Source organism: Candidatus Poribacteria bacterium (genome assembly GCA_026706025.1).
Taxonomy (GTDB): domain Bacteria; phylum Poribacteria; class WGA-4E; order WGA-4E; family WGA-3G; genus WGA-3G.
On sequence record JAPOZO010000059.1, the window covers coordinates 57,672 to 155,270 of the forward strand.

The following is a 97,599-nucleotide window of genomic DNA, read 5'->3' on the forward strand; positions in this document are numbered from 1 at the left end:
AGATAAAACCCAAGTTGTTGTGCTCCTTCTGTGTCTAATATTCTTCACTCTCTCCATCTCACCATTGCTTCTTGCGCAAGATGAAGTGAACGATGCAAAAATCATTGAACGCTATAAACTGATGCTAAGCCGTAAGCCGAAAGAGGGAAGCACGTTTGATCGGCTCTACCAGTTTTATCTCGAAGGTAGCAGTTTAGACGCGATGGTTGCCGATTATCAGGCAGAAGTGCAAGCAAAACCGGATGATCCGAACCCGCAACTGATCTTGGGACACATCTATAAACGTCTTGGGAAAGACGCTGAGGCTGTCAAAGCATATCAACGCGCCGTTGAACTCGCACCGAACAATTACTACCCACACTTTGCGCTCGGACAGGCGTATGCCATACTGATTCAACATGAAAACGCGATTGAAGCATTGAACCAAGCGGCAAAAATCGCTGAGGAGACGCAAGCCGCCACCCCCGAAGACCTTACTGCGATCTACAAAGCACTCGGCAGAGCATACTTCCGTCGAGACCGTGTTGACGCAGCAATTTTGGCATGGACGAAGATTGCTGAACTCGACCCAGAGAATATCTTTACACGGATTGAACTCGCCGACTTACTCCGAGAGCAAGAACTCTACGAACAGGCAATCGCACAACACGAGGCAATCATTCAGTTTAAAGCCGATAATCCGTATCGTGTGTGCCTGAGTCGGCGCGAAATTGGCAATATCCATGAGGCAAAAGGCGACTACAAGACTGCCATCCAGAGTTACGATTCAGCATTGGCGTTGACAGCACCGGGGAACTGGCTCCGTAAAGACCTCCAACACCGCATCATCGGGATTTATGCTGCAGACGGGAATTGGGAAGGCTTAATTGAATACTACGAAAAGAAGCTTGAAGCAACCCCGAACGAACCAGAGATTCTCGGCTTGCTCGCTGCGGCGTATATTGAGAATCAGCAGCCCGAAGAAGGCCTCGCAACATATCAAAAGGCGGTGGAACTTGCCCCAACCGATGCGAATCTACGCTTGAACCTCATCGCAGCATTTCGGAATGCCGAAAGATTTGAAGACGCTGCGGCAGCCTACGAATCCTTGAGCGAACAGGATCCTGACGATTTCGGGATTTACCGCGAACTCGGTGAATTGTACCTGCATTTAGAGGACGAAGACAAAGCGCGGGTAACATATCAACGGATGATTGACCGTGACCCAGAAAATGCGGGGACACATCTCATCCTCGCCGAAATCTACGCCAGTAACGAATGGATGGAGGATGCCGCTGGAGCCTATCAAAAAGCGATTGTGCTTGCGCCGAGTAACCTCGACTATATTGAGTATTTCGGCGAATTCTACTTCCGACAAGGCAATCGTGAGAAGGCAATTGAGACCTGGAACATAATGGTCGCTGCCGACAAAGAAGTCGCTGAGAATTACGAGCGGTTGGCGAAACTGCTTGATACAAAGAACTACCGTACCGAAGCGATCGCTGCAAGTCGGAAGGCTGTTGAATTGATGCCCGATGTCTATCGTTATCGTGAAGCACTGGCGAAGCTGCTCATGAAAAACGAGGATTACGACGCAGCACTCACCGAATACACGGAAGCCGCAAAACTCGCCCCCAACGCATTTTTCGCTGAGGAGATGGATAACCAGCGGATCGAACTCTACCGACGACAGGGTACCCTCGTCGAGAAGATTGAAACGGTGGAAACAGAACTTGAAACGCCGGGACTTTCCGATGCCGATATTTTTGCGAAGCAGAAACGGCTTGCCAAGATGTATCTCAAGTTGGGTAACATTACTTACGCGCTCGAAGTCCTTTTGAAGGCAAAAGCACATCAACCCGACGATATAATTGTGAACCGGTGGCTCGCGGAGGTTTACACCAAACAGAATCGGCGAGATGATGCCAATGCTGTCTACAAACACCTCATCACAATTGATAGCGCGAATACACGAGAGTATTATACAAATATCGCGCGGGCGCATCTGAACGTCATGGATTTCGATGCAGCAACAGAAGCATCAAAGCAGGTCATCGCGCACAGTCCACGGAATCCCGAAGGGCATCAGATGCTTGCAGAGATTGCGAAACAGTCTGGCAACTACGACAGTGCTATAGATAGCCTCAAACAAGCACTTCGTCTGCGTCCGGAAGCGATTGATATTCGTTCGGAATTGGCAGCGACCTACAAACTTTCAGGGAAACCCCGGCAGGCACTCGCGCAGTATTGGCGATGCTGGGAGTTGAGCGATACGGTTAACGACAAACTCGCTTTCGTGAAACCGCTTTCCGAAGCGTATTATGACTTAGGACGGCGCGGCGAGTTTGAGGAAAAACTGAAGCAGCTGTCGAAATCCAATACATCCAGTGTCGGACCTGTTATCGCGCTTGCTGAACTCTATCGGATGGAGGGCGACCTACCGAGTGCGCGTTTCCAACTGGCGCGGGCATTAGACAGAGAACGCGAGAACCCTGACCTCTTGGCACAACTCGTTAACATTAGTGTTGATCTCGGCGATAACCAAGACGCGCTGACCTATCAACAACGCCTCGTCAAAGTTCAACCCGATCCGAGCCATCAGCGACGGCTCGGTGAGCTACTGTTTGATGCTGGACGCGAACAGGAGGCGATACAAGCGTGGACGAAACTGCTACACGCGAAGAACCAGACGCTTGAGGCTGAGATCAAACTTGCGGTACTTCTGATTCGGCATGGACTGCCTGACGAGGCACTTTTTGTGCTTGAACGCGCAGGAGAAAAGATCACAGGTACAGATGCCCATACCGCGCTCTACCAACTCGGCGTGGTGTTGGTGAGTATGAACGAATTCAATCGCGCTCGTACATACTTCCAGCGAATTTTGGATATGCCGAAACCGCCTAAAAATGCCACACAGCGTGCAAAGACAGCCACAACTTACACAACATCAGGTCCCCCCGGAATGGACACAGACAAATTCCGGCTCGCTCGGAATCTGCTTTACCGGGTTCAGGACCAATTGTTTAGAGGAAGAAGCGGACAAGCGTGGCGACCCAGCAATTTTGAGGAGACACAAGCCGGTGCACTCATCCACTTGGTGACAATTGTTCAACAACAAGGGAAACTTAACGATCTTATTCAACAACTCGAATCAGAGGCGACTGCAAACCCGAAAGACATCCAAACGCTTGAAACGTTGGCACAACTTTATATTCTGACCAATGACACCGAGAAAACGACTGAAATCACAGAACGATTGATTGCTGCGTCGCCAGATGATTTGACGTATCAAGCCATAAGATTGAATGATGTCATTCAAGGCGATTCAGACGCGGAGACTGTGGAAAAGCATCTCAACGCTATCACGGGATTACCCTCTGAAGCGCGACTCTGGTACACTGCCCAATATGTCAGTCAACTCTATCATGAGGACAAAAAGGCAGATGCGGCGCAGCTGCTCAATGCGCTTGAAAATACAAAAGTAACGGACCTCAACGCAAGTTCCATGTTAGTGAACGCGCTACTTCTGATGGACCGGACAGACGCTGCGGAGCGTATCATCGCTAACGTCCCGATCCCACCGCAACAACAACAGTGGCGGCATAGACAGCTCTATACCAACGTGATAGACACTTACATCCATAAGGAACAGATTGATAAAGCAGTTGCGCTGTTCTGGAGTTACTGTGAACGTACGAAACCACAAACGACGAACACCCGACGTGTCGCCAAACTCACAACTTCTTCGTCATACTACGGCGGTTACGCGCCGATTCAGTCAAACTATCCTGCACCGACAACGTACTATGATCAAGGTAGATTGGACTATCTTCAACATTTTTACGGAGGATTGTGGAGCAGGGATTTACAGGAGGCGTTGTACACCAAATTGCGTGCCGAGTTAGATGTTGGAGAAGGTATAAACCGCATCTATCCGGGTTTAGCACTAAGTTATTGCCACTGGTGGGACGGGCAGCGCGACAAAGCACAGGAAATTCTATCGACCTTGCAAAAGGAATTTCCGAACGACCTGACCCTCAAACTCAACACAATTTTTGCCTCTATCCAGACGGGACAACATGCTGAAGCACTCGAATTGCTTGAGGAACTTGCAGGCACTGACCCAAGAAACCGTCGCCAGTATTACAACCTCACGCTTCAACTTGCGCTGCATACAGGCAACACTGTCGTCGTACGGGAATTGATAGCAAAACTTCTGAATTCGCCGAGTAGTGCCCGAGAACTCTATGAATTTTCGCGAAAACTGCAAGATGCCGGTCTTACACAACACGCCACTGCCGTCGTGAACAAGGCGATGAACTTGGCAATAGGGATGCGGGACCCGAACTTCCTGATGCGATTAAGTGAACACCTTGAGGATCTCGGGCGGGGACAGGATGCTGCCCAACTTGCAGAACGTGCGCTGCGGTTCGCGAACCAACGCGATCGCTATGGGTCCACTTTAAGCAGATGGAATTTTCAGCAGGCAACACATTTGGTGAGCCATTCAAAAGCCGTTCGAGCGCGTGAACCGCAATTAGTTGAAGCCACCGAAAAGAACCCCAATTCACTCCAGGCACACCTCAAATTAGCTGCCTTTTATGAAAGCACCAATCAGATAGAGAAAGCATCGGCAGCATTTGAGGCAGCACTCAGCCTACGCCCTAAAGACAGCACAACCCGGCAACGATACGCCAGCATGTTGCAGCGAAGTGGAAAGGTAAAAGATGCTGTAACCCAATACATGATCCTCCTCAAGGATAATCCAAACGTTCCCGGCTACCGAGCCTGGGATGTTGTCAGAACCTTCGTTCAGGCAGACAGAGTTGACGATCTCGTTTCGCTCGCGAAAGGGATGATTACACCATCTATTGGAAGGAACTTCGGTAACGAATTCGCCAGATATGCCGCGCGAGAATGTACGAACAACAACCCCCAAGCTGCTGCCGAAATCTATGAAAAACTCATCGAGGCATTCCCGAACCGGACCTACAACCATCGTTACTTGGCATCCGCTTACGCTGCTGCCGGTGACCGAGAGAAAGCGATTCAGTTTTTGCGTAAACAACTGAAGACTGAGGACACGGCATCGCAAGTTCAGACGATATTGCAATTGGCAGAATTCTACAAGACATCCGGTGGGTTAGAAGGTTTCATTAAGGCATATGAAACAAAACTCACTGAAAAACCGGATGATTCCGTGCTACTCTATCTTGTCGCTTCCATGCAAATTATGGCGAATGACCTTGAAACGGCAGACACACTTGTGTCCGAACTGTTTGACGATTCTGATAGCATTAATATAGAATATCTCAACAATTTAGCGGATGCATACCGGCGCGCGGGGGACTCTGAACGCGAACTGCACCTGCTGGAATCCACGGTCAATAAACTTGATCCACACACGTGGCGGTTTCCTGACACGTGCCAGAAACTCGGCTTAGCCTATTCGCAGAAAGGCGAGAAAGAGAAGGCGCGAGACGCATTCCGTAAGATGGGGACTCTCCGCATGCTGCAACGTGGATACGACATCTGGGAAAAAGAGGGTGTCGCAAACATATATATGCAACACGAGATGTGGGACGATGCTGAAGGGATCTATACCGAAATCGTCAATGACCTTTCTGTGCAATCCTATGATCGTGATCAGGCACAACGGCAGTTGATGATGATTAAACAGCGGCGCGGCGATTTTTCAAACGCTACCCAATTCACCGAAAAAACGCAAGAAATGAACATCGGAACACAGCGAGCACTGGCGAAAGCGTCCATGGAACAGGGTGAAACCAAGCAGGCGATAGAGATTTACGAACAGGTCGTAAAAATGATGCCTGAGGACCTGGAATCACGTGCGGAACTGGCTACCCTCTACTCACGTCGTAACCAACACGATACGGCGACCGATATATGGAATACACTGCTTGAAACTGATCCGGGGAATACAAAATATCAGGACGGGTCCGTCAGGGCTTACCAAGTTTCCGGCGACATCGGCAAAGCCTTTGAACTCGCGCAGGGATATATCAATACTGCTCCGGAAAGTGGTGTCCATTACGTGCGTCTCGCAAAACTTCACGCTGCCGAAGAACAGGTTGAAGATGCAATCACGGCTTATGAAAAAGCGATTGAATTCGCCCCCGGGAATGCACAGGCTTACCACGACTTAGCAAGGCTTCATCTCCAGATAGACGATACAGATGCCGCCGAAAAAGCGTTTAAGAAAGCCATTCAATACACCGGACAAGACTGGAAGCGGCAGGATATTGAACGGGAACTCATAAATCTCTACTACCGTGAGGGTAAATTGGAAGAGATGATAGGGCAGGCAGAAACTGATGGCACCCTTACATTTCAGATGCAAAAGGAACGGGCGTTACGGTATCGGAATGCCGGTGATCTCGAAAAATCGGTGAGTGCGTACAAAAAAGCGATTGACATGACCTCCGATAGTTATGATCGGCGTAGGATCAACGAAGATTTACTTGAGATATACGTTAAACTCGGAAAGACTGACTTAACAGTGGAAACCTATGAAACATTAGCGATTTCCGACTCACGCGACAGAGCACGCGACAGGTTGATTTCTACCTTCAAAAGTGAGGGAAAACTTGAACAGTTGAAAACGCTTTTTGAAAACAGACGGGAAAAGAGCGACAATAATCCTGCTGTCCTTGAATTACTCGCTCAGATTTATCGAGATGCCAATGACCATGAAAAGGCAGCAGAAACTTATCTTGCACTCAGCGAGGTGCAACCCAGTAACGTCCGGAGTTTTTACTACGCTGCTGCGGCACTGAACAACAACGGACAACCCGAATTGGCAAAAGAGATGCTGTTGCAAGGTGAAGCCGCACTCTCAACGAGCAACGAAAAAAGTAGTATGTACTTTCTTAGGACACTCGGCGATATCTGTTATGAGGGTAAAATGTACGAAGCGGCGATAAAACTCGCCGATGCCGCAATCGTTGAAAGTGCAAGATACCGGTTTTACGGTGGCTCGCCACTGGAACCTATGTACGAACTCAAAGGCAAAAGCCACTTACGTGCCAAACGTTACGAAGCAGCCTTCAACGCATATCGACAAAAGGCAGCCGTCGCCAGATATGACCGGTACCGTGAAGAAGCGGAAGCATCCATGCGGCGTGCAGCGCAACAAGGCAATCTTTATGAGAAATGGATTCCGGAACAGTTGAAGCAGGTTACTGAGAACCCTGATGACCTTGATGCCCGGTTCACGCTTGCGCAAAGTTACGAATCCAGTAACATGATTAAGGAAGCGATTGTCCAATACCAGAAGATTAGCGAGCTTCAACCTGATAGTTGGCAGTGGCACAAGAAACTTGGCGATCTCTATGATAAACAATCTCAACAACACCGTGAGACGGGAGAAGTAATCAAAGGCACTGCACTGCTTCTTGACGGCAATTCAAGCTTCGTGGAAATTGGTGGCACCGACATTTTGAACAACATCACGCAACAAGCGACAATCTCCGTCTGGATGAAACCGACCGATTTTCCGAACAGATACGCGCCGATTATTTTCAAAGGCGATGAACGCACATCGAACTTCAGCCATCGAAGTTATATCCTCTACCTTCGGGAAAATGGTAAGATCCAAATCGCCTCATCACCCAATGGTCGAGGACAAAGATCCTTCTATACCACATCTGACACCATTCAACTCAACAGATGGTATCATATCGCGGGTGTCATTGATGCCAAAAGAGATGTCATGCGGTTGTTCATTAACGGCGTTGAAGTTGGAACAACCGACTACAAAGGTCAAGACAGTATTTATCAAAGCCAGAAACCCCTCCGAATTGGTTGGACCCACGAAGAAGAACGACCGACGCAATCCCCCTTTGTCGGGTTTATTGATGAGGTGCGTATCTGGAACGTTGCTCGGACAGGCACCGAGATTCGTTCCGATATGAATAGCCAGTTGACAGGCGATGAACCCAGCTTAGTCGCTTACTGGAAATTTGATAAAGCAACGGATGGAATTATTCCCGACGCGTCGCATAACAAAAACAAGGGTAGACTTATGGGAAATGCAAAACTGGAGTCCTATACCCGTCCTATTTTCGAGAGTTTTAACCCTGAGCAATTGGCAGAAGCCACGGCGGCGTATGAAAAAGCGATTCAGTTTGATCCGAATTCTTACGAATTGTATCGTCTGGTGGCACAAATCTATAAGAATGGTGAACATCCATTAGATGCTGAGAAGGTATATCGTCGCGCGTTGGATGCGTCCCTTACGCAAAGCGAATACGATACTGCGGTTAAAGCGATTTTGAACCTCTACAACGACGAAAAACAGGAAGATAAACATATCGCCCTCCTTGAGGAATTGACCCCGAAAATGCCGAACAGCACTGCTTTACACGAACTGTTAGGCGATGCGTACAAAAAAGCAGGAGACACGGAAAAAGCGAAAATCGCCTATAACCGTTGGATCAAACTCCGGCAGCGAGAGATAAATCGGGAACAACGTTACTGGTACTACAGCGATTTTGCTGAGAAACTGCTCAACAAAGGCCTCTACCCGGAAACAGCGTTGAAGTTCGCGAAACGTGCTGCACAACGCTCAACAGGTTCAAGTTACATCTTGACTTTAGGACATGCATACCTCGCCAACGAACAGTATAACGAGGCATTGGAAGAGTTTATACTTGGTCTAAATACACGAACAACTGGAAGTGCGCATCGCGATGTCTTCTCGCGGATTGCCGAAACTGGGAAAAAAATGAAAAATCAGGCACGTTACCTCGAAATGTTGAATAAACTGGTAGACGCTATGTCGCACAATCTGAGTGCCCATCTACACCTCAGTCTCGTGCTGGCTGAATTTCATCGTGAGAATGACATGCCTGAGAAGGCAAAAGCGTACATTCAAGGCACCGGTTTCATCACTGAGGACGCATGGTGGACACTCGGTCCATTTGACAATACCGCTGGTATCGGTTACAACACTGCTTATATCCCAGAAGACGTGACGCGGATTGACACAACCACTATATACAACGGCATAAATGGACAGGTCCGTTGGCAAAAAAATGCCGATAAGACATTGGAGGGCTATATCGGCCTTGGAAAGGATGTTGATTGGCGTGTCGCTTATGCGTTTGCAACCATTATCTCGCCCGATGAACGGAAAGTCCAACTCCGATTCGATAGCGATGACCAGGGGAAAATTTGGTTAAACGGTGAAGAGGTGTTCGCACACACAAGAACCTCTCTGGCGGAAATTGACCGAGACATTATCCCTGTGACGCTCAAGCCCGGTGAAAACAGCATCCTCGTCAAAGTGTGTGAGGAAGAACTACATTGGGGATTCTATCTGCGGATCACCGATACTGATGGAAAACCGTTTGACGATCTGAAAATTATAGACATAGCAAAATAATGCACCTTTTTTCATCTTAAAGTGCGTCACTATAAATAAGACCATAAACATTTTAGTCTTATCGGAGATATCATCTACCAGAGCCATTCAGTTTTAAGAAATTATAGAGTTTCTCGTACTTTTTTCAGGATCCGGTGCGGTTCCAAACCGCACCATAGGTGTCAATTTAGCGGCTTTATAGTAAAATCGGAAAATGTGTTTACACTTCGCATCTTCGTAGGGCTGGGTTACCCAGCCCCTACGAGTTACCGTGTGTGCAAATAATTATGGGATTTACTATAATGGCATTTTGTCGAGTGTAGATATAAACATACCGCCCTTACAGGGCTAAGGTCCTTACTTGATACCGCTGCTATAAACATATCGTCCTTACAGGACTGAAGAGGTTTTTGAAGTTATCAAGGTTTCCGCGTAGAATCCGGTTCGGTTGCAAACCAAACCTACCGGACCTGGGGGTCGCGACGATTATTTTTTCTAAAATTGACACTTATGGTGCGGTTCCAAACCGCACCTACCGGGCCTGGAGGGTCTAAAATTAAACGAAAAAACCGAAAACTGAATGGTTCTGTATCATCTACAAGAATGTCTTGACATTCAGCAAAGCCTTTGTTATAATTGACAGCAAACACTTCGTAACTATTCCAACAGCAACTCGGGTACCTTCACATAAGGAGCAAATCCTATGCAAGAAAAATTGATCCTCGAAAAGATCCAGCGCGTCCGCCAGCGACTGAACATCCAACGGTACTTCCAGACATTAGCGACCTTCCTCTTCTACGGGTTTTTGGTGTGTGTCCCGTTCGTCATCGCCGACAGCGTCACATCCTTTAATATCCCACCACTGGTTTTTCTCTGGGTGGCACTCGGTATCGCTGTGGTTGCCTTAGCCTTTCGTTTCCTGCGTCCTGTGAGTCTTCAAGAGGCAGCGCGAGCCATTGACACAGATGCGTCCCTTAAGGACCGCGTTATAAGCGGCTTAGAACAGATTCAACACCGAACCGACGAAACCTTAACGGCACTCCAACTTCAGGATACGACCAACAGACTGCAAGCAGTGCCGGTAAATCAAGTTGCGCGCTATACGCTGCCGCGCGAGACCAAATTTATTGCACTCGTCGCCATATTTCTTGTCGGTTTTTCGTTCGTCGAGTTTTTCGCACCACCCGCGACTTCAACGGAAATCGACTTCTCACCGCAGATCGCAGCGGAGGCTGACACGCTCCTGAAAGAGATTGAACAGGCAAAAAAGGAAGCCGAACAAAGCGAAGATGAGGAACTTGCAGAGCTCTTGAAAGAGATTGAGAAAAGAGCACTTGAACTGAAGAAACCACAGATTGCCCCCAAGGAAGCACTCGCCCGAATGACAGAGTTAAGCGCACTGTTGAAGACGAAAGTTAACCCGCTCAAGATGGCGCAACAGGAATCACTGATGAGTGGATTAGGGCAACAGTTCATCGGCAACCCATACTTGGGTGAATTCGGACAGCAGCTGAAACGCGGTGATTATCAACAGGCAGCAGCAAAGCTTGACCAAGTAACAAAAAAGCTACCGGAATTCGAGAAGGAGAAACGCCAAAATATTTCCGATGAGTTGAAACGCGGTGGCAAGAGTCTACAAGGCACCGATCTCGACGGCCTCGGAACAGAGTTATCCGGCGCAGGGGAAGGCTTAGCCAACGACGATGTTGAAGGCGCGCAAACACGGCTCCGCGCATCAAGCAAAAAGATGCGGAACCTTGCACTGCTCAAGAAACGCAATCTACAATTGGCAAAATTGCTCTCGGAATGCGAAGCGTGCAAGGCGGGCATTGCTGGTGTGTGCCAAAGTAACAAAACAGGATTGACCTACGCCCTCAGCCAGAATCCGAGTAAAGGTATAGGAAAAGCGACTTCTGCGGGGCAACTCGGTCAACTTACATCGCTTGATTCTACGCTTAACCTTGAACAGATCACGGGTGTTCAGGGAGAAGGCAGCTCCACCGTTCAGACCTCTAAGACATCCGCGGAAGGACAGCAGTCCGCAGTCAGTTACAAAGATGCGTACACGAAATATCAGAAACTTTCCGAGGATGCTCTCACTGAAGAGCAGATCCCTTTGGGGTATAAGTTTTACGTGAAACGCTACTTCGAGTCGATCAAGCCGAGTGATGAGTAGTTTTTAGTCGTCAGTTGTCAGTTCGGTTTTTCTACGAAAAACCTTTCAGTGGTCAGTAGTTTTCAGTTATCAGAGCAATTTTTTCTAATGAAGATTAAGAATTTAATCGGGTAATTTTCAGTTTTCTTGTCGGACCCGGTGCGGTTGGAATGCAGATCGCATTTGGGTGAGTATACCGCAAAACCGCACCTATCGGGCCTGGCGTAAATTACCCAATTTATTTGTTAAACCTCATACGAAGAAATCTGTCAGTCGTGAGTTAAGAGCCGATTTGTAGCAGTTATCAGAAAAGCGGCTGCTACAAGAAGGTAAATGACAACCGATAACCGATAACTGATAACTATTCCCTCTGACAACCGATAACCGATAACTGATAACTACACCATAGGAGCAATATGTCTGAACACGCTGAACAAAAATACGAAGAATTTCGCGAGACCTTCCTAAAAATACAACAAGAAGTATCCAAACAAATCGTCGGGCAAAAAGAGATTATCGAAGGGGTTCTGATATGTCTCATGACGGGCGGACATGCGCTGTTAGAAGGTGTCCCCGGTTTAGGGAAAACCCTGCTCATTCGGACGTTGCATGAGGTATTAGATCTCAAGTTTGCCCGAATTCAGTTCACACCAGACTTGATGCCAGCAGACATCATCGGCACTACAGTTGTTGCTGAGGATGAAGACGGGCGGAAGTTCTTTGAATTTCAACAAGGTCCCGTATTTGCCAACCTTATTCTCGCCGACGAAATCAACCGTGCGACCCCCAAGACCCAGTCAGCTTTATTAGAAGCGATGCAGGAAAAATCCGTGACTGTTGCCGGACAGCAGCGGGAACTCAAATTGCCTTTCTTTGTAATGGCGACGCAAAACCCGTTGGAGATGGAAGGCACCTATCCGCTTCCCGAAGCACAACTCGATCGCTTCTTTTTTAAACTCAAGGTTGAATACCCAAGTCTTGACGAACTCGACCTTGTTATGGAACGCACCACGAGACGCGAAATGCCGTCCGTGGATAAAGTCTGTGATGGCGAGCAGATTAATGCATTGGAACAGATCGTCCGTGATATCCTCATCGCTGAAGACGTACGTAGGTACGCTTTGCGAATTGTGCTCGGTACACACCCCGAAACAGAAGACGCGCCGGAATTGACGAAGAAATATGTTCGCTACGGTTCGAGTCCGCGTGGTGCGCAAGCGTTAATTCTTGGCGGAAAAGTTCGGGCAATTCTTGATGGTAGATACAATGTCGCCCGTGAGGATATTCAAGCCATCGCCCTACCGAGTCTGCGGCATCGTCTCATCCTTAGCTTTGAAGGCGAGGCAGAAGGGATTGATCCAGACGACATCATCCGACATCTGCTGGAAGAAATTTAATATCTGGAATATCAGTTTCCAGTTTCCAGTTAAGAGGGAAACGTTCCTTTAGAGGCTTTCCTTCTGGTGACGGGTTACTGGTAACTTCTTTACTTCTTCGCGAAAACCCAATAGTTAAAAAAGATGAACGATACACAGTCTGCCTTTGACAGCGAATTCCTGAAAAAACTTGAATATCTTTATATTGTCTCGAAAAAGATTTTTGCCGGACGCATCAAGGCGGAGCGTCGCAGTACACGCCGCGGTGTGAGTGTCGAATTCGCCGACTACCGTAACTATACCGCAGGTGACGATTTCCGCTACATCGACTGGAACGCTTTCGCACGCTTGGATGAACTCCTGCTAAAACTCTACGAAGAACGGGAAGACCTGCACATCTACTTCCTCGTCGATGCCAGTCAGTCCATGACCTACGGCGAGCTGCCGAAACTGATTTATGCGAAACGAGTCGCCGCTGCGCTCGCCTATATCGGCTTATCCAACCTTGACCGGATTAGTATTACGACCTTCAACAACACAGGCGCGAATCGGCTCCCAACAGAGCGTGGCAAAGGTAAAATTTTTACCGTCCTCGACTTTCTTGATCAGATTAACGGTAGTGGCGAAACAGATTTAGAGAGCGCATTCCACAACTTTGTCCACACAACCAAACGTCGCGGTCTCGTCGTGCTAATTTCGGATCTCTTTGATCCGAGTGGGTTTACCAACGGACTGAATGTGTTGAAATTTCAGAAGCATGAACTTTTCGTGATCCATATCATCGATCAGAAAGAAGTCGCTCCTGATCTACTTGGTGATTACCATCTTGTGGATGTTGAAACAAATCAGCTGCGTCAAGTCACGATCAACGAAAATCATCTCAAGCGGTATCAGGCACTGTTCCAAAAATATTGTGATGACATGGATTTATACTGCACGCAACGCGAAATCAGCCTTGTACGGACGACGACAGAATCCCCTTTCGAGGAACTTATTTTACGCATTTTCAGGATGGGTGGTTTTGTTTCTTAATAGTTATCAGTTTTCAGTACGATTTTTTCTGCGAAAAAATCTTTCGGTTGTCAGTCGTCAGGGCGGTTTTCTACGAAAACCTTTCAGTGGTCAGAAAGAGGAAACCTTAGAATTACCCAAAACCTCTTGTAACTCTCACTGCGAGGCAAACTGATAACTGATAACCGACAACTATTAAACTATGAATTTCTTGTCTCCCACCTCACTATTCCTATTTGGATTGGCACTCCCGATTGTCGCGCTGTATATCCTTAGGCTGCGTCGGCGCCGCGAACCGGTCTCTACACTGATGTTCTGGGAGGAACTTTTTAAAGAACGGCAGACGACCTCTCTGTTCCAGAGACTGAAGCACCTCCTATCACTCCTGTTGCAACTTCTATTTTTGATGCTCTTAGTGTTTTCAATTGCGCGTCCGCAATTCGCTTTCATAACAAAATCTGCTCGGCAACTGGTTTTGATTATTGACCAGTCGGCGAGTATGAATGCTATTGAAGAAGACACTGACGGGCGCACGCGGTTAGAGGTTGCTAAAGAACGTGCCCTGCGAAGCGCAGATGGTCTCCGTTTCATGGACGAAATGACGGTAATCAGTTCCCATACCCAACCTGTAATTCATATTCCGTTTACGAATCACCAGAAATCGCTACGAGAAGCGATTAATGCGATCCAACCGACTGACATCAGCACGAACCTTGAGCCTGCTTATGATTTAGCGTACGCCATTGCCGAAACCAAACCTAACCCTGAAATTGTTATCTTCAGCGATTTCCAGTCGATTTCAGAAGGGCTACTCGCTAAACTTAAAAGCAAAACGGAACAGGTGGGAGACACCGAAGAACCGGATCCAGAAATCAAACGCCACTTGATACAGATAGGAAAAGCAAAGAACAACGTTGGTATTACGCAGTTCCGAGTCCGCAAGAGTCTTGTTAACGCCTTCGATTACCAAACACTGCTGCGTGTCGTCAACGCCTCAGAAGAAGAGAAAAGATTCAACGTTGAACTCTATTTCAACGAGAATCTTTTTGATGTCCGCCCTTACACCCTTGCGCCCGGCGAAAGCAAATCCGAGATTTTCAGTAACTTTGCGTTTGAAGGTGGCAAACTCAAAGCGGTCCTTGATATCCAAGACCCACTGATCTCAGACAACATTGCTTACGCCACGCTTCCGAAACGCGATCTTATCCCTGTCTTGCTTGTGACAGCAGAAAACCCGTTTCTCCAAAAAGCACTCGCCGTTGATGAACAGATACAACTCACCATCCTCACACCGACGGAATATGAAGCTGACGTACTCCCTAACGGTGCTAATTCGCAAGCGACAAAAGCGTATCAAGTCGTTATCTTTGATCGTTACAGCCCTCCTTCCCTCGGTGATGGGAATTACATGTTTATTTACCCACCTGCTGTTGACGGATCAGAAACCGCTACCTCCGAACTGAAATGGCATATCGGTGCAGCGTTGGAAACACCAATTATTACGGATTGGGAGCGGACGCACCCTATTCTGCAGCACGTTCATCTGGAGAATGTCCAAATCGGTACAGCGTATCAGGTCACGCCACCGTCCACAGCCCAGGTACTTGCGCGTTCATTTGAATCCCCAGTCTTGTTCATTGACGTTAAGCCGAACCGAAAAGTTGTCTTCGCTGCTATCAATATCTTGGAATCCGATCTGCCGTTACGCATTGCATTTCCGGTAATTATAGCGAATACCATCCAGTGGTTCCAACAACGTTCTGAAATTCTGGAATACCATCTCCATACGGGAGAAGTCCTCAAACAGCAGATTGAATCGATAGACGCAATTTCGCAACCGGAATTAAAGACAGAAACTGATTCACCCGAAAGCACCTCAAAAGTTGTAAAAATCACGGGACCTGAGGACAAAACGTGGGAACTTCCTGTTGAAGGGGACGCGCTGCTTTTTGAGCAGACACTGCGTGCCGGTTTCTACGAACTGAAGATCTCAGAAGCAGCGGATTCTACATCAGCAGAAGAACAGCCGCCACCGGAGGTATCCGATGCTACAAAAGATAATAGCGGAACGATATGGGCAGTTAACCTCGCCGATGCAGCAGAATCGCACATCGGTGCCGACCCGGCAGTTGAAGACCTGACCGAGGCATCAGTGGCACAGAGCGGTGCCGCACTCTTACGCTACCCACCATGGGTTTACTTGGTATTCCTTGCCGTTGGATTGAGTGTTGTTGAATGGTTCTTATATCAACGCAGGCGAATTGATTAAAATAATCTAAATTGCTAACTAACGTGAGTTCGACTTAACAGCGCAGATGATTTTCAAGGTCCATGCAGAAACCTGAAATCACCGAAAGAGACGTAGAATTCGACACACTCTCACACCTGCAGCGTTTGGAATGTTGGGTTTCGCTATATTTCTTCTTGATGAAAGTAGCATCGCAAATCAACAGGCTCCGGACAAATCAGAAATCTTGGTGCTTTACCGCGCTACCCAACCTACGGAAGTTCAAAAATAGTGAGGAGAGACATAGCCATGAACAGCAAGAACCTAAAAGTGATAGCTGCCGTAATCCTCTCCTGTTTGATAATGATCGTTATCGTTATCTCTACACCCAAACCCGAACCTCGCCGCTCCAAAAGGCGGCTTCCCTCCAAGAAAGTAGACCCGAAATATCTTAGGTTAGCAAATCAAGCACTCGCAAAAGCCAATAAGGCAAACGAGGCAATGCTTCAAAAGTTGGGTCAACTCGCCAACGGAGAAAAAGCAGATTTCAACCCATTGACTGCAACAAACATAGCAGCGATTGACGCGCTTGCTGAAGCAGACAAGTCGATAAAACTGTGTAACGAAGAACTTCAAGACCTCAATAAAGAAGAAGTATCTCCTACAATCCTGATCCAAGCAAACATGAAACTGATTGCATCTCTCAACGCAATAAGTGAAATAGTGAAAGCACTCAATACAGAGGTTCAACACCTGGAAAAAGAAAATACCCAACCTTTACCACCAGCTATTGAAAAAATTGTTGATGCTTCCAGAAAGTTAATCAATGCCACCGAAAAAGGAACAAAGGCTCTTGATGAGACAATCAGCGCATACCGCGAGTACCACCAACTCGATCAATTGTAGATTGATAACAATTTTACAATAACTGCAACAATCTTAGTAGATAAAAAGCACATGCTCAATCCAAATGAGGCAACTCAACTATACGACAGCAATACTTCCACACTTCAACCAATGCGGTTCAGCGAGCTTCTGGATACAACCTTCAGTCTCTATCGGAAATATTTTTTACTGTTTTTAAGAATAATTGCTCTCCATTTCTTTGGCAAGTTGGTGACGTATTCGTTAGAAGGATTCCTCTCTAATATCCCTCTAAAAAGCGTGATTGCAAGTCTTGTGAGTGAGCCCTTTGCGATTGTAAGCATGGGTGGGATAATCATCGCGAGTGCGATAACCTATTTAGGCAGGCACATTACAAGCCGCGATGCATTACGATATACACTACAAAGATTTTTCCCAATGTTCGGGGGGTATCTTTTATGGCTATTGTTCTTCATAATTCCATTCATCAGTATCTCTCGTGTAGGAGGAGAAATATCTTCAGTATCATTATGGGCAATGCTACTCACTTGCATACCGCTCCCGACCTACTTTTTGGTTCGTTGGTTATTTGTTGTCGAAGCAGTTTTGCTTGAAAAATTACCCATAGGAGCCTCGCTAAAACGGAGCAGTGAACTGGTTCGCGGTATGTGGTGGCGAGTTTGTAGCATATCCATTTCATTTTTTATACTTAGTGGTGCTATTAGTATTATATTTAAGGTTTCAGTTGTATGTATCCTCGTTCTAACAAATATAGCAGGTGAAACAGGCTTCATAGATATCATCCGATGGGCGATAATGGAGAGTACGATTGACAGCAGCAATTTACCCTTTTACGCGATTATGACGTGTACCGACTTAGTTGTTGATACACTTACCTTTCCAATTTGGATCATTGGTAACACTCTCTTATACTTCGATCTATGGATACGAAAAGACCAATCTGATATTGAGATACAAATCAACGACAATAGATTAACTGAAGTAGAAACAGATGCTAAATCCAACTGATACCACACAAGCCAACAACAGTAATACATCCACACTCCGACCATTGGGGATTGGTGAAATTCTTGATATAACGTTTAGTCTGTATCGGAAGCATTTTCGGCTGTTTTTAGGGATCGCCGCCCTTCATTTTTCTGGAAACTTAGTGGTATATTTATTAGGGCGTTTTCTTCCAAACTTCCCTCTAAAAAACTGGGTAACAGACCTCGTTGACATGCCTTTTGGTCTGATAAGCATGGGTGGGATAATTGTTGCGACGGCTACAATCTATTTAGGCAAGCATATCAGGAGCCGAGATGCATTGCAGCAAGCCGGACATCGGTTCTGGCAGATGTTAGCGTCTCACCTTCCATGGAGTTTAGTCTTTGTGATACCTCGCACTGTTGTCATATTTCCTTTAGTTTATTATGCGCTTTATACGGAAATTATTGAATCAATATCGGTTGTGTTCGTTTTCGCTCGGTTAACGTCTGTGCCTTTTTCAATCGATCTCCCCATGAATTGGGAGGTCATCACTTATGGTTTAATATCTTTGGTGACGAGAAGTGGACAGAGGTGGATCATCTTCATTCCTGCAGTGCTTGCCCCTTTCGCACTTTACTTTGCCGTGCGTTGGATGTTCGCCAGTGCTGTAGTTCTTCTTGAAAAACCTCTCATCCGACGCGCTTTTGAAAGGAGCAGTGAACTCACTCGTGGTAGATGGTGGCACGTCGGAGGTATGTTAGTCTCTTTCGCTGTGTTAAGTTTCGCGATTCAGCGGATCGTCGTGGGTATGATTGGCTTCATTTTTATGTTAACAAAAGCAATGGGTGAAACAACGTCCATGGACATCCTCAAATGGATGATAATGTACGGCACTGATAGTAGTAACCCTCTCTTTTACGTGATTATGTGGTGGATCAACCTAATCGTTGGCACTCTCATTTTTCCAATTTGGATCATCGGCATTACGCTTCTATACTTTGACCTGCGGATACGAAAAGAGGGATTTGATATTGAAATGCAGGTGAACAACCCCGATGCTATGTCCATCTAAGCACAATAGCAAACCCATGTAAACGATTGACATACAGAAACGTGCTGTGATACTATAGTCGAAACAATAGACAAAGCCTACAACACTACCGAGATAAAATTATGGAAATTACACGACCTGTTTTACTTCTACTTCTACTTTTGCTACCGTTGCTTTATTACGGTTTCCGTCGCAGTCTGGTAGACCTGTCAAAAACGCAGCGCGTGATTAGCCTAATTACTCGCATTATCATTGTCCTACTGCTAATTCTGAGTGTGGCAGATGTCCAGTACCTGAAAACTGATGACAAATTAGCGGTTATGTTTCTCGCAGACATTTCAGATAGTATCTCAGACGATGGATTGACGAAAACGACGGATTATCTCAACGAGGCACTGAAATTACAAGGCGGGAATCAACAAGCCGGTCTTATCGCATTTACGGACACAACCGAAATAATTCAAGCGTTATCGAAAAGTGAAAATGTACCTGATGCCGAATTGGAACTCGCCGAAATCAAGAAAACATGGCTGGATGCCGATGAGGCGGCAGGTGACACGACGAACATCGCGCAAGCGATTGAGACGGCCTGGGGATTTTTTCCAGCAAATGCGAACAAACGGATTGTTCTCATCACAGATGGGGTCGAAACACAAGGTGAAGCGATTCACACGGCACTTCGCGGAAGGGATTTTGGGATACAAATTGATACGGTGCCAATATATCCGAGCGATGAACCGGAAGTTATGCTTCAGCAGCTTGATATGCCAGCACAAGTCAAGCAAGGTGCTCCGTTCAATGTGGAAGTGCTTATCCACAGCAACCATGAAGACGTAGCAGAGATCCGTCTCTTCAAGAACAAATTCGAGGTAGCGAAACAGGAAGCACGGCTTGAAGAAGGCGAAAACCGAGTGATATTTACTGAAACTGCTATGGAGAGTGGAACGCTCACCTACGATGCGATCTGCCGTACAACGAAAGATACACGCTACGATAACAACCGTGCACTCGGTATCGTCTCTGTTACCGGCAAACCGAAAGTTCTCCTGATTGATGAAAACGAGTCGCATGCGCGCTATCTGACGAGAGTCCTCGAAGATGCTAAGATCCGCGTAGATGTCCGCAACGGATTGGGTGTCCCAAATGAACTCGCCGACTTACAAAATTATGAGCTCATTATTTTCAGTGACGTTCCCGCGAACCGTCTTACCGAAAAACAGATGGATCTCATCCGTACTTATGTCCAAGACCTTGGTGGTGGCTTCATGATGCTGGGTGGTGAAAATAGTTTTGGACTCGGTGGCTACTACAAAACGCCAATCGAAGCGATTTTGCCTGTCCGTACCGACACAGAAAAGAAAAAGGAGACCCCTTCTCTGGCAATCGTCCTCGTTATAGACAAATCGGGAAGTATGGGCGGCATCAAGATTGAATTGGCGAAAGAGGCGGCGCGCGCATCGGTAGAACTCCTCGGACAGCGCGATAAAATCGGGGTCATCGCATTTGATGGGTCCCCGTTCTGGATTGCGGAGATGCACGATGCTTCAGATAAGCAGTATCTCTCAGACCAGATCGGCTCAATCGTCGCTGGTGGTGGCACGAACCTTTATCCTGCGCTCGAACAGGCGTACTTTGCCCTAACAGAAACGACCGCTAAACTCAAGCATGTTATCATTCTCAGTGATGGACACTCTACGCCGGGGGACTGGTACGGCATCGCGAATTCGATGCACAGTGAGAATATCACAATCTCAACAGTTGGTATCGGCAGCGGTGCTGATATGAACATGCTTGGTAATCTCGCGAATTGGGGCGGCGGTCGTGAATACTTCACACAAGACCCGTATAACGTCCCTCAGATCTTCGCGAAAGAGACCGTCACTGCATCTAAATCCGCAATCATTGATGAACCTTTTATACCGCAACAGATCAAGCCGACCCAAGTCTTGAGCGGCATTGATTTGGAACTCGCGCCGTTCCTACTTGGTTACGTTGCTACGCAGCCGCGACCTACCGCCGAAACCTTCCTCGTCTCAGACCGAGGTGATCCGCTGCTCGCGAGTTGGCAATATGGGTTAGGGAAATCTGTCGCTTTCACCTCCGATGCCAAAGCACGCTGGGCTGCGGATTGGCTGGAGTGGCCGGGTTACGGCAAGTTCTGGACCCAACTTGTGCGCGATACAATGCGGAAAACAACGCTCAGCAATTTCCAAGCAAAAATCACCAAAGAGAAAGGAACTGCACACCTTGCTATTGATGCACTTGGGGAAACCGGGGAATTCCTGAACGAATTGGAGAGTGACATCTCTCTCATCGGACCCAACCTCAAAAAGCAGCAACTCGCTGTTACACAGAGCGCGCCGGGACATTATGAACTCGATTTCCCGACAAAAGATGTGGGACCTTATTTCGTTAACATCATGCAAAAACAGGTCGGTGAAATCGTTAACACCCAAGTAACCGGCACGGTCGTTTCCTATCCCGAAGAATACGTTGTTCACAACGCCGATGAATCACTGTTGCGCCAACTCTCGACAACATCTGGCGGGAAATTCAACGCCTCCGTAGAGGACGTATTTCGAGCACCTGAAAATCCTGTTATGCTTCGGATTCATCTCTGGAGACCGTTTCTCATCGCAGCACTCTGTCTTTTACTTATAGATATTGCGTTGCGGCGCATTGATCTCATACGTCCCCGAAATTGAGGTTAAACTAAACTATAGTAAGGTTCAGAATTAGAGTAGAATTAAGAGGACACTCTCAAATAATTCCTAATGCTCTCAGGGTCCTTGAGAGTGCCACAAACTAAAAGTTTGTGCTACAGTGGGCATTGCTTAGACAGCAAATAGGATACACAATGGGATTTCAATTTCAAGATTCAATGGTAAACGAGTATCTCTCACAGGGTTATCTGATTTTCAGCGGGATTGTTCCACCCTCGCTGCTCACCGATTTGCGTCGTGAGGCAGAGAAGGCACGCGATCTTGCACATAAACTCAACGGACCGCAGACGCAACGCATCCAACCACTATCCAATTACGGCGATGAATTAGACCTAAAGCCTTTTTACGACTATACAGAACTATCGGAACTCCGCGATGCCATCGAAAAATTGCTCGGTCCTGACTATACGCACGGACATGTTGACATCATGGGACTCCTTGTTGAACCGCTTGAGCATCCATGGCATATCGGTTGGCACCGAGACGGTGTTGTTGAAGTCCCACCCGAAGCCCGCGATGAGACTGTTAATGCCAAGTTAGCGGAAGTCTGGTACGACCTGCGGCACTTCAATCAGGTCAACTGTGCGATTTACGCGGATTCTTGTACATGGTTCGTCCCCGGTAGTCATCTACGCCAGTGGGATATGCCCGGTGAAGAACAATCTACAGGCGATCCGAGTCTACGGAAACCTGCTGAAGGGCAGTCTAATGCTGAAGCTGAGCGATACTGCTTAGAACATTGTAGGCAGTTCCCCGGAGCAGTACAGGTGCATCTCGGACCGGGAGATTTCATGGTTTATCGGAATCTCGCATGGCACACCGGAAACTATATCACCTACCAACCGCGCGCAACCATCCACGATGTCGTCCGGTATGAAGGCGGGAAAGACTGGACTGACTGGCAACAGACAAAGTTGGATGCCGTTAAACGGATGAAGGAAAAACATCCGCAAGCATAGCATTTAATTGTGTATGATCTGCTATTCATCTGAAACCGCTGGTGTCTGAAGTCCACCTAAAGCCACGATCTAATATTTTCTGAATTTAATTCCACAACATGGATTGAATCTTCTCAGAATATATGGGCTACAGGAGGATTAATAATATGAGCACAAAACAGACACACACAAATGAAATTCTAAAACACCCGTTCCCACAACAGCGTCCGGACGTGAAGATTGTCGAAAGCGAGGATCGTATCACCGAAGTTGACTGTCCGGAGCTGCAATGGTGGTTCGCCGTTCCAGAGATGGATGAACCACACTTTCGAGTTGAGTACGATGCGAATACGCTGGAACTCGATGCAATCGTAGAGATCACGCCGACTGCACCGGCGACAATTCGAGGTATTGATTGTGTAGGACTTCAAATTAGGGAATGGTTAGCACCGAGGGACTGGCCCGACGTAAATCCCCCGGTTATGATGTACGCAACACTTGACGATACCTATAGTAGATGGATTTCGGTCGTTAATATAGTAGACGGGAAACAAGCATCCTACACAGTCGGTGATGAAGGGTTTGAAGATGCTTGGGGAGGTCCCTTAAAACGACGGATTGTAGACGATGGTCGGTATGAACTTCAAGCTGATGGCTCGTACAGAATCACCGACGGTCAAGGTTTCGGTGCTGGTACATACAACGTAACAATCGGCGAAAACACTTTTCACTGTCTTCGTATTTTAGACGTTGACATTTCCGAGCCTCACGGTGGTGAACTTGCTGAGATATACCTCGAAAGCGGTGGACGCACAGTTTTCTTTCGACGCTATGACGGTCGCTACTTGCGAGGCCACGATTTAGTGGCTAAATATCCGAACAATCGCCGCATTGTTATCAACGATATCGTCTATGTCCACAGCGACTGTAGCGGATGGGCACATGATCAATTAACATCTGTTTCCTTACCTCCAACCTCTTAACCACGGGAGAATGCAAATGAACGATAGCGTTGCCCCATTTGAAATGCCTATCTGGGATCCGTGTCCATTTTGCGAGTTGGCTGCTGGACGGATTGAAAACAGACATATCATCAATGCAACTGAAAAGACGCTTACGATTGTCAACCCTCGGCAATTTGAAATCGGGCAATTGCTTATTATTCCGCGCCGACACGCGCCAACGATATTGGACCTGACGGATGATGAGGCAGCTGAAATTATGGACAAACTCCGAACTGCTGCCGAGGCTTTAACAGAAACATTCAATCCAGATGGTCTTACTGTCTATCAGAATAACGGTGTAACAAGTTTGCAAGAAGTGCCACACTTTCATATTCACGTTGTGCCGCGCCGGCAATCCAGTAATTGGGGAACGGGACCGCCACACATTGAGGCACTTCAACCCAAATACCCAGAGATGAAGCAGCAGGTAACCGTTTCTTGGGAGCGGGCGATAGAAATCGCGGAGATTGTGAAGCCGAACTTTAAAGGGTAGTATTTTGTCGCGTCAAGATTGAAGGGAATAAAGGTCGCGAGCACAGCTCGCTCCTACAAGATGATAAACGAACCACACGGAAGCCTGTTCCTGTGGATAAAACACTGAGTTGTTATAACCGATCCACTGTGTATGCCTCTAACAACGCTTCGTCCACATCTACGCCAAAACCCGGGGCATCGTTGAAAGTGAAAAACCCATCGCGAGGTTCAGGTCGTAAACGGCGATAGAGTTCGTTTTCAATGCCGTCGCGGGAGGGACCAAAGGTCTCTGCCATACATGGCATCGGCAGACACGCTGTGAGATGTAAACCCCACGGCGTGCCAGCCTGATGGAGCCATGTTGGGATATTGAGTTCAGCGGCTTCACGTGCAATTCGTAGGCATTCTGTAAAACCGCCCGCCCAACTAATGTCGGGTTGGATCATATCTGCCGCCTTCCAACGTAACAATTCACGAAATCCGTACCGCGTGAATTCATGTTCACCGGAGACAATCCATGTCGGTTGGACATCTCGGACGAGTTGTGCCATGCCTGCATAATCGTCAAGCGGGATAGGTTCCTCAATCCATTTGAGATTCACATCAGCAGCTGCCTCGGCGAAACGGCGTGTGTAGTCCACATCCCAACGGAGATAGATGTCTGCCATCAGTTCCACTTCTGGTCCGATGGCATCGCGTGCGGCGTGTATCATCTCAACGTTTTCTGCGAATCCATCTTCACCTTCGGCAAGGCCGTTACGGAGTGGTAGTTTGCAGGCGGCGAATCCGTTCTCTGCGTAATAACCGACATCAGCACCCGTGGCATAGGCAGGAATTTTAAGGCACGGTGTCTCTGTAATGAGGCTATAGACAGGCGCGTCTACAATCTTCCCACACAGGTCAACGAGTGCGAGTTCTACGCCGCTCAACGCATAAATGACCAAGCCGCGCCGCCCATAAATTGAGGTGATATGATACAGATGTTCCCATATCTCCTCAACATCAAGCGGATCGCGTCCGATGACGAAGTGCTGAAGGTGTTTTTCAATAACCAGCGCACCAGCAAGCCCACCACCACCGAGCCCGTATCCTTTTAAGCCCTTATCAGTCGTTATTTCTACGATTAATGCGCCTGCTTGCGTTGCGAAGGGACCGCGCCAGTCAACGTGCGCCGTCTGGGTAGCAGGTTTCTGCCACTGTCCTTTAGCGAACCCTAAACCGGGCATTGCGCGAGGGTTCAGATTGACGTGCCACGTCCGAATTCCAGTAACAGTATGTTGGTTTTTTGCACGTTCTTTCCATGTAGTCGTGAGCTTGTTTTCATTGGTGTGCATAATATAACTCCTTCAAATATCCCATAGTTTAGGAATAGGAGATTGAAAAATCAGAGCCTTGATTATCATAGATAAGAATATCTCCTTTTCAAAATGCCTTTGCAACAATTACTAAATCTTGAATGTTAACAACACCATCACCATTCAGATCGGGTTGCGCTTTGCCAAACGCGTTTGCAACAATCACAAGGTCCTGAATATTGATAACACCATCGTCGTTCACGTCCACATCAGACCGGAAGTCCGTAAGATTCAAAGCAGACAGTGGACTGAAATCGGTTGCCAGATTGTTCTCAATCCACAACTCCGCCAAATTTGTAAGCCCCGCAATTGGACTCAAGTCTTTAATGCTGTTATCTGAAAGATTTAAATGTCGGAGTTTTTTCAGTCCTGCAAGAGGACTAATGTCGTCAATGGTGTTAACTGCAAGACCCAATCGTTGGAGTTCCTTCAATCCTGCTAACGGACTTATATCCGAAATACCGTTATTTTCAAGGGAGAGTCCCTCTAAGTTGATAAGCCCTGATAGTGGACTTATATCCAAATTTGTAACCGGGGACATTCCTGCTACTTCACGATGCGAGATATGTAATTGGGTGAGATGTGTTAAGTTCGCGATCGGACGGAGGTCTGTGACACGATTTCTACCCCCAAGGTTTAGATCTTTTAGAGACAGCGCAAATTCCAACCCCGTTATATCAACAATGCCTCTGTGATTTGCTTTCAGAGAAGGCAGTTGTAGCATCTTCTCTTTCGTCAAGGGGGCTGATGCGGGTAGCCCGAGTGCCTCAAGTGTCTCCCGAACGACTGCCTGCAACGCGGCATCCGGCATCCATTCTGATAAGTCCTCTACCGCAAGTTCTAACGCTAACACCTTGACGGTGCCATCGGTAATGGTGTCGGGTTCCTGTTTCAGATACATCTCGCCATCTAAATCGGGGACAATGTGTGTTGTGCTTGTGATACCACTTTCAACACCGGTGACTTGTCCGGGGAGTTGGATCTTTTGTGGCTGTCCACTACGGTTATAGACCGCCCAACCGTTGGTGAACTCTCGGATAAAGAGTCCTTCACAGCCGTCACAGCGTTGTCCCTTCTCCCCAATAGGTTTGCCGAGATCGGCATTCCAGAAATCATGCCAGATGTGTGTTCTGTTAAGATAGTCCCCCATTTTTTGTGGAACTCTAAATACACAATAACCATCAGAGTGTGTGAGAGACATTGTTGTAAACATACGCATCCAACGTTTATTTTCGGTGCTATTGATAGGTTGGGCTACGCCATAAGGCATCAACACATTGATTCTCGGCTCACGTAAATGTTTCTCGTGCCAAGACAGAGTATCTTCGATCTCAATGATACGCTCGTATGTGTAACCATCTGGAAGATCCTTTAACATTTCCATTAAACTGCCGTTAACCAGCTCTGCAAATTGGGGGAATTCTCCTAAGTTCGCATTGACGAGTATAAGGAAGTCCTCACGGACGCGCTCCCGTATACCTTTTAAGATTGTTATATATGCTTCAACAACGACTTCACCGTCAATACCAAAGTATTTATCGTAGACACTCCGATGATAACGTATAAACGCATCGAAAAGGGCACCATTAAAAAGCCCACACTCCGCAACACCGACAACACGTTCTATGACGAGTTGTTGAACTTCTGGATTTAGGATGTCAATCGTGTATTCCCCCCAAGGCGCACCTATATTTTTTATCACTTGTCCATCTGCATCTCTCAGCCAAACATCTGAATCTGGTGGGAAATTATCCAAGTCCCCGTAAACAGTGATCTCTATTGTAGGGATGAATAGCATATTCGGATTCCGATCGATGTATTTTTGGTATTCGTCCATTACGGACTCAGGCTGTCCAACAAGTCGTGTTGCTAAACCCTCGGTAGGTTCTGTCGGTGTCAACTGCCAACCCAAACCCAAAAGAAGTGCGTAAATATACGCATCGTGTTTCGTTGCGACATCATAGTAGACATCGGGATCGGCCCACCGAGTCAACCATTTTGATGTATCTGTCTTGTGGACAAGACTCCATGCTGGTAATGCTATTGACGGGAAGGTTCTATTCTCAATGCGTTCCGCAACAAGGGGCGGAAGCGGGTCAATCTCGCAGATGCCACCGTTATCGAAGTCTGTAAGATTCTTTAGTCCTAAAAGCGGTGTGAAATCTCTCGTCGGGTTATGGAGCATCTTTAATACCCGAAGATTTACAAGTCCCGCAAGTGGAGACACATCTGAAACTTTACAATAAGCGATATCTAATACCTCTAAAGTCGTGAGATTGGAAAGGGGTCTTAAATCGCTGAGCGGATTATTTACCAAACTCAAATCTCTGAGGTTTATCAGCGTGGCTAATGGCGATAAATCTGAGATCTGGTTGTCACCTAAAGCCAGCTCTACAAGGTCTATTAGTTCGGAGAGTGGTGATAAATCTGAGATTTGGTTGCCACCTAAATCCAACCCGACAAGGTCTGTCAGTTCGGAGAGTGGCGATAAATCTGAGATTTGGTTGCTCCATAAAGTTAAATACCTAAGGCCTGTTAGTGTGGAGAGTAGGGGTAAATCTGAATCTGATATGTTGGTCGCACCTAACCCCAAGTGTGTCAGGTTCATTAGACTTTGAAGTGGACTGATGTCCTTTACTGGATTATCGCCTAACTCGAGCTCCGTCAGGTTTACCGCAAATTGTAACCCTTGGATATTCACAATGCCTTTTTTCCACGCATCCAATCTTGTGAGTTGTTTAATATTATCTTTGGTCAAGGGCACTGTAATAGACAAGCCAAGTTCCGCTCGGACTACGGCACGCAATGCGCTGTGCATTACTAATATCGGAAGTTTCTCAAGCCCCGCAAGCGGGGACACATCTGAAATTTTACCATAATAGATATCTAACACTTCTAAATTCGTGAGATTGGAAAGTGGACCTAAATCGCTGAGCGGGTTATTTATCAAGTTCATATCCCTCAGAGATATCAGACCGGCTAATGGTGATAAATCTGAGATTTGATTGTACTGTAAATCCACTTTTGTAAGGGATGTTAATTCAGAAAGTGGCGATAAATCTGAGATATGGTTGTCCCCTAAATCCAAGTCTATAAGGGCTGTCAGAGGTGCTAATGGCGATAAATCTGACAGATCAGTAGAACCCAGACCCAGGTACGTTAGGTTCATCAGACCCTGAAGTGGACTGATGTCCTTTACGGAGTTACCGGCTAAATCGAGTGCCGTCAGGTTTACCGCAGACTCTAAGCCTTGGATATTTGTAATGCCTTTGTCTATTGCACGCAATCTCGTTAATTGTAGCATTTTTTCTTTTGTCAAAGGTTCGTCTGCGGGTAACTCTAAAGCTTTGCGGACGGCTTGCCGCAAATTCGGATCCGGCACCCATTCCTCGGCATCTTCTGCATAGACAGGAGTATTATAGACAAGCATGCCCATAGTAGATATGAAGAGCAGCTGAAACCATAACGATTTACGATGTATTTTTCTTATTGTCATAGACTAATCTCCTTACTCAAAAGCATTTGCAACGACGACCAAATCAAGGATATTGACGACACCATCGCCATTGAGATCGGGTGCCTCCTTCCCCAACGCATTGGCGACAAGCACTAAGTCGAGGATATTTAGATTGTGTCCTATAGCCCGTAAACTCTTACTGTGAGGTAAGTTTGCGGTATAAACATGCTGTGAATAGTAAACCATGCGTTATTACCACTCTTAATTGAAGATGGTTCATAAATCACTGCATTTACAATGGTCCCAATCAATGCCTCAGATAAACATACCGCCCTTACAGGGCTGAAGATTACGAGGACACGCGTTTCTATAAACATACCGTCCCTACGGGACTAAAGAGGATACATCATTGAATCGTTTTCTTTGCTTTGCACGTTCTGTTAGATTGCGTTGACGGTTCTAACAAGCCAACAGTTTACGACACGAAAACCTCGCGAATAATGAACCACCCTCTCTTAATTAACATGGGTTCGATAGGCGATTAAATTTAGACTATCGTCTCACAATTTATTAAAGACACAATTTGAAAGTAGAAAACGTGCATAATGTCAAAAAAAAAATGAAAAATATGAGTTTTAACGTGAAGGAATGAGTAGAATCCGGTTCGGTTAGGAAACCGAACCTACCGGACCTGGGGATCAATGCTATTATTTTTTTTAAATTGACACCTATGGTGCAGTTTGAGGCTATCCATGTTTCACGATGGTAGTGCAAAATAACCGATGCCTGTAAACAGCCCGACGATCATCCATAGTGCTACCATCACATATTCACCGAAAATCAAGCCGAAGGCGATCGGTCGAATCTTCCGATATGTCGATGCACCGCCAAATTTTAGTGCCATGTATTTAATGAACCACCCAATCAGAATAGACGACCAGAGGTGGAATGGCGGATACGTCGCACCGAGAAGATAACCGATCGGATGCAAGGACCACCAGACAAAGTTCTGTCGCATCCAGAGCATAAAGCCAGTAAATCCGGCACCAGCGATCATACTGTAGACCTCGTCCCACTTCGTCTCAATAGGAAATTGGATGAGACTGTTCATCCGTTGAAAATAGTTACGTGGTGCGACGACGAAGGACCAACTCTGTAAAAATAGCGCGCCCTTGCCGTAAATCAGCGTCAATGAGGCATAAACGGAAATAAGAATTGCGACAACAATTGCGATGCCCAAAATCGGTACAACGCGTCGGCGTGCGAGTTTCACCTCATCCGCTGCTTTGAAACTGTGCAGGAAGTTCGGCATCATAAACTCACCCCAATCGCGCAGGAAGGTGCGTTGGAAACTCAGGATTGCGAGGCTCTTATGCCCTAATGCGTTGGAACCCAAAGTAATATCAATATATTCTGAGGGGAAAAAAGGAGCCTGGACCAGTAACAACCCGCCGTTAACGACCATCCAAGAGAGGACAATAGAGGTGATAAAGATAGAGAGCAACGTCACGACCGCAACCCATGTCGTTATGCCCGCCACAGCTAAAAATATCACTAAGGTGACGAACCCGAAAAGAAAGCCGAGCAGTGCGATACGATACGAAACAGGTTCGTTGGAGTCGTCTATCGGTTGCCGCGCCACAGTAGCGGAGGTCGTCCTTGCATGCCCGAGACCGAAGGTTTTCCTAAAGATTGTTGCAATATGTTCACGCCCTATCCAGAAAACAGCGGGAACAAAGACGAGATACCCACCCATCACTTGACGGCTACAGCTAATCCAGGGACCGATGTTCAGTCCCATCGCATTCATGATGATATATTGGAGTTTGAAAAAGAGGTAGAAGAACCAGAGACTGAATGAGACCTCAAGCGTCAGTAAAGAGGCGATCCCGATAACAGAAAAATAGATGACGAACCGCATCGCGGGCCACCATCCGAGTGTATGCCACGGTTTTTCGGTAAAGACGGTGTAGATATTATAAATCAGTGGAATTTCTGGCACCTTTGGGAAATGTGCGTGCAATCCGTTGATCAGGTGCAACACCACAGGCAATGCCATCCCTGCCCAAAGGAGTCTGCTTTTGAAAAAGGTGTTGAGAAGCGTACCGCGTGCCGGTTCCGCAGCGAGTTGTATCGGAATCTGAATTAGCGGAAACGAAAACCGTTCACGTTCTACCCACTGCTTTCGTAGGATTGCCGAGAGGCAGAGCGTTGTGAAATAGAAGACGAGGACGAAAAGCCCCCAGATGAGCAACGGCTTGAGCCAGATCATCCACGGGACACTTTCACCCGGAGAAATACCTTCATAAAAGTCCGTCACAGCCCGCGTATCCGTAACAACAAGCCACTCAGGGATATGTGGGTGTAGCGTTTCCGACCAATCGTTTTCCGTCGTTGCGAAGTATCGCACTGCCACAAGGGACGGCAGCAGAAATTGCAGCAACCCCATTGACGGAATGCCTACTGCCACGATCAACATCATCCAAATAACAGTCAATTCCGGTGCGGAGAAGGCAAAACGCCCGCGCCGCATGAACTTTCGCAACGGCAGATTGACAAGAAACACCAGAATGAGAAGTCCGAAGATTGAACCGACTGGGAGATGATTGCCTGCAATTTTGGTGTTTTGTAGGAAATAGTTGTTGTAGGGTGTGATTGCACACAATGCACCTACTAAGAGTAACCCTACAAGAATAGCAGACAATCGAATTTTTAACGATTGGGTTTTCGCTCCGATTTTTCCGTTGTCAAAATCGGGTTTCTGAAGCGTATTTAGGGACATTTTTATCAGTTATCAGTTTCAGTTGTCAGTTGTCGGTTAAGAGGAGTGTCGTTTAAGAAAACCCTCTTGTTACTGATAACTGAAAACTATCCTGATGATTGTTAAGTCCAAATCTCGTTCTTAAAGCGCTATCAGCCTTCTTCTCTCACTGAAGGATGATAGAGACAAGTTTCTGCATCAACGACACGACCGTCAGGTAATGTATACTGATTCGGTGTGCCTCTGCTCCAAGGTTCCTTGAAATCTCTGCTTCGCGTCCTATCAGACACCTTCTGCTCGGCAACAGATTCCCATGAAAATCCTCCCATGAGTTGTTCATGCAAGGATGCCTCTAACTCCCTATATGCCGCTTGTCCTGTGAGGTTTTCAAATTCATCTGGGTCTGTCTCCAAATCGAAGAGAATGGATTCATCTTCAGGGAAGGCGACATACTTATAGCGAGGGGTTCGGAGCATACGCATCGGTCCCGTGGTCTGGTTTGCCCAGTATTCGGTGATAGCAGTGTCGCGCCAACTGTCAGTGTCACCGGACATAAGATTCGTTAGGTCATCGCCATCCAAACCTTTAGGAATAGGAATGCCTGCTCTCGCACATAATGTTGGGAAGAGATCGTTTAGCTCGACAGGAGCTGTTACACGTGCGCCGTGTGATTGCTGCAGCTGCCTGTCCGATATGATTAGCGGGACTCGCGCCGCGGCTTCGTAGTAACTGGATTTCCACCACTGCCCGTGTTCGCCTGCCATCTCGCCGTGGTCTGTGGTATAGACGATGATGGTATTATCTAAAAATCCGTCACGTTCCAGAAGTGTGAGCAGATCTCCGACAGTCTCATCCAAGAATTCACAACAGGCGTAATAAGCGGCTCGTGCTTTTCGGGCTTCTTCGGGTGGAATCTCCTCCGTATTGAAATTATCTCTCAAGCCCTTCGCGAAGGGATGTGTCTGCTCCAAGTGTCCTTCGGGAACGTTGGGCATGTCCACATTATCGGGCCAATATTTATCAAGAAGTCGTTTAGGTGCCGTGAGAGGGAAATGTGGACGGCTGTAACTTGCGAGCAGGAACCATGGTTGTTCTGATGGTTGGGACCTTAAGTATTCAAGTGTCTCTTCGTTAATAACTCGCTCTTGCAGAAGACTGGTCGGGATTTCTGTGACACCTGCGAGTCGCGTTCGTTGTCGTATGCGAGATGGCGGATCCAGTGGATCTGTTTGGTGTCCGGCATATCCGCGCAGGTCGCCGTAGGGACGGGACTGGAAGCCGTTATTCTGCTCTTTACCACCGAAGTGCATCTTCCCGACAAGCGCGGTTGCGTAGCCGTGCTGTGCGAAATGTGCGGGCATTGTGAGATGTTCTGGGAACAAGATGGATCCGTTATCCCATGCTGAGCATCGATGTGCGTATTGTCCAGTTAGCATACACATCCGGGAGGGCGTGCAGAGCGGGACTTGGCAGTACGCGCCCTCAAAATAGGTGCCAGACGCTGCGAGTCGGTCAAGATTTGGTGTCTGTACAATGGAATTACCTTCACACCCAATAGCGTGCGGACTGTGTTCATCACTCATCAAAAATAGAATATTCGGTTTTTGAGCCATTAATTAAAAGTCTCCTTTAATTTTTTTTAGGACAAGGGCCTCCTCCAACCTGCCTTTAGAACATCTTTAGGCGCGGGGTACGGCAGACGATCTTAAGTCTGTTTTATTGGAATTCATAGAATCTGCTTTTTCTTATCGGGAATACGGTAATAAGGATATGCCACTATCTCTCACCGGAACATTCTTAAACTCAATTTAGTTTACCCGATTCATTGAGAATATGCAAGCAGAATCTTGGAGAAATACAGAACCGTTCAGCTTTAAGAAATTATAGAGTTTCTCGTCCTTCTTTTAGGATCCGGTGGGGTTGCAAACCGCACCATAGGGTCAATTGAGCGATTTTTCACGACTTTTTAGAATAGTTATTATAAACATGCCGCCCTTACAGGGCTTAGGAGACAGAGCAGACGCATTTCTATAAACATACCGTCCCTACGGGACTGAAGAAGTTTTTGAAATCTTCAAGGTTTTCGCGTAGTATCCGGTTCGGTTAGGAAACCGAACCTACCGGGCCTGGGTCCGAGACGGTTATTTTTTCTAAAATTGACACCTATGGTGGGGTTGCAAACCGCACCATAGGTGTCAATTGAGTCCCGTAGGTTGGGTTGAACGGCGTTAAGAAAGCAGATATTGGTATGCCACAATACCGTCAAATCCAACTTATTGTCATATACACCCAAAAACGTAGTGAAACCCAACTTGAGCCTTCAGGTGCCCGAAAACTGCAAAGGCGTTGGGTTTCTCTCGGTTTTCTGCTTGGCGTGCCATCTCTGGTGCCGGTTGCGTCTTGTATTAGTTTCAGCGTTTTGGAGGTATCCGTTCAACCTAAGGGAAATCCGCAGAAATACGCAGCAATACGCAGAAACACCCAAGCAATACGCAGAAATACCCAGGCAAAAACACCCCAAGCAAAAACACCTACAGGACTTATCAATGTGGCGGTTTTGCTTTGCGTTTTGCGACCCCGATAGCCAGTGCCGGTAATACAGCCTCAGAAATATCAAGGGAATAATCAAAAATTGTCCATCCCGACGCGCCTAAGTTGCGCGAAAGGTAGATCTGTTCAACAACCGCATCTGGTGTCAGTAGCGAATTAGAAGCAGTCGCGCCGATACCCGGATAGATGGCAACATCTTTAGGCATAAGAGCGAGTTGATTGGTTAACAACTCCGTGAAATAGCTTGTGTCTTCTGTATAATTCATCGGACACACAAAATCAACATAACCAGATTTCGCCCATGCGATCCAATCCTGTCCGATAGAAGTGACACATCCGGGATACCAGCCAAAGACGGCAGCAGAAATTTTGACTTCAGGGTCAACTTCGCGCGCGCGTTTGTGGAGCAGACGTACTAAGCGTGTGATCTGTTGTACACGCCACTCGGTATACTTTTCGCTATGTGTACCCGTTTTTGGCAAGACTGCGGCGGGCCATTTATCAATCTGCAGCCGCGTTGCCAGCACGAATCTCTCGCGGCAGCCCTGACAGTAGCAGGCATGGCTTCCCGGATAACGGATATAATCGAGATGGATGCCGTCTACATCGTAATTTGTCACGATTTCAAGGATGCTATCCAATTCCAGAAGCACATTTTTTGGATGTGAGGGGCAGAGCCAATTGAGGGGTTGCCCCGTTGCGGAGACTTGGGTCCGTCCTGCTTTCCGTATTTTTTCGACGAATTCTTTCGGCGCGCCTTCCAAATTCCACGTGATTTTCCACACATGAACTTCTAAGCCGTGCTTGTGTGCGGCTTCAACGCACTGCGCAATCTGATCGCCGTATTGCGTATAAGTTTTGCTCTGTGGCAAGATTTTACTCGGATAATGTGCGACCCCTGCCCACGCCATGTTTGGCAGAATTATGTTAACCCCTGCAGACGCTAATTCCTTGGCAGACCGTTCCCAATCTCCGGGATAGGCACCAAGTCCAGAGTGATTCCATACGGCGCGCCCTTCAGTTTCAACACTGATGTGCGATAGGAAATAGGCTTTTGAGAATTCTGCGCGACTCGCGCGAGCGATCGTTATTGCTGTATTGTAAACCCCGGTATCATACGCAGTGCGCGCCCGATTCATCAAATCTGTTCCAGCTGCCAATGCTTGATTCGCTTCGGGGATATTGCTCTGCTGAACAAATTGCTTTAGTGCAGCGAAATCTTTGGTGTGTCCAATAGTCGTCATCGCCGCTATAACTTGTTCAGCAATCGTACGCCGAAATTCTGGAACGAGATGTCCTAAGAGCGCAGCGAGCATCTGCATCTTGCGCGGGATATCGTCTGGAAGGAAAATATGACTGAAGAAGATCCCTGCCTTCCCTACAGATAGCGCCGGTAAATCAGTAGACTCACCTTTGGCATTGTGCCAGTACCCGATAATTTTCGTATCGGGTGTTGTCGGTTCTGCCACTGTAATGTTCCAAGATGCTTGCCTGATAGATGCTGGCATATCAGGTATATCAGGAGCGTTCAGCTGAATTGAAGCAAAATGCCCAGGTGCCTCTTGCCGTAGCCAATTTGTTTGACGCAAACCGAGGAGCGGTGCCACTGCATCGGGTAAAGTATAGGTTACAAACAGTTTACCACCACTTGCTACAAAACCTTTTAATAAGTTCGCAGTTTGCGCTGTGATCACAGGGTTCAGTGGAAGAACAATCAATCGCCGGGATTTGAGTTGTGCTTCAGAGAGCGCTGCCTCTTCAAGCGTGGCAGCGGTTAATCCGATGCCGTTGAGCAGCCGGTTGAATCTTTTAGCGACAGAACGAGCATATTGAACATCACCTGCTGATACCTGCGGCGTGGCTTTCGGTAAGACAATTGCAATCTCTGCTCGCTGCGCTGCAGCGAGGTTGAACCCACCGACACACCAGAGTAACAGGCACACCAGAATAACTATTGGGGTTGCATAGGGTAGACGCTGATTTGCAAGTCGAAGAAAAAACATCATCTATTTCCTTACAATCCTTTTAGCGGAAAATTTTGGGACTTGAGTTTTAACAAAAGGTGTTTCACCAGTCTTCCCTAAAAATTTATCGACACCTTGTGCAATAGCGGTGGCGATTTTATGCTGATATGCCGACGTTGTGAGTTTCCGTCCTTCCACTGGGTTCGACACAAATCCGGTTTCAATGAGAATAGCAGGCACCTTTGTTCCTATTAAGACGACAAAGCGAGCATGTTTGACACCACGGTCAACCGCGCCTGTGTTCTGGACCAATGCATCCTGTACATGCCTTGCCAAGCGTTTGCTATCCTCACTTTTGCTTTCTCGTATCAATCCCACCAACAATGTTTCCAATTCTTGGATACTGTAGCCGGAGTTTATATTTTCTCGTGCTGCGATTTTTTCTGAGGCTTTGTCCGTACTGGTTACATCCAGATAGTAGGTTTCGATGCCGTTGGCTCTCGAACTTTCAGCTGCATTGGCATGGATACTGAGAAAAAGATCTGCTTTACGTTGCGTCGCGAATTCGGTACGTTTTTTGAGTGGAATAAGATGATCGGTCTCGCGTGTCATTAGCACGGTATAGCCTTTTGCTGTTAAAACCTCGCGGAGTTTGTGTGAGATACTGAGAACAATACCTTTCTCTTGAAGATTACTACTTCCGAGGCCTCCTGGATCTTTCCCACCGTGTCCGGGGTCGATAACAATCGTTTTCGCGGTCAATCCAAATTCACGCGTTAATGATTTTGGGACTAAAGGTTCAGGATCCGTAACCGGTGCTGCGGATTTCGGCTGCTTTGCTTGCTGTGGTTCAGGCCGCGGTTGTGGTTGTATTTGAATATTTTCTTTAGCGGGTGGGCGAACCGATTTTGGTTGTGTCTTGAGTACTTGTAGTTCTTTAGCGGCAACATCGCCAATTTTCTGGTTTGTTGAAGAATCAACAAGACTTTTATAGGACGTTTCAGCGCGTGTGGGATACCCTTGCCTTGCATACGCCCGTGCCAATTCCAACTTGGCAGGCTCGGACACTTGGGAATCCGCATAACGGTTCTCCACAAGTTGGTATTGCATGATAGCCTGAGAATCGTCGTTGATATAATCGTAGCAACGTCCTAACCAATAGTGAGCCAGTGGTCTGTATTTCGAGTTAGGATAGGTGTGAATCAGCTTTCGGAGTGCTTTAATCGCCTGCTGCGGTGCTTCGGTGCCCCCAACCTTGATGCTCCACATCCAACTTGAGGCGATTGCGTATTGTGCATCATCTGCTGACGGTCCCTGGACATCTGCATCAATAACCTTTTGGAACTCTGAAACAAGAGCACGCCACTCCGCAGCGGTGGCAGGCGTTGTACCGGTTGTATACGCATGATGGCGCAGTGAAGCCTCTTCATATAACAAAGCCTGTTTATACCCTGACATGCTCATACATCCAGACAATATTGCCAGAAAGAGTCCGAGCAGACAGAAACAACACATTTTCATAATTTTTCTCCTCTTACACAATGTTTGTTTTCCGATTTCTTCTGTATGCCATAAAATAAAACGAAATATCTACATTTTTCGTTACCAAATTATGCTATCTGGGTAGCACCTATTTGTGGGTTATAGCAGCCCAGTTATCAACTGTTGGAGATAAAGTTCTCCAGAATCGCATTGTGCTGATTTGGGAGACCAACACCAGCAAGGCGGAATGTGTATAGAAAGTGGTGTAAAATATCTCCTTGAACCCCAGCGGAGTGACCTCGGTGGAAGCAGGAGGATAAAAAATAAACCTCTTTATACACCTATTGAAGAAATCCGTAGAAATACGCGGAAACACCCAAGCAAAACACCTATCAAAGACACCTATCAATCCGCAGAAATACCCAAGCAAAACACCTATGGGAGACTTCAATTTTTATTTTCTAACTCACGTAATTTTTATTAAATTTATTTGATTTTTCCCTAAAAATACCATATAATCTAAATTAGATATAATCTTTATAATTTAATTATTAAAATAGTAATAAAAATTGACTAATTATAACCTAAGTTGCTGGGTTGTCCGTCTATCGGATAGCCTTTGTTTCCAAATAAGGAGAACAACGTATGAAAACAACACTATGTTTTATACTGACACTATTCACTTTTACAATGCTTGTATTTGTGCCAAACAGTTTCGCACAAGACGCGGTACCAGAGTATGCCGTGCGAGTGATATACTTTCTACCGAACGACCGTCAACCGAAGCCTGACATAGACAAAATGCTGGATACAGAGATAAAAGAGGCGCAGCGATTTTTCGCAGACCAGTTGGAAGTCCACGGGTTCGACAGAAAAACATTTAGAATTGAAACCGATGATGCCGGAAATGCTATTGTTCATCATGTTAACGGACAGCACGACGATGCATATTACCAGAATCCTTCCGTTGGTGGATCCCATAGTGCCGCTAACGAAATTGCAGAACAGTTTGATATGTCAAAAAATATCTATTATATCGCCTTGGATAGCAGTAGTATTTTCCTTGATGGCAGAGAGATAACGGGTTGGGCATACGGAAATAGCGTGAGTGGCGTAGCATTTGTTACAGCCTTTGAGAAAGTTCCCACTATTCATGAACTTGGACATGCTTTTGGATTGACACATGATTACCGTTCTAACTTTAAGGCAAAAAGAGCTTATACTTCAGACTTTCATGGGATTATGACAACCACTTTCTGTGCGGCAGAATGGTTATATACACACCGATATTTCAACTCAAATCCAGGAGAAAGTAATAATAACACGGATATTCAATTTCACCCTCCCGAACTTATTGAACCACCGACTAAAATACGTCTCCGATTTACATTAACTGACCCTGATGGACTTCACCAAGTGCAGTTGTTGCATCCACAAAGGTTTTTACCAGGAGAGTATAATCATTTGGCAGGAATAAACGAGGCAACTTTAGCTGCTTGCCAGAAGTTAAGCGGTAAACGAGCCACCGTCGAATTTGTAACGCATGATTTGGTAGGGCATAATGATACAACTAATGAAATAGCCATTGCTAATAAAATATTTCTGAAAATTATAGATGTTTCTGGAAACACTACACAGCGTCTGTTTGACATTGATATTACGCCTCTTATGCCTTTACATGAAGTTGTTTCAATACCAGATCCGAATTTAGCATCAGTAATCCGGGAAAAACTCGGTTTGGCATCCGGGGATTCCATAACGAATCTGAATATTTTTCGGCTATCTAAACTTGTAGCCGTCGGTCGTCAGATAACAAACCTTACAGGGCTTGAACACGCAATCTACCTGCGTGAATTAAATTTGTTAGGTAATCAAATCGAGGACGTAACCCCTCTCTCACAGTTGACATATTTGACAACATTACATATTGGGGGTAATAAAATTCAAGACATCACGCCTCTCGAAACTTTAAAGTCCTTGAGCAATTTAAGTTTAGCGGATAATCCTATCAGCAACCTCACAGTTCTTTCTGCATTTAAAAACTTAGAAGTTTTAGGCATTGGGAATAATCCTATCAGCGATATCAGTCCAGTTTGGGAGTTGACACAACTGAGATATTTATCACTCAGATTTTTAAAGATTCGTGACCTTTCTCCGCTCACAAACTTTACAAACTTAACAGAATTACAGGTTGATTCTGCTGAAATCAGCGACATCACACCCCTTTCAGGATTGGCGAATTTAAGAAGCTTATATCTTAGGAACAATCAAATCAGCGATGTCAGTCCGCTGTCTGAACTTGTCAATCTCAGAGAATTATACCTTGAAGGAAACCCGATTAAAGATAGAAAACCGCTTCTTGAACTCCTACAAAAGACTCCAGATGTTAAAATACATCTCAAGTGGGGTGGTAAACCGTTGCCTGTCACTTTATCCCACTTCCGCGCAGAACACACCAATACGGGTGTTGTGCTCAAATGGGTAACAGAATCGGAGGTGGATAATGCTGGGTTTTATATTTATCGCAGTGAAACAAGGGACGGAGCATTCAAGGTTGTCAACCCGACGATGATACAAGGTGCAGGCACAATCAGCGAACGTAACACCTACACCTGGAGAGATACCACCGCTAAACCGAATGTCGTTTACTACTATCAGATAGAGGACATTTCGCATGCAGGCGTTCGCAAGCAGTTAGCTACTGTTCGCATGAGAGGGTTGGTGTCTGCGAGTGGTAAACTGACTACAAAATGGGCCGATTTGAAAATACAGGAGGAATGAAGAACAGATATAGGGTTCACCTCTCAGAGCCATTCAGTTTTCGGTTTTTCAGGCATTTTCGCGGAGGGATCGCGAGCACAGCTTGCTCCTACCGGGAGAGGTGTCCGAAAAAATCGGAGTTATGTGACAATTGAATGGCTCTGTTCATCTCTGTTTCTCTGTTGACCCGCATTACAATCTATGCTACACTGACATTTCACAACTGATTCTGAATATAATGGAAGGAACCGATGGAACTGACTCCGCAAGAAATCCAACTGTTTCGTCACAACGGCTTCATCAAATTTCCGACCCAACTCTCTACCGATCACGTAGCGGCATTAAAAACGGCGGCGTTGAAGGACATAGCGGAAGGCGTAGAACCTGTTGCACGTCAAGATGACAGAATTATCCGAATCTCTGCAATTTGGGAGCGCGGCGGTATCTTCCGAGAGACGATCACCTGTGATGAAATTCTCAATCCACTGGAATCGCTATTGGGTTCGGATATAGAATTCGTGCTAAATCGCCACAATCATGTCTATCTCCGAGATGCGGGTTCAAGTCATTCGCTCGCCTTACATCGCGATGTCCGTCATTGGTCCCGGACAATCGCGACTGTCTTGGTCTATTTGGAAGACACAAATTTGGAAAATGGTTGTACACGGGTTGTGCCTGGATCACACCACTTACCCGCTTTCGCTAATCTCGAAGATGAAGCCCTACAGGAGATCGCTGCGGGTCAGGCGATTCCGTTACCGATGCCAGCAGGTGGTTTGCTTGCCATTGATAGCATGATAATCCACTCGGCAGGCATCAATCAGACGGATGGGACGCGGATGAGCATGACGCTCGGCTACCACAGCGCAGATGAACTCACGTTGGAAGACAATCCCAAGAGAGTGCTCGTCCGCGGCACGCGACCTTATCGCGGTAACGACAAACCACGGGAGTATTAGTATCCGGGCAAAATTTGTTCTGCTATTGGAATCAACTTGCAAGCAATACCTGAAAACCATTTTGGTAAGGGTTGCTTTTTATTATTTTTCGGAAAAATCAATTTTTTCTTGACAAACATTAGACGATGTGGTATACTTAATAACGTCCTTGAGATGAGATGTTATCAAAATCTCATTTTGGGCGGGTAGCTCAGGTGGCTAGAGCGACAGCCTTACAAGCTGTAGGTCACAGGTTCAAGTCCTGTCCCGCCTACTTGTTAGGTGATCTTTATGGGCTCGTGGCGCAGTTGGTTTAGCGCGCCTGCCTGTCACGCAGGAGGTCGCGGGTTCAAGTCCCGTCGGGCCCGTTTTTACTATACCGAATTAGCCACAGATTGTGTCCCACAATACTGTGGTTTTTTCGTTACTGGACAACCTACCAGAGTATTAATTCTCAGTATGCTATCTGTACCAACGCGCCCAGCATGGAGGTATGAAGATGCAAACTGAAAAACAATCAGACGCGACCGCGCTTGCTAAATATCACTCAAAAAATGGAGGAACAGCACTCTCGTGATTGACCTTAAATTTATTCGAGAAAATACCGAAGAGGTCCGCCAGATGTTAGCGGATCGCCATACTGAAGCTGACCTGGATCAGTTGGTAGCATTGGATACACGCTGGCGTGAGAATTTGACGCATACCCAATCCCTCAAGGCGCACCAAAACCAAGTCTCGCAACAGATCGCTGAACGCAAAAAGGCAAAACTGGATGCGACAGAGACTATCGCGGAGATGCGGACACTCTCGCAAAAGATAAAAGAACTCACTGCCGAAAACAACGATTCAAAAGCCGAGATAGACGCTATTCTGCTGACAATTCCAAATATGCCAGAGGCAAGTACACCGGTCGGCACCTCTGAAGACGATAACATCGAGATTAAGACGTGGGGCGAATTGCCGAGTTTCGATTTTGAGCTGAAACCGCACTGGGAAATCGCTGAACAGTTGGATATTGTCGATTTTCAACGCGGTGCTAAGGTCGCGGGTAGCAACTTTGTGCTGTTCAAAGGCTTAGGGGCGCGGTTGGAACGTGCGCTGATTCAGTTTATGCTTGATTTGCATACGACGCAACACGGCTACACCGAAGTCTCACCTCCATTTCTCGCTAACCGCCCTACGATGACAGGGACAGGACAACTCCCTAAATTTGAGGCAGATATGTATCGATGCGATAGGGATGAAGAGAATCCCGACAGCGATTTGTTCCTCATTCCAACGGCCGAAGTTCCTGTGACGAATCTTTTTGCGGGTGAGATACTCTCCAGTGATGATCTGCCTATCTACTATACTGCCTATACACCGTGTTTCCGACGTGAAGCGGGTGCTTATGGTAAGGACACACGCGGCTTACAACGTATCCATCAATTTGACAAAGTAGAGATGGTGAAGTTTACGACCCCCGAAACCTCTTATGCGGAACATGAATCACTCTTAGCGAATGCTGAGAGCGTTTTGCAGGCACTTGGATTGCCGTATCGCGTCGTGCAACATTGCACAGTGGAACTCGGCTTCGCTGCAGCAAAGTGTTACGATATTGAGGTGTGGGCACCTGCGCGACAACGGTTTTTAGAGGTCTCTTCCTGCAGCAACTTCGAGGCGTTCCAAGCACGTCGTGCGAATATCCGCTATCGTCCGGAAGCCGGTGCGAAACCGGAGTTCATTCATACGCTCAATGCCTCCGGCACAGCATTGCCGCGTGTTGTCATCGCGCTCCTTGAGACGTATCAGAACTCGGATGGCACAGTTCGCGTGCCTGCGGTGCTACAACCGTATATGGGAGGTCTGACGCAAATTGGATAATAATCAAGCATTCAAATCATGGAACTCAATTACTATCCAGAAACAGACTCACTGTATATCATTTTGTCCGAGCAGCCCAGTGTAGAGAGTCAAGAAATATCAGAAGGTATTCTCCTTGACTATGATGCCGAGGGTAGGCTTGTTGGGATTGACATTGATAATGCCAGCTATAAAGTTGAAATGGAGGAATTGATTCTCAGTCAGATCCCTGCCAAGGTTGAAATGGCGAGTGCATAGGGATATTTAATTTTCTTTAAGATTCCATGCGCGGTCGAAGCACTTTTAACTCTTTGAGAAGTACATCTCTTTTCTCTATGTCGTTCTGATTGAGTTGTTCAACGTCTTCAGCGTTTGTTTTGACCGTAAAGCCGGCATCCTTAATCATCTCCATTGTCCGCGATGCTGTCGAACCTTCCGCATTTAGGTAGCCATCAATAAACATTGAATTTGCTGGGTAGAGTGCCATTACCTCCATACTTCGTAGGTGGTGTTCTCTACCTGCAGCGACCCTTATTTCTGCGCGTGGATTCAAGAATCGGTACAGACACAATACTCGGAGACAATAATCCGGGGTTAAAGTAGTAGGCACACTCCGTTGTGCCGTAACGGATTCCGACAACTGCGTGCCGGATATCGGCAGGAAAAAGTTAACCGGCAGTGAAGCAACCTCAAACTGACGGAGTGCCTTGGCGACCTTAATCAAATCGTCCGTTCCCTCACCCATCCCAACGATTACACCTGAACAACAGGCAAGTCCAGCCGTTTGTGCGGCTTGTAGTGTCTCCATCCGATCCTGATAAGTGTGCGTACTACAGATATTCGGATAGTGGGTTTCGGAAGTATTCAGATTATGGTTCAACCTATCCAATCCTGCTGTTTTCAGGATATGCGCGGATTCCACGTCAATCAGTCCAGCAGAGAGACACACCTCAATCGGATAGCGTGCCTTTACAGCCTGGATGAGTTCTGCGAGGTGTGATACGCGTTTTGGCGAGGGTCCGCGTCCACTCATTACAATGCAATAACGATACGCGCCAGATTCATAAGCGCGTTTGGCTTCTTCCAGAATCTCGGCATCGGGTTTTAAGGGGTAAGTCTCGATATCTGTCGTTGCAGAATTCGCCTGTGCGCAATAACCACAATCCTCTGGACAGTAACCGTTTTGTGCATTGTTGAGAATATGGAGTTGCACCTCGTTCCGAAAATAGGTTTTGCGAACTTGATATGCAGCATCCAATAGCGGGAGCAATTCTGTTTCCGGTGCTGTTAGAAGTTTCTCACAAGTAGCATCGGAAAGTAATTCGCCACTGAGGCTGGTGGTTGTTAATTCGTTATAAAATGTTGTTTCCATACTTTTAATGATTAAGTTTCTGCTCCGATTTTTCCGTATTTTTAACGATTGGGTTTCTGCTCCGATTTTTCCGTATTTTTAATGATTGAGTTTCTGCTCCGATTTTTCCGTTGTCAAAATCGGGTTTCCGATCAATTTCAACTGAATCTTAATGAAACTGATATTTAACCAAGAACTGTCCTTTTATAGTAAAATTTAAAAATAAATGGACACTTTAAGAAGATAACCCCCCTAGAAGAAACACCCCAGCAAAAACACCCCTCTTATCAGGGGGGAATAAGACCGGAATCGCTTCGATTTGATGTGTTTCATTAATTATGGGCTTTACTATAACATTTTACACCGGACTAAAAAATGTTCCATGCAACATCAGCTGCATTAAAGACAGGTCCTTCGGTGCAAACACGTTGGTATTCTATAGTATCAGCGTCTATACGGACGGGACAGACACAACCGAGACATACACCCATTGCGCACCCCATCCGATTTTCCATGGCGATTTGCGTTGGGACTTCAAAATCAGCAGCTACCTTTGCGACAGCAGAAAGCATCCCGTGTGGGCCGCACGCATAAACCGTTGGACATTGCCAAGCGGTATTCTCAAGCATATCCGCGAGGATGTCAGTGATATATCCGTGATGCCCGATACTTCCATCGTCTGTAGCTATATGTACTTCAATATCGATTGCTTCTAAATCCTTCACACTTAAAAGCCGAGCATGACGCTGAGCACCGACCAAGCCAAGTGTCTGTATACCATTTTTACGCAGTGCCACAGCCAGCAACATGAGTGAAGCAATACCAGCACCCCCACCAACAAGAATTGCGGGTTCGGGTTTTGTGGTAAAATCAAATGTATTGCCGAGTGGTCCCAGCACCTGTAGCGGTTCACCTGCCAACATCTCCGACAATCGCTGTGTTCCGTCACCGATAATCTGATAGAGCATCGTTATCTCGTGCCCCTCTACCGTATAGATTGTGAAAGGACGGCGGAGCAGCATACCGGTATCCTGTGAAATCATGACGTGGATGAACTGCCCGGGACGTGCGTGTTGAGCGATTTCGGGGCATTCACAACGCAACAAATAATGTGCTTCCGCTACCGCCTCGTTTGAGAGGACAGTGGTGTGGATGTCAAACCTGTTGATAAATCCTTTATTTGGCATAGTCGCTACATCAGGTATCGTATATTTTCATAGCCCTGTTCGTGTTTTGCCTTATCGTTAACTAATTTGACCAAAGTATCAAATCCATAAAGCGTTTTGATGCGATGCGTAAGTCGGGCACGATCGCGGCGGAGGTCGCCAGACTGCCAGTACACTGACAAACGAGGATCGTATTTTGTTGGTGTTTCTGGTCCCAATTCATCTGCTACATTTGGCAATGTTCGCCATAACCGTATGTGTTGGTGATGTGCTGTCAAACCCATAATAGCCAATTCCTCGTAGCCACATTGCGCCAACTCAGAGAGTGCCGCGGCGTGATTGATGACATGCCAGAGCCCACCGTATCCCTGTCTGCGCTCCGAAGCATACTGAATCAATGTGTCTATCACGGTTGTCGCCATCGTCTGTAAATCGGTATAAGGCGGGCAGGTATCCTCTTCAGGTAACGCAACGTTGCGTCCATCAACACGCCCTCTCTCCTTTCCGTAATAGGCGACACCGGGCGTTACGCCGTTGAAACCTGCAATCAGTTTTCGGATGCCATCCGTAATAGCAGGCGTGGCAAACTCCGGATAATGCTTAAGTGCCCGAATAGCGATTGCAGCGAAAATGACATTGTGCCCGGATTGCCGAGTCTGATCAATATTGCGTGCCAGAGCGTCAGCAATTCCGTCAATCAGGTTTTCTTGAGGCGGTTGCTTTGGAAACGATTCAAACATCTCAGCCACTGAAACAGCTGCGTTTCTTTTTGGGCTGAAAGTCGACTGACCATGGATAATACGGTCCAACTCCGCCTCAATTCCGCTGCAAACATATTCATCAAGGTTTGGCTGGTTTTCTGCGATGAAAAATCCAGCAACAACTCCAGCACCAAGGTGTCCTGACATAGGATTGACTAAGTGGGCTCGAGCCATTGCGTAAAGCCCTTTAGCAAGGTAATCAAAATCAACCACGATTAGAGCCCTCAACCTCTTGATACATCATGTTTGGTTCTTCTTGGACAACTTGGTTAATTGTATCACAAAGCACTGAGGAGCGCAACGCTATTTTCATTGAAACAGCGTTATTCAGTTCTCCCAGAGCCTTAATTTTCCGCCCGAGGTCTTTTTACTAATCGCAATGAAACGACACTTTGCAGCGTCAATTGTCTATAATCACTAAACGAACTATGTTTTCCCTATCTTTTTAAGAATAGAGGTATCTATAAGAGTTGGAACAATATTCTATTTTCGTAATCTCACGCCAAACGATTTTGGCAGCGAAGAATTTGTTTGCAATTTTTGGGAATTATGCTATGATTATGCCCCAAGGAGAACAATAAACAGTGAAAAACATATTGAAGTTCAATAGTGATCGGCGTTTTAAAATCGTGCAATTCACCGATATTCACTGGCAGAACGGTGAATCTGCTGATCGGCAATCAGCCGCACTGATGACACAAATCGCAGCAGCAGAATCCCCGGATTTAATTGTGTTGACAGGTGATATTTTGTCTGGCGGTGGATGCGACGATGCCGCTGATTCTCTCCGAGAGGTTGTTAAAATCGTAGAGGGATGCGGAATTCCGTGGGCGGCGGTATTCGGCAATCATGATGACGAAGGCAGTGCAGATCGTCACGAGTTGATGGCAGTTATGCAAGATAGCAAACTGTCCCTCTCGGAACCAGGTCCCGAAGAGATACCTGGGGTCGGAAATTACGCGCTACCCATCCAAAATTCTGAAGAGAACGCATCTGCTGCAGTGCTTTATTTTATCGATTCCGGTAGTTACGCGCCAACAGATATTGGTGGTTATGATTGGATTAGACGGGAACAAATTGTATGGTATCTGCAAGAATCCGCAAAGTTCACTGCTGAATCGGGACAACCCCTTCCTGCGCTTGCCTTTTTCCACATCCCAATTCCGGAATATGACGAGGTGTGGGATTTTCATACCTGCTACGGTGTGAAATATGAGAATGTTTGCGCGCCTCAGGTTAACACCGGTTTTTTTGCTGCGATGCATGAGGCTGGCGATGTTATGGGTACTTTTGTTGGGCACGAACATATCAACGATTTTTGGGGCGATCTACACGGGATTCGTCTCTGCTATGGTCGTGCGACTGGCTATAATACCTACGGCAGAGAAGGGTTTCCGCGCGGTGCCCGTGTCATTGAGTTAGAGGAAGGCACTCGGCAATTTGAGACGTGGCTCCATCTTGACGACAGCACCACAATCCATTCGCAACCCGAGCATACACCGCTCCAACGAACTTTTACTGAGGATTAAGAGATTATCTCGCAACTAATAATCAGATTTAACAAATTCAGGATTTATTTTACAGGAGGGAATTGTGAGAGCAAATTCTCAAATCTCCGTTCGACACGAAGGAAAAATCGCTATATTTGACATCACGGGGTACCTTACCGATGCCTCTGAAGCTATCTTGAGTGACGCTTACGCTGACGTGGATGTTCAAGCCGCTGAAAAAGTTTTACTTAATTTTGAACGACGCAGTTTTATTACAAGCAGTGGATTCGGTGAGATTATTAGATTACTCTGGAAGATGCGGGAGAAGGGACAAGTTCTACGCGTTGCACACCCATCTACGCAAGTCCGGAATATCTTCAATACCATCGGACTGACACAAAGTATAGGTGTCTTTGAATCCGAAGAAGAGGCACTCGAAGACTTCTAATTCGTTTCCGCGTTGCTCGGGGCTTGGTTCATGGAAAAAGGGTATACATATTCATATTTAATATTACCCCGAGCAAACTCCAAAGACTCCCAGCGAGGAACTGGCCGAACACGAAACCCAAGAAAAGTGGTAACGCCCGACGATAGGCTCGAACCCCACCCCCAGCGAAAAGTAGCTGTTTGAAGAGCCACCCCAGAAAGATTGAGAACCACATCCAACCGATAGCCCAACCGTTCCCGACAGCATAACCGACAGGATAAAACGGCCACCATAAAAACTGACGTTTTAGAAACGTCAGTACACCGGTGAACAGAAAACCGAAGGCTATATGTTGCATAGCCGGTAGATTCGGTGCCCGTGGTGCTATAATCCAACTTTGCAAGCGGTTAAATTCACCAACACCCCATCGGGCAAACCGGTATTCATAATAGAGTGCCACATGCCCGACAATCGAAACGATTGTTCCCACGATTGATGCCACAATCAATGCCACAACCAATCGGTTTTCGTGTAAGCGGAACTGTCTACCGATTTTAAATGCCTCTAACTGATGTGGCATCGGGTGGCATCGGTATCCATACGCGAGCCACGACAATAGCGTTGTGTTGGTTAGGTTTTGCGCACCTAACGGGCGACTCCCTCCGAATAATAACATAATCCTGTCGGGGTGCATATTGTGTAATTCATGTGTTGGGGGGCCGAGTTCGGCTCGCATACGTGTCATCCCGATGCATAACACCAAATAGATCCCGAAATAGCCGAGCGCGACCCACGGCGAAAGCCCGGCGAAATACCAGAATATTAATACGAATACCATACCGATTATCAACCCGAAAACCGCGAGCCGGTATAAACCATCTTTCGACCTAAAGGAGAATACACCGGTAAGTATCTCCCAAACTTGTCGCCGACTTGTAACGAGTGCGAGTGCTCCAATTCCGAGCCATGCACCGCCGCGTTGTTCCGTCTGTAAACCGATGGCGGTTGTCCATCCCGTTGCACTGAAAAAGACGCGCTGCGCGCCCCAAAACAGATAGAAGAACCACAAGGACAACGACAAGTCCAACGGCATGAGGTACCCAAACCCTATTGCAAAGGGATAGACATAGATCGGCAAACGTCCTATTGCGTTCCACGGTCGATCAGCAAAATAGAGTTGGTACTTGATTTTAAGCGAAGGTATCACCGGAAAAAGATAATTCAATCCTGCCAAAATCTCTAACCCAAATGCGATACCGAAACCGAGCCAAATGAGTTTATTCCGAAAGAGCGCGGATGTGTTACCGAGCAGCTCAACAGGCAACGTCGTTAAGGGGTAGCTCAATTTCTCATGGTCAATCCACTGTTTCCGGATAATAATGTTGACGCAAAGCATCATAAACAGGAGCACGATTACCAACCCGCTCCAGGCCAAGATGGGCCACAGCCACGCTTCCATGTATTGTTCCTGCCAAAATGTGTCATCGCCTTCAAAGTAGCCTTGTAAAATACCGCGGTCAGTGATCGTTAGCCATGTCGGCATGAATCGGAAAAAGAGGTCTGCCCACTCATTTTCGGGTGTTGCGAACCATCCGGCATTGGCGATCATCGGTACTAACTGCCGAACGATGTCGTGTCCTGCAAGTGCAGTCGCCACGGATACCATTATGTATGTCAGCGCGAGTTCCCGCGATGTTGGGGCAAAACCTTTGAATACCTTTTTGAGAAGCGGGGTAACAAGAGCAAGGAAAAAGAACGTGAAAAGGACAGTCGGGAAAATTGAAAAATCGGTGAGCTCCCACACGACACGATTTTCTGCGGAGATAATCCAATAACAGGTGAGAACAATAAGTATTGAACCGAAGACGAGCGTCCCGAAAAGAAAACGGAGTGCTGAGGGCTTCTGGTCGCTCTCAGTAGTACTTTGTGCTTTGTGCTGCATAGTTATAGTATACCATATCGGTTCGTACTAAGGCAACGATATGTACCTGCTTGCGGTGTGCAGCTTCAAGATTGCCAACGCCACCGCTTTGTGGTATAATAAAGAACACTTTAACTGCACAGCCAAGGAAAAGTTATGCGATCCCGCGCCCTGAAAAACAGTAATCCGCTTCTTAATATGAATAAAATACTTGTCATTCGCGTTGACGGCATCGGCGATTTGCTGAACTCAACACCGGCGATTGCATTGTTACGGGAGAATTATCCATCCGCAGAAATAACAGTATTGGCGCGTCCGCTTAATGCCCCCGTGTTAATCGGTAACGCAGATGTAGATCGGATTTTAATCTTTGATCGAGATGGCAAGCACCGCGGGCTCCGAGCGCGACTCCAATTCTATCGTGAATTGCGCCGTGAACGGTTTCAACTCGCTGTCGCCATGCAAACCGCGATGTGGACGCACCTTGTGGCTTTTCTCTCAGGTGCGACTTACCGCTTAGGACGTTATCAGAAACGTTTCAGATCTACCCTCACCCACGCGTGGCGCGGTAAATACCGAAAAGGGGAAACCCACGAAGTTGACAGGAACTTGGAACTCGTCCGACTCATCTGTGAAGGCGCAGGCAAACGGAAACTCATCTTCCGGTTATCGCCTGATGAAACTGCTGCCGCTGAGGCGCGACTGACATCGTTGGGTATCGGTACGGCGGCATTTCTCATCGGTATCCATCCAGGGGGCAGCTCATTTGATAAACGCTGGCCTGAAAAGCGGTACGCCGAACTCGCTGATAGATTATCTCAACAGTACAACGCTACGATACTTCTTTTACGCGGTCCTGAAGAAGCGGAATTGGTGAAGAACATTCAAGCGGCGATGCAATCCGATTCGATAACCTACGCGCCGGAGACGATTCGCGACCTGGGTGCGATGCTATCCTGTTGCGATTTAGTCGTCTGTAATGACTCTGGTCCGATGCACCTCGCTGCGGCATTGGACATGCCGATGGTCGCTATCTTTGGTCCTACAGACCACGTGGCGTGGCATCCACTGAGCGAGAACGCCTCTATCGTGCGACGGGATATGCCATGCTGGCCCTGTAGTGCGCATAAATGTAAAATCGGATGGGAATGCACGAAAAAACTTCCTGTTGCACCCGTTTGGGAAGCAACAACGGAGAAAGTAAAATGAAAATTGTTGTCGCCTGCTGGGGATCAACCGGAGATGTCTATCCTGTTTTGGCACTATCGGAGCGTCTGCTTGAACGCGGACATCAAGTGCGTGTCTGTTCACCCGCACTCTATAGGGATAAGATTCTTGAGGTCGGCGCGGAATTCTACGAGATAGGCGTTTTTTTTGATTTGGCGGAGTTTCACACGGCGATGGATGCTATTATCCCGAAACGCGACCCGACCGCGCTGCTACGGGTCATCGTGGAAGAGGCGATTGTGCGTCACGGTGCCCAATGGTATCAGGACTGCTTGACTGCGATGAAAGGATCAGATTTGGTAATTTGCCATTCCGTGGATATTCCTGCACAAGAGGCTGCGATCCGTAACGGGATCCCGTGGGTGACTGTGACATATTGCCCTGCCATCATAAAATGCCTCGATTTCGCGCCCTATCCGTTTCCGAATTGGGGACGTGTCTTCAACGCAATCTTCTGGAGAATCGCCGAGATGCGTCTTGGACCAAATATAGATGTTCTTTTTAATCAATTTATCGTCTCTATTGGTGGGGTGCCACGGGAGTCTGTGACGTTAGAGGGTATGTACTCGCCGCATCTGAACCTCATTGCTGCCTCTCCAGCACTCTCTACACCGGCTGATTTCCTATCGAACCACAAAATCACAGGTGTCTGGCACCTCGCGTCACCTGCTTACGATCCACCATCTGAACTTGTCGATTTCTTGGAGGCGGGCCCCCCGCCGGTTATCATCACGTTTGGATCTATGGGAGGTTCCAATGGACGTGAAACGACCAAAATTCTAATAGAAGCCGTTAGGAAAGTGAAACAACGTGCGATTATCCAAGCGGGTTGGGGACAACTCGGCACGCCGGAGACGTTATCGGACATCTACTGCGCTGAATATGTTCCGCACCAGTGGCTGTTCCGACAAGGGAGCTGCGTCGTGCATCACGGTGGTGCGGGGACGACTGCCTCGGCATGTCGTGCGAAGATCCCTTCTGTCGTTGTCGCGCACAGTGCGGATCAACCGTATTGGGGAAAACGGCTATCGGACTTAGGCGTTGCGCCACGACACCTGCATCGTCGAAACCTGACACCTGAACGCTTAGCGAAACGGATTCGGCAAGTTTTGGAGACACCAGAAATGACGGCGCGGGCACAGGTTTTAGGAGAACAGATGGAAACAGAAGATGGTTTGACTGCAGCCGTTGAAATGGTTGAATCTTTTGAATAGTTTTCAGTTATCAGTCGTCAGTTTTCAGTTAAGAGGGCTGCTAAGGGACTGTCACAAGATGTTAACTGAAAACTGACAACTACTTGAAAAAATGAAAAAAATCCTTGTTTTTAGTTTCAGTTTCATTGGCGATGCTGTGCTATCCACTGCTGTTATCCACCCCCTACGTAAACACTTCCCAGATGCCCATATTACCTTCCTCGTCGGACCGCGTGCGTTTGATATCCTCGCTACCGAACCGAACATTGATACGACCCTTGTTTATGATAATCGAGGTGAACACGCCGGTTGGCCAGGACGGCTGCGTGTGATAAAAACCTTACGACATGAAAAATTTGATCTCGTTGTGAATCTACGGGATAGCCTCACGGCGCGGTGCATTGGGGCGGAACATTGGGGAATGGTTCGCGGGGAGAGCAATCGTCATGCCGTTACCCGCTATCTGGAGGTGCTTCAGCGGCACGGCGTTGACCCAACGGGTGCCTACCCATGTTTAGAGTTAACTGAAGCGGAAAACACCGAGGCGCACCGTTTTCTTGCCGATACAGGCATTACCTCGGAAGGGTTGTTAATCGGCATTCATCCGGGTGGGAATTGGGTATATAAGTTATGGGATGTGGAGAAATACGCCTTGGTCGCGAATGCCCTGTGTAAAGAACAGAATGCAGCGATCTTATTGTTCGCTGGTCCGAACGAACGAGCACTCCAAGTCCAAGTATCAGAAATGATGGATATTCCGCCAATTCTTGTTCAAACGGAAAATCTACGGCATCTCGCGGCGTTAATCTCTGCGTGCGATGTCTATATTGGGAATGACACGGGACCGATGCATATTGCGTCAGCAGTGGATACGCCAGTTGTTGCGCTTTTCGGTTCAACGAACCACATTCGGAGCGGTCCCTATGGTGATAAACACACGATTGTGCAGAGTGGGATAGATTTGGGGTGTAATCCGTGTCATCCGGGTCGGCATCCGGGGGGATGCGGTGCTGGCAGTTGTGAAGTGATTGCGGGGATTACAGTGGAACAGGTATTGGCAGCTGTGAAGCGTTATACTTCTTCAATCTCAATTTTAGACTCAAGAAAATTCGCTTCTAATTTCTCCTAATCACACTTTGAAATTTTACTATTGATTTCTGTTTCACTAGAGCATGACAACAGATAAAAATAAATGTGATTAAGAACTAAAAGTGCCTGTAATGCTTTTTCCGCTGTATAATCCTTTCCGTATCGCTTGAGAATTCCAAATCCTAGTATGCTAGAGACAGATTTAGTAGTAGTGAACCCAAGAAGGTCTCCCCAAAATCTTTGACGACTTGTTTGTCAATTCGTTGAAAATGCGAACAGCACTTTTCATTCGTTGCTGTCTATACTTTTTGTTCTCCAATAGATTGTAATTAACAATAATGGATAAACAAGGAGTGAGAAGAAATATATGTTTTCCAATTGATAGATTCCAATCCCCAGCGTGCCTGTAAAACCGATAAAGAAAATAGTCGGTACAAACATTTCAACAACAGATAGTTCTCAATAAGTTTTACGCTCTTTGCCTTTACCTAGAAACTCCCATTCATGTTTGAAAAATGGGTACGCGAGTTTTTCTTCTAATTTCTCCAATGCCTTAAATTTTCGAGAATTCAATTGTCGGTAGGAACGGATAACAACACACCATGCTGCTGCCAAAGATATACCCAATAACCCAAAACCTACTGTGAGCCAACTGAGCGGAACTCCATTTTTACGCTGTAAGAGTGCAGAAAAAATCACGGCTAATCCAGACAAAACTAGCATATAGAAACGATTTGTTGTGGTTCGTCGATTGCTGACGCTGTCGGCGAGTTGCACATGGAGTTTATAGATTTCTATTAATTCTTGCTGGTTATCCACTTCTTTTTCTTGTTCGGTCATGTTTACACTACTTCTCGAATAGCTGAAACAATTCTTTCTGGATTCCAATCAACAATCCGGTCAGCACCTTGCTTAACTATTGCCAGATCACTGTTGTTTTTCGATGATTCAATAGCGATAACCGGTTTTGGAATACGGAACTCGTTTTTAGCAATACGGATTTCTTGGTTTATCCATTTGCTGTCTGTTGCCTCGATTCCCATCAAAATTAGAACAACACTACTGCGCGCTATTTGCGTTTTGATGGCATTATAGAGGTTTTCATCTGTTCCGTCGCTATCTAACGGGTCATCTTTTGGCACAGAGTAGTCGCGATAGGAAAAATCTCTTTTTGAATTTAGTAAGTGAATCAATTTATTATACATATCACTATCAGCCCAAGAATGACTAATAAAAAGATTATAGGTCCTCATCTAGTATATCTCCGATTGAAACTTTAGTGTTATGCGCCTAATTTATCTTAAGTTATTATACCATATTAAATTAAAAGTACCAAGCCAATTTTCTCAAAATCGAGAATAGATATAGAAATTTATGCTCACATCTATGCTGATTAGGCAGGTTACACACTCCTCGTCATCCTTAAAAGCAGAATTTGCTATCTAACATCCAAGACCTACTATACGAGGTTTATCTGCTTGATGGAGAATTCCAATTGTGTTGCAACATTAAAGATAATGTAGAGGAAATAGTCTCCTTTAAGTTATCTGGTCTGAACCATGCATTAGCGGTAAGAATGATAAGAGTACTGCCCACTCAGTCTTTAACTTCAATATATCAAACTTTACCGTTCGGCGTTTTAATCTGCTTGAAAATCTGCCACACAACTTCAATTAAACCCTTAAACCAGTTTGGACCATAGATATCCTTCAACGATGTCCTATAGATTATGTTGGATGTCATGATTTTCGCCATTGCAATCGTAAACTGTTTAGCACAACGGACACACTGCTAAATGCCATTGCGAATGCTGCGAGCATGGGGTGGAGTTCCCGAAACATCGTTGGCACGAAAGATAACGGATAAAGTGCACCTGCTGCGATGGGAATTAAGAGGACATTGTAGAAGAACGCCCAGAATAGGTTCTGTTTAATTGTGCGCATCGTTGAGCGGCTGAGTCGAATCGCATCGGGAAGTCCACGCAAATCGCTGTGCATGAGTGTCACGTGTGCTGTTTCTCTGGCGATATCGGTGCCTGTGCCAAGTGAAATACCAATGTCGGCTTGTGCCAATGCGGGTGTATCGTTAATACCGTCGCCGACCATTGCGACGAGTCCACCATTTTCTGTCTGTAACTTTTTAACGGCTGCTGCTTTATCTTCGGGTTTGAGTTCTGCCATGACATCGCTAATCCGTGAAGCCTTGGCGATCGCATCCGCCGTAACGCGGTTATCGCCTGTCATCATTGTTACCGTACATCCAAGTTCGTAGAGTTCCGCGACTGCGGCTTGCGCTTCCGGTTTTAAAGTGTCCGCGACTGCCAGAAGTCCGGCAACATGTCCATCAACGGCGACCCATAGGACAGTTTTTGCCTCGGTCTGTAGCCGCTCTGCTTCTGCTTCAAATATCTTCGTCGGGATACCGTGCTGTTGCATTAAGGATAAATTGCCTATAACGACACTATTGTCACCGACCTGTGCGGTGATACCGTGTCCAGTGATGGCTTTAAACTGGCTCGGTGTCGCGATGTTGAGTCCACGTTCCTGAGCGGCTTGAACAACCGCTTTTCCGATAGGATGTTCACTGCCACGCTCCGCGGCAGCAGAGAGTTGTAGGAGTTCCGATTCATCTTTATCCGTGAGGATATCGGTAAGTGTAAGTTTCCCTTCTGTCAAGGTGCCTGTTTTATCGAGGACAATTGTAGTTAAGTTTCCTGCGCGTTCAAGTGCTTCACCGTTTCGGAAGAGGATACCGCGCTGCGCACCGATACCGGTACCCATCATAACGGCTGTCGGGGTAGCAAGTCCTAATGCACACGGGCAGGCTGTGACGAGGATGGCAACGAGGCGGAGCATCGCCGGTGTGAACCCTGCTCCAAGGAGGAACCACCACGCGAGAAACGTCACAACGGCAATCGCGGCGACGATAGGCACGAACACATTTGTGACTGCGTCGGCGACGCGTTGGATAGGGGGTTTGCTCTGTTGCGTCGTGTACACCAATTGGACAAGACGTGAAAGTGCCGTTTCGGTACCGACGTGTGTGGCTTTGATCGTGAGCATCCCGCTCTGGTTCATCGTTGCAGCGGTCACAGGGTCGCCTGGTCCCTTATCTACAGGTAGGCTTTCTCCGGTGAAAACGCTTTCATCGATGGCACTTTCACCGCTGCGTACCACGCCATCCACAGGGATACTTTCGCCGGGACGTACAACGAGGACATCTCCTACGCCGACCTGTTCAATCGGGATGTTTTGTTCTTCACCGTCTTTTAAGCGACACGCCGTTTTCGGGGCGAGTTGCGGGAGTTTTTTCAGGGCAGCGTTTATCTTACCTTTGGCACGTGCTTCAAGCAGTTTTCCTAACTTAATTAACGTAACGATAACTGCGGCTGTCTCAAAATAGACGTGTGCGCCGAAGCGTTCTCCCGCGCCCGTGGTTAGTGCAATCGTTACGACGAGGCTATAGAGAAACGCGACGGATGAACCCATAGCAACGAGGACATCCATATTGGCGGATCGGTTGCGTAGTGCCTTAAAACCGCCGATGTAATAGTCCCACGCAACATAACCCTGCACTGGTAACGCTAAACCGAACATGAGATAGTTAACCCAGTGTGCAGATGCCCACGCACCTAACAGGTTCATATCTCTGCCCATGCTAATGAGGAAAAGTGGTAACGTGCAGATTACCCCGACAGTAAATTGCAGCTTCTGCCGTCGGAATTCTTCAGCGCGAGCCTCTTCTTCTTTGTTTTCATCAACAACATCAAAACCGAGGTCTCGGATCTTATTGACGATGGCTTCCTCGCTGAGCGTAGATGTATCAAAGGTAACCGCGGCATATTCGGTAGCGAGACTGACTTCTACAACAAGAACACCATCCATCTTTTTTAGGTTTTGTGTGATGATGCTTGTACAACTTTCGCAGTTCATGCCGGTGATGGGGAGGTTAATTTGGTGTTCCATTTTTTTTCATTAACGCTGGGCACCGCTCCGCTACGTTTCGCGATGGTTTTCGTTAATTCTAACCGCCTTTGGAACTTATAGTAAAACCTAAAAATATTAGGGTGCTTCTTGGCACAACGGGCAATGAATTGCCCTACTACGAACGAGTATTTGTTAAAGGATAGGGGCCCACATAATTCTAAGTTTTACTATAAAAATTTTTATTTTTCAATATTTTAGCATATCGCAGGCAGCAAACGCAACCTCCAGACCTGATAGACGGGTGTAAATATTTTGTCAATTGCCATCGTCACAGACTAACAGTCTATGCTACAACGGATTCCTGCCACAGGCTAACAGCCTATGGTACAGGACCGCACTTTTATCCTAAGTGGACCGGTAGACCTGTTTCAAGGGATTCGTTGGCGGCGATGGATAAAATAGCGGTTTTCGCGGCATCGGCATAGGGGGATCGGATTGCGCTGCCATCTCCTATACGAACAGCCTCAATAAAGGTGCTATCCATATCAATTGTGCAATTGTTCTGCGGGTTCCACGTGGTTTTCTCATCGGCGGTAGAGAGTACAAGCGCACGACGGAGATGATATTCAAGGGAACCGTCCTCACAGAAAATGTCTAATCCAGAACGACTCATCCCATTCGTTGTAAAGCAGGCGGAGAACATGATACCAAAAACACCGCTCTCAAATTGCAAAGAGACAGCAGACGCTTCTTCAATATCGTAATCGGTATCAGGAATCAGATCATAGCGTGCGACGGCATAGACAGTTTTGACTTCGCCGAAGAGGTATCTCGCCATATCAAATTCGTGTGTCGTCTGTTCCATGAGCTGCCCACCGGATTTTGCCTTCTCTCGCCACCAACCACCGGGCATGCCGCCCATCCAGTAGCCCATGAAGAATCCGACGCGTCGGGAAGCGAGGAGTTCCTGCGCTTTGTCGATAATATCAAGATAACGTTCCTGATACCCTGTAGCAGTGATGATGCCTTTCTCTTCTATCACAGCTGCGATCTCCATTGCATCGTTTGTATCCATGTGTACAGGTTTTTCGACAAACATCGCCAGTCCAGCGTCAATAACAGCCCGTTCAGGTGCCCCGTGTGCGAAAGGTGGAATAGAGATATAGACGGCATCCAATTCTTCGCGTGCGAGCATCTCGTTATAGTCTGCGTATGCTTTACCACCGTACTGCGTGACAGCCTGTTCCGCTTTTTCAACAACAATATCACAGAAGGCGACGAATTGTGAGCCGCCGATCTCGGTTAATTCACGGAGGTGGCGGTTCATGTTACCACCTGTGCCGATAAAGCCTAATCTAACATCTGACATTTTTTTAACTATGGCCCTTGTTCGTTTCTCTCCGTTGTCGAGAAACGGGTAGTTGATTAATTTTTCGGAATTACCAATTGTAATAATTAAACCTCATAAAGTGATTAAAAAACGGAATTCTGTGCTGGCGTGAGCATGAGCGATGGCAGAATACCGATAAGTAAAACACCAACCACAGCGAGGATTAACCCGATCACTAAAGTTGAGGCATAAGGACTGAACTCCAACTCCTCCTCTGGTTCACGCATATACATCGTTACAACGACACGCAGGTAATAGAACGCTGATATTGCGGTGTTGATAGCACCGATAATAACGAGCCAGATATGGCCTGCGCCAACTGCGGCCTTGAAGATATAGAATTTTCCGAAAAACCCTGCAGTCGGTGGAAAACCGGCGAGCGACAAAAGCATTATCATCATAAACATAGCGAGTAACGGCTTTCGGGTTCCAAGCCCTGCGTAATCAGAAATCATGAGGCTCTCGCCATCTTCTGTTTTTGCCAAGATAACCGCGCCGAACGCGCCGATGTTCATTACACAATAAATCAGAAGGTAGAACATCGCGCTCGAAATGCCGTCGTTATTTGCAGCGGCTAAGCCTATCAGGACGTACCCGGCGTGTGCGATACTCGAATACGCCAGCATCCGTTTGATATTTGTTTGCGCGATGGCGATGACATTCCCGACCGTCATTGTCAACATCGCTAATAGGATGAGAACACCGCTCCATTCAACCTGCAAGTTAGGTAACGCTTCCATGAAGATTCTGAGGAACGCTGCAAAGCCAGCCGCTTTTGGTCCTGCGGAGATAAAGGCTGCAATCGTTGTAGGTGCACCTTCATAAACATCTGGTGCCCATTGGTGGAACGGAACAATAGCGACTTTAAATCCGAACCCAACGACAAGGAGAAACATCCCTGCTAACAGTAGTGGCGATTTGTTTTCTGCGGTAATCGCTTCAGCAATTGCGGGTATACTTGTCGTTCCGGCGCCACCGTAAATTAGCGCGATTCCATAGAGGAAGAACGCACTCGCGAACGCGCCAAGCAACAGGTATTTCATCCCCGCTTCGCTTGAAGCAGGACTCTCTCGGAAATAACCCGCCAACACATATAACGATAACGACATCAGCTCCAAGCCGAGGAAAACGATAATCAACTCATTACCTGCGGCCATCAACATCATGCCGAGCGTTGCCAGCAGGATAAGCAGATAGTAAGGTCCCTGCTTCCTGTCGCCTCTATCCAAATAACTCATCGAGATCAATACAACCAAAATTGTTGAAACGAGGAAGATAATGTTGAAGAACAGGGAGAAACTATCCACCTTGAACATTTCGTTGAACTGGATGCCCACCGTACCTGCCTGATGCATCTGGATGGAGACCCATAGGGCAATCCCAGCACCAACGATCGTCATCCAACCGAGGACCGTTTTGGAAATAGCATCAAAAAGGTCAAAGACGAGGACAATGATCAAAGTTAAGGCGATAACCAGTTCCGGCATTAGTAATTGCCAGTTAATCTCTATTGGCATTTTTTAATTTCCTTTTTTTATAGTTTTCAGTTTTCAGTCGTCAGTTGTCGGTTAAGAGGTTGTCTGTAACAATCCACCGTTTGCTGTAATATTCCAAGCGTAGGTAAATTGTTACAAAATGGGCTCTTCACTGAAAACTGATAACCGATAACTGATAACCATTACAGGAACACAAGTGTTACAACCACAAAGAGCGGGAATAAGATTGCTACTGACCAGAGCATATACCCGAAGAAGCTTGGCATGCGGATACCGCTTTGTTCGGCGATGGCTTTCACCATGAAGTTCGGTGCGTTGCCGATATAGGTATTGGCCCCCATAAAAACTGCTCCGACGGAAATAGCCACCAACAATCTGACAAACTCTTGATGCGACTGATTCGCTAATTGATCATATGGCATAGACAAAATTTCCGGCACGATGGCTTCAGTGAGATGCAATTTTCCAAGTGCGGTATTGAAGAATGTCAAATATGTTGGTGCGTTGTCCAAAAAACTCGACAAGACCCCGGTAATCCAGAAATAGTGGTAGGGTTGTTGCATAGCCCCAATTAAGCCTGCAAGGGCACCTTCCTCTCCTGCCTTTAGGATTGCCAATGCTGGAATGATTGTCATAAAAATTCCGGCGAAAACTTTTGCGACTTCTTCAATCGGCTCCCATGAAAATTCGTTGGATTGACGTAATTCGCCGCTGAAGGGTGTATATTTAAGTGACAGTAGCCCCATAACAACAATCAATGCTTCACGCGCGATATTTTGCCAATACACATGAACGCCAAGGATGTTGACTTCTCCCCACTTGAAAGTCCCGCTCATAAGAACGGCAGCGATGATACCGAACAGGAAGACGAGGTTGAAAAGGCCCTCTACGCGAACAGGTTCGTTGGTTCCATCGTCTGGTACCACGCCTCCTTCCCGTTTAAACATCAACGTATCAAATATAAAGAACAGAATAAGCAAAACCACGCTTATAAGTAACATGTGCGGAAATAATGCTGTAGTTGTCCAGAAGAACGGTACGCCGCGGAGGAACCCGAGGAATAGCGGCGGGTCTCCTATTGGCGTTAAAGAACCACCGATGTTACTTACGAGAAAGATGAAAAAGACAATTAGATGAACCTTATTCTTTCGATATGCATTTGCTCGGATTAAAGGACGGATTAGGAGCATTGATGCGCCCGTAGTCCCGACCCATGATGCGATCACTGTGCCAATTAACAGTAAGAATGTATTGAGTATGGGTGTGCCACGCAACGTGCCACGTACGAGGATCCCACCTGCGACTGTAAACAATCCCCACAAAAGCAGGATGAACGGGATATAGTCTAACAGATAGATGTGCAGGATGTCGTAAAAAGCCGCGCCTCGGAAAGCAATGAGATATGGGATAGCGAAGGCTGATGCCCATACCAAAGACATTTTCCCCCCGTGGTGGACGAGAAAGTGCGAATCAAACACAAGAGGGAAGATCGCAATGGATAGCAAAATACCAACGAAAGGAATAATACTCCAGATAGGTAATTTCGCGCCATCTACGCCATGCCCGTGATGTGCGCCTTCGTCGCCGTGTGCGTCATCTGCCCCGAAGGCCTCCATTGAAACCGAAAGGGCAAGCCCAATAATTACACAAATAATCAGACAAGATACCAATTTGAACTTCACTTACTTCGTCTCTGCCTCCTTTTGACGCTTTTCATGCTGTGTGTGCTGCGTTCCCTGTAGTGCGAGTTTCGGATCTCGCGGTCTCTGTTTTTCCAATTGTCCCATAGCAGGTTCCGTAGTCTGCACTTTCGTCACAACAATCCCTACAGATTTTTCCATTTTACTCAGGAAAGGCTTCGGGTAAACACCAATCCAGACGATGAACAGCAGAATCGGAAGCATTACGACGATTTCACGAGCGTTCAAGTCCGGTAGGTTTTCATTTGTTTTATCGAGTGTTCCAAACATCACCCGCTGGAACATCCAGAGCATATACACGGCAGCGAGGATCACACCTGCGGTAGCGAAAACGACGTGTACTTTAGAGAAAGCCCCCTCAACAAAACTGCCGAGCAGTATCATATATTCACCGACGAATCCGTTTAAACCCGGTAATCCAATCGATGACAAGGTTACAATCATAAAAATTACGGCGAAGATCGGCATCCGCTTTGATAAGCCGCCGAAATCAACAATCATTCTGCTATGCCGTCGCTCATAAATCATGCCGACTAAAAGGAATAAAGCGCCTGTACTTAAGCCGTGATTAATCATTTGCAACATGCTTCCCTGAAGCCCCGCGGCACTTTGTGAAAAGAGCCCTAACACGACAAAACCGAGGTGACTGACACTGGAGTATGCGACCAGTTTTTTGAGATCCGGCTGTACCATTGCCACCAATGCGCCATAGATGATACCGATGACAGCAAGTGTAACGATCAAGGGTGTAAACTTTTCTGCTGCATCAGGAAAGAGTGGCAGACAAAATCGGATGATTCCGTAGGTTCCCATCTTTAGTAGGACACCGGCAAGAATGACGCTTCCGACGGTCGGTGCCTCAACGTGTGCATCTGGAAGCCATGTATGGAATGGGAACAGCGGTACTTTAATAGCAAACGCGATAAAAAACGCGAGGAATAGTAGATCCGAATGTTCAAAGGGCCCACTTAGCGTTGTTAGGTCAAAACTATTACCGTTCTGAAAATAGAGTGCTAAAATCCCGACCAACATGAGTGCGCTGCCCGCCATCGTATAGAGAACGAACTTGATAGTCGCGTAGATCCGACGCTCTCCGCCCCAAATACCGATGAGGAAGTACATCGGAATCAGCATTGACTCCCAAAACACGAAGAAGAGGAACAGATCGAGGGAACAAAAAACCCCCAACATCCCCGTTTCGAGTGCGAGGAGCGACATCATAAAGCCGCTCAATCCTTTCTCAATCGAATCCCATGCGGCGAGAATACACACGGGTGTTAGGAATGTCGTCAGCAACACCAACCACAGCGAAATACCGTCGATGCCAATATGGTAGCTTATACCTAAGCTGGTAATCCAGTTTTCTTGCGTAACATATTGGAATGTGCCAGTATCTGCGTTAAACCCGGTGTAAAGCCCTAACGAGATAACAAAGGTGATAAGTCCAATGCCAAGTGCGATGCCTTTGACAGCGGTAGCTCCCAAGCCTCTGAGCAACGCAATTGCTATCACACCGAGCAGTGGTAAAAAAATGACTATTGAAAGTAACAAGGAACCCTCCTTGGAAATAGTTGTCAGTTGTCAATTAGCAGTTAGCAGAGGAATAGATTACGTTCTGAAGAAATTCTTCCACCACCACCTTTCACCTTGGAGCCAAGAACGTCTACGGTTTTCTGCTTGCTGAGCCAATTGTCGGCGGCGTTTTGCAAACTCGTCCTGAGGCATTTTGTTCTGCCACCAAGCTTTCATCTTACGATTAAACTTTGATACTTCCTCAGATGACCGCTCACAGTTGTCCAGAATCCATGCCCCCAATTTAACATCATGGTCAATCCGCACTGCGGCTTCCTGAAAAGCTTCCGCTGAAATGCTGAGAAAGGCTAAAATTGCTGTATCTTGTTCAGAATCAGCACCGTATTTATAGCTTCCGATTTCTCCAGCGTGGGCAGCGCGCTTTATCTGTCAATCTTGCGACCCCGCAGATGCCTGCAACCTCTTTGCTGAGAAGATCCCGTGGTCGAAAATTATTCTGCTTCATCTGCTTCCTCCATCACGGATTGTCTAATTTTCCGAATCTTCTTTTTCAAGTCCGGTGCCCCTTCCGAGTAACGGGTGGGAAGGAAACCTCGGCTTTCGGTTCCAAACGGCACCTACCGGGCCTGGAGATCTAAAATCAACACAAGAAATTTATATGACACGAGCACCTACTACCCATTGACTTAAGCGAAAAATAGGTAATATGCGAGAAATATCACAATTCCGAGAACCATCGAAACAATATAGACTTGGACGAGACCGGTTTGGAGTCGCCGCAACAATCCACCGAGGAACCGGATAATAGCAGCCACACCGTTGACAATTCCGTCAATAATGCCGTTATCCACCAGTTTCCATAACAGAAAATGGGAGCCGTTTTTAACGGGTTGCACGATGAGTGCGTTGTATACCTCATCAATATAGTACTTGTTCGCGAGCAGTTTATGTAATGCCCCGGTAGGTTCATCGGACGGGACTCGTTTGCTATAACGCGTCCATGCGAAGGCAATACCCGCCAAACCGACAACCGATGAAATTACCATAAACAAAACGACATTGCCTGATGCTTCACCGTGTGCTTCCGAGGCAAACCCTTCAACCGATTTTGTGAAGTGGTGGAACCAACTTTCATGTCCACCCCAACCTAATAATAAGCCGATCAGGGCAGAGGGGATCGCCAGAATCGCTAACGGCACCCACATAACAGATGGTGATTCGTGCAGATGTGAAGCAACTTCGGGTTCAACGCGAGATTCGCCATAAAACGTCACGAAGATGAGACGGAACATATAAAAGGCTGTCAGGAATGCTGTGACTAACCCGATCCCGTAAATTAACGGGGAACTTCCCCACGCGCTGTGTAGGATTTCGTCTTTGCTCCAGAAACCACTCAGAAACGGAAACCCGGCAATGGCAAGGGCACCCACTAAAAAGGTCCAGTGCGTAATCGGCATCTTCGATTTTAATCCGCCCATCTTCCGCATATCCAACTCATTCGCCATAGCATGCATCACACTACCGGCGGTTAGGAACATCAGTCCCTTAAAGAAGGCGTGGGTTACCAAATGGAAGATTCCAGAAGCATAAGCCCCGACACCAACACCGAGGAACATGTATCCGAGTTGGCTGACAGTAGAATACGCAAGGATGCGTTTGATGTCGTTCTGTGTGAGTGCAATTGTAGCGGCAAAGAGTGCCGTTAAAACGCCGATCCATGCGACGATTTCCCCCGTATGGGCAATGTTATAAAGGACAGCGGAACGCGCTATCATATACACACCAGCTGTTACCATCGTCGCAGCGTGAATCAAGGCACTGACAGGTGTGGGACCCTCCATCGCATCGGGGAGCCATACATAGAGCGGGATTTGTGCCGATTTACCTATTGCCCCAACAAAGAGTAGCAATGTCGCCACCACGAGGGTGCTGGCACCAAAAACCTTCTGAAAATTATCTGCCTCGGCGGCATCAAATATAGTCCCAAAATCAAGGGTTCCGAACGCCGCAAATAAGGTGAACATTCCAAGCAGGAAACCGAAATCGCCAATTCGGTTCACGATGAATGCCTTTTTCCCAGCATCCGTCGCCGACTGTTTGTCATACCAGAACCCGATCAACAGATAAGAGCAGAGCCCAACGCCTTCCCACCCGACAAACATCATCAGGTAGTTGTTACCGAGGACGAGGATGAGCATTGCGAAAACAAACAGGTTCAGGTAGGCAAAATAGCGTGTATAGCCTTCATCGCCGTGCATGTAGCCGATCGAATAGACGTGGATGAGGAAACCGACACCTGTAATAACCAACAACATTACTGCTGTTAGGGCATCCACGCGGAATCCGATATTGAAAGCGAACCCTTCGCCTGCAATCCATTCATATAATGTTTCATCAAGCGGGGCAGCACCGCCGTTCAAACTGGTAAAGGCGATAATTGAACAGACTAAGGAGACCAGCACCGCAAGCGCGCCTATCGATCCGCTGAGTTTCTCGTTACCTTTTAGCCATTTTCCGAATAACCCGTTAATCAGAAACCCAACAAGGGGGGCAACTAACAGGACAACAATTAATTCTTTCGACATAATTTTAACGATTGAGTTTTCGCTCCCTTTTGGCGTAAGCTTGCAAGCCAAAACTTGCTGTTAAAAGCTCCGTTGTCAAAATCGGGTTTTTGCTCCATTTCAACAACGTTAGTTACGATTAAATTGTTCTAAAGAACAAGTGAATAGGAACGGTCGTTTTACATATAGTGACCAAATCAAAAATCCTTGCTAACCTTTTAATGAATTAACTTCGTCCACGTTAATTGTCTGCCGATGCTTGAAAACACTAACAATAATTGCAAGACCGATAGCAACCTCAGCAGCAGCGACGGTCATTACAAAGAAAACAAACACCTGTCCGGTTGCCTCGCCGAGACTACGGCTGATTGCCACAAAGGCAAGGTTCGCCGCATTCAGCATCAATTCAATACACATAAAGATGATAATAGCGTTCCTGCGAATGAGCACCCCGATGACTCCGGTTGTGAAAAGGAGTGCGCTTAAAACAAGGTAATATTCTAATGCCATAAATAGTTGTCAGTTGTCAGTTGTCAGTTGTCAGTTGTCAGTTAAAGAGGATTGTGATATAACCAAGGCACCTCTTACCTGATAACTGATAACCGATAACTGTTAACTACTCCTTAGTTTTCTTCTTGGTTTCCACGTTTTACCAAGACAATAACACCAATCAATGCCGCCAGCAAAATAAGTGAGGTAACCTCAAAAGGTAAGAGGTACTTGCTGAACAAGAGCTCGCCAATTTGATAAGTGGTTGTCGTCACCGATTCCGTAGCGGGTTCTGCGGATGCCACCGCTGTATCGTTCAGAGCATTTACTGCGATATAGATGCCTTCGGCAGCAAAGAGGATGCCTAAGATGATTGCGAACGCTTTCAGTTTGCCTGACATTGCGCCTTTCACTGAAAGCGTTCCAAGGTTCAGGAGCATAATCACGAACAGGAAAAGCACCATAATGGCACCTGCATAGACAATTACCTGTGCAGCTGCAACGAAGTGCGCGCCTAATAACACAAACAGTCCTGCCTGTGCGAAAAACGTTATGATAAGCGAGAGCGCGCTATAAATCGGATGTCGAAACGAGATAACGGCAATCGCACCAATCAGCGCGACAGCCCCAAAGAGAATAAATAGAATCTGTTCTGGATTCATTCGCGTCCTCCTACTCTATAGCGTCTAATGCGCTGGGTGTAACGTGCTGGTCGTTATTCCGTATTGCTGGTTCAGGTGTTTTGTTCATAACCAGCAGCCCTGCCACAATCGATACAACAATAAACGCCGCAACGACATTGCCAATCCCGACAACCAAACGAGAGCCTGTCATTATCCATAGGGTACCGGTTACGACGATGGAAGTCAATGCGACGGGTAACAGAAATTTCCAACCGAAGTTCATGAGCTGATCGTATCGGAATCGTGGGAGTGTCCAGCGTACCCAGATAAACACGAAAAGGAAAATGGCTGTTTTGACGAAGAAGATACCAAACGAGATAAGCCCGCTCCATACGGGACCGCCGACATTTTCTAAGCCGAAGAAATGCCACCCTCCCAAGAAGAGGGTCACCGTCACAGCGGAGCCGACAATCATGTTCATGTATTCCGCCATAAAAAACATCGCGAATTTCATGCTGCTGTATTCGGTGTGATACCCTGCGACGAGTTCCTGCTCGGCTTCTGCGAGGTCAAAAGGTAAGCGATTCGTTTCCGCATACATCGCAGTTGTAAACGCGAGAAACGCGGGGAAGTGAATGAGGAAGTTCCATTGCCACGGATATGCGCCTTGTTCTATGGCGATCGCCCGAAGACTGAGCGAACTTGTCAGCATCAGGATGCCGATGATTCCGAGTCCGAGTGTTAGTTCGTAACTAATCATCTGCGCCGATGAACGTAAACCGCCTAAAAGCGAATACTTGTTATTCGATGCCCAGGCCCCGAGTACAACGCCGTAAACACCGAGAGACGTAATCGCTAAGATATATAGAATCCCTATATTGATGTCCGCAATCTGGAGCGGTATCTCGTAGCCAAACAGTGTGATAGCACTCCCAAATGGTACGACAGCAACCGTAATAAGTGCTGGAACTAATAGCATCGCGGGTGCGAGTACGTAAAGCGGCTTATCCACATGATCCGGGATGAGATCTTCCTTAAACAGGAACTTAAGCCCATCTGCGACAGGTTGGAGCAGCCCTTGCGGCCCCACACGATTCGGTCCCAATCGATCCTGCATCCATCCGCTCACCCGGCGTTCCGACCAGATCATTAACATCACACCTATAAGCAACATGTGGACAATGATGAGAATTTTAACAACAGAACTGAGGATTAAAACGAGAAGCGGCATATTCTCCATAGTTTCTCCTTCTTGATAGCTTCTAAAGGCTACAGGCTTAAGCTAACTTAATTCCCGCATCCCCAATATTTTGATGTGTTGCGTCCGCATAGCCTTGCACACTCTCTGCAATTGCTATAGCAATTTCACCAGAGAAACGATAGTTCATCTCACCGCCTAACTGGTTAGCAAGTTGCTGTGTGATCTCCCAGTCCACACGTGCTTCGCCCGGCGGATCAATCGTCTTACGAATTCGTTGTACCCAGCCCGTTGAATTGGTGAAGGTCCCGTCTTTCTCAGCGAAAGTTGTTCCCGGCAACACCACATCGGCCAATTGCGTAACCTCTGACGGCAAAACGTCTTGCACGATAAGGAACTCAACACTTTCTAAAGCGGCTTTCTCTGACTCCTCAAGCGGACGTTCTGGAGCCCCGCTAACGAGATAGACGACTTTCGCGCCTGAGATCTTCTCCCAAAGTGCATCGCCTTCCAAAACAACGTTCCCGTTCGCAGAACCGAGTATCGTTCGCGCCCCTGCCGTATTCGGATTCTTGTCGGCTTCAATTGTAAATTGTGGGAATTTATGTTCTTCACCGAGTAACTGCCCGAAGAGTCCTAACTGCGTTGTCTGCAGCACGTCGTGTGCGAACTGCTGTAAAACGTAGTTGTCTTCATTTGTGGCTTGTGCAGAACCGATAACAACAATGTCCTCAGCCTCTATTTCCGATAACTGCTCCTGAATCACGGTTAGCGCATCCGCCCAATGTGTTGGTGTAAGTTCGTCATCCACGCGTTTCAGCGGAAGTTGGAGGCGATCATCGCTGTTCACATAGTGATACCCAAGACGACCGTCGTCACACATCCAATGTTGGTTAATATCCTCATGGAAGCGCGGCTTGAGTCTGTAAACACCATCGGCTTTATATTCTACGGTGATATTACAACCGACACTGCATCCTGAGCAGACACTGTTCGCCTTCTCCATAAACCATGGACGCGACTTGAACAAGAAGTCCTTGCTAATCAATGCGCCGACGGGACAGATGTCAACAACATTTCCTGCGAGTTTATTATCAAGTAGCTGAATGGGAGTTCCCTCGTGGCTTCTCGGAATATCAATTTCATCGTGGGAACCGCGGTTAATTAAGCCTAATTCACCGGTTCCGGAAACCTCGTCGGCAAATCGGATACACCGAGTGCAGACGACACAACGCGTTGAATAGAGCAGGACATCGGGTCCGAGGTCTTTTTTGGGTGGAACATTTTTGACTTCAAGGTAGCGACTCTTATCGCTTCCGTGCCGATAGGAGTAGTCCTGCAAATCGCATTCGCCAGCCTGATCACAGACGGGGCAATCCAGCGGATGATGCACAAGCAGGAACTCCAGTATGTCCTCGCGTGCCTTTTTGACGCGCGGGCTGTCTGTGTAGACGATAAAGTCGTACTTCCCGTCAAGTTTCCTATCTGGCGGTGCTGTTCTTAACACCGTCGTGCATCCGGTTGCGAGCTGCCGGTCCGGGACGATCGCGCCAGCGGGTGGGAAGAACACGTGTGGCTCAACGAGGCACATCCTGCAATTTGCGGGACGGGTCAATCCAGGATGATAACAGTAGTGAGGCACTTCAATACCGTGTTGCCTTGCTGCCTCGACTACATTCGTTCCATCTTCAACCTCTATCTCAAGGTCATTCAATTTAACAAATGCCATATTTTTAACTTTCCTTGGGAATGGTTATCAGTTTTCAGTTGTCAGTTATCGGTTAAGAGGTTTTCGTTTAACAAAGGTTTCCTCCTGTAACCGAGAACCGACAACCGACAACCATTAAGAAATCAGTCCTACAGGTCAGCAAACTCCTTTGGAACAAACCGCTGTTGATAGGCGTAATTTTCTTCCGGTGGAACTGTCGCTTCAGCGACAGGCAGCGTGACGAGCTTTCCTTCTCGAATAGCGGCTTCAAATTCGGGTCTGAACTTGCGCATATAACTCACAGCGGGCCATGAGACAGCAATACCAAAGACGCAGATCGTATTCCATGTCATCGTATCCACATTCGCGATGTTGTTAGCGACGCTTTCGAGTAGATCCAAGTCTTCATAGATTTCTTCTGTTTCGCCGGTATCGCCCCATCTGCCCCCTTCAGCGACACCGAATTTGGGTCGTGTGATAGTGTCTTTTCGTCCGTTTCCGTCGGCAATACGTTGAACAATATCACGCACCCACGGTGTGCCCCATCTGCACGGCGTGCACTGCCCGCACGACTCATGCGCGTAGAATTTCATGATATTGAGCAAGCAGTCAACGATATTCCGGGTCTCATTCATAACGATAATACCACCGGACCCGAGCATTGACTTTGCGAGTGTAAGAGAGGTAAAATCAAGCCGCGTGTCCAATTCATAGTGCGTTAAGATCGGTGCGGAACTACCGCCAGGGATTACCGCTTTAACCTCTTCGCCGCGTAAACCGCCTGCGACTTCAATGAGCTCGGTGCATGTCAAGCCAAGATCAAGTTCATAAACCCCCGGCTCGTTGACATCGCCGCTGATGCAATAGAGTTTCGTGCCTGTGTTGGGATCCGGTGTCGGCGGATCAGACCGTGTATCGGCATACGTCGGTCCCATTTGGGTGTACCATTCAACGCCGTTTCCGACAATAAACGGTAGGTTACACAACGTCTCCACATTCTGTACGACGGTGGGTTTCATGAACACACCTTCCACAGCAGGGAACGGCGGTTTGTTGCGGGGTTGCCCGCGTTTGCCTTCAAGCGACTCAATCAAACCTGTCTCTTCGCCACAGATATAGGCACCGGCACCCGGATGCGAATAGATGTCAACATTGAGCCCTGTGCCGCGAATGTCTTTGCCGAGGTATCCCTTCTCATAAGCCTCTTTGATGGCGGCATCCAACATTTTCTTTCCGAGTGTAAATTCACCCCGAATATAGACATAAGTCGTCTCAATGCCCATCGCATAACAACAGATCAGGATACCTTCAATCAATAGATGTGGATTCTTCTCCAAGACATAACGGTTACTAAACGTTCCTGGTTCACTTTCGTCAGCGTTGCAACAGAGGTAACACGGCTTTATATCTCTTGGGACAAAACTCCACTTCAAACCCGTTGAGAACCCGGCACCGCCTCTGCCCTTCAACCCGGAATCCATCACCATTTTAGCAATATCTTCTGGTTGATATTCTGCGATTGCCTTTTCAAAACGGGTGTAGCCGTCATATTGTCGAAAGACATCAAACGTGTTAATATCAGGCACATCCAAATGCTCGTAGAGAATCCTTCTTTCTTCGACCATACTCTCTCCTCTACAAATTGTCTACTTTAGTATAGCAAGTTTTAGCTTGCAAGCTTCGCTAAAAGTTCATCAACCTTTTCCGGGGTTAAATTTTTATACAGATCGTCATTAATCATGATAACAGGTGCGACATCACACGAAGCGAGGCATTCTACTTTCATGAGTGTGAACTTACCGTCAGCCGTTGTACCTTTAGCGAGATTTGTTTCGGAAGCAATATCCGTGTCGAGTTTTGCTTTGAGATGGTCGAGCACCACTTTACAATCCCGCAATGCACAAGGTAATGTATGGCATACGCGAATGACGTACTCGCCTACCGGTTCTTCAAAGAACATCGGATAGAACGTGACGACATCCTTAACTTTCATCACGGTGACTTCAAGTTGTTCAGCAACATATTTCATGACAGCAGGCGTAATATAGCCTACCTGCTTTTGTGCGAGATGTAGTGTCGGCAGCATTGCTGCTTCTTTAATCGGATATCGCCCTATCAACTCGTCGAATTCACGTTGATTTTCTTCGTTAAACACGAAAGGCGTTTCAATTTGAATGAGTTCATCTGACATCTATATTTTCCTTATTTCGCCCGCCAAGTTAGTCATTTGTCACGTTTTCTACCATCCACCACGGGAATTTAAAAAACTGTGGACAGCAAAACCCATAAAAAGTAATCCTGTTATCAAAAACACTAAAAACAAACCTAAACCACCTTCAACGGCAATAGCAGGGCTAAGTAGGAAAGCAAATAAAAGCATACCACACCCCATACCGCCTTGGAAAAACGTCCGCACGGCATATGTCCCAGGGTCGGGTTTACTTCTCGGTCCCCTCCAAGGTGTTTTCGTTTTCGGAGGTGTGACATTTTCAATCGCTTTTACCTCCCGAATTCGAGCCTTTTCGAGTGCCCGCTGTTTCCGCCCAGATAAATTCCGCGTAGATGCCTTTTTTCGATAGGATTTTCTTCGACTGTGGTTTCGAGTTTTTATCTGTAGCATTCCTTAGAGGCTACAACGGCTGTTCTAATACCTATGCTATCGCTTGTAGTTTCCGCTCACACTTCTCTAGTCTCACTCGCAGGAATAAACGTTCCCCTTCAACAAGTCTATACCTACCATGTTCCAATCTTTCTATTTGATAATGATTGTTGACCAGATCGTTTAGTGTAGCATTCACTGTTGCTCGAACAGTACTATTATTAGGAAACATTTCTTGTAGCCTGGGTTCAAAACGATAAAGTTCATTCCGTTCAAACTCTATTGAACCTGATAAATTATTTACCAACAATTCAACGATACAGTCCCCAACTACAGGTCGCCAACTGAATCGATCTTGGTTATTCATTATGGAAACACCTTCTTTTAGTAGTACGGGAGTTGATGTCCCTCACAAGACAAATAGTAAGCGTTGGGTTTCACTGCGTTCAACCCAACCTACTTGCTGAAGTGTTAACATCTACGGATAAATATCCTTCAATTGCTTCATAAATGTTTTCAAGTAATTCTTCAAAAGTGTCGCCTTGTGTGGCACAACCAGCGAGTGATGGCACTTCCGCCCAATATCCGCCTTCCTCAGCTTTGTGGATAACAACTTTTAGTTTCATGGAATTTAAGCCTACCCTTTCAAAATTGCTTTATCCAGTTTCAAATTATCCTGTCGTATTTGTGGACTATTTGACTGACGAGCTCGGTCTTCCTGTATCCCTTCAACCCAACCTATTTACTGACCAGAAATTCTCCTAAAAATGTTACACTGGTGTAACATTTAGTGTACAAAGAGTATCGGCATAAACCCTGTAACTACAAGGGTTTATCGGTGTTTTTTTAGATCTGATTTTCCGCGGTAAAAAAATAATTTGGCGAAAAGTGTAACATTCTGCGAACGCTTCGTAGATGGTCTCTCCTAACTTAAACTAACGACTTGTATTAGTTAACTCATTATTTTTGTTTCCTTCACACCTATTGGATTTTGAACTATAAACATATCGTCCCTACGGGACTAAAGAAGGTGTGTAGAACGTTTTTCTATAAACATATCGTCCCTACGGGACTGAAGAGCGTATCAACTCATGAGACCCTGCTAAAATGTCATACTTATATGAAATAACGTTTTACATAAAGTTATTTAGCACAAGTCTTAAACTACCAAATATCGCCCATCTTAGTAGTTTGTGTAGAACGTTTTTCTATAAACATATCGTCCCTACGGGACTGAAGAGCATATCAACTCATGAGACCCTGCTAAAATGTCATACTTATATGAAATAACGTTTTAGATAAAGTTATTTGGCACAAGTCTTAAACTACCAAATATCGTCCGTTTTAGTAGTTGCCGTAAAACTGAATACGGTTGCCTTCTGGGTCGCGGATATCGAAAATGGCATGCCCATTGTCGTTCTCAAGTTTCCGTAACCGTTTCCCTTTCGATTTTATGTGCTGATGAATGGCACTCACGCTTTCAACCTGAAACATCAGTTTTTGTCTCCCTTCGTTGGGTTTGCTGGCACTATGGAGACACAACGTGCAAGCCCCTGCATGAAAACGGAAAAACCGGTTTTCTGGGAACGGCTGGTCTTCGTCTGGCACTAATCCGATAACGTCTCTATAAAAAGCGATTACAGTCTTCATGTCTTTGACGAAAAGCATAATGCCTGTGAGTTCCATTAAATCCTCCTAACACAGATAACACGTTCTGACAAAGTTACCGATCTAATTCTCCCGCGATGACATTCAGACTCCCCAACACAGCTACGGTGTCAGAGACCATTCCGCCTTCTAACATATGCGGCAATGCTTGGAAGTGTAAGAAACTCGGCGGACGGATGCGGATACGATAAGCGGTACCGCTGCCATCGCTGACGATATAGAAACCAAGTTCGCCGTTCGGCGATTCGGTTGCACAATAGTGCTCACCCATTGGCGGCTGCACGCCATGCCCGTCCATAACAATCTTAAAGTGATGGATTAATCCCTCGATATGCCCATAAGCATCGGACTTGTTCGGCATTGTAACCTTGTTATCTTCAAGGTTGACGGGTCCATCAGGGATATTATCCAAGACTTGGGTAACGATACCACAACTCTGAATCATCTCCTCCATCCGGACGAGGTATCGGTCGTAGGCATCCCCGTTGGTTCCGACGGGTACATCAAATGTCACTTCATCGTAACTGGAATAGGGTTCAGCCTTGCGAATGTCGTGTGCTATACCGGTGGCTCGGAGACAGGGTCCTGTTAACCCATAACTAATGGCATCATCAGCGGAAATAGCACCAACACCTTTCGTTCGATCCATCCAGATCCGATTCCGTGTGAGCAGCGTATGGGTCTCCTTCAATGCCTTCGGGAAGTTGCTGACGAATTGCCGTATATCAGCCTCACATCCATCGTAGAGGTCACGGAGAACACCCCCGACGCGTGTGTAACTTGTCGTCAACCGTGCGCCGGTAGTCTTTTCAAAGATGCTATACAACTTCTCACGTTCACGGAAGCTATAGAGAAAAACGGAAAACGCCCCTAAATCGAGTGCGGCGGTTCCCAACCATAAGAGGTGATCCGCGAGTCGTGAGAGTTCCGCCATCAAAATCCGGATGTATTGACACCGTTTCGTGACTTCAATGTCGAGGAGCTGCTCGACAGCAAGGACATATCCGAAATTATTCGACAACGGTGACAGATAATTCATCCGGTCTGTCACGACAATATACTGGTTGTAATCCAAGTGTTCACCGAGTTTCTCGAACCCAGTATGCAGGTAGCCAGCATGTGGTGTCGCTTTCAAAACGGACTCACCATCAAGTTCCAACACGATACGGAGGGTGCCGTGCGTTGCCGGATGTTGTGGACCAAAGTTAAGAACCATCTTCTCGCCTGTGGCGCGTTCCAGTCCACCTTGCATAGAATACTCCTTGTAAATAGTTGTCAGTTGTCAGTTATCAGGGGCTTAGCCGTCAGCCGTCAGGTCGGTTTTTCTGCGAAAAAACCTCTCAGCGGTCAGAAAAAAGATGTTCGGTTTTTCTACGCCCCCTTAACTGACTGCTGATTACTGACTGCTGACCGCTTTTTTACACATTCTGTTTATCAAAATTAAAGCGTTCGCGCTCGCCGCGTCCGCGGAGCGGATAATCCTTTCGGAGCGGGTGTCCGTCAAAATCGTCAGGCATTAAGATTCGCCGAAGATCGGGATGTCCCTCGAAATTGATACCGAACATGTCGTAAGTCTCGCGTTCCAACCAGTTTGCGCCTTGCCACAAGCCAGTGACAGATGGAACACTCAGGTCGTTTTCATGTACAGGGACCTTTACACGAAGCCGACACTGCCCCTGATAGGAATAGAGTTGATAGACTACCATGAACCTTGCGTAGTCAAACTGCATCAATTCGGATTCCATCTGCGAATTATCGACTGCGGTGACATCAACGAGGAAAGTATAGGCGAGTTCGGGGTCTGTTTTCAGATATTCCAACACTGCGTAAGCCTGCTCTTTATGGATAACCACAACGATAGTCCCCCGCGATTCATCCTGTGTCAAGAGCGCGTCTGCGTGATTCGCCTCTAATTTTTCAAGAACAAGAGGTTTTGGTTCCTCTTCGACTTGGTTCTCTTCACTCATAAACTGACTCTACTCCTTTAGGGGAAGCACCACTGGTGATCTTCTGCTGTACCTGTAACACCGCATCAATAAGATCTTCGGGTCGCGGTGGACATCCGGGGATATAGACATCAACAGGAATAAACTGGTCAACACCTTGAATGAGGGTATAGGTATCAAACACACCGCCGCAGGAAGCGCATGCGCCCATTGAAATTACCCACTTCGGATCGGGCATTTGGTCATAGATCCGTTTCAGGACAGGCATCATTTTGATAGAAATTCTGCCGGAAACGATCAGCAGGTCGGATTGGCGCGGTGAAAACCGGATCGCCTCAGAGCCGAATCGGGAGAGGTCAAACTTGGAAGCCAAGGTCGCCATCATTTCTATGGCGCAGCAGGCGGTCCCGAAGGGCATCGGCCAGAGAGAGTTTTTCCGTCCCCAGTTGACGACTTTATCAATCGTCGTGGTGATGATGTTGCCATCCGTCTCCGCGGCACCTTGTCCAACAAAATCTAATCCCATGTTAAGCCTCCTTTCTTCCAAGCGTAGATATAGCCAAGAAGGAGAATGCCGATAAATACCAGCATTTCAATTAAAATAAACAAACCACTCGTTTCAGAGAATTTCTTGAAGACCACTGCCCACGGGTAGAGGAAAACCACTTCAATATCGAAGATGATAAAGAGCATAGCGATGAGGTCGAACCGGATGGTAAATCGCTGCCTCGCATCGCCAATAGGTTGTACGCCGGATTCGTAAACGGAGAGTTTAACACGGTTCGGGCGTTTGGGTCCAAGAATATGGGTCAGGCCGAGATTGATCGCTGCAAAAAGCACGGCGAACACCCCTAACAACAAGATTGGAAGATAATCTATTAACATTGTTTCTAATCTACTTCGTCCTCACATATTTTGATAATACCAATTCTAATAGACGATTCCTCATTAAGAGGGGCCGCTGTTTTTAGTTATGCCCGGTGCGGTTAGGAAACCGCACCTACCGGGCCTGGGTAGATGGAGCGGTTAATGCGATATAAACTTTTAGAAATGGTATAACGTAAGACAAATTGCGCTTTAATAGCCCAATCTGGCATTGCAAACTTCGATCGCTCAAGTGAAGGTAATACAGACTCGCAAACAGATTCTTTGAATATGCTTAATAGTTTCTCATATTTTAAAAACATTGTCAAGTTTAAAAAAAAAAAATTAAAGATAGGAACAAATTCTTCAGAGCCAATTTGTTTCGCTTACTACAGCACAGTGTGTTTAGAATTGTTTCAACTGTCCCCACGTTGTCGTGAGTTTTTCTTGGGGCGTTACGGTGAACCCGCCGCTGTTTGGAACACTATCACCGGTGACAGTGATATTATCAAAACGTGCCGTATAATTCGCGATCCCGAAACCGACACCTCCGGTCCGAAAGTCGGGAAAGTGACCAAAGTCTGGAACACCTATTAGATTCGGCATCTCTGCGGGTCCCATCACTTGCTTCTCATTAACCGAGAAGTTAAAGATATTGTCGTGGACACTCAACTTCAAATGCGACCATTTCTTCAATTTTAAAAGTGGATGCGGTCCAGCGTGGAGGCGTATAAATATTATATCGTGAAAATCGCCATAGACACAACTTATCTGTTCTCTCTGGCGGGGTGGTTTACCCTCAACGAGTTCTACAGGGTCCTCAATACTACACAATACCACCCAAGTCCCCTGTACCCGCGCGGCAATAGTGATAGCCCCGATACCGTGTTTGTTAAGCGGTTTGACATCAAATTCAACAGTGTAATCTCTCCACGTGCTATCCCCAGTTGTCAGTAAACGCACAAATTTTTCACGGCTGACTGTCTGAAGTTCACCGTCAACAACTTCCCAAACGCCGGGGGCTTTATCCAACCGAACGAGTTCCTGCCACGCCTCCAGGTCGTCATCCTTGAAGGTTTCAATAAATGTCCCTGCTGAGGCAAAAACGGTAATAAAAAAAAGAATTACAACAACAGTCAGAAATTGCATAGTGATTCTCTCTTCATGCGATTTCGGTCGCAGTTAAAACCGCTTCAAGTGCCCCCACGTCGTGGCGAGTTTTCCTCGCGAGACTACGGGTAATGTCCCCTTGTTGGGGATATCTTTGCCGGTGATAATAAGATTATCGAACTTCGCGGTGTAATTGGCGAGTCCAAACCCGGCACCGCCTGTCAGAAAACCGTGAAGCCTACCTACTTTTGCTTCAAAGATTGCTCGACCTGCAAGGACAAAAGCAAAGTCACCACCGGTTTCTGTAATTTTCTCATCGTTTACCGAAAAAATGAAAGTTTCGCCCTTAACGCTCAATTTCAGAGTGGACCAGTCGTTCAATTTTAAAAGTGGATGATTCCCAAAGTACAAGAGTTCTGACCGATTTGTGTGGAAATCACCGGTACGACAGATCACATTTGGTGTTCCGAAAAGCCTATCCCCAATTTCACAGAATACCAACCATGTGTCTTTAATCCGTGCAGCAATTAGAATACTTGCCAGTCGATGTTTCTCGATCGGTTTGACATCAATTTCAATTGTGTAATCCCGCCACTTCTTATTTCCGATTGTCAGTAAGCGGGGCCACCCATCAGCACTCACGGCGTGAAGTTCACGATCGATGATCTCCCAAGTCCCGGGCTTTTCGTTTTGTTGGACGAGTTCTTGCCACTCCTCCCAGTCGTCATTATTGAAGGTTTCGATAAATGTTCCTGCCCATCCAGAGAGGGGTAATAGAAGAAGGACTGCTACAATCCGCGTCAATTTCATGGCAAATCTCCTTTTATTTTCGGCTTCATCATAGAAGTGAGTAAAGTCTAATGCAAGCATATAAAAATATCAAGTGATTTTTTGGGATTGCTTTGATGAATCTAACCGTATATTAGATTCAGGGCGACAGCCGGGTCATCTCCCACCCTCCATCGGGTTGCAGCGTGTAACAGAGTCGATCATGGAGGCGGTTTGGACAACCTTGCCAGAATTCAAACAGATTTGGCACGAGCCGGTACCCACCCCAATATAGCGGCCGCGGAATGGTCTCAGATGCATACGTTTGCTCTGCTTGTTGGTACCCGGCAGTGAGATGTTCTCGTCCGCTAATAACGATGCTTTGGCGCTCTGTCCGCACGGCGAGTTGACTGCTCATAGGACGACTGGCGAAATAGGCATCCGATTCTTCCATGCTCATTTTCTCAACGGTCCCCGTACTCCGAACCTGCCGGTCGAGTTCACGCCAATAGAAAACCAGCGCGGCGTTTGGATTCTCTGCGAGTTCCTTTCCCTTTTGACTCTCATAATCGGTATAGAAACAGAAACCTTTTGCGTCAAAGCCTCTGAGTACTACCATTCGAGCAGAAGGGATGCCGCGGGGTGTTGCTGTTGCCAAGGTCATTGCATCCGGCAGATCGAGTTTGGCAGCAATCGCATCCGCGAACCATTTCTCAAATTGTTCAAACGGGTTGGGTGAGGCGTTCTGCTCCAGTAGGTGTCCGGCGTGTGTTCTGTACTCTCTGCGGAGTTTATCAGTGTTCATAATTGAAATAGTTGTCAGTTATCGGTTATCAGTTAAGAGGTTTCGGTTAAATGAAATATCTATCCTTTCCAGAAATTTGGTGAGAAGAGGATAAGGACCGTATAGAGTTCTAAACGTCCGAGTAACATACAAAAAGACAAGACATATTTTCCAAACGTGTGAATATGCGCGTAGTTGTCAGTTGGTCCGACACTGCCGAGTCCAGGTCCGATGTTCCCCATCGTAGCGATTGTTGCGCCTGCGGCACTGACAAGGTCAAGCCCTAAAGTTGTCATGATGCAGGTTACAATTGCGAAAATTCCGATAAAGAAGAAGAAAAAACCGAGAACGTTCGTCATAACTTCAGGTGGTACAACTCGGTCGTTAACACGAATGGGTAGGACGGCATGTGGGAAGATGAGCCGTTTAATTTCAGCACCACTCTGCCTAATAAGAAGGAGGAACCGCACCTGCTTCATCCCGCCGCCAGTGGAACCAGCACAACCGCCGTAGAACATAAGCGTTACCAAGATGAACTGGGAGAGGGCGGGCCACTGTTCAAAGTCAGCAGTGCCGTAGCCTGTAGTTGTGATGATAGACATCACCTGAAATGCGGCATAGCGGAGCGATGTCCACATTGAATCGTAAGGCACCTGTCCATCAACCTGAAATCTGATGGTATTCCATGAAATTAAGGTGATACTCACGGCGATAACAGTGCAATAGAACTTAAATTCTGTATCTTGGAAATAACTTTTGACATTGCCTCGGAGTGCGCGATAGTGGAGCGCGAAATTGGTGCCTGCGAGGAACATAAAGAAACAGATGACCATGTCAATATAGACACTATCATAGTGACCGATGCTGCTGTTCTTTGTAGAAAATCCACCGGTCGCCATTGTTCCGAAGGTATGGCAGAGTGCGTCAAAAAGCGTCATGTTCCCCAACATCAGTAGTACAGTTTCAAGAACAGAGAGCAGCAGATAAACACCCCAGAGCAATTTAGCGGTTTGGGCGATGCGAGGTGTGAGCCGATCGGTTTGCGGTCCTGGTGCTTCGGCACGAAAAAGCTGCATTCCACCGATACCGAGCATCGGCAAAATAGCGACAGCAAGCACAACGATCCCCATTCCGCCGAGCCAATGCGAGAAACTTCGCCAGAAGAGCATAGCGTGCGAAAGGTGCTCAATCTCGGTGAGCACGGTGGCACCGGTCGTTGAAAACCCTGCCATAGATTCAAAATAGCAAAAAGAAAATTCTGTCCACGATGAGTGTCCTTCAATGTGAAAGACATCCGCAGACAGATATGGAAGTGCGCCAAATAGGGCAACAGTCACCCATCCCAAAGCGACGACAGCAAAACCTTCACGGATCCCGAGTTCTTGCTGTCGTGAACGAATACTGAAACGGAGGATTAATCCGACAACCAAAGTGATTATCGCAGAGATAACAAACGCCATCAAATCGCTTTGGATTTCATCTGCAGCCACCCGATAATAGATAGCCACCCCCAAGGGTAATAGCATAGTCCCGGCGAGACAAATAAGTAAATTACCGAGGGTGTAAACAATTAATTTAAGGCTCATGTTTCATAGTTGTCAGTTATCAGTTGTCAGTTGTCAGTCGGGTTGCGATTGCTAATCATCTTCTTGGAAAAGTTGTTACACAAATGGAATGATGGCGGTTATTAAAAGATATTAATGCGTCAGCACCGTCTTAACTGAAAACTGAAGACTCTCACTGCGAGGCAAACTGATAACTATTTAGTTCCTACGTTCGGCGAATAGATCTTCAACAACCGGAATTGCCTCGGGCATACTAAAGACGATCACACGATCTGCGGGTTGGATAACAGACTGTCCTGTTGGGATAATGAGTTTTTCCCGCCGCAGGATAGCACAGATAAAGGCATTTTCTGGGAATTTAGTTTTGAAGTCGGTGAGTTCTTTATGGACAATTTTTGCGTTGACCCCGGCGACAATCTCAATGACTTCAGCATCTATTCCGTGGAGCGAGGCGACAGAAACGATGTTTCCACGCCGGATAAGTCGTAGGATATTGCTAACAACAGTGAGATGCCGACTGACTGCGCCGTCAAGCCTGTGGATGCGCGCTAACAAAGGTAGGTAACGCGGCTGCTGAACGAGCGCGAGAGCGCGTTGTGCCCCGTTTTCTTTTGCCGTCATACACGCCATAATATCGTTTTCATCGTCCCCAGTAACTGAGACAAACCCGTTGACATCATGTACACCTGCTTCTTCAAGCAGCCTAAATTGGAGATAATTACCTTGTAAAACGGTCGTGTGCTTTAGCATCTGAGAGGCGAGTCGGGCTTTTGCTTGCTCTTCCTCAATGAGTTTGACGTTGGTGTCGTTTTCTTCAAGCGTGCGCGCGAGTTGAATGCCAATAGGACTCGCGCCAACAATGATAACGCGGTCAAGCCGCTGATTGAAAGTGATACCGCTAATGCGTAGCAGCTGCTCAACTGCGATTGTGCTTCCAATAACAAAGACATCGTCCCCGTGTTGTAAAGCATCCTTCCCCCTCGGAATGATAATATGTCTACCGCCGTTAGTGATCGGGTTTCCGTTGTTAGCAGTTCCGCGGCGGCTAATAGCCGCAAAGCGGGTATCGTTGAGCAGCCCGCTCGCATCTAACTCGGCGAGTGATCTTCCAATTAGAGGGTTTGACTGTTTGACGCGAAAAGAGACAAGCTGTATTCTACCATTCTCAAATTCGACAATTTCGCGTGCTTCAGGTATCTGTAAAAGCCTTACAAATTCTTCAACGCAAAGATGCTCAGGATTAATCAGTAGATCAATGCCAAAATCCTTGGGAGTCAGACCGCTTTCTGTAGAGAAATAGTCAGGATTCGAGACGCGTGCGATTTTTGTGTTAACGCTGTATCTCTCGGCAATCTGACAAGCGAGCATATTAATTTCATCACTGTTCGTAACAGCGATGAGGAGACCGGCTTCATCAATTCCAGCGGTTTTGAGCAGTCGAGGAGACGCGCCTGAGCCGCGCAAAGTCTGCAAGTCCAACTGTTCGTTAACCCGGCTGCAGGCGGCCTCGGATTCATCAATGAGAACAACGTCGTTATGTTCAGCAGTGAGGAGTTTGGCGGTATGAAACCCAACTTCTCCCGCCCCTATAATTATTGCTTTCATCTTTTAATAGTTGTCAGTTATCAGTTTTATATTCGTCAAGCGGAGGGCAGGCACACATAAGATTTCTATCCCCATAGACCTCGTTAATGCGCGCTACGGGGGGCCAGAATTTAGCAGCTCGCACCCACGGTTTCGGAAACGCTGCTTTTTCCCGCGAATAAGGGTGGCACCAATCAGATTGTGTAACTATTTCAACCGTATGAGGTGCGTTTTTCAGCAGGTTGTCTTCTCGATCAGCAGTACCTGTTTCAATTTCGGCTATCTCTTCACGAATCGAAATGAGCGCGTCACAGAACCGATCTAACTCGGTTATTGATTCGCTTTCTGTCGGTTCAATCATTAAGGCACCCGGCACGGGCCAGGAGACAGTCGGCGCGTGGAATCCGTAATCCATCAACCGTTTTGCGACATCGGTTACATCTATATCAGCAGTCTTTTTGAAACCACGCAAATCAATGATACATTCATGTGCGACTAAACCGTGCTTTCCTGTATAAAGCACCGGATAGTGCGGTGCGAGTTTCTTTGCGATATAGTTGGCGTTAAGGATCGCGACTTGTGTTGCCGACGTGAGTCCGTGTGCTCCCATCATCGCGATATATGCCCAAGAAATCGGTAGAATTCCGGGACTTCCCCACGGTGCTGCGGACACGGCACTAATTCCAGTGCTACCACCAACGGTGACGATCGGATGTGTCGGTAAAAAATCTGTGAGATGTGCCTTGACACCAATGGGTCCCATCCCTGGACCACCGCCACCGTGAGGGATACAGAAAGTTTTGTGGAGATTTAGATGGCAAACATCCGCGCCGATATCCGCGGGTTGTGCGATGCCGACGAGCGCGTTCAGATTTGCACCATCCATATAAACCTGTCCGCCAGATTGATGGACAATATCGCAAATCTCGCGAATTTTCTCCTCAAAGACACCGTGTGTTGAGGGGTAGGTAATCATCGCGGCGGCGAGATTGTCCCGATGTATATCTGCCTTTTCCCGCAAATCCTCAAGGTCAATATTCCCATCCGAATCACACGCGACGACAACGACTTTCATACCTGCCATTACTGCGCTCGCGGGATTTGTACCGTGGGCAGATGTTGGAATTAGACAGACATCGCGATGCGACTCATCGCGACTCTGGTGATATCTTCGGATGACCAAGAGTCCTGCATATTCGCCTTGCGACCCTGCATTCGGTTGCAATGAGATGCCACTATAACCGGTTATCTCGGCTAACCATGTTTCCAATTGTGAAAATAGGCGTTGATAGCCTTCTGCCTGTTCTATCGGCACAAATGGGTGTAACTTGCAGAATTCGTGCCATGTGACCGGGACCATCTCCGCCGTGGCGTTGAGTTTCATTGTACAGGATCCGAGCGGTATCATCGCGTTGACAAGGGAAAGATCTTTGGTTTGGAGCCTGTGGATATAGCGGAGTATCTCGGTTTCAGAATGGTAACTATTGAAAACAGGGTGCGTCAGATAGGGCGTTTCACGCTGGAACCCCACAGGGATGTAAGAGGAAGACTGGAAGGAAGGAAGCGCGGAAGGGTGCTTTGTGTTTTCCGCCCTCTTTTCCGCGAAAATCGTCTTAAGTTCTTCAACATCATCTGATGTTACTGTTTCATCCAATGAGATGCCGATGTGCGTTGCATCAATTGCTCGTAGGTTTATCTGTCTCGCGCGTGCAGAAGCAAGTAATTTTTCTGTTGTTTCCGCTGGGACGTTAACAGAAATTGTATCAAAACAGGGAGATTCTCCAGTGTCATATCCAAGTTCTTCAAGTTCTGCTCGTAGTGTGCTGGTATGGGCGTGTACGCGTTCTGCGATCTGTTTAAGCCCGGTGGGTCCGTGATAGACGGCGTACATCCCTGCCATGACAGCGAGCAAGACTTGTGCGGTGCAGATATTGCTCGTCGCCTTTTCACGCCGGATATGTTGTTCGCGCGTTTGCAGTGCCAATCGGATGGCGGGTTCACCGTTTACATCGTGGGAAACGCCCGCGATTCGTCCGGGGATGTTCCGTTTAAGTTCTTCACGCGTTGAGAGGAATGCAGCATGCGGTCCACCATATCCAAGCGGAACACCGAACCGTTGCGAGTTGCCGATAGCAATATCTGCACCAAATTCGACAGGCGGTTTCAATACGGTGAGTGCTAATAGGTCTGTAGCCGTAACGAACAAACCGCCAGCGGCATACACCTTTTCAGCGAATTGACCATAATCATAGATCGCACCATCTGTCGCTGGATATTGCACGATTGCGCCTAAGATCGGTTTATCAAAATGCGTTTTCCTGTGGTCTCCGATGTGCAATTTAATGCCGAGCGGTTCGGCGCGTGTTTGTAGAACAGCAATTGTTTGCGGATGGCATGTTTCTGAAACAAAAAAGTTGTGCCAGTCCTTTTGCGTTGATTTTCCTAAACACATTGTCATAGCTTCAGCGGCAGCTGTAGCCTCATCAAGAAGAGATGCGTTTGCGATAGGGAGGCCGGTTAAATCTATAACCATTGTTTGGAAATTCAGCAACGCTTCTAAACGTCCCTGTGAAATTTCGGCTTGATAGGGGGTGTATTGGGTATACCAACCGGGGTTCTCCAAAATGTTCCGTTGAATAACTGGCGGTACAAAACAGTCATAATACCCCATTCCGATATAGGAACGGTAGACTCGGTTTTGAGCGGCAATTTGTTTTAAGGTATCAAGTGCCTCGTATTCTGAAAGCCCTTGTGAACCTGTGGTTTTTCCATGACTATCTAAACTGAGCGGTGATGATAAACGAATATCTGCTGGCACAACGTCTTCGATGAAATCTTGCATTGAAGCATAACCGAGCGTTGTTAACATTAATTCAATATTTTCCGCGCGAGGACCGATGTGTCGCTCTACAAAAGGACTTGTGTTGATTTCTTTATCAGGCATGCTCCGCCTCAATATGTGCTTGATAACTATCGGCATCGAGAAGTGCGTCAAGTTCGCTTGGATCTGTCATCTGAATCTTTAGAAACCATCCATCATCGTAAGGCGACTCGTTAACCTGCTCCGGGGCATCAAGCAACGATTCGTTGACCTCAATCACTTCACCGCTAACGGGTGCGTAGAGATCAAATGCGGCTTTGACAGATTCTATGACACCGAGCTCCGTTTTTTGTGTGAGTTCAGTGCCGACTTCCGGCAATTCGACGTAGACAATATCCTGAATTTCGGATTGGGCATAGTCGGTGATACCGATAGTGACGATGTCACCCTCTTGCCTTGCCCATTCATGGCTTTCATTGTATTTTAAGTTTTGTGGAATCATTTTCCTTTGCTCTTTGTGTTACGTTTGTAATCTGACTTCCTATTTGACTGTTGCCTCTCTCATATTTGTAAACCTTTGAGGTTCACCCTATTTCTCTAAAATCTACTTCAATGTTGACCCACGAATTCCATTTGTAAGATTCAGCGAGTGAAAGAGCGACTCTCTGTCCAGACTCAACCGCTTTGCTCATGCGTCCTTTATCCACATTCGCGTAATGGGTGACTATCATTTGAATACTCTCGCCATCTTCCGCAGGTAGATATGCTAAATCAAACCTATCACGATTTATATCATAGAAATGAAAAGTAGAATTTCACATAACTATGAGCCATTCTAAACGAGTAGGTGTATATTTTTCCTTACGACTCGGTTTCTCTGACATTGGCAACCCCCTTTGCTAATTATAGGAACTTAACAACGACTGTTACAACGCCACTTATAATGAAGCCAGGGATCGTAACGAGTATCGTTATAAATCCCTTTAATTCTGATTGTTTCTCCTTGATGTCGTCCTTCAGGTCGCTCTTGACATCACTAATGTTTTTCTCAAGATCACTCTTGACATCACTAATGTTTTTCTCAAGATCACTCTTGACTTCCCTTATGTTCTGTTTGACCTCCCTGATGTCCTCTTTAAGGTCCTCCTTGACATCTTTGATGTCCCGTTTCAGATCATCTTTAACGATCTTAATCTGGTTATCCAAACGCCATTCGACATCATTAACGGCTCCATTAGTCTCTTGGGCTTGCGTTGGAATAGATTCAATTCTTTCGTTAGCATACAGTTCAGCGATGTTCTGGTTTTCCACGAAATTCTCCTCTGAATGAAATCCACATTATTTCAAATTTCGCTTGTTCTTTTGCGAATTGATGTTTCGACGCGGAGATCTACTGTGCTGCCTCTAAATCCTTTGCTTTTTCAAAGTCAATTTGTGCGGCTTCCTCTTGTCCAAGGTCTTGTTTTGAGTGTCCGCGAAGGTGGTAAGCAGTCGGATTATCAGGTTCGAGTTCGATAGCGTTCGTAAAATCTTCTATCGCACCGGCGTGATCCTCAAGATCAACCTTTACTACCCCACGACCACGATAAGCAGAGGCATCATTAGGGTTCAGTTTAATGGCTTGATTATAGTCTTCTATTGCCCCCTCGTAGTCGCCGAGTTTGCGTTTCACGCCAGCCCGATTTTTGTACCCGTAAGTATCATTGGGGTTAAGTTCAATAGCGTGCGTATAATCCTCCATCGCGCCGGTGTGATCGCCCTGCTTTAGTTTCGCCCAACCGCGCTTGTTATATACGTAGTAGGTATAGGTATCGCTAGGCGTAATGGTAGTTGTTGTCAAACCGTGCTCGTCATACGTTTGGTAGGTAAAGGAGCCGTCTTTAAGTTTTTTGATAGTTTGATTGTAGTCTTCTATCGCACCCGTGTAGTTCCCAAGTTTGTATTTTGCATCGGCGCGATCGTTATATGTAAACACATCCTTTGGGTTTAGTTTGAGAGCCTGACTATAGTCTTCTATTGCTCCCGCCTCATCTCCAAGTTCAACCTTTGCCTCGCCACGGTTCTTATAGGCTTCGGCATTGTCAGGATTGAGTTTGATAGCGTGTGTATAGTCCGCCATCGCCCCTGTATAGTCGCCAAGTTCGCGCTTTACGCCAGCTCGATTTTTGTATCCGTAAGCATAGTCCGGTTTGAGTTCTATAGCACGCGTGAAATCCGCTATCGCACCGGTATTATCATCAATTTCACGCTTCGCCCATCCACGTTCATTGTAGAGGTAGTAAGTATAGGGATCGGCATCGTCAGGTTTAAATTTGATAGCATGTGTAAAATCTTCTATCGCACCGGCATAGTCACCAACGTCCTGCTTTCTCCGCGCGCGATCAGCATAGAGATGGTAAGTATAAGGATTTTCCTGTTCGAGTTTGATTGCTTCTGTATAATCTACTATTGCCCCGGTATGGTCGCCAAGGGCGCGCTTTGCTTTTGCGCGATCTGCGTATGCGAAATAGGCATTGTTATTGTTAGGATTGCGTTCAATAGCGTATGTATAGTCCGCTATCGCGCCAGTGTAATCTTCAAGTCTACGCTTCGCATCCGCTCTTTTTTTGTATACGGAAGCATCATTGAGATTTAATTGGATGGCTTGATTATAGTCTTCTATTGCTGCCTGATAATCTTCAAGTTTTGCCTTCGCCTGTGCTCTGAGTTTATAGCTTTCAGCATCGTCAGGATTAAGTTTGATAACTTCCTCTAAGTCCGTTATCGCGCCAGCAGCGTCTCCATCATCATATTTTGCTTTGCCCTGTTGCTTATAGAGATACGCGCGAACATCGTTTCGCTTCCGCCACTGCGTGAAAGATTCCGTTGAAGTGGCACCAGCAAGTAACACCTTGATTGCGTTTACAGGACTATTGCCAGGGTCATGGCCGTAGTGGATTCCGATAACTTCTCCTTTACTGTTTAGCACTGGGCTGCCACTGTTTCCCGGATAAGCTTCAGCTGTCGTCCGAAACCGTTTATCATCTTCTCGTATTTTTTCAATAACGCCTTCGGTGATTGTATATCTTCCCGGGAATCCGACGAGGAAAACGGGTTCGCCAATTTGAAGTGTATCACTGTCGCCCAAAGATAGTGGTGTGCCTTCACCGGTTCCTTTTAGGATAGCGATATCGTACGCAATATCATAGGCTACAACACCTTCTACCAACCAGACCGTTTCTTTGTGACTTAATTTTGCAGTCATAAGTCCGGTTACACCTGCGGCAACATGGAAATTTGTTGCAATTTTATCCGGTGCTACAAAGAATCCCGTACCACCGCCTAATCCGAGCTCAGATCCTCTTTTTGAAAACCCAACTAAGCGTACTGTAGATTCTTTTGCGTTATCAGATATTAAGTCAACTTCCGCTGGTGTTATGGCTTTTTCGGCGGTTTCCTGTGCATAAGAAAGTGAGAGAAATACTGCCAGAACTAAAAAGTAGAATAAAAATTTCGTGTAATGTTTCATTTTATTACCCCAGCGGGTTACGGCACACGGCGTGTGCCTACTACTTTTAAGTGTTCTTTTCTAAATAAAAGGCACTTGCACGATTTTCGCGGGGTGCAGTTTGTCCCGAATTTCAATTTCGATGGTTTTCCCGATATTTTGAGAGACGGACGCGAAACCGATATTGCATTTCAGACTTGGTGATGGTGCGCCGCTTGTCACCTCACCTACCTGTCCACCGTCCTGATAGATAGCATAACCGGCACGCGCCACAGCACGGTCAAGCATCTGAAAACCTATCATCTGCTTCGCAATCCCCTTCTTTTTCGTGGCAAGGAGTGCCTTCTTTCCGATAAATTGGCGATTCTTGGATTTGACGAACTTACCGAGTCCAACCTCAAATGGGTTTGTGTCGTCGTTCATATCCATACCGTATAGACGTAGCCCGGCTTCAAGACGTAAGGTATCGCGTGCGCCAAGTCCTACGGGTTGCCCCTCTGCTTCTATCACAGCGGGATAGAGCGCATTCCACAAACGTTCCGCATTTTCCGCGGGCACATATAACTCAAAGCCAACTTCCCCCGTATAACCTGTTCGCGAAATGACGGTAGGAATGCTCGCGACTTCACCGAGTACAAAGCGAAAGAACGAAATTTCAGAAACATCATGTTCGGGAACGAAAGGCTTCAGAAGATCTATCGCCTTTGGACCCTGTAGGGCAATGAGAGCCGTGTTTTCACTTACGTCTTTTATTTTCGCGCCTGTATCGTTGTGGGTCTCTACCCATGTCAAGTCTTTTTCAATGTTGGCAGCGTTGACAACCAGCATATAGTGATCATCGGCGTGTCGATAAATGAGGAGGTCGTCAACGATTCCGCCAGTTTCATTACAGAATAAGGTATACAATACACGACCATCGGTTAGACGTCCGACATCATTGGTGCTGAGTTTTTGCACTAACTCGTTTGCCCCCTGGCCGCGAACCTCGAATTCTCCCATGTGTGACAGGTCAAATAAGCCAACATTCGTTCGGACAGCCAAGTGTTCTTTAACAATACTGCTATATTGGAGCGGCATCTCCCACCCACCGAATTCGGTGAATTTCGCATTAAGGAACTCATGGGCATGATAAAGGGGTGTTCTCTTCATTTTAGTTACCAGATACGCCGAAGATTGCGCCTATTTAAAGCCCATAGATACGCGCGAGATTTTCGCCGAAAATCAGTGCCTCAGCATCATCACCGAGTTCTAATCGCTTGAGAGCGTTGATAACTTGGATGGGTCGGTATTCCGGTAAATTAGAACCGAAGACGATCTGTTCAGGTCCGAGTTCATCGACAGCAGTTTTCACCTCTGTCGGAACAACCGTGTCCGGGTCTGTCCCCCAACGGCGATGAAACCGCAAGATCGTGGTCCCCAATGAAACATTCTTATTCGCTTTTGCGACAGCGATACCGGCATCTAAATCGTCGGGAAATCCCATGTGATCCATAATAACGGGCGTTTCTGGCACCCAACTTGCGACAGTGCCGATCCGGTTGGGGTGGCAATTGTTAGGTCCAGAGTGAATTGAGATGATAAGTCCATAGTCGCGTGCGGCTTCAACAACAGGACGCACGATAGGATCATCTACATTATAGTTGTGAATGGCGGGCATCAGTTTAATCCCGGGCATCTCCCACACTTCAGCCGCCAATCTGACCTGCTCGACGGGTTCCGGTTCTGTTGGATGTACAAGTGCACAACCGAGGGCACGCGGATTACCGCGAATTGCGTTGGCAAGTTCACTGTTTTCGGGAAGCGGTTGGGGCGTCGGCATGACGACAACGACATCCATATCGGCTTCGTCCTCTAACGCCAACAACGCTGCTAAATCAAGTTCGCCGCTTTCATCACGAAATGAATCATTGAGATAGGCTTCAAAATCGCCTCGCATGAGAAGGCTCCTTTTAATGGTTATCAGTTATCAGTTTTCAGTTATCAGTTTTCAGTTAAGAGGTTATTGGTTTAACGAAGTTATCTTTTAAACTATAACCGTTGACCGCTGATAACCCTTTTTCTTCAGTTACAGGTCAGAAGGTTCGTTGATAAACACAGCACCATCCGTCCTTTTTTCCGCGCCTACGCTCCGTTCCATTAGCGCATCAACGGCATCTCGATAAAGGATGTATGCAGATTCTGCTGTGGCGGTGTCTGGAAAACTGATGATGAAAACAATTTGGGCATCCATCCAATTTGTTGAATCAGTGCTATCCTGGTAGTGTGCGGAGATTCCGAGTGCAGTATCCGTCAACTGCGGGACATTGGCAGGTAGTGTACTGTAAATTTGGCTTAATGCCCAATTGGATCGGAATAACTTAGTGCTTCCATGTATTTTTTTCTTGTTAGGTAATAGGGCAAGTATTTGTGGATTTGGCGGTGGGTCTTCAATCTGTGCGGCAACGGCTTTCGCGAGTGTAATCATGCCCTCACGAATACCGGTAGCGAATTCATAGCCTTCAATTTGAACGAAGTACTTTCCTTTTGCAAATCGGAGATACCCTCCTGAAAGCATCGCCTTGGTACCTACCCATTCAAATTTCATTCTCGGATAAGTGTGAAAATGATACATTCCAAAGGCGTTTTCTGGGGTTCCCATATCGAAAATTTCGAGTAAAATCAGGGGTTTTGAACTGAATTGAGGAGCTTGGTATTCCACCTCTGCCTGTCGTTCAAAACCGTAAGCGTAGTAAAGGTCGGGTGAAGCAGCAGGCGAAACGGCTCTATCTCTGTGGAGTGTCTTTCCGCCATCTGGACTCGTGAAGACGATTGTCGGGTATGAAACAGACCTATCTCTGTAGAGTGTCTTCCCTTGATAGGTTGAAGGGGGGCGCGATTGGACCCACTCTAATACTTCACCGTTGCTTGGTAGGAGATGTTCCGGCGAAAGCGTTGTCTGTAAAACTTCCTCCACCGTTTCGGATTCTCCAACCTGCACAGAGAATGCCTCTATGTTTTCTGCGACCTCCAGCATCGTCTGCTCTGCCCGCTTTGCTGTAGAACTGTGCCAGACCCCATAGATATATTTGCCTTCGCGCTGAACTATTGTCCAATCGCCTTGTTCGCCACCGCATGAAATTAACATCAAGCTGCAGAGAAGATAGGTGCAGAGCGAGGAAGGATAGGATCTATGAAAAATGTATGCGATTTTGCGTTTCATCCGCTGTTATGTCCTGTTACCACTGTTCAGCAAGCTGGTTGTAAAGGTCTTCTACGAGTTCATCTACAATGCGCCTCTCGGCTTCTTCACGGGTCTCCGGCGGTTCAGCTCTACCGTCTACAATATAGAAGTCGTGAACTTGGAGATGATTGTCCGTTTGTGCGATCATGTTGTTGCGGACCCTGTCAAGGAATTCGTATTCGATTTGTAAGGTCATACGTACCATTTCGACTTCACCTTGGGGGCCATAGCCTTGCTCCCGTATATCAAAATCCTGTATCCGCATCGTAAATTCGGAGTCGTTTCCGTCTCGCCACTTCCGGTTGAAACGTTGCGTGAGTTTTTCATGAATGACTTCATCGTAGGGACGCTGGGAGGCGTTATCGTAAGCGAAATCTGCGTCTAAGATTTCAACAGGTGCGATACGGATAGTGCTGATATGCTCAAGATATTCTGATTTAGACACATACCCGCATCCAGAAATTAAACTTAGGCATATCAATACCGCTAACACGGACCTTGATTTAGACATTTTTCCCTCCGAGTTTTGTCGGAAAAACGATCCGACTTGTATTGCTTGGACGCTCAAAATCTTAAACCGTTTGGCATGGCAGGTTGTAAGAATTTTACGGGTGAAGCCTTCGGCCGTGGGGCTTTCTGCTTTTTACCATAAAACACAGATTTGACGGTATCAACGACATATCGCTTATAAGTAGGGGATAATAAAACAACAAAAACAAGGACGAGCAGAATAAGAACTATGGCTAAGAAATAGGTCAGCCACTTCTGATGGAGTAGATCCCCCTTATCAAGGGTGTGTTTAGTTGTATTGCGGCGTGCTCTCATGGATATGACCTCTCGTTGGATCGCGTATTTACTTTGTGTAAGTCTGTATATCACCACTTCAAGAAACCGGATTAATCGCGATTATTGGAAATTATAGCACAAAAACAGACGACATGCAAGATTTTTAACAGAGGTTTTCAATTGTCAGTGCCCAGCAGTCAGCAGATAGTCAGCTGTTAGTAAGAGTTGCGATCGAGAGTGCTTCACAGTGAGAATCCTACAAGCAAGCATTCGCGATCAGCAAATCGAAATTATGAAAAAACTGAAGGGCAGAGGCTTTAAAGATAAAATAGGGCAAAGGAGTTATCCTTTACCCTATTTATCTAATACATTAGTGCTTAACTGTAACGTCGTGCAGCGTTCCACACTTTATTATCGAGAACGCCCTTTTGGAAGACGTGGTGAACGTCGATCGCGGTAGTCGCGAGAATTATCGCGTTGGTCATAACGGTTGCCACCCCGCCGATCGCGGTTGTCGTTTCCGCGCCGATCGCGGTAGTCCCGTGAATCTCGATTATCCCGATAGTTAGAACGACCACTATCGCGAGGTTCTCTGGAAGCATTCCAATCGGATGAGGATTCGCGCTCGTCACTTGATTCAATTTTGAGTTCTTCAACCGGAACACCGCCGGCAGCAACAAGAGCGAGATCCACGCGATCTTGATCGTCAATTGTGAGAATACGAACGGTAACCTCGTCACCGACCTGCATGACATCCTCTGCCCGCCGGACGTATCCATCTCCCATCTGTGAGATATGGACGAGTCCATCTTTGCCGGGCAAGATTTCTACAAATGCGCCGAAGGATGCGGTTCGTACGACTTTACCGGTGTACTCCTTACCGATTTCAGGCATAGCCGTAATTGCTCGGACTTTCTCTTCAGCGCGTTTGACATCTTCTGCGCTCGTCGCAGCGATTTCCACAGTCCCATCATCTTCAATGTTGATGGTCGTGTTTGTTTCCTCTTGGATGCCTTGTACGGTTTTACCGCGAGGGCCGATGAGGTCTTTAATTTTCTGCTGTGCGATCTGGAGAGAGTAAATCCGGGGGGCGTAGGGCGAAAGCTCAGCCCGCGGTTGGGCGATAATAGCATTCATCTGTTCGATGACTGCGAGCCTGGCTTCTTTTGCTTGGTGAATCGCGCGGCGCATCAATTCAGGCGTGACGCCCTCAATCTTGATGTCCATCTGTATAGCGGTAACACCTTCACTGGTTCCGGCGACTTTAAAGTCCATATCGCCAAGAAAATCCTCGGTACCGAGCATATCGGTGAGTATGGCTTCCTGTTCCCCTTCCTTAATAAGCCCGACCCCTATCCCTGCGACGGGTCTTTTAAGGGGTACGCCTGCATCCAATAATGCGAGGGTTGCGCCACAAACAGTTGCCATAGAGGATGATGCATTAGATTCCAAGATTTCGGAAACTATACGGATGGTATAGTGAAACTCATCCTTATTGGGAATGACCGGTTCAAGTGCTTTTTCCGCAAGTGCGCCGTGTCCGATCTCTCGCCGCCCAGGTCCCATCATTCGTTTGACTTCACCGGTACTGAATGGTGGAAAATTATAGTGTAAAAAGAAAGCCCGTCTTGCTTCCCCATCAAGTCCACGTTGGACATCTTCATCGCCGGAAGTGCCGAGCGTCGTTACACAGAGTGCCTGTGTCTGTCCTCTCGTAAAGAGAGCGGAGCCGTGTGTATGTGGCAGCAGTGCCACTTCGCCTGAAATGGAGCGAATGTCGGTTACGCCACGTCCATCAACACGTTTACCTTCGTTAAGGATTGCCTGCCGCATCTCTTCTTTTTCTATGTCACTCAAGATAGAGCTGGCATCTTTTGCTGCATTCGGATCAGTGTCCTCTGGTGTATCTTCAAGAATTTCCGCGAGGACTTCTTTTTCGACTTGTTCGAGATAATCCTCACGCGACTTCTTGTCCGCCATCCCGATAGATTCCCGAATCCGTGATGTAGCGAGATTTCGGACTCGGTCACTGAGGCTTGATTCAACGCTTTTAGAGGTATAGTCTCGTTTTGTATTACTGCATCCCGCTGCCAATCCCTCTTGGAGTTTAATGACCTCTTTTATCTGAGCGTGTGCGGTGATAATTGTGTCAATAACTTCGTCTTCAGGGATCTCATGTCCTCCGCCTTCGACAGACATGACAGCGTCCTCTTTCCCACTCACAAACAGCTCCATATCGGAGGCATGCAATTGCTCATAAGTTGGGTTAATGACTAATTCGTTTTCGATTTTTCCGACGGTGACTGCGGCGACAGGTCCATTAAAGGGTATATCGGAAATAGATAATGCGGCAGAAGTGCCAATGAGTGCGGGGACATCCGCCGGATGAACACCATCAGATGAAAACACGTTACATAAAACTTGCACCTCAGCCTTAAAGTCCTTTGGAAAAAGCGGACGGATGCAGTGATCTATTAAGCGTGCCACCAACTGCTCTGAGGTTCCGGGACGTGGCTCACGTCTTCCATAAACTGTGGGTATGCGTCCAGTCGCGTACCCCCTTTCACGGTAATCTACTGTTAATGGAAAGAAATCGAGGTCATGTTCGCTATCATCGGCTACCACCGTGACTAAAACGACCGTTCCACCGTATTGTACCCAGACGGCACCGTCTGCCTGTTTCGCAACTTTTCCGGTTTCAATTGATAACTTCTCGCTCCCAAGTTGCATTTCAACTTTCATTCTATATACTTCTCCTGTATTTCCAATTTTTTCGTCGTGCTACCAAGCAGGGCCAGTAAAGATAGCGTTCAAGGACAATCCTTACTCAAAAAACATATTGCCAACTTGACGATGCTAACTACAGTTTTTAAGTGTTCGATAGTGTCGCGCCGATATGACTTACTCACCCCTGATACTACAAGACAACACTCACACTATTCCCGCCCGTGCCAATATATTAATGCGTTTAGCACCTATAATAACCTAATTTGTCTTCAATCCGATAGTGTCCCGAATTTCGAGTTCATTAATTAAACGGTAATAGCGCGTAACGTCCTTCTTATAAAGATACCGCAACAAGCGACGCTGTTTACCAACTAAGCGGAAAAGTCCATGGCGCGAATGATAATCCTTCCGGTGTGTCTGAAAATGTTCAGTCAACTGTCGAATACGCGCAGTCAAAATTGCCACTTGTGCCTCCGGGGAACCGGTATCCTGTTGGTGTATCTGGTACTTTTCAATGAGTTCTTTCTTTTCAGCTGCACCAATTGCCAATTGCATTCACCTCCTTATACTTATAGAAAACTATGGGGATTCGCGAACTTCACCGAAAATCATCTCATAAAGAGACCATTACGAGGCATCAATGCCTATCGTATCTAATATGGAATGAAACACTCAGTTGCGTTCAGGAAACGCTCCCATCTCTATTTAAAATTTGATACATATATAATACCACAAATTAGTCGAAAATTCAAATTAAACTCATATTTCCAACAGAAGCAATCAGCAATCAGCAGTCAGCAGTCAGCGAACGCAGTGGATCGCGAGCACAGCACATCGCGAGCATAACTCGCTCCTACATTAGAGCACAGCACATCGCGAGCATAACTCGCTCCTACATTAGAGCACAGCACATCGCGAGCATAACTCGCTCCTACATTAGAGCACAGCACATCGCGAGCATAACTCGCTCCTACATTAGAGCACAGCACATCGCGAGCATAACTCGCTCCTACATTAGAGCACAGCACATCGCGAGCATAACTCGCTCCTACATTAGAGCACAGCACATCGCGAGCATAGCTCGCTCCTACAGATGATCTGCATTTAAGGGACACCTCTATGCGAATGGGTA

Annotated in this window: 71 protein-coding genes and 2 tRNA genes (1 of these 73 cut by a window edge); 23 read left to right on the forward strand and 50 right to left on the reverse strand. The window is 46.9% G+C overall.

The window, feature by feature from the left end:
- From OXH00_13965 to OXH00_14020, 12 genes are all read left to right on the forward strand, one after another.
- Nucleotides 1–9,385, forward strand: the 3' portion of a protein-coding gene (locus tag OXH00_13965; protein MCY3742117.1) for a tetratricopeptide repeat protein. 11 nt of this gene lie to the left of the window's left edge; only the last 9,385 of its 9,396 coding nucleotides appear in the window; the start codon falls outside the window, past its left edge; its stop codon occupies nt 9,383–9,385.
- 682 nt (nt 9,386–10,067) lie between these two features.
- Nucleotides 10,068–11,540, forward strand: coding sequence for a hypothetical protein (locus OXH00_13970; GenBank protein ID MCY3742118.1), 1,473 nt, complete (start codon nt 10,068–10,070; stop codon nt 11,538–11,540).
- 395 nt (nt 11,541–11,935) lie between these two features.
- On the forward strand, nt 11,936–12,916 hold the full coding sequence (locus OXH00_13975) for a MoxR family ATPase (GenBank protein ID MCY3742119.1): 981 nt from the start codon (nt 11,936–11,938) through the stop codon (nt 12,914–12,916).
- Between the two features lie 123 nt (nt 12,917–13,039).
- The gene (locus OXH00_13980; protein MCY3742120.1) at nt 13,040–13,927 is read left to right on the forward strand and encodes a DUF58 domain-containing protein; all 888 of its coding nucleotides are present in this window, start codon (nt 13,040–13,042) and stop codon (nt 13,925–13,927) included.
- Nucleotides 13,928–14,108: 181 nt separating this feature from the next.
- On the forward strand, nt 14,109–16,175 hold the full coding sequence (locus OXH00_13985) for a BatA and WFA domain-containing protein (protein MCY3742121.1): 2,067 nt from the start codon (nt 14,109–14,111) through the stop codon (nt 16,173–16,175).
- Nucleotides 16,176–16,442: 267 nt separating this feature from the next.
- Nucleotides 16,443–17,039: a hypothetical protein gene (locus OXH00_13990; protein MCY3742122.1), complete on the forward strand. Its 597-nt coding sequence runs from the start codon at nt 16,443–16,445 to the stop codon at nt 17,037–17,039.
- Nucleotides 17,040–17,090: 51 nt separating this feature from the next.
- Nucleotides 17,091–18,026: a hypothetical protein gene (locus OXH00_13995; GenBank protein MCY3742123.1), complete on the forward strand. Its 936-nt coding sequence runs from the start codon at nt 17,091–17,093 to the stop codon at nt 18,024–18,026.
- Nucleotides 18,010–19,059 carry a hypothetical protein gene (locus tag OXH00_14000; protein ID MCY3742124.1) on the forward strand — a complete coding sequence of 350 codons (1,050 nt, stop codon included), beginning with the start codon at nt 18,010–18,012 and terminating at the stop codon, nt 19,057–19,059. Before OXH00_13995 ends, OXH00_14000 begins: the two co-directional genes overlap by 17 nt.
- Nucleotides 19,060–19,160: 101 nt before the next feature.
- Entirely contained in the window at nt 19,161–21,743 is a 2,583-nt protein-coding gene (locus OXH00_14005) for a VWA domain-containing protein (protein MCY3742125.1), read from the forward strand.
- A 152-nt stretch (nt 21,744–21,895) separates the two neighbouring features.
- Entirely contained in the window at nt 21,896–22,720 is an 825-nt protein-coding gene (locus tag OXH00_14010; GenBank protein MCY3742126.1) for a phytanoyl-CoA dioxygenase family protein, read from the forward strand.
- Between the two features lie 146 nt (nt 22,721–22,866).
- Nucleotides 22,867–23,682 carry a hypothetical protein gene (locus OXH00_14015; GenBank protein ID MCY3742127.1) on the forward strand — a complete coding sequence of 272 codons (816 nt, stop codon included), beginning with the start codon at nt 22,867–22,869 and terminating at the stop codon, nt 23,680–23,682.
- 16 nt (nt 23,683–23,698) lie between these two features.
- Nucleotides 23,699–24,196 (forward strand): HIT family protein, encoded by a 498-nt coding sequence (locus OXH00_14020; protein MCY3742128.1) that lies wholly within the window; start codon nt 23,699–23,701, stop codon nt 24,194–24,196.
- Between the two features lie 112 nt (nt 24,197–24,308).
- On the opposite strand, the gene OXH00_14025 is transcribed toward OXH00_14020, so the two are convergent.
- The 7 genes from OXH00_14025 to OXH00_14055 all read right to left on the reverse strand — a co-directional run bounded on the left by OXH00_14025 (nt 24,309) and on the right by OXH00_14055 (nt 37,785).
- On the reverse strand, nt 24,309–25,511 hold the full coding sequence (locus tag OXH00_14025) for an L-rhamnonate dehydratase (protein MCY3742129.1): 1,203 nt from the start codon (nt 25,509–25,511) through the stop codon (nt 24,309–24,311).
- Nucleotides 25,512–25,599: 88 nt separating this feature from the next.
- Nucleotides 25,600–29,028, reverse strand: a complete 3,429-nt coding sequence (locus tag OXH00_14030; protein ID MCY3742130.1) for a leucine-rich repeat domain-containing protein — start codon at nt 29,026–29,028, stop codon at nt 25,600–25,602.
- Nucleotides 29,029–29,040: 12 nt separating this feature from the next.
- Nucleotides 29,041–29,235, reverse strand: coding sequence for a hypothetical protein (locus OXH00_14035; GenBank protein MCY3742131.1), 195 nt, complete (start codon nt 29,233–29,235; stop codon nt 29,041–29,043).
- A 511-nt stretch (nt 29,236–29,746) separates the two neighbouring features.
- Nucleotides 29,747–31,771 carry a hypothetical protein gene (locus OXH00_14040; protein ID MCY3742132.1) on the reverse strand — a complete coding sequence of 675 codons (2,025 nt, stop codon included), beginning with the start codon at nt 31,769–31,771 and terminating at the stop codon, nt 29,747–29,749.
- Between the two features lie 131 nt (nt 31,772–31,902).
- Nucleotides 31,903–33,363, reverse strand: coding sequence for a sulfatase-like hydrolase/transferase (locus OXH00_14045; protein ID MCY3742133.1), 1,461 nt, complete (start codon nt 33,361–33,363; stop codon nt 31,903–31,905).
- A 930-nt stretch (nt 33,364–34,293) separates the two neighbouring features.
- Nucleotides 34,294–36,306 carry a family 10 glycosylhydrolase gene (locus OXH00_14050; protein ID MCY3742134.1) on the reverse strand — a complete coding sequence of 671 codons (2,013 nt, stop codon included), beginning with the start codon at nt 36,304–36,306 and terminating at the stop codon, nt 34,294–34,296.
- A complete protein-coding gene (locus tag OXH00_14055) occupies nt 36,307–37,785 on the reverse strand; it encodes an N-acetylmuramoyl-L-alanine amidase (GenBank protein MCY3742135.1) in 1,479 nt (492 codons plus the stop codon).
- Between the two features lie 606 nt (nt 37,786–38,391).
- Between OXH00_14055 and OXH00_14060 the strand changes: the two genes are divergently transcribed.
- The 6 genes from OXH00_14060 to OXH00_14085 all read left to right on the forward strand — a co-directional run bounded on the left by OXH00_14060 (nt 38,392) and on the right by OXH00_14085 (nt 43,544).
- Complete coding sequence (locus OXH00_14060) at nt 38,392–40,527, forward strand: leucine-rich repeat domain-containing protein (protein ID MCY3742136.1); 2,136 nt, start codon at nt 38,392–38,394, stop codon at nt 40,525–40,527.
- A 230-nt stretch (nt 40,528–40,757) separates the two neighbouring features.
- Nucleotides 40,758–41,465 (forward strand): phytanoyl-CoA dioxygenase family protein, encoded by a 708-nt coding sequence (locus OXH00_14065; protein ID MCY3742137.1) that lies wholly within the window; start codon nt 40,758–40,760, stop codon nt 41,463–41,465.
- 179 nt (nt 41,466–41,644) lie between these two features.
- Nucleotides 41,645–41,718, forward strand: a tRNA-Val gene (locus tag OXH00_14070).
- Between the two features lie 19 nt (nt 41,719–41,737).
- Nucleotides 41,738–41,812 (forward strand) — tRNA-Asp (locus tag OXH00_14075).
- Nucleotides 41,813–42,017: 205 nt separating this feature from the next.
- Nucleotides 42,018–43,307: a serine--tRNA ligase gene (gene serS, locus OXH00_14080; protein ID MCY3742138.1), complete on the forward strand. Its 1,290-nt coding sequence runs from the start codon at nt 42,018–42,020 to the stop codon at nt 43,305–43,307.
- 18 nt (nt 43,308–43,325) lie between these two features.
- Complete coding sequence (locus tag OXH00_14085) at nt 43,326–43,544, forward strand: DUF2283 domain-containing protein (GenBank protein MCY3742139.1); 219 nt, start codon at nt 43,326–43,328, stop codon at nt 43,542–43,544.
- Between the two features lie 16 nt (nt 43,545–43,560).
- Here OXH00_14085 and bioB read toward each other — a convergent pair whose 3' ends face one another.
- The 3 genes from bioB to OXH00_14100 form a co-directional block, all read right to left on the reverse strand.
- Nucleotides 43,561–44,658, reverse strand: a complete 1,098-nt coding sequence (gene bioB / locus OXH00_14090; protein ID MCY3742140.1) for a biotin synthase BioB — start codon at nt 44,656–44,658, stop codon at nt 43,561–43,563.
- A 347-nt stretch (nt 44,659–45,005) separates the two neighbouring features.
- The gene (locus OXH00_14095) at nt 45,006–45,824 is read right to left on the reverse strand and encodes a dihydroorotate dehydrogenase electron transfer subunit (GenBank protein MCY3742141.1); all 819 of its coding nucleotides are present in this window, start codon (nt 45,822–45,824) and stop codon (nt 45,006–45,008) included.
- A gap of 5 nt (nt 45,825–45,829) precedes the next feature.
- Nucleotides 45,830–46,738 (reverse strand): hypothetical protein, encoded by a 909-nt coding sequence (locus tag OXH00_14100; GenBank protein MCY3742142.1) that lies wholly within the window; start codon nt 46,736–46,738, stop codon nt 45,830–45,832.
- Nucleotides 46,739–47,148: 410 nt separating this feature from the next.
- Between OXH00_14100 and OXH00_14105 the strand changes: the two genes are divergently transcribed.
- Both OXH00_14105 and OXH00_14110 read left to right on the forward strand, forming a co-directional pair.
- Entirely contained in the window at nt 47,149–48,093 is a 945-nt protein-coding gene (locus tag OXH00_14105) for a metallophosphoesterase family protein (GenBank protein ID MCY3742143.1), read from the forward strand.
- Between the two features lie 64 nt (nt 48,094–48,157).
- Complete coding sequence (locus OXH00_14110; protein ID MCY3742144.1) at nt 48,158–48,502, forward strand: STAS domain-containing protein; 345 nt, start codon at nt 48,158–48,160, stop codon at nt 48,500–48,502.
- 28 nt (nt 48,503–48,530) lie between these two features.
- Here OXH00_14110 and OXH00_14115 read toward each other — a convergent pair whose 3' ends face one another.
- The gene (locus tag OXH00_14115; protein ID MCY3742145.1) at nt 48,531–50,423 is read right to left on the reverse strand and encodes a hypothetical protein; all 1,893 of its coding nucleotides are present in this window, start codon (nt 50,421–50,423) and stop codon (nt 48,531–48,533) included.
- A 135-nt stretch (nt 50,424–50,558) separates the two neighbouring features.
- On the opposite strand from OXH00_14115, the gene waaF reads away from it, so the two are divergent.
- The 3 genes from waaF (at nt 50,559) to OXH00_14130 (ending at nt 53,951) form a co-directional block, all read left to right on the forward strand.
- Nucleotides 50,559–51,611: a lipopolysaccharide heptosyltransferase II gene (gene waaF / locus OXH00_14120; GenBank protein MCY3742146.1), complete on the forward strand. Its 1,053-nt coding sequence runs from the start codon at nt 50,559–50,561 to the stop codon at nt 51,609–51,611.
- The gene (locus OXH00_14125) at nt 51,608–52,843 is read left to right on the forward strand and encodes a glycosyltransferase (protein ID MCY3742147.1); all 1,236 of its coding nucleotides are present in this window, start codon (nt 51,608–51,610) and stop codon (nt 52,841–52,843) included. Before waaF ends, OXH00_14125 begins: the two co-directional genes overlap by 4 nt.
- 91 nt (nt 52,844–52,934) lie before the next feature.
- The gene (locus tag OXH00_14130) at nt 52,935–53,951 is read left to right on the forward strand and encodes a glycosyltransferase family 9 protein (protein ID MCY3742148.1); all 1,017 of its coding nucleotides are present in this window, start codon (nt 52,935–52,937) and stop codon (nt 53,949–53,951) included.
- 419 nt (nt 53,952–54,370) lie between these two features.
- Here the strand turns inward: OXH00_14130 and OXH00_14135 are convergent, their stop codons facing one another.
- The 39 genes from OXH00_14135 to rpsO all read right to left on the reverse strand — a co-directional run bounded on the left by OXH00_14135 (nt 54,371) and on the right by rpsO (nt 97,022).
- Complete coding sequence (locus OXH00_14135; protein MCY3742149.1) at nt 54,371–54,751, reverse strand: hypothetical protein; 381 nt, start codon at nt 54,749–54,751, stop codon at nt 54,371–54,373.
- A gap of 2 nt (nt 54,752–54,753) precedes the next feature.
- The gene (locus tag OXH00_14140; protein ID MCY3742150.1) at nt 54,754–55,164 is read right to left on the reverse strand and encodes a TIR domain-containing protein; all 411 of its coding nucleotides are present in this window, start codon (nt 55,162–55,164) and stop codon (nt 54,754–54,756) included.
- Between the two features lie 486 nt (nt 55,165–55,650).
- Nucleotides 55,651–57,876, reverse strand: coding sequence for a heavy metal translocating P-type ATPase (locus tag OXH00_14145; protein ID MCY3742151.1), 2,226 nt, complete (start codon nt 57,874–57,876; stop codon nt 55,651–55,653).
- 361 nt (nt 57,877–58,237) lie between these two features.
- A complete protein-coding gene (locus OXH00_14150) occupies nt 58,238–59,206 on the reverse strand; it encodes a Gfo/Idh/MocA family oxidoreductase (protein ID MCY3742152.1) in 969 nt (322 codons plus the stop codon).
- A 104-nt stretch (nt 59,207–59,310) separates the two neighbouring features.
- Entirely contained in the window at nt 59,311–60,744 is a 1,434-nt protein-coding gene (locus OXH00_14155) for an NADH-quinone oxidoreductase subunit N (protein ID MCY3742153.1), read from the reverse strand.
- Nucleotides 60,745–60,905: 161 nt separating this feature from the next.
- Entirely contained in the window at nt 60,906–62,405 is a 1,500-nt protein-coding gene (locus OXH00_14160; GenBank protein MCY3742154.1) for a sodium:proton antiporter, read from the reverse strand.
- Nucleotides 62,406–63,974: an NADH-quinone oxidoreductase subunit M gene (locus tag OXH00_14165; GenBank protein ID MCY3742155.1), complete on the reverse strand. Its 1,569-nt coding sequence runs from the start codon at nt 63,972–63,974 to the stop codon at nt 62,406–62,408.
- A gap of 57 nt (nt 63,975–64,031) precedes the next feature.
- Nucleotides 64,032–64,355: a DUF5069 domain-containing protein gene (locus tag OXH00_14170; protein MCY3742156.1), complete on the reverse strand. Its 324-nt coding sequence runs from the start codon at nt 64,353–64,355 to the stop codon at nt 64,032–64,034.
- Nucleotides 64,356–64,642: 287 nt separating this feature from the next.
- Nucleotides 64,643–66,541, reverse strand: a complete 1,899-nt coding sequence (gene nuoL / locus OXH00_14175) for an NADH-quinone oxidoreductase subunit L (protein ID MCY3742157.1) — start codon at nt 66,539–66,541, stop codon at nt 64,643–64,645.
- Between the two features lie 189 nt (nt 66,542–66,730).
- Nucleotides 66,731–67,030, reverse strand: a complete 300-nt coding sequence (nuoK, locus tag OXH00_14180; protein ID MCY3742158.1) for an NADH-quinone oxidoreductase subunit NuoK — start codon at nt 67,028–67,030, stop codon at nt 66,731–66,733.
- Nucleotides 67,031–67,143: 113 nt separating this feature from the next.
- A complete protein-coding gene (locus tag OXH00_14185; protein MCY3742159.1) occupies nt 67,144–67,671 on the reverse strand; it encodes an NADH-quinone oxidoreductase subunit J in 528 nt (175 codons plus the stop codon).
- A gap of 10 nt (nt 67,672–67,681) precedes the next feature.
- Nucleotides 67,682–68,872, reverse strand: a complete 1,191-nt coding sequence (gene nuoH / locus OXH00_14190) for an NADH-quinone oxidoreductase subunit NuoH (GenBank protein MCY3742160.1) — start codon at nt 68,870–68,872, stop codon at nt 67,682–67,684.
- A 37-nt stretch (nt 68,873–68,909) separates the two neighbouring features.
- Nucleotides 68,910–70,559 (reverse strand): molybdopterin-dependent oxidoreductase, encoded by a 1,650-nt coding sequence (locus tag OXH00_14195; GenBank protein ID MCY3742161.1) that lies wholly within the window; start codon nt 70,557–70,559, stop codon nt 68,910–68,912.
- Between the two features lie 128 nt (nt 70,560–70,687).
- Nucleotides 70,688–72,163, reverse strand: coding sequence for an NADH-quinone oxidoreductase subunit NuoF (nuoF, locus tag OXH00_14200; GenBank protein ID MCY3742162.1), 1,476 nt, complete (start codon nt 72,161–72,163; stop codon nt 70,688–70,690).
- A gap of 41 nt (nt 72,164–72,204) precedes the next feature.
- Entirely contained in the window at nt 72,205–72,729 is a 525-nt protein-coding gene (locus OXH00_14205; GenBank protein ID MCY3742163.1) for an NAD(P)H-dependent oxidoreductase subunit E, read from the reverse strand.
- Nucleotides 72,730–73,189: 460 nt separating this feature from the next.
- Nucleotides 73,190–73,504, reverse strand: a complete 315-nt coding sequence (locus OXH00_14210) for a hypothetical protein (GenBank protein ID MCY3742164.1) — start codon at nt 73,502–73,504, stop codon at nt 73,190–73,192.
- 79 nt (nt 73,505–73,583) lie between these two features.
- A complete protein-coding gene (locus OXH00_14215; GenBank protein ID MCY3742165.1) occupies nt 73,584–73,763 on the reverse strand; it encodes a type II toxin-antitoxin system HicB family antitoxin in 180 nt (59 codons plus the stop codon).
- A 718-nt stretch (nt 73,764–74,481) separates the two neighbouring features.
- Entirely contained in the window at nt 74,482–74,823 is a 342-nt protein-coding gene (locus OXH00_14220) for a VOC family protein (GenBank protein ID MCY3742166.1), read from the reverse strand.
- A gap of 37 nt (nt 74,824–74,860) precedes the next feature.
- On the reverse strand, nt 74,861–76,057 hold the full coding sequence (gene nuoD / locus OXH00_14225; protein ID MCY3742167.1) for an NADH dehydrogenase (quinone) subunit D: 1,197 nt from the start codon (nt 76,055–76,057) through the stop codon (nt 74,861–74,863).
- Nucleotides 76,058–76,223: 166 nt separating this feature from the next.
- Nucleotides 76,224–76,772 carry an NADH-quinone oxidoreductase subunit C gene (locus OXH00_14230; GenBank protein MCY3742168.1) on the reverse strand — a complete coding sequence of 183 codons (549 nt, stop codon included), beginning with the start codon at nt 76,770–76,772 and terminating at the stop codon, nt 76,224–76,226.
- Nucleotides 76,765–77,277 (reverse strand): NADH-quinone oxidoreductase subunit B, encoded by a 513-nt coding sequence (locus tag OXH00_14235; GenBank protein ID MCY3742169.1) that lies wholly within the window; start codon nt 77,275–77,277, stop codon nt 76,765–76,767. The genes OXH00_14230 and OXH00_14235 overlap by 8 nt, the downstream gene beginning before the upstream one ends.
- Nucleotides 77,268–77,636: an NADH-quinone oxidoreductase subunit A gene (locus OXH00_14240; protein MCY3742170.1), complete on the reverse strand. Its 369-nt coding sequence runs from the start codon at nt 77,634–77,636 to the stop codon at nt 77,268–77,270. Before OXH00_14240 ends, OXH00_14235 begins: the two co-directional genes overlap by 10 nt.
- A gap of 384 nt (nt 77,637–78,020) precedes the next feature.
- A complete protein-coding gene (locus tag OXH00_14245) occupies nt 78,021–78,764 on the reverse strand; it encodes a hypothetical protein (protein MCY3742171.1) in 744 nt (247 codons plus the stop codon).
- Nucleotides 78,765–78,797: 33 nt separating this feature from the next.
- Nucleotides 78,798–79,535, reverse strand: coding sequence for a hypothetical protein (locus OXH00_14250; GenBank protein ID MCY3742172.1), 738 nt, complete (start codon nt 79,533–79,535; stop codon nt 78,798–78,800).
- 118 nt (nt 79,536–79,653) lie between these two features.
- Complete coding sequence (gene pdxH / locus OXH00_14255; protein MCY3742173.1) at nt 79,654–80,298, reverse strand: pyridoxamine 5'-phosphate oxidase; 645 nt, start codon at nt 80,296–80,298, stop codon at nt 79,654–79,656.
- Between the two features lie 59 nt (nt 80,299–80,357).
- Nucleotides 80,358–81,863: a TrkH family potassium uptake protein gene (locus OXH00_14260; protein ID MCY3742174.1), complete on the reverse strand. Its 1,506-nt coding sequence runs from the start codon at nt 81,861–81,863 to the stop codon at nt 80,358–80,360.
- Nucleotides 81,864–82,040: 177 nt separating this feature from the next.
- Nucleotides 82,041–83,447 (reverse strand): Trk system potassium transporter TrkA, encoded by a 1,407-nt coding sequence (trkA, locus tag OXH00_14265; protein ID MCY3742175.1) that lies wholly within the window; start codon nt 83,445–83,447, stop codon nt 82,041–82,043.
- Between the two features lie 13 nt (nt 83,448–83,460).
- Entirely contained in the window at nt 83,461–86,370 is a 2,910-nt protein-coding gene (gene gcvP, locus OXH00_14270; GenBank protein ID MCY3742176.1) for an aminomethyl-transferring glycine dehydrogenase, read from the reverse strand.
- Nucleotides 86,363–86,749, reverse strand: coding sequence for a glycine cleavage system protein GcvH (gene gcvH / locus OXH00_14275; GenBank protein ID MCY3742177.1), 387 nt, complete (start codon nt 86,747–86,749; stop codon nt 86,363–86,365). The genes gcvP and gcvH overlap by 8 nt, the downstream gene beginning before the upstream one ends.
- 82 nt (nt 86,750–86,831) lie before the next feature.
- Nucleotides 86,832–86,978 carry a hypothetical protein gene (locus OXH00_14280; GenBank protein MCY3742178.1) on the reverse strand — a complete coding sequence of 49 codons (147 nt, stop codon included), beginning with the start codon at nt 86,976–86,978 and terminating at the stop codon, nt 86,832–86,834.
- 172 nt (nt 86,979–87,150) lie between these two features.
- On the reverse strand, nt 87,151–87,558 hold the full coding sequence (locus tag OXH00_14285) for a hypothetical protein (GenBank protein MCY3742179.1): 408 nt from the start codon (nt 87,556–87,558) through the stop codon (nt 87,151–87,153).
- A gap of 79 nt (nt 87,559–87,637) precedes the next feature.
- Nucleotides 87,638–89,755, reverse strand: coding sequence for a tetratricopeptide repeat protein (locus OXH00_14290; protein ID MCY3742180.1), 2,118 nt, complete (start codon nt 89,753–89,755; stop codon nt 87,638–87,640).
- Between the two features lie 60 nt (nt 89,756–89,815).
- Nucleotides 89,816–90,883, reverse strand: a complete 1,068-nt coding sequence (gcvT, locus tag OXH00_14295) for a glycine cleavage system aminomethyltransferase GcvT (protein ID MCY3742181.1) — start codon at nt 90,881–90,883, stop codon at nt 89,816–89,818.
- Nucleotides 90,884–90,917: 34 nt separating this feature from the next.
- Nucleotides 90,918–91,670, reverse strand: coding sequence for an amidohydrolase family protein (locus OXH00_14300; protein MCY3742182.1), 753 nt, complete (start codon nt 91,668–91,670; stop codon nt 90,918–90,920).
- Between the two features lie 129 nt (nt 91,671–91,799).
- Entirely contained in the window at nt 91,800–92,933 is a 1,134-nt protein-coding gene (locus OXH00_14305; GenBank protein ID MCY3742183.1) for a hypothetical protein, read from the reverse strand.
- 16 nt (nt 92,934–92,949) lie between these two features.
- Complete coding sequence (gene lptE / locus OXH00_14310; GenBank protein ID MCY3742184.1) at nt 92,950–93,465, reverse strand: LPS assembly lipoprotein LptE; 516 nt, start codon at nt 93,463–93,465, stop codon at nt 92,950–92,952.
- Nucleotides 93,466–93,518: 53 nt separating this feature from the next.
- Nucleotides 93,519–93,779 carry a hypothetical protein gene (locus OXH00_14315; protein MCY3742185.1) on the reverse strand — a complete coding sequence of 87 codons (261 nt, stop codon included), beginning with the start codon at nt 93,777–93,779 and terminating at the stop codon, nt 93,519–93,521.
- Nucleotides 93,780–94,151: 372 nt separating this feature from the next.
- A complete protein-coding gene (gene pnp, locus OXH00_14320) occupies nt 94,152–96,482 on the reverse strand; it encodes a polyribonucleotide nucleotidyltransferase (GenBank protein MCY3742186.1) in 2,331 nt (776 codons plus the stop codon).
- A 243-nt stretch (nt 96,483–96,725) separates the two neighbouring features.
- Entirely contained in the window at nt 96,726–97,022 is a 297-nt protein-coding gene (gene rpsO / locus OXH00_14325) for a 30S ribosomal protein S15 (GenBank protein MCY3742187.1), read from the reverse strand.
- Nucleotides 97,023–97,599: the final 577 nt, after the last annotated feature.

Excerpts from the sequence above, each read along its gene's own strand:
- OXH00_13970 (MCY3742118.1), top strand. The coding sequence starts at position 10,068 with ATGCAAGAAAAATTGATCCTCGAAAAGATCCAGCGCGTCCGCCAGCGA.
- OXH00_13975 (MCY3742119.1), top strand. The coding sequence starts at position 11,936 with ATGTCTGAACACGCTGAACAAAAATACGAAGAATTTCGCGAGACCTTC.
- OXH00_13980 (MCY3742120.1), top strand. The coding sequence starts at position 13,040 with ATGAACGATACACAGTCTGCCTTTGACAGCGAATTCCTGAAAAAACTT.
- OXH00_13985 (MCY3742121.1), top strand. The coding sequence starts at position 14,109 with ATGAATTTCTTGTCTCCCACCTCACTATTCCTATTTGGATTGGCACTC.
- OXH00_13990 (MCY3742122.1), top strand. The coding sequence starts at position 16,443 with ATGAACAGCAAGAACCTAAAAGTGATAGCTGCCGTAATCCTCTCCTGT.
- OXH00_13995 (MCY3742123.1), top strand. The coding sequence starts at position 17,091 with ATGCTCAATCCAAATGAGGCAACTCAACTATACGACAGCAATACTTCC.
- OXH00_14000 (MCY3742124.1), top strand. The coding sequence starts at position 18,010 with ATGCTAAATCCAACTGATACCACACAAGCCAACAACAGTAATACATCC.
- OXH00_14005 (MCY3742125.1), top strand. The coding sequence starts at position 19,161 with ATGGAAATTACACGACCTGTTTTACTTCTACTTCTACTTTTGCTACCG.
- OXH00_14010 (MCY3742126.1), top strand. The coding sequence starts at position 21,896 with ATGGGATTTCAATTTCAAGATTCAATGGTAAACGAGTATCTCTCACAG.
- OXH00_14015 (MCY3742127.1), top strand. The coding sequence starts at position 22,867 with ATGAGCACAAAACAGACACACACAAATGAAATTCTAAAACACCCGTTC.
- OXH00_14020 (MCY3742128.1), top strand. The coding sequence starts at position 23,699 with ATGAACGATAGCGTTGCCCCATTTGAAATGCCTATCTGGGATCCGTGT.
- OXH00_14025 (MCY3742129.1), bottom strand. The coding sequence starts at position 25,511 with ATGCACACCAATGAAAACAAGCTCACGACTACATGGAAAGAACGTGCA.
- OXH00_14030 (MCY3742130.1), bottom strand. The coding sequence starts at position 29,028 with ATGACAATAAGAAAAATACATCGTAAATCGTTATGGTTTCAGCTGCTC.
- OXH00_14035 (MCY3742131.1), bottom strand. The coding sequence starts at position 29,235 with ATGGTTTACTATTCACAGCATGTTTATACCGCAAACTTACCTCACAGT.
- OXH00_14040 (MCY3742132.1), bottom strand. The coding sequence starts at position 31,771 with ATGTCCCTAAATACGCTTCAGAAACCCGATTTTGACAACGGAAAAATC.
- OXH00_14045 (MCY3742133.1), bottom strand. The coding sequence starts at position 33,363 with ATGGCTCAAAAACCGAATATTCTATTTTTGATGAGTGATGAACACAGT.
- OXH00_14050 (MCY3742134.1), bottom strand. The coding sequence starts at position 36,306 with ATGATGTTTTTTCTTCGACTTGCAAATCAGCGTCTACCCTATGCAACC.
- OXH00_14055 (MCY3742135.1), bottom strand. The coding sequence starts at position 37,785 with ATGAAAATGTGTTGTTTCTGTCTGCTCGGACTCTTTCTGGCAATATTG.
- OXH00_14060 (MCY3742136.1), top strand. The coding sequence starts at position 38,392 with ATGAAAACAACACTATGTTTTATACTGACACTATTCACTTTTACAATG.
- OXH00_14065 (MCY3742137.1), top strand. The coding sequence starts at position 40,758 with ATGGAACTGACTCCGCAAGAAATCCAACTGTTTCGTCACAACGGCTTC.
- OXH00_14085 (MCY3742139.1), top strand. The coding sequence starts at position 43,326 with ATGGAACTCAATTACTATCCAGAAACAGACTCACTGTATATCATTTTG.
- bioB (MCY3742140.1), bottom strand. The coding sequence starts at position 44,658 with ATGGAAACAACATTTTATAACGAATTAACAACCACCAGCCTCAGTGGC.
- OXH00_14095 (MCY3742141.1), bottom strand. The coding sequence starts at position 45,824 with ATGCCAAATAAAGGATTTATCAACAGGTTTGACATCCACACCACTGTC.
- OXH00_14100 (MCY3742142.1), bottom strand. The coding sequence starts at position 46,738 with ATGGCTCGAGCCCACTTAGTCAATCCTATGTCAGGACACCTTGGTGCT.
- OXH00_14115 (MCY3742145.1), bottom strand. The coding sequence starts at position 50,423 with ATGCAGCACAAAGCACAAAGTACTACTGAGAGCGACCAGAAGCCCTCA.
- waaF (MCY3742146.1), top strand. The coding sequence starts at position 50,559 with ATGCGATCCCGCGCCCTGAAAAACAGTAATCCGCTTCTTAATATGAAT.
- OXH00_14125 (MCY3742147.1), top strand. The coding sequence starts at position 51,608 with ATGAAAATTGTTGTCGCCTGCTGGGGATCAACCGGAGATGTCTATCCT.
- OXH00_14130 (MCY3742148.1), top strand. The coding sequence starts at position 52,935 with ATGAAAAAAATCCTTGTTTTTAGTTTCAGTTTCATTGGCGATGCTGTG.
- OXH00_14135 (MCY3742149.1), bottom strand. The coding sequence starts at position 54,751 with ATGACCGAACAAGAAAAAGAAGTGGATAACCAGCAAGAATTAATAGAA.
- OXH00_14140 (MCY3742150.1), bottom strand. The coding sequence starts at position 55,164 with ATGAGGACCTATAATCTTTTTATTAGTCATTCTTGGGCTGATAGTGAT.
- OXH00_14145 (MCY3742151.1), bottom strand. The coding sequence starts at position 57,876 with ATGGAACACCAAATTAACCTCCCCATCACCGGCATGAACTGCGAAAGT.
- OXH00_14150 (MCY3742152.1), bottom strand. The coding sequence starts at position 59,206 with ATGTCAGATGTTAGATTAGGCTTTATCGGCACAGGTGGTAACATGAAC.
- OXH00_14155 (MCY3742153.1), bottom strand. The coding sequence starts at position 60,744 with ATGCCAATAGAGATTAACTGGCAATTACTAATGCCGGAACTGGTTATC.
- nuoL (MCY3742157.1), bottom strand. The coding sequence starts at position 66,541 with ATGTCGAAAGAATTAATTGTTGTCCTGTTAGTTGCCCCCCTTGTTGGG.
- nuoK (MCY3742158.1), bottom strand. The coding sequence starts at position 67,030 with ATGGCATTAGAATATTACCTTGTTTTAAGCGCACTCCTTTTCACAACC.
- OXH00_14185 (MCY3742159.1), bottom strand. The coding sequence starts at position 67,671 with ATGAATCCAGAACAGATTCTATTTATTCTCTTTGGGGCTGTCGCGCTG.
- nuoH (MCY3742160.1), bottom strand. The coding sequence starts at position 68,872 with ATGGAGAATATGCCGCTTCTCGTTTTAATCCTCAGTTCTGTTGTTAAA.
- OXH00_14195 (MCY3742161.1), bottom strand. The coding sequence starts at position 70,559 with ATGGCATTTGTTAAATTGAATGACCTTGAGATAGAGGTTGAAGATGGA.
- nuoF (MCY3742162.1), bottom strand. The coding sequence starts at position 72,163 with ATGGTCGAAGAAAGAAGGATTCTCTACGAGCATTTGGATGTGCCTGAT.
- OXH00_14205 (MCY3742163.1), bottom strand. The coding sequence starts at position 72,729 with ATGTCAGATGAACTCATTCAAATTGAAACGCCTTTCGTGTTTAACGAA.
- OXH00_14210 (MCY3742164.1), bottom strand. The coding sequence starts at position 73,504 with ATGAATAACCAAGATCGATTCAGTTGGCGACCTGTAGTTGGGGACTGT.
- OXH00_14215 (MCY3742165.1), bottom strand. The coding sequence starts at position 73,763 with ATGAAACTAAAAGTTGTTATCCACAAAGCTGAGGAAGGCGGATATTGG.
- OXH00_14220 (MCY3742166.1), bottom strand. The coding sequence starts at position 74,823 with ATGGAACTCACAGGCATTATGCTTTTCGTCAAAGACATGAAGACTGTA.
- nuoD (MCY3742167.1), bottom strand. The coding sequence starts at position 76,057 with ATGCAAGGTGGACTGGAACGCGCCACAGGCGAGAAGATGGTTCTTAAC.
- OXH00_14230 (MCY3742168.1), bottom strand. The coding sequence starts at position 76,772 with ATGAGTGAAGAGAACCAAGTCGAAGAGGAACCAAAACCTCTTGTTCTT.
- OXH00_14235 (MCY3742169.1), bottom strand. The coding sequence starts at position 77,277 with ATGGGATTAGATTTTGTTGGACAAGGTGCCGCGGAGACGGATGGCAAC.
- OXH00_14240 (MCY3742170.1), bottom strand. The coding sequence starts at position 77,636 with ATGTTAATAGATTATCTTCCAATCTTGTTGTTAGGGGTGTTCGCCGTG.
- OXH00_14245 (MCY3742171.1), bottom strand. The coding sequence starts at position 78,764 with ATGCAATTTCTGACTGTTGTTGTAATTCTTTTTTTTATTACCGTTTTT.
- OXH00_14250 (MCY3742172.1), bottom strand. The coding sequence starts at position 79,535 with ATGAAATTGACGCGGATTGTAGCAGTCCTTCTTCTATTACCCCTCTCT.
- pdxH (MCY3742173.1), bottom strand. The coding sequence starts at position 80,298 with ATGAACACTGATAAACTCCGCAGAGAGTACAGAACACACGCCGGACAC.
- OXH00_14260 (MCY3742174.1), bottom strand. The coding sequence starts at position 81,863 with ATGAGCCTTAAATTAATTGTTTACACCCTCGGTAATTTACTTATTTGT.
- trkA (MCY3742175.1), bottom strand. The coding sequence starts at position 83,447 with ATGAAAGCAATAATTATAGGGGCGGGAGAAGTTGGGTTTCATACCGCC.
- gcvP (MCY3742176.1), bottom strand. The coding sequence starts at position 86,370 with ATGCCTGATAAAGAAATCAACACAAGTCCTTTTGTAGAGCGACACATC.
- gcvH (MCY3742177.1), bottom strand. The coding sequence starts at position 86,749 with ATGATTCCACAAAACTTAAAATACAATGAAAGCCATGAATGGGCAAGG.
- OXH00_14280 (MCY3742178.1), bottom strand. The coding sequence starts at position 86,978 with ATGATAGTCACCCATTACGCGAATGTGGATAAAGGACGCATGAGCAAA.
- OXH00_14290 (MCY3742180.1), bottom strand. The coding sequence starts at position 89,755 with ATGAAACATTACACGAAATTTTTATTCTACTTTTTAGTTCTGGCAGTA.
- gcvT (MCY3742181.1), bottom strand. The coding sequence starts at position 90,883 with ATGAAGAGAACACCCCTTTATCATGCCCATGAGTTCCTTAATGCGAAA.
- OXH00_14300 (MCY3742182.1), bottom strand. The coding sequence starts at position 91,670 with ATGCGAGGCGATTTTGAAGCCTATCTCAATGATTCATTTCGTGATGAA.
- OXH00_14305 (MCY3742183.1), bottom strand. The coding sequence starts at position 92,933 with ATGAAACGCAAAATCGCATACATTTTTCATAGATCCTATCCTTCCTCG.
- lptE (MCY3742184.1), bottom strand. The coding sequence starts at position 93,465 with ATGTCTAAATCAAGGTCCGTGTTAGCGGTATTGATATGCCTAAGTTTA.
- OXH00_14315 (MCY3742185.1), bottom strand. The coding sequence starts at position 93,779 with ATGAGAGCACGCCGCAATACAACTAAACACACCCTTGATAAGGGGGAT.
- pnp (MCY3742186.1), bottom strand. The coding sequence starts at position 96,482 with ATGAAAGTTGAAATGCAACTTGGGAGCGAGAAGTTATCAATTGAAACC.
- rpsO (MCY3742187.1), bottom strand. The coding sequence starts at position 97,022 with ATGCAATTGGCAATTGGTGCAGCTGAAAAGAAAGAACTCATTGAAAAG.